The following is a 115,343-nucleotide window of genomic DNA, read 5'->3' on the forward strand; positions in this document are numbered from 1 at the left end:
TGCCGGTGAACTCGCGATAGTTGCGGTATTTCGCATCTAGCCACACCCCGGTGCCAGCCAGTTCGAAACCGCCGAACGGCCGGATCGCGCCTTCCACTTCCAGGCCGCGTGCGCGCGAATCGCCCACCGCGGTGAAATTCTGCCCATTGGCCAGAAACGCCTGGAAAGGCGAATTCTTGAAGGTGTTGTAGAACGCGGTGAGATACAGGTCGTATGCACTGGTGCCGGACTTCAAGCCCAGCTCGTATTGATCCACGTCCTGCACGCGGGTCTGGCCATCGCGCAGGTTGTCGAAACCGGGAAACTTCACTCCGGAGTTGACCCGCGCAAACAGGCTGTTGTTCTGATCGAGCGTGAAATTCAGGCCGGCCGTCCACGAGAACGCTTCATCGTCCTGATCGATGCGCCGCGTGGTTGCCAATGCCAATGAGGTGGCGTTGTCGTACAGCGTGGCTGGGTTGCCATCCAGATCCACGGTGGCGGTGTCGTGCACATCGCCGGTGACGCTCTGGCGTTCATAGCGCGCGCCCAGGTCCAGGCGCAGACGCTCGCTGAGCTCCCACTCGTCGGCAACGAAGGTGGCGATATTTTCGCCGTTGTATTTGGCGCGCAGGTTGAGGAACGCGGTGCTGGTAAACCCCTGGCGCGTGGGCTGGCGGCCGTCGTCCAATGCCACATCGATGCGGCGCGCGTTGTTTTGCGCGGTGAGCAACATGGTGTTGCCCAGGTACCAGGTGTCGGCAGAGGAATACTTGGCGTAATACGCGCCCACGGTCAGCGTGTTGCCGGCAAACAACTCGCGGCTCAGACGCAGGTCGTTGGTGAAGGAGTTCAACCGTTTGTCCACCGACCACCAACCGGCTTCGAGCACCTGCTGATTGGGGTCCACCGCGCCGCCGCCATTGGTGTAACTGGCGCTACCGCTGCTGCCGTAGCTTGCAATGAAATCGTCCAGGCGTTGCGGCGCGTCTCCGGTAAATAGCGCATAGGTCGGCGCGCTGCCGCTCATCACGTTGAAGCGGTCAGCCACGGTCCAGCCGCCGCTCTCCCAGTTCCATTCGCCGCCGACCACATCAATGTTGACGCCGCGCCCGTCGGCCAGATCGCGTCGCAGCGTCTGGCCATTGGGTCCGACCAGCAGATCCACATTGCGGAAGTCGCGGCCAAGCAGGGTGCCGGTTTGCGCATTCAAGCCGGGAAAGCTGGAAAGATCGTTGCCGTTGTTGCGCGAGAGCAGCGGAATCGCGGTATAGAACGCGTTGTTATCGTCGGTGTGGCGCGCGTAGAACGACAACTCGCCGCTGTCCCAACGCTTGCTCAAGGTGGCGCTGAACTGGCCGCCTTTGTCGGCGGAAAACTGCGGGTCGCGCACGCCGTCGGTTTCGCGGAAGAAGCCGCCCACGCTGTAGTACCAGCCATTGCCCATCGGCCCGCTGTTGAACACATCGATGCGGCGCAATGCGTTGTTGCCACCGGTCAGGCGCACGCTGCCTTCGGGTTCGTCCTGGCCTTTTTTCTGGATGAAATTGACGGTGAGGCCGGGCTGGCCGTTGGAAAAGATCGGGCTGGAACCACCGCGCAACACTTCCATGCGCTCAACCGTATCGTCGACGCGGAATAGCGTGGAATTCTCCAGGAACGACAAGGTCGGCGGTGGGAACAGCGGCGAGCCATCCAGTTGCATGGTCACGAACGGCGCATCGCCTTCCGAAGGCATACCACGCACGAAGATATTGGCACCGGTCCCGCCGCCGCTGGGCTCAGCCCACACGCCAGGCACGATCTTGAGCAGGTCGGCGGTGCTCTGTGGGACCGCTTGCTGGATCTGTTCCGGGCTGGCCGTGGTGATCGAAAAACTGGCATCGCGTTTGGCCAGTCCTTTGAAGCGCGCGGTGCCGCTGACGATGACCGCATCCAGCGTGGTGGCGTCCTGATTGCCCGCTGCAGGCGTAGCGGTCTGCGTGCGGCCATCCGGTGCCAGCAGCACCGCAGCGACGGCGAGCGAAAGGGTGTAGCGGGGTGATGAAAAACGCATGCGCAAGGCTCCTTGTCTTAAGTGCAAGAACGCTGTCGAGTCACGCAGTGGTGTGCATGCATCGCCAGTCAGTGCACGCGCGCGCCCGCGCTATCGCGTCGCTTGTGCCCCCTGTCGGCGCAGTGCTAATGAAGTTTTAACCCCAGATGCGCCACAGCCTGTTGTGCGACGCAGCAGCTGCGGTCTGCACTTGTTGTTTGACGGTACGGCTGTGTTTGCCTGTGCTGTGGCGGCGATCACATCTTGTGCGTTGGGTTGACGCGCGCAGCGACGAATACGATTACGGGCCTCAAGCAGCAGCGATGCAGCCCACGCTGCCGCGTGAGGTCTGCAACGCAAATAAAAGGCCGCCCGAAGGCGGCCTCGCTTCCAGTCGGCGGGGGGGGGGGGAGAGTCCGCTGTCAGAAGAACAAGCGCAAGCCGAACGACGCGCTGCGGCCAGGCAGCATCACGTCATCCTTGAGGAAGGAGGTGTGCACGCGTGCGTCCTGGTTGGTCAGGTTGTTGCCGTCAAGGAACACTTCCCACGCATTGCTGCCGCGATCCACGTGATACGCCAGATGCGCATCGACGAAGGTGTAGCCGTCGGTCGGGGTTTCGTTCACTGCCACCTTGTCCTGCTTCATGGTGCGTGTGGCACCGAGTGATGCGCGCCACTGCTGCGCATTCCAGCGCAGCTGCGCACCGAAACGGCCCGGCGCGATACGCGGCAGGTTGCCGCCATCGTTCAAACGTGCACGCACTGTGTCGCCGAAGACGCGCAGGTCCCACGCGCCGTTGTCGTTGTTGGCCAGATGGAAGGTGGCCTCGCCTTCGAAGCCGTGGAAGGTCGCATCGGCCTGCGTCCACTGGCGGATCGGCAGGAAGTCATTGTCTTCTTCGTTGAACCACTGGCCGCCGGTGTCGACGATGTAGATGAAGTCGTTGTAGCGGTTGTAGTACGCAGCCACCTTGGCATCCACCCAGTCGTTCTGGAAATTCAATCCCAGCTCGGCCTGATTGGCCTTCTCGGTCTTCAGATCGGCGCCGCCGACTTCGAAGGCGAGCGTGGCGATGTGCGGGCCGTTGGCGAACAGTTCTTCTTCGGCCGGCGCGCGTTCGGCGTGGTCAAGATTTGCGGTCAGACGCCATTGCTCGTTGAAGCGGAAACCACCGCTGGCCGAGACGCTGGTCGGGGTGAAATCGCGGTCCACACCGATATCGGTCTGGTACTTGACTTTGTCCACACGCGCGCCGAATTCGGCGGTGACGCGTTCCCAGTTGTTGCGTGCCACGGCGAATGCGCCGAGCGAGCGCGTATCGGTCTTGGGTACGAAGGATTCTTCGCCCACTGCCTGGAAGGTGCTGTCGCTGCCCTGCAGGCCGAATGCGGTCTGCCAGCCGCCGCCAAACCTAAACGAGGCCTCCACGCGGCCTTCGTTGGCGCGCTTGGTGAACACGGTGCCGATTTCTTCGCCTTCGAACTCGGTATGTGCGTAAGCGGTATGGCCGAAGCTGTAACGCAGCGCGCTGCCTTCGCCCCACGGATCGGTCAGCCCGCCCTTGAGGTCGTAGCGGTCCTGCTGCAGTTTTAGCGAGACGCCGCGCTCGCCGATGGACGGGTCGCCCGGCTCGCCGGGGTTGCCGTAATTGTCGCGGAAGCGCGACGCCGACAGGCCGACAAAGCCCCAGTCGCCGGACAGCGACGCACCGATCGAGCCCACCTTGGAATCGACCCAGCTGTTGAGCTGACGGCCCTGCGGCGTGTCGTAGTCGTTCTGGTTGCGATACACGCCATCGGCATGGATCGACAGCCCGCTGCCATTGCCGGCATCAACGCGGAACATGTCGGTGTTGCCGTCCTTGTCGCCGCCGTCGACGCGCACTTCGGCGCGCCCGCTGAAACCGTCCACCGGCGTTTCGGCAATGCGCCCGTCGACCACGTTGACCACGCCGCCGATCGCGCCGGAGCCGTACAGCAGCGTCGATGGGCCTTTCAGCACTTCGATCTGGTTGGCCAGGAACGGCTCAATCGCCGGGGAATGGTCCTGGCTGACGGTGGACACGTCTTGGGTAGACAGGCCGTCGCGCAACACCGCCACGCGCGGGCCGTCCAGGCCGCGGATGATCGGCCGGCCCACGCCGGGGCCGAAGTTGGAACTCTGCACGCCGGGCAGGCTGGCCACGGTTTCGCCCAGGCTCGAACTGCGCACCTCGTCCAGGCGCTCGCCGGCCAGCACTTCCACCGGGCGGCTCAACGCACCGGCCGCATCGCGCAGCGGGCTGGCGGTGACCACCACCTTGTCCAGATCCTTGATATGCCGGCCGCTGGAAGGGCTGGCAGCGTGGCGCGTGTCCGAACTGGGCGGGGTCTGTGCATCGGCAACGAGCGGAGCGTCCTCGGCCATGGCCAGGGCAGGGGTCAGCAGACTGGTCAGTGCCAGCGAGAGCGCGGAGCGGCGGAACGAGAGATCGAAACGTGCAGGCATGGTGGGCGGGACTCTGTAGTTGTTACTGTGTATCAGTGATAAGGCGCAGCTTGCCTGCTGCGCCGGCGGCGAGCCTCACCGCTGCGCGATGCAGTGGTGCGGTGCTGGAGTAGTAAGATGTTATATTATTCCACGTCGCCACGAGCACCTGCTGGACCTCATGCCCCTACCAACCCTTCGCCATCTTCTCGACCGCTTCGGCGCTACCGGGTCGCTGCTGTGCGCCGTGCACTGCGCGGTATTGCCGCTGGTGCTGGCCCTGGCGCCTTCGCTGGGCTTGTCGTTCTGGCTGGGCGATGGGGTGGAACTGACCATCGTGGTGTTCGTGACGCTGCTGGGCCTTTTCAGCCTGGTGCTCGGGTATCGCCGGCACAAAGCGCTGCACGCGCTGGCATTGCTGCTGCCTGGCCTGGCGCTGCTATGGGTGGGCCTGTTGTACGACCCGCTGCATCACTCGGTGATGCCGCATGCAGTGGTGATGACGCTGGGCGGCGCCCTGGTCGGCATCGCGCACTTGGTCAATCTGCGCCTGAATCACGGGCACGGCCATGTCCACGACGCCAGCTGCGCGCACTAGGTATCTGTAGCGAGGTGGTTGCGTCGCCGCCAGGCCGATGCGTACAGCGGAGGTCAGCGACGTCTGCCACCCGCACCGTCGGGCTGCTCTGCGGCTTCCACCCGCAGCCGATCACAGTCCACAACTGCGTGCATCGCTCTGGAGTCGATCAGCTCCGCAAGGCGGTCGGCCGCTACGCGCGCCGGGGGCCGCCGTGGTAGGCTTGTCGGCCTTGCGCGAGGGCGCCGCCGGTGAACTTCGCCAGACCCGTGCCAGCACGGGAATTTGTATTCACATTCAGGAGTCGACGAAATGGGTAAGGGTGACCGTAAGACCGCCAAGGGCAAGCGCTACAACGCCAGCTACGGCAATTCGCGTTCGCACGCGGTGAGCAAGGTTGTCGTGGGTGCAGCTGCCCCGGTTGCCAAGAAGGGCGTGGTCAAGGCCCCGGCCAAGAAGGCTGTCGCCAAAAAGACCGTCGCCAAGGCCAGCTGATCCCAGCTCGCTTCGCGACACCCAAACGCGGCGCTTGCGCCGCGTTTTTCTGTTTTGCAGACCGGTGGTTTACGCTCCCGCACGGCCCATCAATGTGCGCCCCAGGTGTGCGGGATGCCGGCGGCGATACGCGTTAGAAGCGATCGATGACGCTGATGCCGAGGTCGCGCGTAGCGTCCATGCCGATCAGCACCGCAATGGCCTCGTCCAGGCACACCCTTCTGCCGATGAGCCGTTGTGGTGCAATCTTCCCGGCCTGGATCATCGCCAACATGGCATCGTACCGCCACGCCTGCATTCCGTGGCTGCCGTAGATCTCCAGTTCGTGGCCGATCACCTGCGCCATCGGGATCCTGGGCGTGGCGTGTTCGCCCAGCATCAGCCCCACCTGGACATGACGGCCGCGCCGCCGCAGGTTGCTGATGGAGTTGAAACAGGTCGTCGGGCTGCCGAGCGCATCGATGGAAACGTGCGCGCCGCCCTTGGTGATCTCGCGAATCGCCTCCACCGTGTCGTCCGCTTTCGACGCGTTGACCGTTGCGACCGCGCCGCATTCGACGGCGAACGCCAGCTTGTCGTCGAAAATGTCCACCGCAATCACCTGCGCCCCCAGTGCCGCTGCGATCATCACTGCGGAAAGCCCGACGCCGCCGCAGCCATGGACCACGACCCATTCGCCAGGGCCGGTTCTGGCTTGATCGACCACGGCCCGAAACGAGGTGGCAAACCGGCATCCCAGGCTTGCCGCCGTCGCATCGTCGATGCTTTCCGGCAGTCTGACCAGGTTCGTCTCGGCAAAATCGATCGCGACATATTCGGCGAACGATCCCCATGCGGTGAAGCCGGGCTGGAACTGGTTCGAGCATACTTGCTGATTGCCGTCATGGCACTGCGCACAGCGCCCGCACCCGGACACGAACGGCACGGTGACCCGGGTGCCGATCGCAAAGCCCGAGATGCGTTTTCCCATGGCGACCACTTCGCCGGCGAACTCGTGTCCCGGCACGTGCGGCAATGCGATGTCCGGATCGTGCCCCATCCAGCCGTGCCAATCGCTGCGGCAGATGCCGGTGGCTGCCACTTTGATCACCACGCCGTCCTCGCTTGGGGTCGGGTCGGGGAGCTGCAGAATTTCCGGGACCTGTTCAAAACGCTCGAAGTGCATTGCACGCATACATAACCTCGGGAAGCAGCACGATGAAGAGGAGATCTGCCGCGCTGCACCGCTGGCGAGCGGTGCGGCAGCTTGTGTGCGTAGGAGCGTGGTCCTCGCCGCTGTTTCCTGACAAGGTCTGGAGCTACGACGTCGACGCGCGCTCTGCAGCGGGAGCAGCAGGCGCCGGCACGGTCAGCAACTGCTCGGCCAGGCCGCGGTAGATCGGCGTCTTGCAGACCAGCCCGGAGACTGCGCGCGCGATCAGCACGGTGGCCAGGATCGGCAGCAGCATCTGGCTGGTGTCGGTGAGTTCCAGCGAGATCACCGCCGAGGTCAGCGGCGCCTGGGTTACGCCGGTGAGATAGGCGCACATGCCCAGCAGCACGAAGGTGCGCGGGTCTACGCCGGGCATCAATACCGACAGGTTATGGCCGATGCCGGCACCTACAGCCAGCGCCGGTGAAAACAGACCGCCCGGGATGCCGGCCAGATACGAGACCAGATTGGCGATGAGTTTCATCATGCCGAACTCGTGGCCGACGACCGCATGCCCCTGCACCAGGCTGCGCGCCTGCTCGTAGCCGGTGCCGAAGGCACCTTGCCCGAACACCAGCGCAAGCCCGACCAGGGCAAGGCCGCACAACGCAGCCAGCAGCACCGGATGCCGCTGCCGCAGCGCGCCCAACCAGCGCGGTTTACCGCTGACGCTGGCCAGCACCAGCCGCGCGAACACGCCGCCGAGCAACCCTGCCACGCTGCCGCATAACGCAATCGCCAACCACGCCTGACCTAACGGCAGGGCCACCGCCACTTTGCCGAAATAGGTGTAGTTGCCCAGCAGACCCAGCGACACCACGCCACCGACGATCACGGCGGTGAGCAAGGTGCCGGAAAAGCGGTGCTCAAAGCGCCCGCTCAGTTCTTCGATCGCAAACACCACGCCGGCTAGCGGCGTATTGAATGCGGCCGCGATACCGGCGGCGCCACCGGCGAGCAGAAAGTGCGAGAGCTCGCGCGGGTCGCGAAAACCGAACCAGCGCCCGAACACATGCATCAGGCTGGCACCAACGTGCACGGTGGGCCCTTCGCGCCCCACCGATGCGCCGCCGAGCAGCGACAAGGTGGTCAGCGCGAGCTTGCCGACCGAGACGCGCAACGAAAGATTGCTGTCGCGAAACGCGGGGTCGGGATGCTCCAGCGCGGCAATCACCTGCGGGATGCCGCTGCCGCGCGTGGGCCGTAGCGCACCGGAGGTGAGCCAGGCAAGCAGGGCGAAGATGCCCGGCGTCAGCAGCAATGCCCACCAGATCGAGTGCGCGGTAATGCGCTGGAACAGGTGGAAGGCCGCGTCGCTGGCCTTGGCGAACACGATCGCCACCAGCGCTACCGCAATTGCGCCGCCCCACAGAGCAGCGCGACGACGCCAGCCTTCGCTGGATAACAGCGGCCGCAAGCGACGCGGCGGGGGATTGGAATCAGACATCGCACTATTGTCGCACTGCCTGGCGGCAACAGTGTCTGCAGCGATCCACATTCCCGTGTTGTTTCCAGCGTCGGCGCGTGCCGGCGGCAACTCGAAACAGCGTGTTTATGCGGCTATATCGACGCTGACGCGGCAATTACATGCATGCTCGTCAGCGCTGCTGAAGATGTCTGGGGTGTCTACGTGGCGCCAGCTGACGGCGGCACGCGCAAGGCCGGCAGCAAGGTCGCCGGATTGCCATCGTTGGGCGCGGCGGGGATGCCCAGCAGCCGGGTCATCAGCGCATAGACATCCACATTGTCGAACCCTGGCAGTGTCTTGCCCTGCGCCAGGTCCGGGCCTTGCGCCAGGAATACCGCGCGCATCGACGGCAACCCCGGATCGAAGCCATGCGAGCCACGCGTGTCTTCCTGCGCACGTTTGGCGAGTTTGTCGGGAAACAGCGCATCCCAGCCTTCATGCATCTGGCACACGATCGGCGGAATCCGCGGATGGCTGCCGTAATGCCAACGCGCTGGCAGTTCTGCCTTGCGCCAGCAATCGTAGCGCGTGTGTGTGCCGAGCACGCTGGCCTCGGCTGCGGCCTGCTGGCCGGGCATTGGCTGGAAACCGATCACCTGGCCGTCGGTGACGGCGGTGGCCATCCGTGGCGGTGCGATCTCTTCCACGCTGATCGCATGCCCCGGCGCAACCTCGGCCATGCCGTGATCGGAGACCACGATAATGTTGGTGCGCGCGCGGGTGCCGTCGCGCTGCATGCCATCCAGCAACTTGCCGATGGCCGCATCCACTGCGCGCGCAGCGTCGGCGTATTCGCGCGATTCAGGGCCGTGGTCGTGGCCGGCTTCGTCCACGTGTTCGAAGTACAGCGTGACCAGGCGATTGCGCTGGGCGCCGTCTGTCTTCAACCAGTTCCGCACCGCAGCCACGCGCGTGTCCAGGCTCACGCCTTCTTCGTAATGGCGCCACTGCGACGGGCGCACGCCGTTGATCGCCGCCTCGCTACCTGGCCACGACCAGGTCGCCGCATGCTGGCCGGTCTTTTCCACGCCCACCCATACCGGTTCGCCACCCCACCAGCGTGCGTCGCCCACCGCGTCGGGTTTGCTCAACCAAAAATCTCCAAGCGCCGGGTCGCGCATGCTGTTGTGCACGATGCCGTGGTGATCCGGGCGCAGGCCGGTGACCAAGGTGTAGTGATTGGGGAATGTCAGCGACGGATACGAGGGCGTCATCCAGCGCGCACGTACGCCCGCATGCGCCAGTTGCGACAGATTGGGCGTGAGGCCGCGATCGAGCATGTCGGCGCGCAGGCCGTCGATGGAGATCAGCAACAAGGTATGCGGCGCGCTGGCCGATGCGGTGTTCGCCGCCGCAGTTGGCAACTGCGTGGGCGCGCTGCGCGAGGATGGCTGGCTGCTACAGGCCGCAAGCAGGGCAAACGCCGCTGCGGCAATTCCAAAACGTCGGTCGATCATGGCGGTAGTTTACGGCGCAGTGGTGACGCCGCGAAGTCAGCCTGCGGATATAGGGGCGAACAGATCGTCGGCGCGCGCGGCGCTATGCGGCGACCAACCTTCCAGCTGCAACAACGCCTGCTTGGTCGGCAGGCCGCCGCCGAAGCCGGTCAACGCGCCATTGGCACCGATCACGCGATGGCAGGGCAGCACGATCGGCAGCGGATTGCGCCCGTTGGCCGCACCCACTGCGCGGCTCGCGGCGGGCTTGCCCACTGCCTGCGCAAGTTGCGCGTAGCTCCAGGTCTGCCCGAACGGAATCTGCGCCAGCGTGCGCCAGACCGTCAGCTGAAATGGCGTGCCTGCAGGCGCCAGCGGCAGATCGAAACTGCGTCGCCCGCCATACAGGTAATCAAGTAACTGTTCGCGTGCTTCGCGCACCAGCGGCGCATCTGGGTCGTGCAACCAGCGCGCACGGCCGATGGCGTCGTAGCGGTTCTGCGCGAACAGGATGTGGTGCACGCCGGTGTCGTCGGCGGCCACGCTGAGCGCGCCAATTGGTGAGGGAAAGGTGTCGTAGTGCAGTGTGCTCATGCGCGGGTGTCCTTACGGTCGTTGGCCAGATGCCACAGGTGCAGCACGGCGTAGGCGCGCCACGGGCGCCACGCCTGCGAGCGCGCATCAGTGGCGCGTTCGCTCAGGCGCCCGGGCGCGCCGAGCACCTGCTGCAGGATCAAATCGCCAGCCGGAAACGCATCCGGGTGCGACAACGCACGCATAGCCACGTAATGGGCGGTCCATGGACCGATCCCGGGTAGCGCGGTGAAGGCGGCAATGAAGTCGGGCAAGCGCTGCCCGGCACCGAAGTGCAGCCGGCCTTGCGCGCAAGCCGATGCCAGCGCACGTAGCGTGGCGGCGCGCGCACGCGGCAGCCCAAGCTGTTCCAGCGGCGCGTCGGCAAGCTGTTCGGGTGTGGGGAAACTACGATTCAATCCGGGCGGCATGTCGGCATGATGGCCGCCGTGACGGTCGACCAGCCGCGCCGCGAGCGTCGCTGCGCCAGCCACGCTGATCTGCTGGCCCAGCACCGCACGCACCGCCACTTCGAAGCCGTCCCAGCCACCGGGCACGCGCAGGCCGGGTCGGCGCGCGATTGCCTCGGCCAACAGCGGTTCCGGCGCGAGTGTGGCGTGCACGGCTTGCAGGTCTGCATCCAGATCGAACAGCCGGCGCACGCGCCGCACGATCTGCGGAATCTGGCGCGGGTCGGTGGCGCCGATGCGCAGCAGCAGTTCCGTGCGCTGCGCCGCCGCGCTGACTTCGATCACGCTGGCACTGCCCGGCGGGCCGATCACGCGACGGTAGCCGCTGGCATCGACCTGCTCGATCCCCGTGATCGCACGGCGCTGCAAAAACGCCAGCATCGCCGGCAGATCCAGCGGCGGGCGATAGCCCAGGCGCAGTGTCAGTTCGCCGCCCGGCACCTCGGCGCGCTGCTTGCGCAAGGCCGACGGCGGCATGCCGCAACCCTGCAGAAACGCTGCGTTAAAACGCCGCAAGCTATTGAAGCCAGCAGCGAGCGCGACTTCGGTGATCGGCAAAGCGGTTTCGGTGAGCAATTGCTTGGCCAGCAGCAAGCGATGCGTGCCGTGCACCTGGATCGGCGTGGCACCCAATTGCTGCACGAATTGCCGCTGCAGCTGGCGCGCACTCAAGCCCACCGCATCCGCCAGCGTCTGCACCGGCTGCTCCTGCAGCGCGCCGTCGGCAATCATCGCCAGCGCACGCTGCACGCTCTCTTCGCCCAGATGCTGCTGCGCCTGCGGCGACAGCTCGGGCCGGCAGCGCAGGCATGGCCGGTAGCCGGCAGCGCTGGCCGCCGCGGCAGTGGGGTAGTAACTGATATTGGCCGGCTTCGGCGGCGGCGCCGGACACACCGGGCGGCAATAGATGCCAGTGCTGCGCACGGCAGTGAAAAACAGCCCGTCGAAGCGCGCATCGCGCGCCAGGCGGGCGCGATCGCACTGGGTTCGGTCGGGCGTTGCGGTCTGCATGGCACCAGTCTATGCGCTCGCCACCGCACCGGCTGGCCGTTTTCGGACAGGGTTGCGGCGGGCCTGCGCGTTTATGGCTTGGTCAACCCATTGGCCCATTCAGCCATAGACTGCGGGTGATCTCCGTCGCGGTCAGTGCCCCACATCATGTTGAAATTGGTTTGCCTGTCACTTGCCTGTTTGCTGCTGCTGGCCGCCTGCGATCGCTCGGCGACCTCCGCCGATGCGGCAGTTGCGCAGCAGAACGGTGCAGGGCAGGCGGGCGATGGCGACCATATGGTGTCGGTGGATACGCCCGACCCGATACCGCCGCCGCGCCCGCGCGCGCATGCCGGCGAGGCGGGATGGCCGCAGGCGGAGTTGGAGTCTGGCCAGGCCTGGATCAGCTGTGCGACCGATTACAGCCGCGAAGCCGGCGACGGCACGCTGCTGCCGGCACTGGACCGGGCCAGCGTGGAAGCGGCGCTGGCGCCATGCCGCGAGACCGGGCTGGTACGGGTGCGCTACGCCGGCAAGATCAACGCCGGGTTTGCGGCGCTGGTATGGCGGCTGGCCTCGGTGGCTGAGCAGTGGAAGTTGCCGCATCGCATCCTGGATCTGGATTCCAGCGGCGGGCAGGTGGAGGCGGCGATCCGCGCCGGCGACACCATCGGCGAATCCAACTGGACCATCTGGGTGCGCGAAGGCTCGATCTGCCATAGCGCCTGTGTGTTCGTGCTGGCAGCGGGCGACAACCGGCTAGTGGCCGGCAAGGTCGGCATCCACCGCATGATGCGGATCAGCTCCAGGGCCACCTCGCGCGCCGAGCTCAATCGTGAGCTGCGCGAGGTCTACGGCAACGTCAAGGATTATCTGGAGCGCAACGGCGTGGCAGTGGCGGTGGCCGACTTGATGATGACCGTGCCCAACCGCAGCCTGCGCCTGCTCACGATGGAAGAACTGCGCGAATATGGCCTGGATGGCACCAACGCCGTGCAGGACGATCTGGAACGCATCCGCCAGATGCGCAAGTGCGGCGATGCCTTCGTGCGGCGCAAGGACGCGTTTCTGGTCGCCTTCGATCAGAAGTGCAAGGGCGAGGGTGCGGACCTGGACGCAGTCAATGCCTGTGGGTTGGCGCTGAAGCAGCGCTTCGGCTTTCCGGATGCGGCCTGCCCGGACGAAAGCCCGCTGGCCGAAACCGATGCCGCTGCCCTGCCGCCGGCCAGCCCGGCGGCCGAGACGCCGACCGGTGAGGCGGAGAACGGCAAGGTGCAGGCTGGCCAGGTGCAGAGCGGTCAAGCGCCGGCGAGCGATGCCCAGAACGTTGCCGCAGGCAGTGGTGCGCCCACTGCCGAGCCGGACGCCGCGCCAGCCCAGGATGCCGCCCAGGCCGACCCGCAGCCAGCGACCCACCCCGAAGGCTGAATGCAGTGACGGGCTTCACGCGTATCGCACTACGCGCTGCCTATCGTCGCTGCATCACAACCGAGCCGGGGGGCGTATGCGAGGCAAGACCAAGGGTGTGTTACTGGCATATCTACCGTCGGCGCTGTTGGTGCTGGTCGGCTTCGGTGTAGCCGAGCTACTGCGTCTGGCCGCTGCCGCCATGCACGAACAATGGCCGGCGACAGTGGCAAGCTGGCTGAGTCTGGTCGCGCTGATTGCCGCAATTGCGCGCGCTTTTTGGGTCAGCTGGCGTCTGTGGCGGCCGCGTGCTGTGGCGGCCATGCCACCGGCTCCGGGAGGCGAGGTCTAAGTTCAATTAGAAAGCGGCTATTGTGGTTGCCGACTGCGGAATGGCGCCGCCCGGGTTCAGTGCGTGGCACTTCCATAACTTTGTCGCATTGGGCGTCAATCCATTTGAAGCGGCTATCCACAGCGTACGGGCGACTCCAAGCAGAAAGGATAAAAGCGCCGCTGCCAGACCTGATTGCTTCTAGGGCATGAGTCTGTAGCCAGGATTCAACGCTCGCCGCTTGCGCTCTCGATAAACGCATCGTCCACCAGCTCCTCGTCACCGCTCGCCATGTTTTGCCGCCCCCGTCCTCCCGCGCTGCGCTCGGGACTTGTGTTGCGCGGGGCGCACCCTAGACTGCGCTACGCACCGCAAGGTATGCGGCGCTTCTCCTTCCACCCGATCCGTACAAGGTCTTCGTCCCATGCTTCGTTCTCGTCTGGTTATCGCGTTGGCACTGGCTCCAGCGCTGGCGTTCGCTCAACAACCGCAGGCCGCCAGTCGCGCCGCGAGCCCGGCCGCCGCACAGCCAGCACCTGCAGCGCCCGCAGGCCAGCCGGCGCTCAGCACTGCGCAGCAAGCGCAGCTGACCAAGCAGAACACCGAAATGACCCAGGCGGCCCTGCGCGTGGCGCAGATGGTGGACGGCAACCAGATCGCTTCCTTGTGGGATGGCGCGTCCAAAGTGGCCAAGACTGCCGTCAAGCGCGATGTCTTCGTCAGCCAGATCGGCACCGAACGCGCGCGGCTGGGTGCGATGGTCGGGCGCGGGCAGGGATCGGTGACACGCGTCAAGTACGGCCCCGGCGCGCAGGTGCCCGAAGGCCTCTACGTCAACGTCAGCTTCCCGACCCGCTTTGCCAAGGCACAGCAGCCGGTGCGCGAGCTGGTGTCGTTCCGTCTGGACGAAGACAAGACCTGGCGTCTGGCCGGTTACAGCCTGCGCACGGCGGTGAAGTGATGTTTCCATCGGCCGGGAGGCACGTATGCAACTGACGATCGAGCTGCAGACGCTGGGCTGGGCGATGGTGCTCGGGTTGGTGCAATTGCTGGCTGCCTCGGCCAGCATGACTGCTCAGCGCGGCACCAAGTGGAATGCCAGCGCACGCGATGGCGAGGCCAAGCCGCTCACCGGCGTGGCCGCGCGGCTGGACCGTGCGTTCCGCAACTATCTGGAAACCTTTCCGATCTTCGCCGCCGCGGTGCTGGCGGTGAGCGTGGCGGGGCGTACCAGTGCAGAAACAGCACTCGCCGTGCAGCTCTACCTATGGGCGCGTGTGGCCTATGTGCCGGTGTATGCCGCAGGGATCCCGTACCTGCGTAGCGCCATCTGGGTGGTGTCGTTCTGGAGCATCGTCAAACTGGTGCGCGCACTGCTGGGCGTTTGATGCAGCGTTGCAGGCTGGGTGAGGCGCAATCCGGCGCTTGCGCCCGCGCCAAGATTGCATCGATTGCCGCCTGCGTATCGTCGGTACGCAGGCCTTCTTCAAGAATCGGCGCCACCCACGCGCAACCGGCCTTGGTCACATCGGCACGCCAGTCGCCGGGCCAGGCTTCCAGTTCGTGCAAGGCCAGCATGGTGCAGCCGCCTCGCTCGGCATGGCCGCCCGCGGATGGATTGCTCCAGCCAGAACGGTTTCTCCGAATCGACGGCGATCGAAAAAATGTAGACGTCGTGGGTTGGATCGTCGGCCGAAGGTGCGTGGTTGCGCTGACTGATCTCCACCACCTTCATGCGTCAGGTTCGGCGTTCGGGTCCAGTGCCAGGACGCGAATTTCCACATCGTCCAACTGCACCAGCTGGCCGGGGCGGATCTTGGCGGTCTTACGCAGCTCCTGCACACCGTCGACGCTGACCGCGCCGCTGGCGACGATGGCCTTGCCCTGGCCGCCGCTGTCGGCGATGCCGGCCAGCTTGAGCAACTGGTTGAGTTCAATGTAGTCGCCGTCCAGGTCGAATTCCAGGTATTGCATGGTGTGCTCGCGTGCAGGAAGCCGGCGATTATCCGCCTACTCGCGCTGGAAACGCGCAATCTGTTCCAGCAAGGTTTCGGTACGCGCGACGCTACGGCCGGCATGTGCGGTGTCGAGGCGTTCCAGCCACGGGGGACCCCTGCGCTGCAGCCGCCGATCACCTAGCCAGGTGCCGATGCCGCCAGGCGCGCCGACCACCACGTTGCACAGCAGCCAGGCGTTCGGCAGCGACAAGCCGGTGAGAGTGCGCCACGCAGCGTCTGCCACTGCCACCCACAGCACCCAAACACTACGCCCAGTCACGGCGCCACGCGTGTGCGCCAGCGCCGCAGCTGTGCAAGCGCGCGCTGTGTCTGTAACAGTGGCCTGGCGAAATCCGGTTGCGACAACAGCCACAGTTGCCGGACCGCCGAAACTGCCAGCGCAACGCACTACAGCTGCAGCAGCACCCCGCCGACGACGGCTGTCGCCTGATCGGCAAACGGGAGCCAGCTGTGGGCGATGACGCCGGTTTAATGTGATGGCGCACAGCAGTTGCACCGATTGGCTCAGCCACAACAGGCGCAGTTGCGCACGTGCTGCGTGGCTGCGCATATCACCCAGCAGTTGGCTGGTGAGTGCGGTTTGTTGGTCCAGGCGTTGTTCCAGCGAACGCCAGGCGGCGGTGATGTCATCCAGTTCCATGGCGTGCTCCGGTTGCGGATCGGTGTGGGTCAAAGTTCGGCGCGCATGCGGGTTTTCAGGCGGCTGAGTTTCGTGGCGACATTGGTTTGGCTGATGCCGAGCACCTGGCCGATTTCGCGGTAGTTGTGTTCGTCCGGGTAGAGCAGCAACAGGGCGCGTTCCAGCGGCGGTTGTTGCGTGATGAAGGCGTACAGCGCGGCCACCCGCTGCTCGCGCACCGGGTCGTGCGCCAATGGGTCGGCGATGCGTTCGACCGCTGCGTCCAATGCGATGGGTTCGCCGGGCATGTGTCGGCGGCCGCGCAGATCGCTGATTGCAACGTTCAAGGCGATGCGGTAGATCCAGGTGGAAAACCGCCGGCTCGGGTCGTAGCTGGAAAATGCCCGCCACAGGTGCGTGGCGATTTCCTGCGCCAGCTCAGCGCGCTCGTCGCGGTCGTGGCAATAACTGGCCGCCACCTTCAGCACGATGCAGCGGTGTTGCTGCAGGAGGGTGCTGAAGCGGGCTTGCAGGTATGTGCCCAGGGACAGGGCTCCAGTCGGGCAGGTGAGCGGGTTTGCGCGCCAGGATGATTCGCGCGAACACGCAATTCCTCACAACCTGAATGGACTGTCACGAAAATTTCGACAGCAGGGGGCCTGAGAAGGCACACTATGCTGCTTTGCGCTTGCCGGCTCCGTGCGGCGCCTCCGGAGTTACCCATGACCCAAGAATCTTCCGCGCCGCTGCTGTTTGCAGACCTCGGCCTCTCAGGCGCTGTGATGAAGGCCGTTGCCAATGTTGGCTACGAGTCGCCGTCGCCGATCCAGGCTGCCACCATCCCCGCGCTGCTATCCGGCCGCGACGTGCTCGGCCAGGCCCAGACGGGCACCGGCAAGACCGCCGCGTTCGCGCTGCCGGTGCTGTCCAACGCCGATCTCAACCAGCTCAAGCCGCAGGCACTGGTGCTGGCCCCGACCCGCGAACTCGCCATCCAGGTCGCCGAGGCCTTCCAGAAATATGCCGAAGCCATTCCGGGCTTCCGCGTGTTGCCGGTCTACGGCGGCCAGCCGTATGCCCAGCAGTTGAGCGCGCTCAAGCGCGGCGTGCATGTGGTGGTGGGCACCCCCGGCCGCGTGATCGATCACCTGGACCGCGGCACGCTGGATCTGTCCCAGCTCAAGACGCTGGTGCTGGACGAAGCCGACGAAATGCTGCGCATGGGCTTCATCGACGACGTCGAAGCGGTGCTGAAGAAGTTGCCGGAGAAGCGCCAGGTGGCGTTGTTCTCGGCCACCATGCCGCCGGCGATTTGCCGTATCGCGCAGACCTATTTGAAAGATCCTGCCGAAGTCACCATTGCGGCCAAGACCACCACCTCGGCCAACATCCGCCAGCGCTACTGGTGGGTAAGCGGGCTGCACAAGCTGGATGCGCTGACCCGCATCCTCGAGGTCGAACCGTTCGACGGCATGATCATCTTCGCGCGCACCAAGGCCGGTACCGAAGAACTGGCGCAGAAGCTGCAGGCACGCGGTCTGGCTGCGGCCGCCATCAATGGCGATATGCAGCAGGCGGCACGTGAGAAGACTATTGCCCAGCTCAAGGACGGCAAGCTGGACATCCTGGTCGCCACCGACGTGGCCGCACGCGGTCTGGACGTGGAGCGCGTCAGCCATGTGCTGAACTACGACATTCCGTATGACACCGAAAGCTACGTGCACCGCATCGGCCGTACCGGCCGTGCCGGCCGCAACGGCGACGCGATCCTGTTCGTGACGCCGCGCGAAAAGGGCATGCTGCGTTCGATCGAACGCGCCACCCGCCAGCCGATCGAAGAGATGCAGCTGCCGAGCGTGGATGCGGTTAACGACACCCGCGTGGCACGCTTCATGACCCGCATCACCGAGAGCCTGGCCGGCGGCCAGATCGACATGTACCGCGATCTGCTGCAGCGCTACGAGACCGAAAACAACGTGCCGGCGATCGATATCGCCGCTGCCATGGCCAAGCTGCTGCAGGGCGACTCGCCGTTCCTGCTGACCCCGCCGGTGCGTGGTGCGCGCGAAGAGTTCGCCCCGCGCGAGCGCAACGAGCGTGCCGACCGCGGTGATCGCAATGACCGTGGCGAGCGCCCGCGGTTCGAGCCCAAGTTCGAGCGTGGCCCGCGTGCCGACGGTGAGCGCGCTGGGCGTCCGCCGCGTGGCGACGATGCCGGTGGCGAGCGTCCGCGTCGCGACCCGGTCGCCCCGCGCGGCGAGCCGGAATTCGGCATGGAGAGCTACCGCATCGAAGTGGGTCATACCCATGGCGTGAAGCCGGCCAATATCGTCGGCGCGATCGCCAACGAAGCCGGGCTGGAAAGCCGCTATATTGGCCGGATCGACATCCAGGACGATTATTCGATCCTGGATCTGCCGGCCGACATGCCGCGCGAACTGCTCACCCACCTGAAGAAAGTCTGGGTGTCCGGTCAGCAGCTCAACATGCGCAAGCTGGAAGAGGGCGAGGCGGCCGCGTCGCCGTCCAAGCCACGCTTCCCGCGTGGCGGCAAGCCTTCCGGTCGTCCGAACGGCCCGGGCCGTCCGATGGACCGCGCTGGCGCACCGCACCGCAAGGGCCCGCCGAAGCCGCGCGGCGAGTAAGCGCGGTCGGCACCGCCCGCAGGTTCACCCTGCAGGCGGTGTGGTTGCCTAGTATTGCTATGCGTAAATTCGCATAGCGAGCCGGTGAAGCGTTCCGGCGCCTCGCTGCGCCGGCGATCAGGCTGACCTAGCCAGCGTCGCTAACCCGACTTGCCTCACGCCAAGCGGGTATTGCCATACAGACTGGGCCGTTGCGGCCGTTACTATCTTCAGGCGCCCACTGGGCGCCTGAGTCGCACTGGGCGGCGAAGGACAGACGGCGATGGCGCAGGCAGTACGCGGCAAGGGCGTTGGACAGACCATGCACCTGGTGCGTGGCTGGCTGACGCTTCCTCTGGCGCTCTTGATCGGGATCGCTGTCTGTATGGCGGTGATCTCGGCGCTGGTGATTGAAATCCAATCCGGCGCCACCGCCTGGATCGTTGGCCTAAGCCATTGGTCCAATGCCCAGCAGGAATCGGTGTACTGGATGGAGCGCTACCTGGGCAGCGGCGATGCAGCCGATCTGCAGGCCGCTTGCCGCGCGCTGGAAGTGCCGCTGGGCGACCGCGCGGCGCGCGTGGCGATCGAACAGCCGGTGATCGATTGGGACGCGGTCTACGCTGGCCTGGGCGCTGGCCGAAACGCTCGTGAGGACATGCCGCAAATGGTGCGGCTGTACCGCTATGGGCACCAATTTCCCTACCTTGGCGACGCCATTGCGCTGTGGAAGCGTAGCGACGCCGGCATCCTGCAAATGAGCGGCCTGGCTGACCGTGCCGCCTCGGTGCAGGCCGCCAACCATCCCGACCCGCGCGCGCTGCAGGCACTGAGCGATGAGCTGCATCTGCTGGACGGCCGCATGCGCCGCGACGCTTCCGAATTCCTGGGCGACCTGACCCGCTGCGCGCGGCTGCTGCACGATGTCATGGTGGTCTGCAGCCTGGCCACCTTGCTGCTGGTGTTGATCACCTGCGTGCTGGCAATGCGGCGCATCCGCGATTACCTGCTCTCGCACGAGGGCCGCTTCCGCACCGCGTTTCAGCAGGCGGCACTGGGTATGGTCAAGTTCGATCTGCGCGGCAACGTGCTTGATGCGAACGCCTCGATGGCCAACGTCCTGTTCTACCGGCCGGAAGAGCTGCAGGCCTGCACCCTGGCCGAGGTGATGCACCCGGAAGACATCAAGCTGGACAGCCGCGGCATGATCGATTGGCCAAAGCTGCTGCAGTCCGGCGAGCTGCGCTTTTTGCGTGCCGACGGCGGGGTGATGTGGGGCCGCTGGAGCGCCTCGCTGGTGGAGCCAGGTCCGGAAGAGCCGACCCTGGTGCTGGCGGTGATCGAAGATGTGTCGCACGCACATGAGCTGGCCGACGAAGTGGCCTTCCATGCGCGACACGATGCGATGACCGGACTGATCAATCGGCATGAAATCGAACGCCGGCTGCTACGCCTGATCGAACTGCCGCAATCGCCGCAGATGTGCCACGCGCTGTGTTTCGTCGACCTGGATCATTTCAAGCTGGTGAACGACACCTTCGGGCATGCGGTCGGCGACAGATTCCTGTGCCACTTCGCCGATGTGATCACAATGCAATTGCGTCCCGGCGATTGGCTGGGACGTTTGGGGGGCGATGAATTCGCCATCCTGTTGGCCAATACCGATCTGGCGCAGGCGCAGATCGTGCTGGAACGCATGCACGGCACGCTCGGGCAACCGTGGAGCCATCAAGGCGGGCGACCGCTGACGCCCAGTTGCAGTTTTGGCGTGGTGGAGATTCGCCAGGGCGTCAGCGACCTCAATGCCTTGATGACTGCCGCCGATCTGGCCTGTCATGCGGCCAAGGAAGAAGGGCGCAACCGCATTCGCTGCTTCAACGAAAACGATCTGGCGCTGGCGCAGCGCCGCCACGATGGTGGCTGGATCAGTGCGGTGCAACAGGCGATCGCCGAAGAGCGTTTGCTGTTGTATGCGCAGAAAATCCAGGTGCTGAACGACCCAGGACGCCTGCAGTACGAGGTATTGGTACGCATGCGCGCCAGCGACGGGCGGGTACTGAGTCCGGGTGAATTCTTGCCGGCAGTGGAGCGTTACGGCTTGGGGCGCATGGTCGATACCTATGTGCTGGAAGCGCTGTGCGCGCAGTTGTCGGCCAACCCGATGCATGTGGCGACGCTGGATCTGTGCCACGTCAATCTGTCTGCGCAATCGATCGCGCAACCGGATTTTCTCGACTTCGTCTTTGCATTGTTCGAACGCTACCCGTCACTGGTGCCGAAGCTGTGCATGGAGATCACCGAGACCGCGGTCATCGGCGATCTGGAACACGCGCAGCGTTTCGTGCAGAGCGTGTGCGCGCGCGGCTGCCACGTGGCGCTGGACGATTTCGGCAGCGGCATGGCCTCGTTCGGCTACCTCAAGCAATTCACCGTAGACGTGTTGAAGATTGATTGCGGCTTCGTCCGCAACTATGCGCACGATGCGGTGGATCGCGCGGCGGTGCATTCGATCGCCCAGGTCGGGCTGGCGCTGGGGATTGAAGTGGTGGCCGAAGGGGTGGAATCGGAGGCCGACATCCCCGGGCTGCGCGAAGCCGGTGTGGGCCAGGTGCAGGGTTTCAGCCTGCATCGTCCGTGCCCGCTGGAAGACCTGGTGCACACGCCGCATTTGGTGGCCGTGCCTGGCTAAGGCGCCTGAGCAAATGTCTCTGCGCTGCATCAGACGCGCGCTGCGTGCACGCGTCTGGCGACCGCCTGCCCTCGATTGCTGCTCTGGGCAGCCGGTATGGCGCATTGCCCGCGCTAAATCGCCGATAATTGGCGGATGACAACTCGACTCAATAAATACATCGCCGAAACCGGCTTCTGCTCACGCCGCGAGGCCGATCGCCTGATCGGCGAACGGCGGGTGACCGTCAATGGCGTGTCCGCCGGCACCGGCGCGGTGGTGGGCGAGGAAGACACCGTGCTGGTGGATGGCCAGCCGCTGCGCGTGCGTGAGGCCAAGAAGCTCGGCGGCCGCAAGCATGTCTACATCGCGCTCAACAAGCCGGTGGGCATCACGTGCACCACCGAGAGTTCGGTCAAGGGAAATATCGTCGAATTCGTTGGCCACGAGCAGCGCATTTTCCCGATCGGCCGGCTCGACAAGGACTCCGAAGGGCTGATCCTGATGACCAGCAACGGCAACATCGTCAACGAGATCCTGCGCGCGGAAAATCGCCACCAGAAGGAATATCTGGTCGCGGTCAACAAACCGGTCACCGATGAATTCCTGCGCGGCATGGCCCGCGGCGTGCGCATCCACAACGAAACCACATTGCCGTGCCGCACCGCACGCATTGCCAAATTCGGCTTCCGCATCGTGCTGGAGCAGGGCCTGAATCGGCAGATTCGCCTGATGGCTGCCGAGTTCGGCTACCGGGTGACGCAACTGCGCCGGGTGCGCATCGACAACATCAAACTGGCTGCGCTCAAGCCGGGGCAGTGGCGCAACCTCAGCGATGCGGAATTGCGCGGGCTGCTGCCGCAACGCACCGACTGGTAAGCGCCTGTGCCGGGCCGACTGCATCGCAGTCAGGTCAGCGCAGCCGGCGTTTCGGACACGGCACATGCCCGCGCTGTAGTGCCGTGCTGCCGCACCAAACGTGCAACGCCGTGCCGGGTGCTTGCGCCCGCTGTATGGATCGCGCTTCGAAATATCCGATGCCGTCCAGGGCGGCGCTGCAGCGTAGGGTGCGCCCGATGGTGGCACTTGCCGGGCTCCGGCATACTTTCACAGATAACAGCCAGGGGGCGGCAGTGATCAAACCGGAATTGCCGAGCAACGAGGCCGAGCGGCTGGCCGCGCTGCGCCAGTACGACGTGCTGGATACGCCAGCCGAACGTGCATTCGACGACCTGACCATGATTGCCTCCACGCTGTGCGAGACGCAGATGGCGGCGGTGGTGCTGGTGGACGAAGACCGGCAGTGGTTCAAGTCTGCGCACGGTGCGCCACGCAGCGAAGCACCACGCGATATCTCGTTCTGCGCGCACGCGATCCTGCGCCCGGACGAAGTGCTGATGGTGGACGACACCTTGCTGGACCCACGCTTCCACGATAACCCGATGGTGGTCGGTAGCGGCGGGGTGCGCTTCTATGCCGGCGCGCCGCTGGTGACCAGCCAGGGCCTGGCGCTGGGCTCGCTGTGCGTGTTCGACCAGACCCCGGCGCATCTGCGCGAAGACCAGCGCGAGGCCTTGCAGGCATTGTCGCGACAGGCCTCGCAGCTGCTTGAGTTGCGGCTGGCCGGCAGGCAGTTGCGCCAGCAGTTGCACGAGCGCGAGTGGTACGAACAGCAGATGGCCGGCTACTACGCTCAGATGGATGCGTTGAACGCCGACCTGGTCGAACAGACCCGCACCGATCCGTTGACCGGCCTGCCCAACCGGCGCGCGTTCGCGGTGGCGTTGGCGGCGGCCACCGAACAGACGCGTGCGGTGGGCCAGCCGCTGTCGGTCGCGCTGCTGGACGTGGACCACTTCAAGACCGTCAACGATGTGCATGGGCACGATCAGGGCGATGCAGTGCTGCGCGAATTGTCCGCATTGTTGCGTGCGCATATGGCCGGTTCCGGCACCATCGCCCGGTATGGCGGCGAGGAATTCGTATTGCTGCTCCCCAATACGGATCTGCTGCAGGCACGCGTGCAATGCGAATACCTGCGCCAGAGCGTGGCGGCGATGACGATCGCGCTGCCGGTGACGGTGAGTATCGGTGTGGCGACCTTGTACCCGCAGGAAAGCGTGGAGGCGGTGATCAAGCGTGCCGACCAGGCCCTGTATGCGGCCAAGCGCGGTGGGCGCGATCAGGTGGTCGCACTGGAGTAGGGGCGCGTGGTTGCGCGCTCGCCGATGCAGATCGCCTGGCCAGCGCATGGGACGTCGATTGCCGTATGCCGGACGCCGCGCGATGCAGCGTGAACGCCGGCGTGCTTCAACGCGGCGGTCGCTGTGGACAAGCGCGATCTTGCAGCGCTGTGCAATCAGTCGACGATATTTTTCGCCTCGGCTGTGCCGAGCAATTCCGGGTGCGCCACCGTGCGCCGACGCTCCAGGACCGGATGCAGGAACACCGCGCCGAGAATGATCGCCACGCCGAGATAGAACTGCAGGGTCAGTTCGCGTTGTTCGCCCAGCAGCGCGATCGCCAGCACGATGGCGTACACCGGTTCGAGATTGGTCACCAATTGCACCGAATAGGCGCTCAGATGCCGCAAGGCGACCAGCGCCAGCGCAAATGGCAGCAAGGTGCAGGCCAGCGATAACGCCAGCAGCAACACGCCATCGTGCAGGCTGGGTACCACCAGCAGATCGCCATGCAACGCCGGCAGCAGCAGCGGCATCGCCGGTGCAAGCAGGGTCAGGGTCAGCGTGCCGGCGCCCAGTTCCAGCGCGGTGACGGTGAGCGGGTCGGCATGCGCCACCATGCGCTTGTTGAGCGAGCCGAATAGCCCGACGAACACCGCCGAAATCGCGCCCACCACCACGCCGGCCCGCATGCCGTCCGGCACCCCGCCGACGACCAGCGCCACGCCGGGCAACACGGCCAGCCCGAACAGCAGCTCGCGCGGACGGAACGGGCGATGCGTGACCAATGGCTCGATGACCGCCGTGAAAACCGGCGCCAGTGCGATACAGGTCGCCGCCACCGATGCATTGGCCAGCTTGATCGCGCCGTAGAAGGTGAGCCAGTGCAAGGCCACCAGCGCGCCGATGCCGCAATAGCCCAGCACCACACGCCCGGACAAGCCACGCAACCCACGCCACACGCGTGGCCACAAGGCCAGCGCCACCACCACGATCAACATGCGCCACCACACCAGCGGCAGTGCCTGCAGCGTGATCAGCTTGCCCAGGATCGCGGTGATGCCCCAAAGCAGGACGCAGAAGTGGATTTGCAGTTGCGCCTTGCGCAGGTCGGTCGTGGGCATGCGCCATTGTCGCCGAAAACTGCGTGATGTTGCGCTGCAAGGAACGCGGCGCCGGCGTGCAGCGGCGGGGTGGAGGGATGGCTGACCAGGCTGTCGCGCAGCAATCGTGCGACCCGCCAGCCATCGACCGACTTGCATCACGGCAGGATGGCCGAGGAGCGATGCACCAGCCCATTCCGCGATCGATCGTGGCACCTCAGCGCTCAGCGCTGTGCGCAAGAGACGGCCGCGTCAACCAGCGGATTGCCCTCATGCGCGGACCAAGGGCGGCTGGCAAAACAGCAAGCCGTCGTCAGATGGCTGCCGACGCCGCACGCAGAATCGAACGTACGCATGGAACCTGCCGATTCCGAAGCGGCGGCGCCCCTATCGCGGCTGCGCTGTCGTGTTGCTAGCTGCCCTGACGCGCCGACACTTCTTTCAACAACGCCATCGCCGCTGCCGGGTTGCGTTCCTTCGCCGCACTGATGAAAAACACGAAGACCTCGCGCGGCTGCCGTGCCGGCGCTGCCGAAGCGTCCACGTGCGGCAGATCGGCCGGGTCTTCGCCGCGGCGCCAGGCCTGGATGCGCTCTGCCCAACGCGCCAGTGCTGGCGCCGGATACCCTGCATGCAGGCGCGCCTGGCTGCGCATCAGACGCGCATAGACGAAATCCGTGAAGAGATCGGCGAACGAGGGGTGCTCATCCGAATCGGTGAACACCGTGGCCACGCCATGGCCGCGCACCAATGCGAGCAGCGAGGCATCCACCGCATCGTGGTCGCGGATCTCCAGCACATGGCGCAGCGCACGCGGACCTGCACGCTTGGGCAGCAACGACAAAAACGCGTCCAGATCGTCGGCCTGCAGCCGGTGCCCTTGTTCGAATTGCCACACCAGCGGCCCAAGGGTATCGCCGAGCTCGACAATGCCGCCGATGAAATCTTCCACCTGCGCCCTGGTGCCAGCCAGCTTGCGTGACTGGGTAATGCGGCGCGGCGCCTTGGCCGAGAACACGAAGCCGGGCGGCACTTCATCGCGCCACTTCGCGTAAGTGGCCGGCTTCTGCGTGCCGTAATAGGTTCCGTTGATTTCGATGGCGGTGACGTGGCGGCTTGCGTATTCCAGCTCGCGGCGCTGCACCAGGCCTTCCGGGTAGAACATGCCCGCGCGCCACGGCGCATACACCCAGCCACCAATGCCGATGTGGATACCTTCGAGGGCGGGCGGGGCGGAAGCGAACAGATCGGTCATTGCATGGAGACTCGCTGGCGAGGTCGGGCGTCATTGCGGATGCGTCGATGGGTGCAGCGCGCGCCGGCCGATCATAGCCGTGGCGCAGGTGGCGCGATGAGAAGATGGGTTGCCAATGGGCGCCGCGGAGCAGTGCAATGGTTGAGCCCGCACGACGCAACGTTGCATGGCAGGCTGGCGGTCGTGCCGAAGGTGGGTTGTGCCTGCACTGGTCTGCCGCGCTGGCGTTGCACGCTGCTGGAGATGGGCTGCGCAAGCCGCAGACGGCGTAGCTGCCGGAAACCCACGCCGGCTGCGTTGCGCGCCTCGGCGGAGACCATACGCGGCAAGCGCCGCATGGCGACTGCCTTGCAGCGACCATCACGACGCAGCGAACGCAGCGTTGTCCGCGTGCGCGCACGGTCGCTGCGCGTGCGTGCCTGCATGGCGCGTAATCGGGTGTCGGTCATCGGGTATCGGTCATCCGTCACCCATCGCCCGCGCGCGGCCACAGCCGGCTACCATGCCAGCTCTGCCGCGCGAGATCGCCCCGATGACCTGGACCACGCCTGATCTGTGTGACCGCTACCCCGACGTGACGATCGCCGAGCCGCTGTTCCGCCACTTCGGCGGGCGCACGGCATTCGCCGGGCCGATGGTCACGGTGCGCTGTTTCGAAGACAACTCGCGGGTGCGCGAGCTGGCCGCCACGCCGGGCGACGGCCGCGTGCTGGTGGTGGACGGGCAGGGCTCGCTCAAGCATGCGCTGCTGGGCGACCAGATCGCGGCCAATGCGGTGGCGAACGGCTGGGCCGGCGTGCTGATCCATGGCTGCGTGCGCGATGTCGAGATTCTTGCCACGTTGCCGCTGGGGGTGCTGGCGCTGGCGGCTTGCCCGCGCCGCACCGAGCGACGCGATCTGGGCGATGTGGATGTGCCGGTGAATTTTGCCGGCGTGCCCTTCGTTCCGGGCCACTGGCTGTACGCCGATGCCAATGGCGTGCTGGTGGCGCCGCAACCGTTGGCGCTGGATGGCGCCGGCGGATCGATCTGACCAACAACCTGAAGGTGATGCAGTGACCTTGAACCGATGGCTGAGTGGGGGCGTGCTGATGGTGGCAAGCTTGGTGACGACAACGCACGCGGCCGAACTTCCCGCCGGCATGCAGCAGTTCGATGCGCAGATGGAACGCGTGCGCAAACAGTTCGACGTGCCCGGTATTGCGGTGGCCATCGTCAAGGACGGCCAGGTGGTGCTGGAGCGCGGCTACGGCGTGCGCGAGACCGGCAAGCCTGCGCCCGTGCAGGCCGACACGTTGTTTGCGATTGCCTCCAATACCAAGGCGTTCACTGCCGCATCGCTGTCGATCCTGGCCGATGAAGGCAAGCTCTCGCTCGACGACAAGGTCATCGACCATCTGCCGTGGTTCCGCATGTCCGATCCGTATGTGAGCGGGCAAATGCGCATCCGCGATCTGCTGGCGCACCGCAGCGGCCTGAGCCTGGGTGCAGGCGATTTATTGTTCTGGCCCAGCACCAGCTACACCACCGAAGAGGTCGTGCAGCGCCTGGCCAAGGTGCCGCTGAAGGGCGGTTTTCGCGACCGCTATGCGTACGACAACATCCTGTACGCAGTCGCCCAGAAGGTGATCGAGCAGGTCTCCGGGCAGAGTTATGCGGCATTTCTGCAGCAACGTATCTTCGACCCGGTGGGCATGCGCGGCACGCGCTTCAACGCCGACCATCTGCAGCCCGGCGATCACGCGGCAGTCGGGCATGCCAAGTACGACTTCACCGAGCTGCGCACGGTGGCGCCGCTGACCTGGTCCAACAACTCCGGTGCCGGCGGCATCTATTCCAGCGTGCACGACATGGCGCTGTGGATGAACGTGCAACTGGCCGGCGGCATCCTGCCCGATGGCAAACCCCTGTTCAGCGCCAAGCGCCAGCAGGAAATGTGGTCGATGATCACCCCGATCCCGATCGGCGAGGTGCAGGTGCCCGAGCTTGCCGCGGCGCGGCCGAACTTCGCCGGCTACGGTGAGGGCTGGAGCCTGAGCGATTACCGCGGCCATCGCCTGGTCTGGCACACCGGCGGCTGGCCCGGCATGGTGTCGCGCCTGACGCTGCTGCCGGATCAGAAGCTGGGCGTGGTGGTGTTGACCAATCAGGAGGTGGGCGCTGCGTTCAACGCCGTGACCTTCCAGGTGCTGGATGCCTTCTTGCAGGTTCCGTCCACCGATTGGACCGCCGCGTACGCCAAGCTGGTGGAGAAGGCCGACAGCGAGGCGGACGCAAGTTGGAAGAAGCACCAGGACGCGCGCGCGGGGCGGTCCACGCCGTCGTTGCCGCTGCGCAGTTACGCGGCCACCTATCGCGACCCCTGGTATGGCGATGTGGTGATCGTCCAGGACGGCAAGCGGCTGCGCCTGCAGTTCGCCAGGACCGCCCAGTTGGTGGGCACGCTGGAGCATTGGCAGCACGACAGCTTCATCGTGCGCTGGGACGACCGCTCCTTGAATGCCGATGCCTTCGTCAATTTTGCGCTGACCCCGGACGGCGCGGTGCGCGAGATGCGCATGGAGCCGATTTCGCCGCTGACCGATTTCAGCTTCGATTTCCAGGACCTGGTGCTGACGCCGGTGCCGACGCAGACCGCTGCGGGCAAATGATGCAGGCACGCGCGGATGGCCTGCGCGCTGCGCCTGGCGGCCCCAAGCGCGCAGGTGGCTCAGATCGCCATCGGCCGCCGCACGCTACCGAAGTGCGGCAGGTCCGGTTACGATTTGCGCACTTTTCAGGGATGTCGCCGCACGCATGACCACTCCGCAGATGTCGGTGTATTTCTTTTTGCAGGCTGCCGCGATTTTGTTGGTGTGCCGGCTGGTCGGCATGCTGGCCAAGCGCCTCGGGCAACCGCAGGTGGTGGGCGAAATGATTGCCGGCGTGATGCTGGGGCCCTCGTTGTTCGGCTTGCTGGCGCCGGGCGCGCAGGCGGCCCTGTTCCCCAAGCAGACCATGGACGTGCTGTATGTGTTCGCGCAGTTCGGCGTGGGCCTGTACATGTTCCTGGTCGGAACCGATTTCCGCGGCGACCACTTTCGCGCGCGCTATCGCAGTGCCATGAGCGTGTCGATGGCGGGCATCGCGGTGCCGTTCCTGCTGGCATTTGCCATGTGCCCATGGTTGATCAACGTGCAGGGCCTGTTTTCGGAAAAGGCCAAGCTGGCCGAAGCGTCGCTGTTCCTGGGCGCGGCCATTGCGATCACCGCCTTCCCGATGCTGGCGCGCATCATCCACGAACGCGGTCTGACCAATAGCCCCTTGGGCACCTTGGCGCTGACCGCTGGCGCGTTCGACGATGCCGCTGCGTGGTGCATTTTGGCCGTGGTGCTGGCGAGTTTCGGCGGCAGTTGGGGCAGTGCCTACCTGGCCATCGGCGGCGGCATCGGCTATGCGGTCTTCATGATTTTCGTCGGCCGGCATCTGCTCAAGCGGCTGGCCGGTCATGTGGTGCCCGGCCGGCCGCTGAGCAACAGTGTCCTGGCGGTGGTGCTGATCCTGTTCTGCATCAGCGCCTGGGCGATGGATGCGATCGGCATCCATGCGGTGTTCGGCGGTTTCCTGCTCGGTGTCTGCCTGCCCAGGGGCGCACTGACCGAGAAGCTGCGCGAGATGATGCAGCCGTTCGTCGTGGTGTTGCTGCTGCCGATGTTCTTCACTTATTCGGGCTTGAAAACCCAGCTCAGCGTATTGCTGCAGCCGCAGATCATGCTGGCGGGCGTGGCGATCCTGGCCGCGTCGTTCATCGGCAAGGGCGTGGCCTGCTGGGCCGCGGCGCGTGCGACCGGCGAGAACAACCGCGACGCGATGGCGATCGGTTCGCTGATGAATGCACGCGGGCTGATGGAACTGATCATCATCAATATCGGCTTGCAGGCGGGTGTGATCGAACAGGGCCTGTTCTCGGTGCTGGTGCTGATGGCGATCCTGTCCACGCTGATGGCCACGCCGTTGTTCAACTGGATCATGCGCCGCCACGCCCATGTGAGCGACGCGGTGCCGAGCCTGCAGTCGCGGTGATCGGCGCGCGACTGCCCGCAGGTGCGGGCAGTGCACTGGCGGCGTGCGCGGCCGGGGGTTGCGTCAACGCCCCAGCGGCAACTGCACGCTGGCCAGCAGGCCACCGCCGGGGCGGTTGCTGACGACCAGTTGGCCATCGTGCGCCTGGCAGATGGCCGAGGCGATCGCCAGGCCCAGGCCGCTGCCGCCGGAATGCCGCGCGCGCGAGCTGTCGGCGCGCCAGAAGCGGTCCAGCAGGTGCGGCAGTTGCGCAGGCGCCACGCCGGGACCGCGGTCGCCGACGGTGAGCTGCACGCTGTTGCCGTCGCGGCGCACCTCGATTTCCAACAACTTGCCGGCTGCGGCGTAGCGCAACGCGTTATCGATCAGGATCGACAGCACCTGGCCCAGCCGGTGCCGGTCGGCATGCAGGCGCAGCGCCGGAGCCGTGGGGTAGTGGATGGTCATCTGCGCCTCGCGCAGCGCCGGGCCTGCCCACTCGATGCGCTCGGCGACGAGCTCCCGCAGCTCGACGCTTTCCGGCTCCAGCACCAGCTGGCCGGCACGCGCCAGCGACACCAGGTGCAGGTCGCCAATCAGGCGATTGATCTGCTCCAGCTGGCGATGCACCAGCCGCAGTTGCTCCGGTTCGCGCGGGAAGACGTCATCCAGCATGCCTTGCACGCGTCCCATCGCGGCATTGAGCGGGGTGCGCAGTTCATGCGCCAGCATCGCGCTGGAGTCGCGTAATTCGCGCTCGTATTGCTGCAGCCTGCCGCTCATCGTATTGAAGTCGTCGGCCAGGGCGGTGAGCTCGTCCGGCGCGCCGCGCACCACTTGCGCGCGTGCGCCGAAATCGCCATCGCTGACCCGGTGCGCGGCGAAAGCCACCTGCGAAAATTGCCGCGACAGCGGCCGCGACGCGAGCAGGCCGCAGAACAGGATGACCGGGACCGAAATGGTCATCATGGCGCCCAGCATCCACCAGTCCGGATTGGCCAGCCCGGGCAGGAAATTTTCGATGTCGTAATAGCGCTGGAACAGCTCCCACAGGCGCGCCTGGTTGGCCCGGGGCTGCTCGATCAGCTGGGAGATCTCGGCACGCGGCTCGGCCGGCACGTTGCTCAAGATCAGGCTGTAGCGCAGATTGAAATAGCACCACATGCCGAACGCGATGACCATCATGGTCACCACCGCCAGCGCGCTCATGCGCAGTCCCACCCACCACCACAGGGGCGCCTGGTTGCGCCAGGCATGAAACCGCCGCAGCACCTTCATTGAAAGCGATACCCCACTGCACGCACGGTGACCAGGACACCGGTGATGCCATGCACTTCGAGTTTGCGGCGCAGGTTGTGGATGTGCGAATCCACCACCCGTTCCAATGCATCGCTATCGGGCAGGCAGGCGTCGAGCAGTTCGCTGCGCGTAAAGGCCTTGAATGGGGTCTTGAGCAGCAGCGCGAGCAGGTTGAATTCGGTCGGCGTCAGATCCAGCGCCACGCTGTCGCCGTTTTCGTGTTGCACGCTGGCGACCACGGCGGCCGGATCCACGCTCAGCCGACCGTGCTGCAATGGCTCGCCTGGCGCGCGCACCGCCACGCTCCGGCGTAGCACCGCATGCACGCGCGCCACCACCTCCTTGGGGCTGTATGGCTTGACCACGTAATCGTCGGCGCCGTAGCGCAGGGCGCCGAGCTTTTCCGGCTCGTCGCCAATGGCGGTGACCATGATCACCGGCGTGTCGCCGGCGCGGCGGATCGTCGACAGCACCTCGATGCCGCTGAGCTTGGGCAGCATCACGTCCAGCAGCACCAGATCCGGTGCCCATTGCCGGTGGAGCTGGATGGCGCGTTCGCCATCGCCGGCCACCGCCACATCGAAGCCGTCGCGGCGTAGATAGGCCTCCAGAATGCTGGCGCTATCGCTGTCGTCTTCCACCAGCAGAACCTTTTTGCCTGTCATGGCGTGTTGCCCTGTCGTCTCGATCAAATCTGGATAATTCCCGAAAACAACCTGGACGCTGCGGGTCGAGGATGTCGGTCGAGATTGGCTCTGTGCTCCGACATCATGATTCCACAAATTATTCCGCATCGTTGGTCCTGCGTGTGCCTGGTTGCCGCCAGTGCGGTGCTGTCGGTTGGCTGCTCGCTGACGCCGGCCTACCAGCGCCCGGTGGTCAGCGTGCCGGCCACGTTCGGCAGCCCGCAGGCGGCATCGGCGCCGGCATCCGGCCAGCCCGACGCCGATGCGGCCGCCGCCGTCACTCTGAACGAGCAAGAGCGCGCGTTTCTGCAGGCCTTCGCGCCAGACCGCGACCTGCGGCCCCTGGTCGAACGTGCCTTGGCGCACAACGGCGATTTCCGCCGTGCGGCATTGCAGGTAGAACAGGCGCGTGCACAGTACGGCATTGCGCGGGCGTCGCGCCTGCCGACGCTCGCCGTCGGCGCGCAGCAGCTGCGGCAACATTTCGACAACCCGACGCTGGATGCGCGGTACCAGCAGGATCTGGTGATTGCCAATGCGGGAATCGGCAATTTCGAAGTGGACTTTTTCGGCAAGCTGCAGGCGATGTCCGAGGCCGCACGCCAGCGCTACCTGGCCAGCGCCTATGGCCGCGACGCGGCGCGTGGCGCCCTGATTGCAGAGGTGCTGCGTGCCTACACCGCCGAGCGCACCACCGCGCAGGCGCTGCAGCAGCTGCAATCGCTGGATGCCGACAGCGCTGCGCTGCTTGCCATCGCCGAGCGGCAATATCAGGTAGGGCTGATTGCGCGCGACGAGCGCGATGCGCAGCAGCGACAGGCCGACCAAGCCCATGTGGCGGCCCTGCAGGGCAACGACAATCACGCTGCGGCGCTGCGTGCGCTGCAGTTGCTGGCCGGCTACGACAGCACTCCGGTACCCGGCGACCTGCAGGGTCTGATCGCCGCTGATACGCCTGCCAGTGCGTGGCGCGCCCTGGATTCGTCGCTGTTGCTGCAACGCCCGGACATCCAGCAGGCCGAGCTGGAATTGCGCGCGGCCAATGCCGACATCGGCGCGGCGCGCGCGGCGTTTTTTCCATCCATCACCTTGAGCAGCAGCGTGGGCACGGCCAGCGACGGATTGAACGGCCTGTTTTCTGCAGGCCACGGCGTATGGAGCTTCATGCCGCAACTGAACCTGCCGTTGTTCGATGGCGGCCGCAATCGCGCCAACCTGGACCTGGCGCAAATACGCAAACGTGCCGATGTCGTCGCCTACGAGCAGGCGATCGAGTCTGCATTCCGCGAGGTCGCCAACGCGCTCGACGCGCACGCCACCTTGTCGCAGGCCGAGCCGCGCTCGCGCGAGCAGGTCGAACGCGAGCAACTGCGTCTTGCTCGAATGCATGAACGCGTGGATGCCGGTCTGGAAGACCGCAGCGCGCTGCTGGCCGAGCGGAACCGCATCGCTCAGGCCGAACTCGATTACCTGGATACCGCACGCCAACGCGTGCTGAGCCGTATTGCGCTGTTTCAAGCCTTCTATGGCGTGCGCCTGCCCACCGCTTCCTGACTTCCGACGGAGACTTTCGATGAACCTATCGTCCTTCAATCGCCTGCGTGGCCACCATGCCGTTCGCGCCAGCGTCCTTGCCTGCATGAGCGCCATTCCGTGCATTGCGCACGCACAAACCGATCTGACCGGGAGTTCGCGCCTGCTGGGAGACCGTACTGAAATCACGGCCGGCGCGGCAGCGGTTGCCACGCCGGAGTATGCCGGCGCCGAGCGCGCGCGCGTGCAATTCAACCCGGTGCTGGTGGTGCAGCGCGGCGTGCTGTTCTTCGACACCTCCCGCGGCGGCGGCCTGCAATTCCAGAGCAAGTCCGGCTTCTACATATCGCAATCGTTGTATTACGACCTGGGCCGGCTGCAAAGCGACAGCAACTGGCGGCCAGGCTCGCGCCTGCTGGCCGGCATGGGCGATGTGCCTGGCTCGGTGACCGCACGCACGCTGGTGATGCAGCAAGTGACGCCCTACATGAACGTCAATGCGGAGGCCGAATTCACGCTCAAGGATGCTGCGCGCCGCAACCGCTATCGCGCCGGGACGGAGTTCACCCTGCTGCATAGCGCCAACGACACGGTGACCCTGGACCTGGACGTGCATGGCGGCGACCGCCGCTTCAATCAGGCTTACTTCGGCGTCACCGATGCGCAAGCCGCGCGCACCCGCTTTGCCGCCTTCAATGCCGGGTCCGGTGCGTATGCCGCCGCGGTAGGTGGCAGTTGGACGCACTCGTTGGGCGACCACTGGGCCACCACGTTGGGGGTCACCGGAACGCGCTACCTGGACAACGCCGAAGACAGCCCGCTGGTGGCACGCCGCAGCGTGGTCAGCGGCAACCTCGCACTGACCTACAGCCGCTGAGCGGCATACACCGGGGGATCCAATGATGACGATGTTTTATCGCGGCCTAGTGTGCGGCACGTTGCTGCTGGGACTGGCCGCATGCAGCGGGCCGGAGGCGCCGGCCACCGAGACGCCGCGCGCGGTGAAGCTGGAGCGCTTCGGCAACGGGAGCGATAACCCACTGCAGGTGCCGGCGCTGGTGCGCCAGGAACAACGCGCCGAGCTGGGGTTCGAAGGAGCAGGCCGTCTGTCTGCGGTGCTGGTGGATGTCGGCGACCGGGTGACCCGCGGGCAACTGCTGGCACGGCTGGACGATGAGCCGCTGCGCCTGCGCGAACAGCAGGCCGATGCCAACGTGCGCGCGGCACTGGCGCAATCGGGCGAACGGCAACTGCAATTGCGCCAGCAACAGGCAATGTTCGATGACGGTGCCAGTTCCAGCGCCACCTTGACTGCCGCGCGGGTGGCGGCAGATGCGGCCGCCGCGCAGCTGCAGGTGGCCAGGGCCGACCTGGCCATGGCGCGCCGCGGCGCGCGTCTGGGCGAGCTCCGCGCACCCTTCGATGGCAGCGTGGTGGCGCGCCTGCAACAGCCGCAGGCCGATGTGGCGGCGGGGCAGGCGGTGCTGCAGGTGGAGGGGCAGGGCCATGTGCAACTGGTCGCCACGCTGCCTGCAACTGCCGGTGCCGGTCTGGTGCCGGGGCAAACCGTGCATGCCCGCGTGGTGGATGCGGGCGGCGCGCCGATCGAACTGCGTCTGCGCAGTCTTTCCAGCCGCCTGGACAATGCCACGACGGTGCAGGCGTTGCTGGAACCGCTCGCCGCCGCGCCTTCGCTGCGCAGCGGCGACAGCGTGATGCTGACGCTGCCGCCTGCTGCCGCGTCCACGCCGAGCGTGCCGTTGTCGGCGGTATTGCCCCGACTCAACCGGCAACAGGCCAGCGTGTTCGTTTACCAGCCGGCCACGCGGGCCGTGATCGAACGCGCGGTCGACCTGGGAACGATCGTCGGCGAGCGCGTCCAGATTCTGCGCGGGCTGCGGGCAGGCGAGCAGGTGGTGAGCACCGGTGTGGGCTTCTTGGTGAACGGCCAGCCGGTGACGCCACTGCAGGCGCAGACGCAGCTGAGCGGAGGTCGCACGCCATGAAGCTGACCCAGATGGCGATGCGTTCGAGCCGGCTGACCTTGTTTGCGGCAGCGATGATTCTGATCGGTGGCATCGTGGCCTTCCTTGGCTTCCCCTCGCAGGAAGAACCGTCGGTGACCGTGCGCGACACGCTGGTGTCGGTGGCCTATCCCGGCATGCCCAGCGAGCAGGTGGAAAACCTGTTGGCACGCCCCATTGAAGAGCAGCTGCGTGAGCTGGCAGGCATTAAGCGCATCGTCACTACGGTGCGCCCGGGCAGCGCGATCGTGCAGCTGACCGCCTACGACGATGTGCAGGATTTGCCGGCGCTCTGGCAGCGTGTGCGCGCCAAGGCCGCAGAGGCCGGTGCGCAATTGCCTGCCGGTACGCTTGGTCCGTTCGTCGACGACGACTTCGGGCGCGTGTCGGTGGCCTCGATTGCAGTCACCGCGCCGGGCTTTTCGATGAGCGAAATGCGCGGCCCGCTGCGGCGCATGCGCGAGCAGTTGTATGGCTTGCCCGGCGTGGAGCAGGTGAAGTTGTTCGGCCTGCAGGACGAACGCGTGTACGTGTCGTTTGATCGCGCGCGCATGCTGGCGAGCGGCCTGACCCCGTCCAGCGTGATGGCGCAATTGCGCGCGCAGAATGTGGTGGGCTCCGGTGGGCAGGTGGCGGTGTCTGGATTGGCGCTGACCGTGGCCACGTCCGGCGAAATCCGCACGCCCGAGCAGTTGCGCGGTGTTCTGCTGAGCGTGCCTGGCGCGCCTGCCGGCGGTGCTCGCGAAGTGACCCTGGGCGAGTTGGGACAGGTGCAGGTGATGCCGGCCGACCCGCCGCAAAGCGCGGCCGTTTACCAAGGCCAGCCGGCGGTGGTGGTCTCGGTGTCCATGCAGCCCGGCAGCAATATCGCCGACTTCGGCAAGGCGCTGCGCGCCAAGCTCGACGACACCGCGCGCCAACTGCCTGTCGGCTTCACTCAGCACGTGGTGAGCTTCCAGGCCGATGTGGTCGAGCGCGAGATGGGCAAGATGCATCACGTCATGGGCGAGACGATTGTCATCGTCATGGCGGTGGTGATGTTGTTCCTGGGCTGGCGCACCGGCTTGATCGTCGGCGCGATCGTACCGTTGACCATCTTCGCTTCGTTGATCGTCATGCGCGTGCTGGACGTAGAGCTGCAGACGGTTTCGATTGCCGCCATTATTCTTGCGCTGGGCTTGTTGGTGGACAACGGCATCGTGATTGCCGAAGACATCGAGCGCCGTCTGGTGGCCGGCGAGGAACGCCGCCAGGCCTGTATCGATGCGGGCCGGACGCTGGCGACACCGTTGCTGACCTCGTCGTTGGTCATCGTGCTGGCGTTCTCGCCATTCTTCTTCGGCCAGACCAGCACCAACGAATATCTGCGCTCGCTGGCCACCGTGTTGGGCGTGACGCTGCTCGGGTCGTGGGTGCTGAGCATCACGGTGACGCCGCTGCTGTGCATGTACTTCGCCAAGGTGCATGCCACCAAGGACAGCGACGCAGCGGAATCGCGGTTCTATCGCGGCTACCGGCGCGTCATCGAACGTGTGCTGCAGCACAAGGCGCTGTTCATCGGTGCCATGGCGGCGATGTTGGCGGTGGCGATCACCGTGCTGGTGTCGATTCCGTACGATTTCCTTCCCAAGTCTGATCGCCTGCAGTTCCAGATGCCGGTGACCTTGCAAGCGGGCAGCGACGCACGCGAAACCCTGCGCACGGTGAGCGACCTCAGCCGCTGGCTGGGCGACCGCCGCGCCAACCCCGAGGTGGTGGACAGCATCGGCTATGTCGCCGATGGCGGGCCGCGCATCGTGCTGGGCCTGAATCCGCCGCTGCCAGCGGCCAACCAGGCGTACTTCACGGTCAGCGTGCGGCCCGGCACCGACATCGATGCGGTGATCGCACGGGTGCGCGCGCATGTGCGCAGCCATTTCCCTTCTCTGCGCGCCGAGCCCAAACGCTTTTCATTGGGCGCGACCGAAGCCGGCATGGCGGTGTACCGCGTGGTGGGCCCGGACGAGGCCGTGTTGCGCAGTAGCGCTGCCGCCATTGCCAAGGCCTTGCGGGCAGTGCCGGGCACCGTAGATGTGCAGGACGATTGGCAAGCCCGCATTCCGCGCTATGTGGTGCAGGTCGACCAGCTCAAAGCGCGCCGCGCCGGTGTGAGCAGCGAAGACGTGGCGCAGGCATTGCAGGCGCGCTACAGCGGTGTGGACGCTACGTTGATCCGCGACGACGGCACCGATGTGCCGGTGGTCGTGCGCGGCAGCGCACAGGAGCGCGCCGGCAACGGCAATCCGGCCGATACGCTGGTGTATCCGCAGGCGGGCGGCGCGCCGGTGCCGCTAGCGGCAATCGCCACGGTGCTGCGCGACAGCGAGCCGTCGGCGATCCAGCGGCGCAACCTCAGCCGTGCCATCACGGTGACTGCGCGCAATCCGCAATTGACCGCGACCGAGATCGTCGAGCGGCTGGCGGCGCCCATCGCTGCGCTCAAGTTGCCACCAGGCTACCGCGTGGAGATTGGCGGCGAGCTGGAGGATTCAGCCGAAGCCAATCAAGCCTTGCTGCACTACATGCCGCATGCGCTGGGCGCGATCCTGTTGCTGTTCGTGTGGCAGTTCAACTCGTTCCGCAAACTGTTCATCGTGCTGTCGGCGGTGCCATTCGTGTTGATCGGCGCGGCGCTGGCGCTGGTGATCACCGGCTATCCGTTTGGCTTTATGGCCACGTTCGGCTTGCTGGCGCTGGCCGGCATCATCGTCAACAACGCGGTGTTGCTGCTGGAACGCATCGAGGCCGAACTTGCCGATGGCCTGCCATGCCGCGAGGCAGTGGTTGCTGCCGCGGTCAAACGTCTGCGTCCGATCATCATGACCAAGCTCACCTGCATCGTCGGCCTGGTACCGCTGATGCTGTTTGCCGGCCCGCTGTGGACCGGGATGGCGATCACCATGATCGGTGGGTTGGCGTTGGGCACGCTGGTGACGCTGGGCTTGATCCCGATCCTTTACGACCTGCTGTTCGGTCTGCGCATGCGGCGCGGTGCCTAAACCGCGCCTGCATTCGTCGGCCCGGCACGCCATACTTGGGGCAGACAGCAGCAAACACGACACGATGACCAAGGCAAAAAAGAAAGCCACACAGCAGCCGGTGCAGCCACCTGCACCGGTGTATCAACTGCATGTGGCAGTGACCGGCAGTGCGCCGCTGATCTGGCGGCGCCTGCTGGTGTCGGGTGCGGTGCGCCTGGCCACGCTACATCGCGTGTTGCAGCCGGTGATGGGCTGGAATGGCGCGCACCCCTACGAGTTCGACCTGGGCGGTGGGCGTTATGGCGAATCCGGGCTGGATGTGCCGAAGCGTCCACGGCTCAAACATGCCGGGCGCGTCACCCTGGAAAGCGCAGTGGGCGAACTGGAAGGTTTCGATTATTTCTACGGCGCCGGCCATGGCTGGCAGCATCGCGTGCAGGTGGAAGCACTGTTGCCGCCGGATGCCGGCCTGCGTGTGGCGCGCTGCGTGGACGGTGCCAACGCCTGCCCGCCAGAGCGCAGTGGCGACATTGACGACTATCAGACGCTGGTGCAGATCATCGCCGACCCGGACCACCCGCAGCATGTGCAGGAACTGGCGACCTTGGGCGGGCGCTTCGAACCCGCTCATTTCGATCTGGCCGAGATCAACCGCTTGCTGGCCCGCGTGCGCGAGTGAGGCGTGTGCGCCTGGCCTGGGAAGGCGCTGAACACCTTGGTTTTCGCGCGCCACTGCGGCGTTCACGCGTTGCGCTAGCTGATCAAACACCGCGTGCAGGCCAGCGCCACTGCGGCTTGACGCCCGATCGGCTAGCCTGAGGCCCCGGTTTTTCCGAAGTCTGCGCAATGTTCCGCTGGTTCGAGTCCCTGATCGATATTTTCCCGCCCATCGAGCGGGAGATGCCGCCACGCAGCGTGTGGCGCTTTTATCTGCATTATCTGCGGCCGTTGTGGCCAATTCTGTTGGCGACCTTGATCGCCGGACTGCTGCTGGCGCTGGTGGAAGTGGCGATGTTCGACTTCCTCGGCCGCATCGTCGACATGCTGTCCGACAAACCGGGGCCGGACTTCTTCCGGCTCCACGCAGGCGAACTGATCTGGATGGCGGTGATCACCCTGGTGGCGCGGCCGTTTTTTACCGGCCTGCACAATCTGCTGGTCAATCAGGCGATTGTGCCGGGTCTGAGCAACCGTTCGCGCTGGCTGATGCACAACTACGTGGTGCGCCAAAGCCTGGGCTTCTTCAACAACGATTTTGCCGGGCGCATCGCCAATCGCGTGATGCAGACCGGTACCTCGCTGCGCGAATCAGCCGTGCAGATGGTGGATGCGCTCTGGTACATCGTGGTCTACACCGGCAGCGCGTTGTGGTTGTTTGCACAGGCCGACCCCTGGCTGATGGCGCCGCTGCTGATCTGGCTGGTGGTGTACGTGGCGCTGATGGCGTTCTTCGTGCCGCGCTTGAAGGCGCGCGCATGGATTGCGTCGGATGCGCGCTCCAAGGCGACCGGTCGCATCGTCGACGGTTACACCAATATCTCCACGCTCAAGTTGTTCGCCCATGCCGGTCGCGAACAGGCCTATGTGCGCGATGCCATCGACGAGCTGGCAGTGAAGCATCGCGGGCAAACCCGGGTGACCACTGCGATGGATACCGCCATTGCGGTGGCGAACGGGTTTTTGATCGTGGGCACCTGCGCGCTGGCGCTGTGGTTGTGGAGCCGCGGGCAGATCAGTGTGGGCGCGATCACCTTGGCTACCGGCCTGGTGATCCGCATCCACAACATGTCCGGCTGGATCATGTGGACGGTGAACGGCATCTTCGAAGATATCGGCACGGTGCAGGACGGCATGCAGACCATCTCGCAACCGGTGCAGGTGCAGGACGTAGCGGATGCGGTGCCGCTGCAGGTGACCCAGGGGCAGGTGCAGTTCGAGCACATCCACTTCCATTACGGCAAGCGCGGCGGGGTGATTGCCGGGCTGGATCTGCAGGTGCGTGCCGGCGAGAAGATCGGCCTGGTCGGGCCTTCAGGTGCCGGCAAATCCACCTTGGTCAATGTGTTGCTGCGGCTGTACGACCTGGAGCAGGGGCGCATCCTGATCGATGGGCAAGACATCGCAACCGTGACGCAGGAAAGCCTGCGCGGGCAGATCGGCTTGGTCACCCAGGACACCTCGTTACTGCATCGTTCGATCCGCGACAACTTGCTCTATGGGCGGCCGCAGGCCAGCGAGGCGCAGATTCTCGATGCCGTACGCAAGGCACGCGCCGACAGTTTCATCGACACGCTGATCGATGGCGAAGGCCGCAGCGGCTTCGATGCGCATGTGGGCGAGCGCGGGGTCAAACTCTCCGGCGGTCAACGCCAGCGCATCGCGATTGCGCGGGTGCTGCTGAAAGACGCACCGATCCTGATTTTGGACGAAGCAACGTCGGCGCTGGATTCGGAAGTGGAGGCCGCCATCCAGGACAGCCTGGATGCCTTGATGGGCAACAAGACCGTGATCGCAATTGCGCACCGTCTTTCTACTATCGCGCGCATGGACCGGCTGGTGGTGATGGACGGCGGCAAGATTGTCGAGACAGGCACGCATGCGGAACTGATCGCGCACGGCGGCTTATATGCGCGGTTGTGGGCGCGGCAGACCGGTGGGTTTGTTGCGGCGGATGCGTGACGGAAAAAGCGACGCGTGAGGACACGCAATTGGCTTCGTGTGGCTTGAAAACCTGCTAACGGAACTTAGCAAGCATCCAAGCCCCTCTCCCATCGGGAGAGGGGTTGGGGTGAGGGTACGGGGCGTAGCCACTAGCCATGTGGACGGCACACATTTCTTCGTTGCTGAATCACACAACGAAGGTCAGTTTCCTCCATTAGCCATACGACGCTGCGCCCGCACCCTCATCCGCCCCACGGGCACCTTCTCCTCCATGAAGGAGACAATGTCCCGGTGAGAGAATAGAGGCACTTACTCGATCGGCTGATCCAGCATCAGCTCGCGTGCGAAGCGCACCGGCGGGGCGCCGTACGACAGCATCTTGTCGTGATAGGCCTTCAGGTTGAACGCGTCGCCGAGCTTCTCCTGTACAGCCTTGCGCGTGTCCAGATGTTCCTGCACGCCGACGAAGTAGGTCGGCAGCTGCGCGGACGAGAGCTGCGCGCGCACCCACTTGCCCGAGGCTTCGCTTTCCTGCTGGAAGGTGTCGTGGGTCATCAGGTGCATTGCTTTGTCGCGATCCCAGCCGTCCACATGCACGCCCTGGTCGAGAATGGCATTGGCAATGGTGCGCAGGTAGAACTTCAACTGCACCAGATGGAACAGCGGGTCGTTATCCAGATAGCCCTGTTCCTGCATCATGCGCTCGGTGTACACCGCCCAGCCTTCGGCGAACATGCCTGAACGTAGCACCGCGCGCAGCGTGGAGGGGAACTTGGCCGAGTGCCAGCCTTCCAGGTAATGGCCCGGCGTGCCCTCATGGATGCTGAGCAGCTGGATCATGCGGGTGTTGTATTCGCGCAGGAACGAATCCACCTGCTTGTCGTTCCAGTCGTCGGGGATCGGCGACACCGCGTAGAACGTTTTCAGATTCTTGTCGAGCGGGCCGGGCGAATCGCAATAGGCCACCGCCACGCCACGCTGAAATTCCGGCATCAGGATGATGTCCACCGGCGAATCCGGCAGCGTCATCAAATCTTTCTGATGCACGAATTCAGTCGATTGCGCCAGCGCTGCCTTGGCTGCGTCCACCACCTTGTCGCGCGCCGGCTTGTCGGCATACGCCAGTTCCAATGCCGCTTCGATCGCGGCCTGCTGCTGGTCGTCATTGGGCGATTCGGGCAACTTGGGAGCGCCCGGCTTGTCCTTCAGCACGGTGCGCGCAATGCCATACATTTCGCCGCGCACGCGCTTGAGCTCGGATTCGGCGCGTTGCTTGATGTCGGCACGCGACAGCGACGACAGCAGCGCGAATTTCAGCTTCTGGTCGTATTTTTCTGCACCGATGCGGAAGTCGCCCTTGGCGTTGGGCACCAATACCGTGTCCAGCCAGGTCTGCTGCTCAGCCACTGCCTTGCGCAGGTTGTCGATGGCCGCCTGCGCGCGCGCCGCTTCGATTGGGCCCAGCTGGCTGATATTGGGCGCGATGAAACTATCGACGATGCTCAGGATGCCCTTGTTTTGCTTGGCCACCGTTTCGGCGTGGATCTTTGGCACCCGCGCCGGGTCCAGGTTCTCGCGCGCCTGCGCAAAAATGCTCGGAATCTTTTCCATGCGCTGGGTGGCCGCAGTCAGGCGCTCGGGCATTGGCGCGAATTCGCGTGCCATCAGGCTGTACAGCGCGCTGCCGGCCAGGCCGTTGTAGATCTGGGGGTCCCAGGCCCAGCTTTGCAGCACTTCGGTATTCCAGATTTCCGATTGCAGCTGATTGCGCAAAATCGCAGCATCCACCTGGTTCTCGCGCGACAGCTTGGCCACGTCGATCGCATCCAGTGTGGCCAGCAGCTTCTTGCCCGCCTCCAGGCTGCGCTGACGGCCGCTGGCGCTCAGGTCATCGATCTGCGTATCGAAGCGGTGATCGCCGGTCTGCGTGGCGGTGACCGGCGACAGCTGCATCCAGGTGTCCAGCGCTTGTTTGGACAACGCAGTAAAGCGCGCATCCGGAGTCTGTGCTTCGGCGGCGGCAGGCGCGGTTGCATCGGCACGCGGGGATTCGGGCTGTTGCTGGCAGGCACTGAGGCCAGTGAGCAGGGCAAGGACAAGCAGGCGTTGACGCATCGTGGGTCCTGGTGGAATCAAACCACCAGCATAGGCATCTGCGCGCGTGTCTGCATCCGCCATTGGTTTAGAGCAGCCAACAAACCGATGGCGCGCACCGCCAGGCGGGCGCGGCCGGTGCGCGAAACCGGCATGTGTTGCGTCCCCCTGGTTCCTGCGAGCCGTCCACGCCCCCTACAGATGCTCACCACGTGTTGGTGAGCCCTTACCCCGCAGCCGGCCGGCAGCGCCGACCGCTCGGCGCGCAGGATAGGTGCATGTTGCGGGCGCGATCGCTCGTACACTCCGGTTCCTGCGCACTGCCTCGCCACCAGGCAACGCGCACAGGCAACATCATGCTTGCCACCCACCCGGTGGCCTAGAGCACCTAAAAAGCATTACGCAGCCGCCAGGCGGGCGCGGTCGGTGCTCGGAATCGGCATGTCGTACTCGTACACTCCGGTTCCTGCGCGCCGTCCATGCCCGCGTGACGGCTGCTCGCTACGTGTTGTTAGCCGCTTTTATTCCAAGGAGGATCACATGCACTACGCCGGTAGCTTTCATTGCGGACGCATCGCGTTCGATCTGGAGACCGAAGCACCCATCACCGAGGTCAACGACTGCAATTGTTCGCTGTGTCGCCGCCGCGGCGGTTTGCTTTGTTACGGCACGCACACGCAACTGCAGCCGCACGCCGAACCAGCAGCGGTAGGCAGCGACCGCTTCAATCAGCAGCACATCGATCACCATTACTGCCCGCAGTGCGGAACCGCGCCCTCCAGCGAAGGCATCAGCCCCAAGACCGGCGAAATGGGCGTCGCCGTCAATGTGCGTTGCCTGCCGGCTCTGGATCTTGCCGGGCTGCAGGTACATGCAGTCGATGGAGCCAGCCGATGAGTCGCGCGATGCAGCGGTATGCCGCGGTCATGCTGCTCGGATGGGCGCTGTGCGGGTGTGCGAAGCATCAAGCGGAGATGGCGGCCGACGGCGGTGCTGCTGCGCCGGCACCGCCCGCCGCGCAGGGCAATGCCTTGGCCTACGAGCACGATGTGCGCATCGAGCTGCCTGCCGATCAGATTGGCCAGCGCATCGCCGCCATACGCACTGCCTGCCAGGGCGCGCAGTTCGGCGATTGCGCCTTGCTGGCGGTAGAGCAGGAAGGCGGGCGCGACCCCAGCGGGCGCGTCAGCGTGCGCCTGGCACCGGACGGGATTGAGCCAATGGTGCAATTGGCTGGCCAACATGGCGATGTCGCCGCGCGCAGCACGCGTGCGGAAGACCTGGCACAGCAGATCGCCGACACCAGCCTGGCCCAGGCGCGGCTGCAAAAAGAACATGCGCGTCTGCTCGAATTGCAGCAACGCCTCAATCTGGCGGTGACCGATCTGCTGGCCTTGTCCAAGCGGCTGGCCGAGATTGAAGCCGAAGCCCAGCAGGCCGAACGACAGGCAGCGCAGCAACAGCGGCGTGTGCGCACGCAGTTGCTGACGCTCACTTTCCGCAGCACCGGAGGCCAACAGGGCAGGGGCGAAATTGCCGAAGCCGCCGCCGAGTTTGGGGAGGTGTTTTCCAGCAGCGTGGCGTTTGTGATCCGCGCAGTGGCAGCGCTGCTGCCGGTAGCCGTGCTCGCATTGATTGCCGGCTGGTTGCTGTTGCAGGCATGGCGTTGGCGCGCACGCCGCCGCCGGATGTCCTGAAACACTTGCAGCTGCGCGGCACTGCCGTGCAGCTGCGCAATTAGCTGATTTGTGGTTGCTTGCGGCATGCATCGTCAGTGCTTAGACGCATGCCGCCCGACTGGTTTAGCGCACGCCGAAAGCGACAACGCGCGTTAGTGCATCAAACCGGTTCCAGATGTGCCGTAACTTCGAAACCCGCGAGGTTGAGCCGGGCTCAGCCTTCGTCAACTTCATATTCCACAAATACGTCCAGCTGCAGTGCCAATTCCTGCACGGCGTCGCGCACCTTTTGCGCGGTGGCTTCGTTGCCTGCTTCCACTTCGAACTCATGGCTGCCTGGACCTTCGTCATCGGAGAGGCCGGCCGAGCTGGAATCGTCGTCGTCCAGATGCGGCATCAGATCATCCACTTCTTCCACGTGCTCGATGCCGTCGATGCTCTGCAGCAGGTTGGCAATGGCACGCGCGTCGTCGTCGGTGCCGGTGATACGCATGCGAAGGGTAGGCATGGGAGTGTCCTGGGGATTGGGGACGTCAAGCCTAGGCATCGATAAGACAAAACGAGGTGATGGTGCACGCTGCCCGCGTCACGCGAGCTGTGCCGGCCACGCCTCGCTTGTCGCCGGCGCGGAATGCAGCATGCGTCGCACTGCGACGCGTAGCATCGTCGCATGATGTAGTGATGTTGCGCATGATGGATGCATGCCATGTAGACACGACCGAACCCGTTGCGGCAGCTCACCTGCGTGGCCATGGTCAGCGCGATTTCGTGCCGACCCGGCGAAACGCCACTGACCAGCGGAAGCGCAGATGTTTGTCGTCGGCACCCAGCACGATCTGCACCTGCTGCCCGTCGGCATCGCTACGTTGTGCCAGCACCGGAAAGCGCCCGGCGAAACGTTGCGCCGCGCTAGGGTCGAGCAACGAAGACACCGAGCAACCCAACTGCGAGGTGCGTAGTCCCAATGGCTTGACCAGGGATGTATGCCGCCTCGCTCAAATGCCAAGACACCTGCGTGACTTCATTGCGCTGCCGATGCTTTGCGCGAAAGCCGACGCACCCGCGGCTCCCGCACGCCTTCGCTCGGCGGCAACGTCACCAACTCGGCCGGCAGTGCCGGCATCGGGGTGCGTTCGTCCAGTGCTTCGCGCTTGAGCCAATCGATAAATAACGCCGCCGCCGGACTGAGCGCGCGGTGGCTGGGGTGCACGATGTAGTACGCATAACGCGCCTTGAGCGTGGGTCCGGGCAGGCGCACCAGTTCGTAGCGTTGCAGGTAGGGTTGCGCGCTGTGTTTGCGCGCCGACACCGCGCCCAAGCCATATACGGCAGCGCGCGTTGCGTCGGTGCTGTCGTTGAAGGTGTGCATCGGCGGCAAGGTGGTGCCGCGCACTTGAGCGGCGCGAAACCAGTCGCGCCAGCCCTGCGGTTAGCAACGGCAATTGCGCGATCTGCGCTGGCGTGCGCAATGCGGCCACTTCCGGCAACGACGGCGAGGCGACGGGAAATAACGCGTCGTCCATCAGATGATGCGAGGTCAATCCGGGCCACGCGCCCTGGCCGTAACGGATACCCAGGTCCGGGCCGCCTTCTTCGAAACGCGAAAAGGCCGCGTCCGATTGCAGATCCATACGGATATGCGGATAGGTGCGGCAAAAGCGTGGCAGCCGCGGCAGCAGCCAGCAGCCAGCAGTACGACAGCGACCGCAACGTGGTCACGCGGAGCGGAACGGCGTCTTCGCGCGGATGCAGATTGCCGGCCACCGCAGCAATTTCGGCCAGTGCAGCGGTGGCGGCATCGGCGAGCTGACGGCCTTCGGCGGTGAGTTTGACGCCGCGCGGCAGACGCTGAAACAACGTAGCCCCCAGCAATGCTTCGAGCTTGCGCACGTGGTGGCTAACTGCGCTGGCGGTGAGGTGCAGTTCTTCGGCGGCATGCGCGAAATTCTGGTGGCGCGCAGCGGCTGCAAACACGCCCAGCGCAGGTAAGAGGGTGGGGCGCAGATTCATCGAGGCATGAGTGAGATTTGTGGCTCGCCCCGATACTACGCGCTTGTCGCCCTCGCAGTAGCAACCGATGCTGCGCCATCCCTTCACGATGATCGTGCCATGTCCCTCAGCTCGCCCGCTGTTGTGTTCTGCCGTTTCTTGATAACACAGCCCGGTGCGGGAGCTCGGCCATGAGCGCGCAATCGTCGGCGCAACCTGAGCTGGCAACACGCGAATGGCGCACGCCGCTTGAGCTTGGTTTTCTGGGCATCGTGTGGGGCTGCTCGTTCCTGTTTATGCGCGTGGCCGCGCCAAAGTTCGGCACCGTGGTGCTGGTGGAAGTTCGCCTGGCGCTGGGCGCGTTGGTGCTGCTGCCATTCCTGTGGCTGGCACGCGATCGCTTCGCGCTGCATCGCTGGCCGATGTTGGCGGCGATTGGCGTCCTCAACTCTGCGTTACCGTTCCTGCTGTTCGCCTGGGGCGCGCAACACGCACCGGCGGCAGTGGGTGCGATCTGCAATGCGATGACGGTGTTGTTCACTGCGCTGATCGCATTTCTGTTTTTTGGCGAACGTATCGGCACGCGTCGCGCGTTGGCCTTGCTGGTGGGCTTTATCGGTGTGCTGGTGCTGGCCACCGGCAAATCGGCCGGTTTGAGCGTGGGCCCGGCGGCGTTGGCCGGCGCAACTGCCACGCTGCTGTACGGCATCGGCTACAACCTGGTGAAGCGCCACATGGGCGATTTGCCACCGGCCGCATCGGCAGCATCCACACCTGGCTGCAGTGCGTTGCTGCTGGCGCCGCTGGCTTGGTGGCAGTGGCCGACCACGCCGGTGCCGGCAGTGGGGTGGGCCTGCGCCACTGCGCTGGGGGTGGTGTGCACCGGGCTGGCGTTTCTGATGTTACCGGCTGATCCAGCGCATCGGCCCGGCGCGTGCGTCCTATCTCGTGCCAGTGTTCGGTGCGCTGCTGGCGTGGTCGCTGCTGGGCGAACCGTTGACCTGGACGATGCTGGTGGCCGCGGTACTGATCCTAGGCAGCGTGGCCTTCAGCCAGCGCGCCCGCTAAGCCATGCGCGGCGCGCTTCTACCAATTCCCAATCCCCAATCCCAAGTGCCAATTCAACCAGCAGCAGCCGGCGTGCGCACGGGTAACGGCACGTTACACAGATCGATATGCCCGGCGGGGCGTTTGTAGAAATCATCCTTGCGATTACGGCGAGCTTCGGCCACATCGCGGAAGGTCTGGCTATCGGTGCGCAGCAACTGCAGTGGTGTGCGCTCGGGCGCAGGCACCTCGCTGGCCAGCCGAATCGCGCGGATCGGTGCGCGTTGCGCGGGGTCGTCGTAAAAACCCATCGGGTCGGGGCCGCGTGGCGTCACGCTGAGCAATTCCATGCCTTTGACCACGCGCCCGACCACCGTGATGTTGCGATCCAGTTGGCGCGGCGATTGCCCGGTGACCACATACAACTCGGCACCGATGCTGCTGTCTTCATCATTGTTGCGGCCGGCGCCGAGGGTGCCGTAGCAATGCGCCAACCAGGTCTTGCCGGTGGCGGGGTCGCGGCCAACCGGGAAACCGTCGACAAAGCCCACTTGCGGTGCCCAGCCGTCGCTATCGTGCAGGCGCTGGAAGTCCAGGCCCTGCGATGCGCGTTCGAATTCGGCCGGCAGATGCGTCTTGGCCGAGCCGAGCGATTTGGCTTTGGCCGGTGTCTCACCATCCGGGTCGCCGAACTGCACCACGAAATTATCCTGCGAGCGGTAGATGCTCAGCCCATCCCAGAAGCGCTCATGCGCCAGCGTGCGGATATTGCCGACGTGCTCCGGCGCAAATTGCGGTGCCAGCTCGATGATGACCCGGCCGGCATCCAGCTCCAGGTACAGCGTGCGGTCCGGGTCGAGCACGCGCCATGCACTGGCCGGTGAGCTGTCCAGAATCTGTTGCGGGCTACGGTAGGCCGCGTTGGCGGCTGCGGGTAACAGCAGAGCGAGCAGGCAGGCGGAAGCAACAGTGCGCAGGAGCATGAAGGCAGCCAGCAGGGAGGTGCCTGCGATTCTTGCCGACCACGCGCCCGGACGCAAAGTATGCGTGGCGCACAGCAATACGCCGACGGGTTGCGCCGGCGTCGTGTCCAGATGCGAAGACTTGCCGCAAGCGGGTGCTTACGGGTTGTTGCGCACGTGCGGGCTGGTGTGATGCTCGGCAACACCATGGTGGTTGCGGAACAGCGGCACCAGCTGCCACAGCGCCGAGATGCCCACTAGCGTGTAGACCACACGCGAGAGCAGCGCGTCCTGCCCGCCGAACAGCGCGGCCACCAGATCGAACTGAAACAGGCCGACCAGCCCCCAGTTCAATCCGCCGACGATAAGAAGCACCAGAGTGATGACGTTGATCGCTTTCATGAAAGCATTCCATGTGGGTGGGAACCCCCAGACTCCGCCTGCCCCAGCGAGCAGCCCGTGAGCGTTGCTCACTTGCGGTGCGCTTTGCACACATGTTGGTCACATCCGCCTGCCATGCGCGCCGTGTCGGCACGTCCAGGCAGGGGTCGCCAGCGGCGCGATTGCCGAAGGATCGATGCTTGGCAGACCGACGGCGATCCCACTTTCGACTGCGAGCCCTGGTGGAGCCCATAGTCGAACGGCCTTCGCACACAGCGGTAAAGTGCGCACCGCGCTGCGATCAACAGTCGGGCGACCCCACAATCTGGGCATCTTTCAAACAGGGCCCGCATCGGGACCACCCTGTCTGCATATCGGCAGGTGCGTGTGGCTCGCGCCTTGCTGATCAACGGGCTTCTTTCTCGGCTTGGGGGCACGTCATCCGGCATGTTGCAGGGAGGGAAGCCGTGCAACACGCCGGATGATCACCTCATACCAAGTCCTTGGCGTGTTTGCCGGCTCGGCGGGCGAACGTGTGGAATTCCATCTCCAGGTCCCTACCACTCTTGCACCGCGTTATTTCGCTGCTCGTGTGCCCCAGCTTCGCTCGGCTCGGGCTGTTCTGGACCGGGGCATGCTCCGGGTGCAACTGTGCCACTTGGGATATCGATGGCTGACGCTGTGGTGCGCTCGTCGCTTCCGCTTCGCTCGAGGACATTAGCGGTTGCAAACCGAGTGCCTGGGCGTCTTTGCCGGGTCCAGCCAGCGGCGCTCCTGGCGTCATCCCACTGCTTCGCCTGACAGGCGCGCGTCCAAGTGGACTAAGTGCCGGGTCACGTGCGGAATCAATTCTGCAGGTCGCGCAGGGTGGAGCATTGGCGAGTTCCGTTTGCCGGATCTCCGGCTCCTGAATCTTTGTGGTGTACGTCCCGGTGCTGCGGCTGGCCGGATCGAGGGATGCAGCTGGCTTCATCGGACATATCCCCTGGGGTATATACGGCAGATAGATCGACTTGCGTACCAAGGCAGTTGGCGAGCGAGGCATGAAGTTGTATCGCACATGCCGTGGAACTTCCTTCCTAGCTAAGCTGCGTTCCGAACCTGCCAATGTTGATGGGGGCAAATAGGTGAGTGCACTGCGCGAGGATTGAACCATCGGATCCGCACCTTCCTGTCTGCAGAGCAGATTTTGTATCGCCATATCCGAACGAGTGCGGTTGCGAACCTGCGCTTGGTGCGCAATCGATGCATAGGGCGTGACCGGCGTGCATCCATCTCCCGCTGTCATTAAGTACAGCGGCCTCGAACAAGGCCGATGCCAGTGTGTATCTACCGTAGCGCGGCGTGGTTTGACAACAACACTCAGATCCATGACAGATTGTGTGACCCAGCTGTGCCTAGATTGGGCGAATGCGATGCCATCGATCTCGCGACGGCTGCAGCAATGGGCTAGCGTGCTTTCGGCTGGGGAGCGCATCTGCTATCGCTGCGCCCGTCGCAACAGGCGGTCCTGTTCGGTTACTGCTGCTGCGATCGAACCTGGTGCATGAAGGCGGATCAGTGTCTTCGTGCACTGACATCGATAATCTTTCCGTGAGCTGCGGTTTCAGCGAATGCATGCATCGCCGTATCAGCTGGCTTGGCAGCGATCACCGCCGTAATCCTCAACGTGCCGGCTTGCGTTTGACGTAAAGCTGCTTGCGCACGCGCGCGACCACCTCGCCATCGCGGTTGTGCACGTCGTTTTCGAACCAGCGCAGATGTTTTTCGCCGCTTGCAGTGGCCTGGCGTAGTTGCGCCAGCACGCTGTCGTCGATGACGAAATCCGCCGTCACCGTGCCGCGGCCTGGTTTGACGAACTCGATGCTGCCGGCCTTATCCCACACGTAATAATCGCGGCCCAGGTTGTGCATGGTCAGCAGCATCCAGAACGGGTCGGTCATCGCGAACAGGCTGCCGCCGAAATGGGTGCCGACGTAGTTGCGATTCCACGGGCGCTGGCGCAGCTCCACCCGCGCAAAGCGGTAGTCTTCCGACAGCACGGTGACGTGGATGCCGGCGAACAAAAACGGCGGCCACAGATTAAGGCCCAACTTGAACAGCGATGCGCGCATATGGGCCTGTTTCCTTGGCGAGGAAGGCGCTTAGCATAACATTCGCATGCGTATGGATGGCGGTGTGTCGGCCATGTCGGCATGGTCGTGCGTCTGTTGCTGCTCACTGCGAATCGGTGCCACCGCTATCGGTCAGCCGGGTGTCGACGCCTTGTATGCCCCAAACGCAACGCGCCGGGCACAGGCCCGGCGCGGATCACGCGATGAGCAGCGCGATCGCACGACCGCCCAACCCAGCCCGATGTCAGGCATCAACCCCGGCGCTTAAAACACCAGCGCCGACATCTTGCGGCGATAGCGGCCGACCAGATCTTCATCCTCGATCACCCGGAACGCATCGATCAGGCTGCGACGCGGCAGGCTGTCGTCGAATGTGCGGTCCTGCCGCAGCATTTCCAGAAACTGCTCCAGCGCGGCTTCGTCATTACCGTCGAGCAGGTGGCGCACGCCGAGCAGATGTCGCGCGCGCAGGTCGGCACCGTCGGCATCTACGGTGGCCTGCAGCGTGCCGGTGTCCGGGGCGTCCTTGAGCACGTTGGCAAAGCTCAGCCGCGCCTTGGCGCGCACCGCGCGGTCGTCGGTGGCGAGGTTGGCGGGCAGGGCATCGATCAACTGCTCGGCTTCGGCGGTGTCGCCGGTCTTGAGCAGGGCCAGCGCCAGGTCCAGCTTGAGTTCGTCCTTGTCCGGCGCGGCAGCGATCGCCTCACGCAGCGCCGCCACTTGCGCCTGTGTGTCGAGCGGCGCCACCGGCGCTGCTTCGGCTACCTGCGGCTCGGCCGGCAGCACACCGTGCTGGGTCAGGAATTCGCGCACCTGGCCTTCCGGCATCGCGCCGGGGAAGCCATCGACGATCTCGCCGCCCTTGACCAAAAACACCGTCGGCACCGAGCGGATCTGGAACGCCGCGGCGATCTGCTGTTCCTTGTCCACGTCGACCTTGCCCAGTTCGAAGGCGCCGTTGTACTCGCCGGCCAGCTTTTCCAGGATCGGCGTCAGCGACTTGCAGGGGCCGCACCAGGTGGCCCAGAAGTCCACCAGTACCGGCGTCGTCAACGATTTCTGCAGGACCTCGGTCTCGAAGGTGTCGGTGGTGGCATCGAATACATGCGGCTTGTCGGACATGGGCTTCCAGAAGTGAGTGCGGCAACAGTGGGAGGTAATGGTGGCAAACGCGGCTGACACAAGCCTAGCCGCAATGACGCGCTTCGGCGCCCTGCGTGGTCGCCTGGAGCACGGGCGTGGCAGCGTCAGGGGTTCACGCCGCGCCCGCCCGGCACGACAATGCCGCGTTCTGACGGCGCATCGCGCCCCTGCTGGAGCAAGACAATGCCAACCACTGACAGCGCGCAGCGCTACATCGGCCTGATCGCCGCAACGGTCTTCGTGCTGGCGCTCGCCGGATTCGGCGCCACGCTGCCGGGCTATCTGCAGGCCAGCCACCCGGTAGCGCTGTTGGGTGCGCAAGGCGTGCCGCATGCGCTGGGCTTCAATCTGATTGCATTCGTGCTGGTGGGTGCGCTGGGCATGGTCACCGGGGTCAGCCTGCTGGCGCGTATGCCGGCCAAAGCCAGCTGGAGTCTGCGCGTGGGCGGACAGTTGATCGTGCTGGCCGGCCTGGCCTTTCTGGGCATGGGCATGCTGCCGCTGGACCCCACCGATCTGGATGGCCGCGCCAGCCAGGCCCATGCCACCGCCTGGTTGTTGTGGGCGGTGGCATTCGTGCCCGGCATGTTGTTGATTGCCGCCGCGCTGCTCAACGATGCCACGACCCGCACGCTGGCCTGGTTGAGCCTGGCGGCAGGGCTGCTGGTGGCGGTGTTGGCGTTCGGCCCGCCGGGCCTGCTGCGCCAGGCCATTGCCCAGCGGCTGGCGTTCCTGGCCTGGGTGGGCTGGCTGGCAGTGGCGGCCTGGGCCTGGCCGGCGAAGTCCCCGGTCTAAGGCAACGGTTTGGTGCACCTGCTGCACTGCGGTACCCTGTACCGCTTTGCACCGCCCGAGCATCTGCTCCCAATGTCCACCGTCGAACCGAACGTCTACGACCCGCAGCAGGTCGAAACCTCCGCCCAGCAGTTTTGGGATGCCACCCGCGCCTTCCAGGTCGACGAGAACTCGGATAAGCCGAAGTTCTATTGCCTGTCGATGCTGCCGTACCCGTCCGGTGCGCTGCATATGGGCCATGTGCGCAACTACACCATTTCCGATGTGGTCAGCCGCTACAAGCGCATGACCGGCCACAACGTGCTGCAGCCGATGGGCTGGGATGCGTTCGGGTTGCCGGCGGAAAACGCCGCGATCAAGAACAAGACCGCGCCGGCCAAGTGGACCTACGCCAACATCGCGCACATGCGCGCGCAGCTGAAGTCGCTGGGCTACGCCATCGATTGGTCGCGCGAGTTCGCCACCTGCACGCCGGACTATTACGTGCACGAGCAGCGCATGTTTACCCGGCTGATGCGCAAGGGCCTGGCCTATCGCCGCAATGCGGTGGTGAACTGGGACCCGATCGACCAGACCGTGCTGGCCAACGAGCAGGTCATCGACGGCCGCGGCTGGCGCTCCGGCGCGGTGGTGGAAAAACGCGAGATTCCGCAGTGGTTCCTGCGCATTACCGATTACGCGCAGGAATTGCTCGACGGCCTGGACCAGCTGGACGGCTGGCCGGACTCGGTCAAGACCATGCAGCGCAACTGGATCGGCCGCTCGGAAGGGCTGGAAATCCAATTCGACGTGCGCGACACCAACGGCGCGGCACTCGATCCGCTGCGCGTGTTCACCACCCGCCCGGACACGCTGATGGGCGTGACCTTTGTGTCGATCGCGGCCGAGCATCCGCTGGCATTGCATGCGGCCAAATCCAACCCGGAACTGGCCGCGCTGCTGGAAACGCTCAAGCACGGCGGCGTGTCCGAAGCCGAGTTGGAAACCCAGGAAAAGCGCGGCATGGCGACCGGCCTGACCGCGGTGCACCCGATCAGCGGCGAGCAGGTGCCGGTGTGGGTGGCCAACTTCGTGCTGATGGGCTACGGCACCGGCGCGGTGATGGCGGTTCCCGGCCACGACCAGCGCGATTTCGAGTTCGCCAACAAGTACGGCCTGCCGATCGTGCAGGTGGTCAAGCTGCGCGAGCCGCGTAACGAAGACGAGCAGACCTGGGACGCCACCCAGTGGCGCGACTGGTACACCGACAAGAGCCGCGAGCTGGAGCTGATCAATTCGGCCGAGTTCGATGGCCTGGATTTCGGCGGCGCCTTCGAAGCCTTGGCCGAGCGCTTCGAGCGCAAGGGCCAGGGCCAGCGCCGGGTCAATTACCGTCTGCGCGACTGGGGCGTGAGCCGCCAGCGTTACTGGGGTTGCCCGATTCCGGTGATCTATTGCGCCAAGTGCGGCGCAGTGCCGGTGCCGGAAGACCAGTTGCCGGTGGTATTGCCGGAGAACGTGGAATTCGCCGGTACCGGTTCACCGATCAAGACCGATCCGACCTGGCGCCAGACCACCTGCCCGGAGTGCGGCGGCCCGGCCGAACGCGAGACCGACACCTTCGATACCTTCATGGAATCGAGTTGGTACGTGGCGCGCTATACCAGCCCGAACGCACGCGACATGGTCGACCGCCGCGCCAATTACTGGATGCCGGCCGATTTGTACGTGGGCGGCATCGAGCATGCGATCCTGCACCTGATGTACTTCCGCTTCTATCACAAGCTCATGCGCGACGCGCGGCTGGTAGATAGCGACGAGCCGGTAACCAATCTGCTCACCCAGGGCATGGTCATCGCCGACACGTTCTATCGCGACGCGGACAATGGCGGCAAGGACTGGATCAACCCGGCCGATGTCGAAATTCAGCGCGACGAGCGTGGCCGCGTCACCGGTGCGGTGCTGATCACCGACGGCCAGCCGGTGCACATCGGCGGCACCGAGAAAATGTCCAAGTCCAAGAACAACGGCGTGGACCCGCAGTCGATGGTGGCCAAGTACGGCGCTGATACGGTGCGTCTGTTCTCGATGTTTGCCGCACCGCCGGAGCAGTCGCTGGAGTGGAACGAGGCCGGCGTCGACGGCATGGCGCGCTTCATGCGCCGGTTGTGGGTGCAAGTGCACAAGCATGTGGGCGAGGGCGCTGCCGTCGTGCTGGATGTCGCCGCACTGAGCGCCGAGCAGAAAGCCGTGCGCCGCAAGACCCACGAAACCATCGGCAAGGTCAGCGACGACTACGGCCGCCGCCACAGCTTCAACACCGCCATTGCGGCGGTGATGGAATTGTCTAATGCGCTGGCCAAGTTTGACGACGCCAGCGACCAGGGCCGTGCCGTGCGCCAGGAAGCGCTGGAAGCGATGGTGCTGCTGCTCAACCCGATCACCCCGCACGCCAGCCACGCCTTGTGGCAGATGCTCGGGCGTGGCGAGACGCTGCTGGAAAACGTGGCGTTCCCGCAGGCCGACGCCAGCGCGCTGGTGCGTGATGCACTGACGCTGGCGGTGCAGATCAACGGCAAATTGCGCGGCACGATCGACGTCGCCGCCGATGCGACCCGCGAACAGATCGAAGCACTGGCGCAGGCCGAGCCGAACGCCGCCAAGTTCCTCGACGGCCTGAGCGTGCGCAAGATCATCATCGTGCCGGGCAAGATCGTGAATATCGTTGCGGGGTAAGTGCTGCTGATGCGGCGGTTTGCCAACGCCGGTCCGGGCAGTTCGCCGGATCGGTGCGGTGCCACGGTTGTAGGGTGGCCTGCCGAGGTTCTTCGCAATTGATGGTGTGGGCGCAAGGCGAAGCATCAGGGACGTTGCTGCTGCTGTTGTTGCTTGCGACACACCGCACCCGCGGGTCGATGCGTGGTTGCGGTGCTGCGATGGTCCTGGCGATGCACTGCGCTGGCGCGCAGCAACAGATAGGGGAGGGGCTTGGTGTTTCACCGCTGCGTTACGGCACGCTGATGGGGTTTGCATGGTGGTTCCTGGCAGTTCGCTGCATCAGTGCGTGGCGACGCGTCGATGGTTTCCGCGATGGTTATCGGTACTTCTTTCCACTGGCGCGCGGCGACGCGTTTGTCATTCCTGGGGCGCCGCGGTTTACTGCGGCGCCTCTCAAGCCCCGTTCACGCGGTGTCGGGCAGGCTAGCCGCCTGTTGCCGCCGCCGGGGCGCTCATCCAGACTGTGCCCATGATTCGATTTCCTACTGCCTTCGCTGCGTCCCTCGTGCTCGTCTCGAGCCTCACCGCCTGCGGTTTCCATCTGCGTAATTCGCTGGCGTTGCCGCCCGACACACCGGCGGTGAAGGTGCAGTCGGCCGTGCAGTACAGCGAGCTGGCCAAGCTGTTGCGGCGTGGACTCAAGGCTTCCGGCGCCACGCTGGCCGATGAAGACGCCAAGACCGGCTTCGCGCAGGTGCAGGTGTTGTCCGAGCGCTGGGGCGATCTGCCGATCGCCATCGATAGCCAGGGCCGTGCCCAGGAATACAGCCTGCGCTACGCGGCCATTTTCTCCGTCACCACTGCCAATGGCTCTGTGCTGGTGCCGCAGCAGGTGATCGAGCTGTCGCGCGATTACGTGTCGCCGCCGGTGGACGCCACCGGTACCGCGACCGAGCGCGAGATTCTTGCCGACGAACTGCGCAAAGACATGTCGGCCTCGATCCTGCGTCGTATCGACAGCGTGGTGCGTGCCCGTTTGAAGCGTGGCGAAAGCCTGGAAAGCACCCCGACTGCGCCGTTGCCGCCGGCTCCGGCGCAGCCAGTACAGCCCACTACGACGCCCGAATCCAGCGTGCCGGCCTCGTTGCCGCCCGCGCCGACCTCGGGCAACTAAGCCGCGCCCGCTCACCGGTATGGAACTTCGCCCCGAGCAGTTGGCCGGCCAGTCCAATCAGCCGTTGCAGCCGGTCTATCTGATCGCCGGCCCCGAGACCTTGCGTGTGCTTGAGGCCGCCGACGCGGTGCGTGCACGCGCGCGCGCCGAAGGCATCGGTGAACGCGAAGTCTTCGATGCCGATGGCCGCGATTTCGACTGGAATCAGCTCGACGCCAGCTTCAATGCGCCCAGCCTGTTCAGTCCGCGCCGGCTGGTCGAGGTGCGCCTGCCCAGCGGCAAGCCGGGCAAGGATGGCGCCGAGGTCATCACCCGCTTCTGCGCCAACCCGCCGCCGGACGTGGTGCTGCTGATCACCGCCAATGACTGGAGCAAGGCGCACCAGGGCAAGTGGACCGAGGCCGTCGGCCGCATCGGTACGATTGCGGTGGCCTGGGCGATCAAGCCGCATGAGCTATCCGACTGGATCGAGCGTCGCCTGCGTGCGCACGGCCTGCGCGCCGATGCCGCGGCCGTGCAGCGTCTGAGCGAGCGGGTGGAAGGCAACCTGCTCGCCGCCGCGCAGGAAATCGACAAGCTCGCCCTGCTGGCCGATGGCAAGACGCTGGATCTGGAAGCGATGGAATCGCTGGTGGCTGACGCCGCGCGTTATGACGTCTTCCGGCTCGCCGAAACCACGTTTTCCGGGCAGCCGGCGGCAGTGATCCGTATGCTCGCCGGCCTGCGTGCCGAAGGCGAGGCGGTTGCCGCGCTGATGCCGATCCTGATCAAGGAATTACTGCGCACTGCCTCGCTGGCGAAGGTGCAGGCCAACGGCGGCAACCTGGCTGCCGAAATGAAGGCGCAGGGGCTGTGGGAATCGCGCCAGGCACCATTCAAGCGCGCGCTGCAACGTCACCCCGAACCGCGTCGCTGGGAACGCTTCGTCGCCGAAGCCGGGCTGGTCGATCGCATGGCCAAAGGTCGCGCCGACGGCGACGCCTGGGTGGGTCTGGAACGCCTGCTGGTGGCCGTGGCCGAAGCCCGCGCGGTGAGATTGTTGGCGTGACCGCGAGGGAGGCCGGAACTGCTGAGCAAGGCGCCGGCGCCGGAAAGCGGCAGCCTCCAACTAGCGCAACCGCACAGCAAAGCGCACAGCCGGCAGCCTCTATCAGCTCGGCTCTGAGGTCACCGGCCATCAACGCCGAGTCCGCCACCTCAGACCCGCTTCTTCCCAAATCCCAAGTCCCAAATCCCGAATCCCGATCCCACACCGATTCCCGATTCACAATTCCCAGTTCCAGGCTGCATCTCTACTACGGCGGCACCTTCGACCCGATCCACCTCGGCCATCTCGCCATCGCCTGCGCGGCGCGCGACGAACTGGGTGCACGCGTGCACTTGGTGCCGGCCGCCGACCCGCCGCATCGCCCCGCGCCCGGCGCCACTGCCGCGCAGCGCGCGCAGATGCTGGAGCTGGCGCTCACTGACCACCCAGGGCTGCAGCTGGATACCCGCGAGCTGCGCCGCGCCGCGCATGGCGATGCGCCGTCCTACACCGTGGACACCTTGCGCGAGCTGCGTGCCGAACTCGGCCCCACCGCCCCGATCGCCTGGCTGCTCGGCGCCGATGCCTTCGTCGGGCTGGACCACTGGCATGACTGGGAGGCGTTGTTCGGGCTGGCGCATTTCGTGGTGGCTGCACGCCCGGGAACCACATTGGAGCTGGCCGGCGCACCGCAGCTGGCCGCGGCGGTGCAGGGCCGCTGGGTCTGCAGTGCGGACGACCTGGCCAGCGCCCCGGCCGGCCGGCTCTATCTGCTGCATCAGCCCTTGCGCGGCGAATCGGCCAGCGCAGTGCGTTCACGTATCGCTGCTGTTGGCCAATGGCAGGCCCTGGTGCCACCGCCGGTGGCCGCAATGATTCAGCGCGAAGGCCTGTACCGCAGCGCCCGCCCGGCTAGCTGAACACGCATCCGGCGGGACCGGCCTATAATTCACATCAATTCCATCGAGTTGCCGCTTTGACCAGCCAAGCCCAAGTCATCAAGACCTCTCTCCCGAACCCGCCGCCGTCCGTGCCGGCCCTGTTGGCCACCGTGCGCGAGGCTGTCGAAGAACTGAAAGCCAAGGACGTGGTCGAGATCGATGTGCGCGGCAAGTCCAGTGTCTGCGACTACATGGTGGTTGTGTCGGGTACCTCGACCCGCCACGTCAAATCGATCGCCGATGAAGTGGTCAAGTTCGCCAAGCGTTTGGATGTGATGCCGCTGGGCGTGGAAGGCGAGCGCGAAGCCGAGTGGGTGCTGGTCGACCTGGGCGATGTGGTGGTGCATGTGATGTTGCCGCGCGTGCGCGAATTCTATGCACTGGAGCGTCTGTGGACGGTCGGCGATCAGCGCCCATCCGACGAAGACGAGTCCGACGAACTGCGCTAAGAGCGGCTAACAAAACGTAGCGAGCAGTCGTCAGGTGGGTGCGGACGACGCACAGGAACCGGAGTGTACGAGTGGTACATGCCGATTCCGAGCACCGGCCACGCCCGCCCGGCGGCTGCGCAGTAGTTTTGTTAGCTGCTTTAAATCTGCGCAGTTGCGCGGCGTGCGTGCATGACCAGCAACGGCGCCTTGGGCGCCGTTGCCGTTTGAGTCATTCACTGCGCAATCGATCGGCTTCGTGCATTCCCTAGCCCGCGGTTCGGGGCATGCCCATCACCAGCGTGCAGCGCCATGCACTTACAACGGTCCGCGCTCCCACGGCCCAGTGATCGCCAGCGTGATGCCCGGCGTCTGGATGTTGACGAACAAGGTGCGCGCCAACGGATCCCAACACGCACCGCAGAACTCGGTATTGCGGTAATCGCCTTCGGCAATCGTCTTGCCGGCGTTGGCAATCTGCTGCGAGGTCAGCTGCATATTGTTCTTGGCCAGGTAGAACGATTCGCCGTTACGGGTCAGCCCGAGCGCGCGCGCCCGGACCGTATTCGTCCGCGCTCTCGCCGCCGTCTTCGCACAACACCACGCCACCGCGCGCGCTCACCGTCACGTTGTCCGGGTCGTGCGCGGCCAGCTGATTGCCGCTGACGAACAGTGCGCTCAGGCGTTGGATAAACAGGTCCAGCACCCACACCGCGCCATGCCGTAACCGCGGCGGCCCTGCGCATCCACGCCGGTGCTGGTGTCGACGATGAACATCTTGCCGAGCTGTACCAGATGCCTTCGCTGCGGCTCATGCGCAGCGCGCCATCGGCGCAGGCCTGCGCGAACGGGCCGCTCAAGGTGTCGTTGGCGCCGATATCGGCAAAGCCTGCGGGTGCGGCGATGCTGTCCAGATCGGGCTCGGAAATATCCACCCATCCAGTTGGAATTGCTGGCCGATGCTGGCCACGGTGAGGTCGGAATTGCGGCGCCTACGCACGCGCGCGGCCTGCAAGCGGTCGCCGTTTTCCAGTGAACCATTACGGCCACGGCGGTCGTTGGGAATGAAGCGGTACAGGCCGGCCTTGTTGCGGTCGTCTTCGGTGAGATAGACGATGCCGGTGCGTGGGTCGATTGCCACCGCTTCGTGACTGAAACGGCCCAGCCCCGCCAGTGGGCGGCCGGTGGTGCGGTGGCTGTCCGGGTGCACCTCGAACACGTAACCATGTTGCGGCCGTTGCTGGAGACCGCGTTGGTCTTGATCTCTTCGCAGCTCAGCCAGGTGCCCCACGGCGTGGGGCCGCCGACGCAGTTGACCAGTGTGCCGCCGAGGCTCGGCTCCAGGCTGCCCCAGCCGCGCCGGCCATAACTCAGCGTGGTGGTGCCGCCGCCGGCCTGCTGGTGCCACTGACGATGCCGGTGTCGCATCGCCGGCGCCCGGAACGGGCTGCCCGCGCCGCGTTCGTGGTTGCGGATCAGCACATATTCCAGGCCGCGCAGCGGGTCGCCACCGGGCCGCCAGTCGGGCCGGCGCAGACCGACCACGGCCATGTCGTCATGCCGGTCGGGACAGGGCTGGCCATCGTCCATGCGGTCGCCGCTCCAGCCGAACGCGCGGTAGCTGAAACCCTGTGGCAGCTGCAACAGCGGCAGACCGGTGCTTTGGTCGGCAACCGGCGCGAGTGGGTCGTAACGGCTGGGAACAGGTGCCAACCGCGTGGAGGGCGAGGTGGCGGCCTGGGCCTGGCGCGACTGCAGTGCGCTCAAGCTGCCAAAGGTGCCCCCTGAGAACCTGGCGGCGGGCGGGATCGAAAACCGGCATCGAACGACTCCTGCGTGGCTGGGTGGTCGCGCGGTACTAATTGCCAGCTGTAACCACACCATGACACGCAGTGACACATCGCCACGGACTGCCCGGGCTGTGACGCGGATATCATGTGGCCATGAAATGCCGACTTATCGCTACCGGCGAGCGCGCACCAAGCTGGGTGGCGCAAGGGTTTGCCGAATACCAGAAGCGTCTTTCGCACTGGATGCCGCTGGAGCTGGTCGAGATCGAACCCGGTCTGCGTGGCAAGGGCCGCGACGCGCAGCGCGCGACCGACGACGAAGGACGCCGCGTGCTCGCCGCGCTGCCGAAAAATGCCTACGTCATCGCGCTGGATGTGCTAGGGCGCCCGCTCAGTTCCGAACAGCTCGCCCAGCGCATGGAACACTGGCGCGGACAGGGGCGCGATCTGGCGTTTTTGATCGGCGGGCCGGAAGGCCATTCGGCCGAGGTGCTGAAAAGCGCCAGTGAGAGCTGGTCGATCGGCCCGCTCACCCTGCCGCACATGTTGGTGCGCCTGATCGTCGCCGAGCAGCTGTATCGCGCCGCGGCGATGCTGGCCAACCATCCGTATCACCGCGCATAGCAACGCGCGCAGCTCTTGCACCTCCAGCAGCAAGCTTGGGTCATGGCGCCACACCACCAACGATGAAACCGAGCGGCTAACAACACGTCGCGAGTAGTCGCCAGGTCGGTATGGATGGCGCTGAAGCGTTGCAGTGCTCGCCTACCACATGCCGTTCCGAACGCTGGCCGCATCTGTCTGATGGCGGCGCAGTCGTCTTATCAGCTGCTCCAAGTTGCACGCGCGATGCGGAGTATGAGGAGCTTCGTAGGCGATGGACGTACCGGCTAACGATGGCGTGCGTGCATCAACAAACGCTTTGGCGATTTTGCATTTTGTTGCTAACCATAGCGCATGCGTTCGTAGCCGCATGGTTGGCAGTAGTCGCTCCTATGAGCAGAGGCGTGTCGATGCGGCGGCTGTGCTTGCAAGCCGCCGCATCACGTCTCCATCAATTCAACGAGAAACTTACCGGCACCAGGCCATAGGCCTGCACGGCCTGACCGTTCTGCATGGCCGGCTGGAAGCGCCAGCTGCGCAGCACCTGGCTACGCGCGGCCAGGTCGAGCACGCGATGACCACTGCTGGTCTGCACGCTGACTTCGGCCGGACGTCCATCAATGCCGACCAGCACACGCAGCAGCACCGTGCCTTGCTGACCTGCGCGCAGTGCGGCCGCCGGATAGCTCGGCGCTGGCGAACTCAGATACTGCAGTTGACCCACTTCGATCGGTCCGCTGGGCGCGATTGTCGTCGGGGTGCTTTCTGCGACCACGTCGGAGACCCTCGCGGGAACGGCAAACGCCGCGCTATCGACCATAGGCTCCTGCGTGATCACTGCGGTTTGCACAGGAACCGGCAGCGTCTTGGTCGGTGTATGCGTTTTCGGCTTGAACGTTACGTTGACTGGAAACACCAGCGGTGGCGGCGGCGTGGGGATGCTCGCCGGCATAAGCCAGCGCTCTTTGGGTGCGGTCTGCTGGGGAATCGCCCGGTGCGAGAGCGGAATCAGCAACAACCCGCCCGCAAGTAAGTGCAATGCCACGGCCGTGCTCATCGCCAGCACGCGCGAGGGGTCGATGCCGAAAGGACGGGAAGAAACCTGCGATTGCGTGCGAACCATCATCCACCTCCAGAACGGAACTGCGGAAAGGACCAGCGCGACCCGGACGCACATCACCATCCGGTGGCGTAGGTTTACCACAGCCGGCGCGGCTTCACAAGCGCTGCTTGGATTGCGTTGCGGCAACGGCGCCGCCAGATAGGCAGGCATCATTCAAGCGGTGCTCACGGCGCGTTGCCACGTGTGAACGCCACGGTGCAGCAGCCAATTGCAAGCATTTGCACAAACAAGACGCCCAGCCGAAGCTGGGCGTGGATTGAGAAAAAGCCCAGCCCTTCGCAGGGCTGGGAAAACAACGCTGACGGGAGAGACGTCAGTAGTCGTACGACACGGACAACATGGCGTAGCGTGGCTGGGTGAAATTGACCCCCATGCCGTAGATGTTGGACAGCTTGTAGTGGTTGTCTTCCCAGGTGGAGTTGACTTGCAAGGGCTTACGCTCGTTGAAGATATTGAAGCCCTGCAGGGTAACGGCCAGCTTGTTGCCGGCGAAGGCCGGGCGATAGGTCAGGCCCAGGTCGACGATCTTCGTCCAAGGCAAACGTCCGGCGTCGCCTGGCCGCGATGGCTGGCCGTCGCAGGTGTGATAAGACGAGCCGTACCCGACCGGGTCGCCCGCATCGGAAGACTCGTCAGTGCCGTTGATGCTGACATAACCCAGGCACGACTTCGGAGTGCCTGACAGAACACGGATATTGCCGGCGATCAGCCATTCTGGTGCCAGCTGGTAGGAGCCGTAGAGCTTGATCTGGTGGCGACGATCGTTGGCCAGGTAACCGCCGGAGTACCACATCAGCGCGGCCGCATCCCAGTCCTGGGTCTTGGACACGTCGCTCTGGCCGATGTCCGACTTCACCTGGCCCTCGGTGTTACCAAAGTTGCGCGACAGGGTGTAATCGATGCGGCCTTCCCACTTGCCGTCGAACGGATGCTGGAGGAACAGATCCAGTGCCAGATACTTGCGCTTGGCCTTCTTGTCGAAGCCCCAATCGGCCGACGACATCGAAAGCGCGGTGCGGCCGGAACCATCCAGGTTGGCCAGGCTGAAGGAGTTGGTTTCGCCCGGGTTGAAGATGACGCACCCAGGAACATCGACCGTGCTGGGGTCCACGCCAATCGCGGCCAGCTTGGTGCGCATCTTGTCCGAATCGCAGACATCGTCGATGGTGGTGCCCAGGTTGCGGTAGGTGAGCTTGGCGCCAGTGACCCAATTGCTGCCCAGCGTCTTGTCGAAGCCGACCATGAACTCATCCTGGTACATCGATTTCAGGTCGTTGGCCGCGACTGACGCGGCATCGGGTTGCTGCCCACACTCGCGATTGGAAGAGACGACATTGCCGGAGCACGAAGCGCCAGCGCTCGGATCCACCGGGATCGGCGTCAGGCCGGTCGGGTTGCCTTGGGCGTCGATACCGGTATAGGTGAAATATTCGCTCGTATACGTGGAGGGCGACGCACCACGAATGGCCACGCTATTGGGAAGCGCCAGATAATAGCGACCGACATTGCCGTAGACCTTCAACGACGAGTCACCAAACGCATCCCAGCTGATGCCGATCCGAGGCGCCCATTGGTCGCCGCTTTCCACATAGACCTTGCCAGCATCATTGAAATTGGTGAACTTGTCGTTGCGCACGCCCAGGATCAGCAACAGACGATCATTGATCTGCCACTTGTCCTCGAGAAAATAGGCTTTCTGCCTGACCGACATGCTGGTGGCTGTTTGGAAGACGCCGCGGTAGACGTAGTAGCCATCGCCGCCTGCCGGACCGACACCCAACGAGTCGGCGATAGGCACGTCGGGAGCGAGGTTGTCGTAGGTCCAGGTGTAGCCTGGTCCAGTGGTGAGTGCACCTTCGTTGTTGGCGTTGAAGTACATGTTGTCCACGCCGCTGGCCAGCGTATGACTGCCGAGCACGTACTCCAGGTCCAGGCGCAGGCCGTGGGTACGATTCTCGCCATCGCGTGCCTGGGTCGAGGTCTGGTTGTTGCGAATTTCGCTGCCACCGGTAATGGCCGGATCCTGCCGATTGGCGTTGTACAGATATGGAGCCAGACTGGGATTGTTGCGATAGTCGCTCTGCTGGCTCTTGCCATAGGTCGCGCTGAAGGTCAGTGCGTCGGTGATGTAGCTGGTGTATTTGCCGATGTAGTAACGGTCGTCGACCTTGACCGTATCGGCGAACGCACCGCTTGCGCTTTGGGTGATCACTCCTGGGTAGCTGAAATCGCTGTACGCGCCGCTTGTACGGTAGTTGTTCTTGACGCCGGTGAATTCAAGGATGTTGCGGTCGTTGATGTTCCAGTCGACCTTGGCGTAAACCTTCGGCTCGTCCACGCGATAGGTGTCTCGGCCGATAACCGAATCTTCGCGGCTTGCGGTCGATACACCTTCGGTACGCTCCTGCTCGGCGGCAACGAAAACGAACAGCCTGTCCTCAATGAGCGGTCCACCGGCATAGGCGCTAAAAACCGTATTCCAGGCCTTGTCGCCCTTGCGGCTACGGTACAGCGTGCCGGGCAAATCTGGCTTGGCATAGGAATAGTCGGAAGAGGGCAGTGGCGTGTCCGGATAGAACACATCCTTGTAGTCGCTGGACAAGCTCTTCGGCCGCCACAGCATCTGGCCGCCGAAGTGCCACTCGTTGGTGCCGCGCTTGCCGACCTGGCTGAGTACGCCGCCTGCCGAACGGCCGTACCGGGCGCTATAGCCGCCGGTATAGGTTTCCTGCTGGTCGATGGCGCCGTAGGGCAGGGTGACGCCGCCGATGTTGGTTAGCGGATTGGAGCTGAGATAGCCGTTGAGATAGTAGGCGTTCTCAGTCACGCCGGCGCCGCCGAAGGAAATGGCATTGCCGAAGTAGCCGCTGCCTTGCACCGCGCCTGGCGACAACAGCGCGATCGCTTCACCCGAGCGCGCCAGCGGCAAACGTTGCAATTGCTCGGCGGTAATGACGGTGCGTGAAGCAGTGGCGGAGACGTCCACCGGCGAGATGTTTTTGCCGGTCACCGTGATGGTGCCCAGGGTGGCAGTGTCCTCGGATGCATTGCTGCTGCCGAAGGACACATCGGTGCCGGCGCCGACGCGCAGCGCGATGTTCTTGCGGGTCTCGGCGGCCTGGCCTTCGCGTTGCAGGGTGACGGTATAGGTACCCACCGGAAGGTTGCCGATGGCGTAACGGCCGTTGGCATCGACCGTTGCAGTACGCGTAAAACCGGTGTCGCCCTGCACGGTGACCGTGGCGCCTGCGCCGGCCGGCGCGCTTCCGTAGATGCCGGCAGTGGTGCTTTGCGCGGCCGCAGTGCCGGTGGCGAGCATGCCGACGGCGCCGCTCAGGGCAAGCGCAAGCACGCTGATGCGGCCATAGCGCGCGGGCGACGTGGAGCATAACGGGCGGCGTTGCCGCGCGGCGTGACTGGTCATTTCGATCGCTCTCCAGATTGGCGCCGTCACGAAGATGACGGTGCGCTGACAATCGATGCTAGAGAGCGGTCGCGCCCGCTCAAAGAACAATTTCTTTAAATTTCATGCTTTTTTAAGCACAAACGCTAAATAACGCCTATTCAGACTGAAATACTGTGACTCTGGGCACTTGCAAGTAAGTAGGTTTTTCTTTGTGTCACTGGCGCAATGCTGTAACTGCATTTGGCCAGAAGCAGGCAAGAGTTTTGATCGACCGCGCAAACGACACTGCCCTCCGAAGAGGGCAGTAAAGAAACGACGCTTTGGATTTAGACAAGCGCTCTTAGCGCCCCAGTTCGAACGTCACATCTAGGTTGATCGACAGCGTGCTCTCGCCTGGAGCGACCGGGGTGTCCATCTCGGCCTTGGCCGAGCGCATGGAGGCGGCCATCATCATCGGGCGCACCGCACCGCCGCTGCGGCCTTCGGAGATGCTGACAATGCGGCGCACCTTCAGGCCCAGCGACTTGGCATAGGTTTCGGCCCGCGCCTGGGCTTTTTTCAGTGCGGCCACGCGCGCTTCGTCGTAGACCGGTTCGGGTTGGTCGATCGAGAAGCTGGGGCCGTTGATATTGTTGGCGCCCTGCGCGACCAGGGCGTCGAGCACCTTGCCCAGGCGGGTGATGTCGCGGACCTTGAGGTTGACCGTGTTGCTGGCCTGGTAGCCGTTGATCTTGGGCGCTTCGTTTTCTTTGTAGGTGTACTGCGGGCTCAGATTGATGCCGCTGGTTTGCACGTCCTTGTCGGCGATGCCGGCGGCCTTCACCGCGGCCATGACCTTGCTCATCTGTTCGGCGTTCTGGCGCATGGCGGCGTTGCCGTCGGCGGCCTGGGTGACCACACCGGCAGACAGCGTGGCGATGTCCGGCACACGCTTGGCTTCCGCCTCGGCCGACACGTTGAGCAGGGTGCCGTCGCTGGGAATGGTGTAGCTCGGGGCAGTCTGGGCGTGGGCGGTCATGGCGGTTCCGGCAGCGATGGACAGGGCCAGCAACAACGGCTTGAGGTAGGTACGCATGAGATCTCCTTGTCTATGTGGAGAGCGTGTTAGCACCTCGATGAATATGTTGTGAGTCGAACGCAACAACACATCGGCAACGCTGCGTACGTTCACCAGACAAGCGGGCGAGTGCGGGCAACGGGTATGCTGGACGGATGCTCTATCTCGCCTCCCGTTCGCCGCGCCGACATGAACTCCTGCAACGCCTGGATGTGCCGTTCCAGACGTTGCAACTGGATGTGCCCGAGTTGCGCGCAGCCGATGAAACGCCCGAACACTACGTGCAGCGCGTCGCGCTGGACAAGGCGCAGGCCGGTCTGGCGCTGGTACAGGGCGCCGACCCCGACGCCATCGTGCTGGGCTCGGATACCGAAGTGGTGTTGGGCGAGCGGGTGTTCGGCAAGCCGGTCGATGTAGACGATGCCATCGCAATGCTGCGCGTTTTGTCCGGGCGCACCCACCAGGTGCTCACGGCGGTGGTTCTAGTCTGCGCACAGCGCGCGCCGGCGCAGGCACTGGTGGTGTCGGAAGTCACGTTCGACACACTTGATGATGCGCAGATTGCTGCTTACGCCGCCTGTGGCGAGCCAATGGGCAAGGCCGGCGCGTATGCGATCCAGGGCCGCGCCGAACGCTTCATCCGCCATCTGTCCGGAAGCTATTCCGGCGTGATGGGATTGCCGCTTTATCACACCTCGCAGTTGCTCACAGCCTTCGGAGCGCATTGATGTCGGAAGAGATTTTGGTCAACGTCACCCCACGTGAGACCCGTGTGGCGGTGATCGAGAACGGCATGCTGCAGGAGCTGCATATCGAGCGCGGTTGGCGCCGGGGCGTGGTGGGCAATATCTACAAGGGCAAGGTGCAGCGGGTCATGCCTGGCATGCAGGCTGCCTTCGTTGAAGTAGGGCTGGAGCGTGCCGCGTTTTTGCACGCCAACGATGTGATCCGTCCGGCGCCTGCGCCGGCCAGCGTGGTCGATACCGAAGAAACCCCGATCCCGCCGCCGCCGGCTGCCTCGGTGCCGATCGTGGAACTGCTGCGCGACGGCCAGGACATCGTGGTGCAGGTGGTCAAGGACCCGATCGGCACCAAGGGTGCGCGCTTGACCACCCAGATCAGCATTCCGTCGCGCTATTTGGTGCTGCTGCCGCAGTCCAAAGTGGTCGGGGTGTCAGCACGGATCGAAGACGAGGCCGAGCGCCTGCGCTTGAAGACCATCGTCAGCGAGGTCTCGGCCCAGCATGGCGGCTTCGGCTACATCATCCGCACCAATGCCGAAGGCCAGCCGGCCGAGGCGCTGGCCGAGGACATCGCGTACCTATCGCGGGTCTGGAATGTGGTTGAGCGCCGCGGCCGTGAGGCGCCGCCGTGCAGCATCATTTATGAAGACCTGAGCCTGCCGCTGCGTGCGGTACGCGACCTGATCCGTCGTGACGTGGAGAAGGTGAAGGTTGATTCCAACGAGACCTTCGTGCAATTGGAGGCCTTCGTGGCCAAGTACATGCCGGTGCTGGCCGAGCGGCTGGAGCTGTACACCGGCGACCGGCCGATCTTCGACCTGTACGGGGTCGAGGACGAGATCGGACGGGCGTTGAATAAGCAGGTGCCGCTCAAATCCGGTGGTTATCTGGTGATCGACCAGACCGAGGCGATGACCACCATTGACGTCAACACCGGCTCGTTCGTCGGTCAGCGCAACCTCGAAGAGACCGTGTTCCGCACCAACCTGGAAGCCGCACAGGCGGTGGCGCGGCAGCTGCGGCTGCGCAATCTGGGCGGCATCATCATCATCGACTTCATCGACATGGACGACCCGGAGCATCGCCGCCAGGTGCTGCGCACGTTGGAGAAGGCACTGGCACGCGATCACGCCAAGACCACCGTGTACGAGTTCTCGCCGTTGGGCCTGGTGGAGATGACCCGCAAGCGCACCGTCGAAAGCCTGGAGCGCCAACTCTCGGAAACCTGCGGCCAATGTGGCGGGCGCGGCACCATCAAGACCGCCGAAACGGTGACCTACGAGATCTTCCGCGAGATCACCCGCGCGGTGCGCCAGTTCGATGCCGCGCGCCTGTTGGTGATCGCCTCGTCGAAAGTGGTCGCCCGCATCACCGAGGAAGAGTCCGCCGCCGTGGCCGAACTGGAAGAGTTCCTCGGCAAGAGCATCCGCTTCCAGTCCGACGACCAGTACCTGCAGGAGCAGTTCGATGTGGTGCTGCTGTGAGTCCGGGATTTGGGATCCGGGATTCGGGATTTGTAAAAGCCGGCCCCGTCATGATATGCGGCCAGCAGGAGCGTTGACGTTACCGTGCTTGGACACGCTGTAACCAATCCCGAATCCCCAATGCCCAATCCCCGCTCCTGATGCCCACCCCGCTGCGCCGCCGTCTCCGTCTGTTTCGCCGCTATGCGATCACTGCCTGCGCGCTTGCGCTGGTGGCGGTCGCGTTGTTGGTGGGCGCGGCCAGCCAGGCGCTGCCGTTGGCCGAGGAGCATCCGCAGCAGATTGCGCAGTGGCTGAGCCAGCGTGCCGGTCAGCCGATTGCGTTCGACCGGCTGCAGACCGAATGGACCCGGCGCGGTCCGCTGCTGCGGCTGGATGGGCTGCGTATCGGTCCGCACGGCGAGGTGCGCGTCGGCCAGGCCGAGGTGCTGTTGGCGATGTACGCCGGGTTGCTGCCGGGCCATTCGCTGACCGAAATACGCCTGCGCGGCCTTGCGCTGACCTTGCAGCGCAGCGACGACGGTGTGTGGTCGGTCCAGGGCATGCCCAGCGGCGGAAACTCCGATCCGTTGGATGCGCTGCGCCGGCTGGGCGAGATCCAGCTGGCCGAAGCCCGACTGCACGTGGCCGCGCCCTCGATCGGCCTGGACACCACGCTGCCGCGCATCGACCTGCGCCTGCGCGTCAGCGGCTCGACCGTGAAGGTGGGCAGCCGTAGCTGGATCGATCTCAAGCGCGCGCCGCTGACGGCGGTGCTGGAATTCGATCGCGACAGCGGCGACGGCAGCGCTTATGTGCAAGCCGATCCGGCCGACCTGTCCGCATGGGCGTCGTTGCTGCAGTTCGGCGGAATGCGCGTGGAGGGCGGTGGTGGGCGCTTGCAGGCCTGGGCGCAATTGCGCGCACGCCGGATCGCTGCAGTGAGCGTGGATGTCGACCTGCAGCAGCTCCGCCTGTCCGGGGCCGCGCTGCCGGACGAGACCGCGCGGCGCACGCTCACCTGGGAACGGCTGCAGGCGCGTGCGCGCTGGCAGACCATCGATGGCGGCTGGCGCGTGGACGCGCCGCTGCTGCGCCTGGGCCCGGCAGCGCAACTGCAGCACCTGGACGGGCTGAGCATTGCCGGCGGGCGCCGCTATGCGGTGGTGGGCAAGCATGTGGATGTCTCGGGCCTGATTGCAGCTGCCGCCTTGAGCGAGCAGTTGTCGCCCGCCTTGCGGCGTTGGCTGAGCCTGTCCAAACCGCAGCTGCGCGTGGCCGACCTGCAGGTCGCCGGCGAGCAAGGCGGCGCGATGCGCGCGCAGGGCCAGATCGAAGAGTTGGGGTTTCTGCCGGTGGGCAATGCGCCGGGCATCAGCGGCCTGCGCGGCACGATCGATGGCGATGCGCAGGGCGTGGAACTGGACCCCGCACCCGACGCCACGCTGCGCTTCGATTGGCCAACCGGCTTTGGCGTGGTGCATGAGATTCAACTGGCCGGCAAGATCGTCGGCTGGCGCGAAGGCGCTGGCTGGCAGGTCGCCACCCCGGCGCTGCGTGTGCAGGGCAAGGATTACGGCGCCAACGTGCGCGGCGGGCTGTGGTTCCAGGGCGATGGCAGCCGCCCGCGCATGCAACTGGCGGCCCAACTGGACGATGTGGCGGTGCCGGTGGCGCGCAAGTTCTGGATCCGCTCCAAGATGAGCGAGGCCGCCATCGACTGGCTCGACATGGCCGTGGCCGGCGGCACCGTCACCGGCGGCACTGGCCTGGTCAGCGGCGATCTGGACGACTGGCCGTTCGACGATAACGACGGGCGCTTCGAAGCATTCGGGCAGATTCGCGATGGCGTGATCCGCTTCCAGCCGGACTGGCCGGCGATGGAGCAGGTCCAGGCGCACCTGAGTTTTATCGGCAAGGGTTTTTCGCTGCAGGGGCAGGGCGACCTTGCGGGCACCCCGATTGCGCAGCTGGACGCGGGCATCCCCAGTTTCGCCACGTCCGAACTTTATGTCCGTGCCTCCACCCAGGCCGACGCAGCGCAGTTGCTCGGCATGCTGCGCAAGAGCCCGCTGGAGCGCCGCTATGGCGACACCTTGCGCAATCTCACCGTATCCGGCCCGGCCGCGGTGACCTTCGATCTGCTGCGTCCCCTGCGCACCCATGGCGTTGGCGGCCATCTGCAGGGCACGGTGGCATTGCAAGGTGCCAAGCTGGCCGATGCACGCTGGGATCTGGCGTTCGACCAGGTCAGCGGGCAGGCCGAGTACCGCGACACCGGTTTTGCCGCCGAGCAGTTGAGCGTGCAGCACGAGGGGCGCAGCGGCGAGTTGTCGTTGCGCGCCGGCGGGTTGGTGCAGGACCCCAAACAGGCCTTCGAAGCACGTCTTGGCGCCGCCCTGGATGCCAAGGAATTGTTCGACCGCGCACCGCAGATGGAGTGGCTGCGCCCGTACGTGCATGGCAGCGCGCCCTGGCAGGTCAGCGTGGACGTGCCGCTGCCGCCACCGGGGCAGACCACTGCCAATGCGATGCTGACGCTACGGTCTAACTTGATCGGCACCACGCTGGATCTGCCAGCGCCGCTGGACAAGGCGGCCAGCCAGCCACTGGACACCCGGGTCAAGGTGGCGCTGCCGTTGGGCGATGGCGATATCGATGTGGCCTTCGGCAAGCTGGTGGCGCTCAAGGCCAGCAGCCAAGGCGAGCAGACTGGCGTGCGTGTGGTGATGGGCACTGATACCGTCACCGAACGGCCGCCGGCCAACGGGTTGGTGGTCACGGGTCGCGCCGCTTCGCTGGATGCGATCGACTGGATCAGCCTGGCGCGCAGCACCAGCAGCGATACAGACACGCCGCCACTGCCCGGCCAGCCGGCCATTTCCAAGAAAGACGCGATGCCGTTGCAGGAGGTGGACGTGCAGGCGGACCGCTTGCTGATGATCGGCGGCGTGTTCCCGCAAACGCGCCTGCGCCTGCGCCCCACCCGCGATGCGGTAGCGGTGACGCTGGAGGGCCCCTCGCTGGCCGGCCAACTCACCGTGCCCACCGCCGATGGTGCAACCGTGCAGGGCAAGTTGAAGACCGTGCATTGGCAGCCGGTGGCGGCGCCTGCCGCGCCGGCCGCGCCAGAACCCGGCGATCCGCTGGCCGGCGCGTTGCCGGAACCTGCGCGTCGCGCCGTGGCCGAATTCGACCCGGTGTCGATCCCGCCGCTGTCACTGAATATCGACGATCTGCAGATCGGCAAAATGACCTTCGGTGCGGCCACCCTGCGTAGCAGCCGGCTCACCGATGGCATGCAGGTGGATCAGCTGCAGCTGCGCTCGGACGACCAGAACATCGGCCTCACCGGTGCCTGGCGCGGCAAGGGCGACGCAGCCACGACGCGCCTGTCGGCGCGTGTGGACAGCCGCAACCTGGGCAATCTGCTGCAGAACCTCACCCTGGGCGGCCAGCTGCGCGGCGGCGAAGGGGAGCTGGAACTCAATGCTGGCTGGGAAGGCTCGCCGACTGGCTTTGCGCTCGGCTCGCTGGACGGCAACCTCAAGGTTGAGGTGCGTAATGGCCAGTTGCTGGAAGTGGACCCGGGCGCCGGCCGCGTGCTCGGCCTGCTGAGCGTGGCGCAGCTACCGCGCCGCTTGATGTTCGACTTCCGCGATTTCTTCTCCAAGGGTCTGGCGTTCAACAAGCTGGCCGGCGAAGTGCGCTTCGGTAAAGGCTTCGCGCGCACCGATGCCATCCGCATCGAAGGCCCGGCTGCCGATATCGCCATCCGCGGGCAGACCGACTTGCGCGCGCAGACCTTCGATCAAACCGTCGACGTGAACCCCAAAGCCGGCAACCTGCTGACGGTGGTCGGCGCAGTTGCCGGCGGCCCGGTGGGTGCGGCAGTCGGCGCGGCGGCCAACGCGGTGCTCGGCAAACCGCTGGGTGCGATCGGTGCCAAGACCTATCACGTCACCGGGCCGTGGAAAGATCCGCAGGTGGACGTGGTGGAGCGCGAGGCGCGCGAGCGGGCGCCGAGCAAACCGGCCGCGCCAGCCAAGTCCGGCAAGGCAGATCCCACGCTGCGCTGACACACTTAGTCGGCGGGCGTGTCATCGCTGCCGGCACGCGTAAACATCGGCAGCCGCAGCCGCGAACGATGCCCCGGCACTGGCGGCTGCTCGGGTGCAGCCATGCCAAGAAAATAGCCGCGCTGCCATTTTTCGCGCGCTGCCGCCGATTGCGCATCGGGCAATTCATCCAGAAAGCGCGTGCGGCTGTGGGTCCAGTCGGCATGTTGCTGCGCCAGCCGCGGCGCTTCGGAAAGCGGCTTCCATTGCGGCTGCACCTGCTCGATCAACTGGCGCTGCAGCGGGAACAGATGACAGAACGGCTCGCCCGCCTCGAAGCGCACCCGCCCGGGCCGGGTGAAACGCCAGTTCATGGTGAAGGTGTGCGGGCTCCAGTCGGTTTCCACCATGCCGCTCAGCGCGCCGATGCCGTCTTTTGGCTGATTCAACGGGCCGGTGACGAACAGGTCGATGCCGGTGTCGGTGCGGAACAGGCACGGCACATGGAAGGTCAGCACGCCATAGCCGAAGTGGCTGATCGCCGGTGCATGCGTGCCTGCATCGGCGGTGATGGTGATCGCCGCCAGCGCGTCGCTGCCGTCCCAGCTGGCCTCGAAGCCGGACTGGCACAGCAGCTCCCAGCCATGCGCGTTGGCAATCGCCAGCGGCAGGCAGCGGTAGGCGTAGCGCTGGTCGGTGGCGTCCATCCACGCGCGCTCATGCGGGGCCGGGCGGATGTCCAGCGTGTGGCCGTCCAGAACGTGGGCGATGAGCTTCATGCGCGGGTGATCGGTGAAGAGCTGGCTGGCGATGATAGCTGCGCGCATGTTCAGCGGAACGACTTGTCTCCCCGGCGCGTGGGCCCCATCCTGACCACATGACCGATAACGCTCTCACTTTGGCCGAAACCCGGCTGCTGCTTCCTTCCGGCCTGGATGCCGGCCATCTCGACCGCACCTTCGGCGCCCTGCTGGGCCCGGGCATCGACTTCGGCGACCTGTATTTTCAGCATTCGCGGCGCGAGAGCTGGAGCGTGGAAGACGGCATCGTCAAGGACGGTGCGCATTCCATCGAACAAGGCGTCGGCGTGCGTGCGATCGCTGGCGAGAAAACCGGTTTTGCCTATTCCGACGACATCCATCGCGATGCGCTGCTGGAAGCGGCGCAGTCTGCGCGCGCGATCTCGCGCGAGGGCGGGGCGCAATCCACGCGCTCGCTGGTGCGTGGCAATAGCCGTGCGCTGTATCCGGCCACCGACCCGATCGACGACATGGACAGCGCCACCAAGGTGGACCTGTTGCGCCGCATCGACCAGTACGTGCGCGCTGCCGACCCGCGCGTCAAGCAGGTGATGGTGAGCCTGTCGGGCGGCGTGGATACGGTGCTGATCGCCCGCAGCGACGGCGTGCTGGCGGCCGATGTGCGCCCGCTGGTGCGCTTGAACGTGCAAGTGATTGTCGAACAGGGTGGGCGCCGCGAATCCGGTTATTCCGGCGGCGGCGGGCGTTACGGCTATGCCGAACTGTTTGCCGACGGCCGCCCGGAAGGCTTCGCCCGCGAAGCGCTGCGTCAGGCGCTGGTGAATCTGGACGCGATCCCCGCACCGGCCGGCGTGATGCCGGTGGTGCTCGGCCCAGGCTGGCCTGGCGTGCTGTTGCACGAAGCGGTGGGCCACGGTCTGGAAGGCGACTTCAATCGCAAGGGCACCAGCGTCTATGCCGGGCGCATGGGCGAGCGCGTGGCATCGCCGGGCGTGACCATCGTCGATGACGGCACCCTGGATGGCCGTCGCGGCTCGCTCAACATCGACGACGAAGGCACACCGAGTCAGTGCACCACGCTGATCGAAGACGGCGTGCTGGTGGGCTACATGCAGGACACCCACAACGCGCGCCTGATGGGCGTGGCGTCCACCGGCAACGGCCGCCGCGAATCGTTTGCGCACCTGACCATGCCGCGCATGACCAACACCTACATGCGCGCCGGCCAGCATGACCCGGAAGAGATGATCCGTTCGGTCAAGAAGGGCATCTACGCGGTGAATTTCGGCGGCGGCCAGGTCGATATCACCAGCGGCAAGTACGTGTTCTCGGCCACCGAGGCTTATCTGATCGAAGACGGCAAGGTCACCGCGCCGGTCAAGGGCGCCACCTTGATCGGCAATGGCCCAGAGACCATGCAGAAAGTGCGCATGATCGGCAACGACCTGGCCTTGGACGAAGGCGTGGGCGTGTGCGGCAAGGACGGGCAGAGCGTGCCGGTCGGCGTCGGCCAGCCCTCGCTGCTGATCGACGGCATTACGGTTGGCGGAACGCAGGCCTGAGATGCGGAGATTTGGGAATCGGGATTTGGAATTCGCAACGGCAGGAGCGCAAAGCAGTGCGTCGGGCCTTTGCCGTTTGCCGGTTCAGCAGAGGGGAATCGAGAGTCAGGATTTGGGATTGGCAACGGCTGGCACCGCCGTTGCCTCGATTGATGGATCGGGCGGATCCCTACTCGTCGTCTTCCGACGCCGATTCGCCGTCTTCCAATCCCAAATCCGCACTCTCCAATCCCTGCTCTTGCGACAGGTCGCGCAGCACCTGGAACAGTTCGCGGTAGGAGCGAGGGGGCTTGTTCTTGGCGCGTTCGTGGATCGCGTTGCGCACCAGCTGACGCAGTTGCTGGCGGTCGGCGGCCGGGTAGGCTTCCAGCAGTTCGGCCAGCGCCACGTCGCCGTCGGCGAGCAGGCGCTCGCGCCAGCGCTCGACCCGGTGAATCGCCGCCACTTCACGGCGCGCGGTCTCGCTGTTGGCATCCAGTGCATCGCGGATCGCTGCCAGGGTCTCGTCGTCCTCGCGGCGCATATGCTTGGCCAGAAACGCCAGCTGCCGCTTGTGCGCGATATGCGAGGTGATGCGCTTGCTCTCTTCGATATGCGGGATCAGCGACTCGGGCACCGGCAGCTTGGCCAATTGCGCCGGGGTCAGCGCGACCAGCTTCTCGCCCAGGTCGAAAATCTCGAGCGCTTCGCGCCGCTGCTGGCTACGGCTGGCGCCGCGAAATTCACCGGTGTCTTCATCGCGTCCGCGCATTGCCACTACATCCCGAAACCTGGTTGATAAACATCTCCGGCCTTGATCGGCCGGGCGTCGGCGGAACATTCCGCACTGAATTCAAACACTCCGGCCTCGGATGGCCGGGCTTTCGCGGACGGATCCGCGTTCCCAAGGATAAAGCATTGAACGCACTCTCCTCCGAAATCCGTGTCACCGACGACAGCCTGCAGCGCCTTGAGGCGCTCACCGACATCTCGCAGCGCCTGCTCGAGCGCGCGCGCGCCGCCGGCGCGACCCAGGCCGAAGTCAGCTGCAGCGAAGAGCGCGGCCTGGACGTCAACGTGCGGCTGGGCGACGTGGAGACGGTCGAATCCACCCGCGATCGCGGCATTGCGGTCACGGTCTACTTCGGCAAGCGCAAGGGCAGTGCCAGCACTGCGGATTTGCAGGATTCCAGCCTGGAATCCACCGTGGCGCAGGCCTGCGCGATCGCCCGTTTCACCGAAGACGACGTGGCCAGCGGCCTGGCCGACCCGGAGTTGATGGCGCGTGAGTTTCCCGAGCTGGACAGCTGGCATCCGTGGGCACTGGACGCCGATACCGCGGTGGATCTGGCGCTGGCCTGCGAAACCGCTGGCCGCGACGCTGACGCGCGCATCAGCAATTCCGATGGCGCCTCGGCCAGCACCGGGCTCAGCCTGGCGGTGTACGCCAACTCGCATGGCTTCATCGGCCGCGAGCGCGGCACCCATCATTCGATCAGCTGCGCGTTGATTGCCGGGCAGGGCGACGGTATGCAGCGCGATGGCTGGTATAGCAGTGCGCTGGCGCGCGAGGATCTGGAAGCGCCGGATGCGATCGGCCGGCATGCTGCCGAGCGCACCCTGGCGCGTTTGCAGCCGCGTTCGCTGCCCACCGGCCAGCTGCCGGTGCTGTTTGCGCCGGAAGTGGCGCGCTCGTTGGTCGGTCACTTGCTCGGTGCCGTCTCCGGCGGCGCGCTGTATCGCCGCGCCAGCTTCCTGCTCGACAGCGTTGGCACCAAGCTGTTTCCAGACTGGTTCAACATCGAAGAACTACCGCATTTGCGCCGTGGCCTGCGCTCGGCCGCGTTCGATGGCGAAGGCGTCGCGACCCGGCGCTCGGCATTGATCAACGACGGCGTGCTGCAGCGTTATGTGCTGGGCAGTTACTCCGCACGCAAGCTAGGCCTGCAGACCACTGCCAATGCTGGTGGCGTACATAACCTGCAGGTCACCGCCAACGCGGGCGATCTGGCATCGATGATTGCCGGCATGTCGCGCGGCCTACTAGTCACCGAGCTGATGGGCAACGGCGTCAACCCCGTTACCGGCGATTACTCGCGCGGCGCCGGCGGTTTCTGGATCGAGAATGGCGTGATCGCTTACCCGGTCGATGGCCTGACTATCGCGGGCAATCTGCGCGATATGTTCGCCGGCATCGAGGCGGTGGGCAGCGATGTCGATCCGCGCTCGCACGTCAAGATCGGCTCGGTGCTGATCAATCGCATGACGGTGGCTGGTGACAGCTAAACGGCATTCGTGGTGCCGAGATCGCTGGTTTTCGAGCGTTCGTTTGCTGCGCGGTGCAGGGTCACAAGCAGGCGCCGCGCGTGAGCTTGCGTGCGCGTAGCTGCAAGCGGGCGCACCACTGGTGCTTCCTGCCGCCTTTAACGAACTATGCGTAAAATGGCATGGGGCATGCGCCGGCACTCGCTACTACGCGCGCTACATACGCAATCCGGGGCGCCGGTAGATCTGGAATCCGCCTGCTGCGGGTGGACGCCAGTTCGCCGCGCTGGACGGCGCCTTCTCCGCCATTACGCTGCGCATTGCAGCTCCGGCAAGACCGCGCGCCCATGTCTTTCCGCACTGGTGGCTGGCTGAATCGTTGCTATAGTCCGCCGCACCACAACCATGCATGGGGAGACATGATGAGCGAATTCGAATCGCACGCCGTACCGCCGCCGCCGGTCGGCACCAGCAGTCCGTCGGAAGAGCGCACACTCGCGCTGGCCGCGCACCTGCTTGGCATCCTGACCTCGTTTGTCGGTGCGTTGGTGATCTGGTTGATCAGCAAGGACGCCAGCCCCTCCAAGCCGTTCGCCACCGATCAAGCCAAGGAAGCACTGAATTTCCAGATCACCGTGATCATTGCCTACGTGGCTGCAGTGATTCTGACCATCGTGTCGTTCGGCATCCTGTTCTTCGTACCGACACTGGTGTGGATCGCCAACCTGGTGCTCTGCATCCTGGCCGCGGTCAAGGCCAACAATGGCGAGCATTACCGTTATCCGTTCACGCTGCGCCTGATCAAGTAACCGGCGCGGTGCGAAACACAAAGGCCCGGCAGCAGTGCCGGGCCTTTGTCGTTTCAAACGATGACGCAATCAGTTCTGCGCCGAGGTGTTTTCGGCGAAGTACTCGTGGCTGTCGGCATTGGTGATGGCCTGCGCCGGGTTGCTGATCGCCAGACTGCGCGCGCCGGACTGGCCGTAGACGCGGTCCTACGGTGAAGTGGCTGGTTTCGTGCACCAGGGTGCCGGCCTTGGAGTCAGTGCCGGTTGTGGACGCGCTCCAAAACGCGTTGCAGACATGGATCTCGTACGGCTGGTTCGGATAGACGTAGGCATACGCATCTGCCGCATCCGCCTCGCAGCTGCAGTTGATCGTCAGCTGGCCGTTGTTCTGGTCCAGCGCATTATCGATGTTGACGAAGTTGGAGCTGACCCGGCTGTAGCGCGAGGCGTTATAGGCACCGAACCAGGTTGTGTAGCGCGCGCCTGTGCTGCCGGCATTGAGGTAGGTACGCGCGTTCTGCGAGTAGTTGCGCGCGGCAGTCACCGCACTGCCGGCCTGGCTGGTGCGGGTGGTGCTGCAGTTGAGGTAGTTGATGCCGTTGACCACAGCCGTCGGGCCGACGCTGAGCTGGCGCTGCACGCCACGGCGCGCGCCGTCCAGCCACACGGTAAGCGGGGTGCTGGTGGCCACGGCCGGCTCGCCGTTGGCGGTCTTCATCAGGCTGCCGTCGGAAAAGGAGGCGTACTGCAGCGCCGAGCGCACCTGGATGGTGTAGTTGCCGCTGGTGGACAGATCGTAGGCGCCGGCCAGATCGACCTCGCCCTTCACGCTCTGGCCCGGCTGCAGGATGGTGAAGTCGGCCGCCTTGGGCAAGCCGCGCTTGACCAGGCGCCCGGTGTAATCCACTGGCTTGCCGTCGCGGCTCACTTCCAGAATGCCGTTATCCAGCGACTTCAGCGGCAGCTGATAGGTCGGCACGCGTGCAATCTGGCTGCTGTTGTTGGTGACGGTGACGGCGATCTTGCCTTGATGGCGGCCAGCCTGGTCGGCCACCGGCGACAGTTCGATGGTCAACGGAACCGGGCCGCGCACGGACTGCGCCTGCGCCGATCCGAGTATGCCGACAACGGCCAGCGTGCCTGCTGCAAACGATGCGAAAAAAACGTTCTTCACCAGTGACTCTCCGTGTGATCGGGGGATGTCCGCGGATGCGGGCAACCCAAACCTAGGCAGGACGAGCGGGCACGACAAGTTTTTTTATTTCGTATATTTTGTTTTGAAATTTATACTGAAAGGCTCGGAAATATCGTCTATGTTGATAATTCAGCTTAAAAATGTGCAGTCCGTCATATGTTGCGGGCTGGCGCGTGTCAGTCGCTGACACAAATGCACGCAGGAAAAGTTTCGATATGTGATCAAGTTCTCTTTTTGAGAGATCACACTACAGACGTTGACCTTGCGCTGGCGCACGGAGTGCGCAAATAGTTCCTGCGAGGCTGGTTTTATGTCTCGCACGGCCGATATGTGGCCGTACAGACGACCACATGCTATGGCATCTAATCGAATGCCAAAGACCGGTTCGGGTATCTGCTACACCCGCTCATTGCAGCGTGTAACGGCGTGACAACTGCGTCTAGTGCGCGCGGTCCACCGCAAACCGGCCCAAGCTGGCCAATATTTCGCCTGGTTGCCCATAGGGCTGCAGCACGTCGTGCATGCGCGTGGCCAGTTCGGCCAGCTTCGCCTTGGCGCCTCCCATCCCGAGCAGAGCGGGGTAAGTGGATTTGGATTGCGCCGCGTCCTTACCGGCGGTCTTGCCCAACTGCGCCGAGCTCGATTCCACATCCAGGATGTCATCGCGCACCTGGAACGCCAGGCCCAGCGCGTCGGCAAATGCGCCAAGACGCTGCTGGTCGTCCGCCGCTGCGCCGCCCGTGAGCGCGCCCATACGCACCGCCGCTCGGATCAACGCGCCGGTCTTGAGCGCATGCATGCGTTGCAGGTCCTGCAACGGCTGCAGTTGCCCGGTCGCATCCATATCCAGCGCCTGGCCGCCGCACATGCCGGCCGCCCCCGCAGCCGTCGCCAGGCTCTGCATCCAGCCCACGCGCAGTTCGGCGCTGGTGGATGCTGCGGCCAGCAGTTCGAAAGCTCGTGTCTGCAAGGCGTCGCCGGCCAGAATCGCGGTGGCTTCGTCGAAGGCGATATGCACGGTGGGCTGGCCGCGCCGCAGCGCGTCGTCGTCCATCGCCGGCAAGTCGTCGTGCACCAGCGAATAGGCGTGAATCAGCTCCACCGCCACCGCGGGCGTGTCGAGCTGGTCCTCAGCAGCGCCGAACAATGCGCCGCTTGCATAAACCAGCAGCGGACGCATGCGCTTGCCACCGCCCAGCACTGCGTAGCGCATTGCTGCATGCAGGCGCTGCGGCGCATGCGTAGCGCTCGGCAAGCCGGCCTCCAGGCTGCGTTCGGTGCGGGCGATCCAGTGGTCGAACAGCGCCGAACTCATCTCAGCCGTCCAGCGACGGCGGTTCGAAGGCTTCGGCAAGCTCGGGGCGGGCAGGGTCGGTCAACAGGCGCACGCGCAGTTCGGCCTGTTCCAGCGCCTGCTGGCAGTCGCGGTACAACCCGATGCCGCGTTCGTAGGCCGTGAGCGATTGCTCCAGGCTCAGATCGCCGACCTCCAGCTTCTGCACCAGTTGCTCGAGTTCTTCCAGCGACTGTTCGAAGCGGGCAACCGGGGACGTTTCGTTCAAGGACTTCTTGGCCATCGCTAAAGTGTGCGGCGCGCGCGCAGGCGGGTCAATTCGCATCGGCAGCTGCGCGCCATTGCAGCGATGCGGCGTTGGCCTGTAACCATGCGTCCAAGTTGCCGGAAATGATGCGATCGCCGGCGGCAAATACCTGCGTGCCTTCCCACAGGATCGGCAGGCGCTCGCGTTCCCATGGCGGTAAATCCAGCGCCTGCAGCAGATGTTTGAGTTGATGCGAATGCGCGCGCCGCGGCAACACGATGCGCTCGCCGCCCTGGCGTGCGCGCGCCAGCAGCGGTTGTGCAAAACGCAGGCCGGGCGCGCCGAGCAAGCGCAACTGCGCACCATCGGGCAATTGCAGCGGCACTGCGCCATCCCACGACGCTTGCCAGTCTGACGGCCAGACCGCAGCGGGGCGATGCAGAAACAGGCACTGACGCCAACGGCGGATTTCCATTTGCTGCCACGCGAAGCATGCTTGCCGGTCTGCGGCGTAGTGGTCGATTTCCCGTTCCAGTGCGGCCACGCCTTGCGCCGGCAGTGGGGGCGCGTGAGCAGCGCTCACCCACGCGCGCAACAGCCGTGCTCTTCGTTCGATAGGTTGCGCACGCAACGCGTGCAGATCCAGCGCGCCGCTTGCGGTGCGCACGCTGGGCAACAACGCCATGTCCTGCTGCAGCAGTAATGCGCTGGCATCGGCGCTCAGTTGCGCACTGCGCGCCAGCGCACCGGCTGCTTGCGGCCAGCGTTGCTGCAGCAACGGCAACACCTGGCTGCGCAGGAAATTGCGGTCGTGGCGTGGATCGGCGTTGCTGGGATCTTCGATCCAGCGCAACCCTTGCGCGAGCGCATAGGCGAGCAGATCGGCGCGGGCATGCGCCAGCAACGGGCGCCACAGCGTGCCGTTGGCGAAGGGGCGCTGCGGGCGCATCGCCGCCAGTCCTTCCGGGCCGGAGGCGCGCAGCGCACGCAGCAGGAATGTTTCAGCCTGATCGTCGCGATGGTGCGCCAGCGCCAGCCATTCGCCAGCGGCGAGTGCGTGCGCGAATGCAGTGTGGCGCGCGTTGCGTGCTGCCGCTTCCAGACCAAGGCCGCTATCGCGCTCGACGTGCACCTGCACGATCTGCAACGGTACCTGCAGCGCATCGCAGCTGCGTTGGCAATGCGCGGCCCAGGCGTCTGCATCGGTATGCAGCCCGTGATGCACATGCAGCGCGCGCAATCCTGCTTGGCGATAGCGCGGCGTCGCCGCCAGCAAATGCAGCAGCACGTTGGAATCCATCCCGCCGCTGTAGGCCAGCAATACCGGGCCGGGCGGAGTGGTGGGCAGCAGTAGCGGGGTATCGATCACCACAGGCGCGATCCTGCGACCAAGACTGCGCGCCCAGCGAGCGGGCGTTGAACGCGTTGCGTGATTGCCGAGCGATGCCTTGATTGGCGCGTTGTCTGCAAGCGCCATATCTGTGCGCCAAAGCTACGGCCCTGGGGCGAATCTAGCGCGGCTCGGGTATCACGGTCACCGCACCAATCCCCTGCGACCAACCTGATCGCAAAGCTGGCGGTGCGGAGCTGTAGACGTTCCCAGCTGTTACCGCCCATCAACTCCATTGTCTTTTGTACGCGACAACTGCGGCGCTGGTGTACTGCTACCGCGTCTAGGGCATCGCGCTTTTTTGCGTGGCCACTGCACCGATCGCCCTCGGCTAGCCTGACCGCAGCGATGGTGCCCCTGACCTGCAGCGGTTCCAAGGCGTTGCCGCATAGCGCGCTGGCGATGCCATGCGAGCGGATTAAGTGACCACGCTGCGGACGCCTCATGCGTCGGCTCGCCTCCCGTTGCAGCAGCACCGCTTACGCATCAGCGCTTGACCGCAGCCTCGAACGTAGCCGGCTTGGGCAACTCGACCGGAACGCCGGCGGCATCGCAGGTGCCGGCCTTGCACAGGCGCTCGCGCAGGCGCGGAGTGGCCTGGACGATGACGTGGTAGATCACGTTCTCTTCCAGCGTGCCGCGGAATGCAGCGCTGCCAGGGCCGGTGGCCCAGATGCCGACGTCTTCGCCGCCGTGGCTTTCGGATTTGGTCGGCACCAGCGACTCCTGCATATAGCTGGGCGCTTCGGTGTCCACATGGGTCAGGTCCGGGCGGCCGGCAGCCGGCTCGCTGCTGCTGGGCTCATGCGGATACTTTTTTGGGCCGGCCGGCTGCGCGTTGCTGGCGCCGGTGTAGCCGGGGCCATTGGCGTAGCTGAGCGTGGTGTACGGCTGGCCAGCCAGATCGGTGGCCAGCTGGCTGCGGTCGCCTTCTTCGCCGCCGGTACCGCGCACCTTGCCCAGGATGGGATTACCGCGCACCGGGTAGCCAACGAAGTTGAGCGTGTGCGAATGGTCGGCGGTGACAATGATCAGCGTGTCCGGCGGCGCAGTCTGCACAGCAACGCGCACGGCATCGGACAGCGACACGGTTTCATCCAGCGCGCGGTAGGCGTTGCCGGCGTGGTTGGCATGATCGATACGGCCGCCTTCGACCATCAGCACGAAGCCGTTGGTATCGCGCGACAGCGACTGGATCGCGGTGCGGGTCATTTCGGTCAGGCTGGGCTCGCCCTGCGGGGTGCGGTTGCGGTCGTGATCGAACTGCATGTGGTCCGGCTCGAACAGGCCCAGCAACGCCGGTGCGCCGGCTACTGCCTTCAGTTGTTGCTCGTTCCAGACATAGGCGCCCTGCGGATGCGCCTGTTTCCACTCGGCGACCAGATCGCGGCCGTCCAGGCGCAGGCCCACCTTGTCGTCGTATTCGGGGTCGCGCTCCTGCACGGTCTGGAACTGGCTGCGTCCTCCCCCCAACACCACCTGCGGGCCACGGCCGTAGCGGGCAGTGGAGAGCAACTGCTGGGCGATGTCCTGGCAGCCGGCAGTGCGTGCCGACTCGGGAAGGTCGGTGTCGTTTTCCCAGTTGCGGTCCGGCGAATGCGCATAGGTTGCCGCCGGCGTGGCATGGGTCAGACGCGTGGTGGTGACGATGCCGGTGGCCATGCCGGCGCTGTCGGCCAGCTGCAGCCAACTCAGCAGGCCCTTATTCAAGCTGTCAGCGCAATCGCTGCGGTTGCCGCTGCTGACCCCGATAGCGCCCATATGCGACTTCACCCCGGTGGTGATCGCGGTCATCGTGCCGGCCGAATCCGGCGTCTGCGAATCGGTGTTGTAGGTCTTGCTGAAGGCGGTGGCGGGAAATTGCTCCCACGACAGCAGGTTCTCTTCGCCCGGCCCGCCCTTGCGCTGGCCGTCCAGGATGCGCGCGGCGGCGACCGTGGTCAGGCTCATGCCATCGCCCAGGAACAGGATCACGTTGCGCGCCTTGCCGGCCATGGCGCCATTGCCGGCCGCGCGTGCGGCGCCGGAGCGGTACCACCATTGCGGGGTTTCGCCGGCCGGGTGCGCGACCTGCGGCACCTCTACGCGGACCGATGCAGGTGCAGAGGCGGTGCTCCCGGTGGTGGAGGCGCAGGCGGCGACGCACAGCGTGGTCAGGGCGGCGAGGGTGGGCAGGCAATAACGCATCGGCATCGAACTCGTGGCTGAATCAATGCCCATTATGCCGCGACGGGTGGTGTCACACCGATGACACAGCGCTGTTCCAGCTGTGGTCTCGCGGGCAGCGCAGGCCTGGGCTATGGTGCATGCACTCTCCCCGGAAGATTCGACGACATGAAACTGGTTGCGGCCTGGTTGCGCATTCCGTTCTGGCAGCGCGTGGTGGCCGGCTTTGCGCTGGGTGCGATCGCCGGTGCGGCCATGGGGCCGGCCGCCGATGTGTGGTTCGGTCCACTTGGCGATCTGTACGTCACGCTGATCAAGATGATCGCGATCCCGCTGGTGTTCTTCGCGGTGATCAATGCGATCTCGTCCTTGCACGGGCAAAAATCGGTCGCCGCGCTCGGCGGGCGCACATTTTTGTGGTTCGTCATCACCGCGGCATTGGCGGTGGGCGTGGGCCTTGCGGTCGGCACGATCATGCAGCCGGGCGCTGGCCATTTCAGTTTGAGTGTGGATTCGGCCTGGAAGCCGCGCGATGTGCCCAGCCCCATCAAGGTGCTGCTGGACGTGGTGCCGTCCAACCCGTTCTACGCACTGACCGGCATCGGCACCAAGACCAATGCGGCCGGCGAAACGGTGCTGGCGGCGGGGCGTGGTTCAATCCTGCCGGTGATCTTCTTCGCCGGGTTGCTGGGGTTTGCGATGGTCAAGCTGGGTGAGCGTGTCGCCGAGGCGCGCAAGCTCACCGGGCAGATGAGCGACATCATGATCCAGGTGACGCGCTTCGTGCTGGAGATGACCCCGCTCGGGACGTTTGGCCTGATCGCCAGCCTGGTCGGCAGCTACGGTTTTGCGAAACTGCTGCCGTTCGGCAATTTTGTGCTGGCGCTGTATGTGGCCTGCGCGATCCATATTCTGGTCGTCTACAGCAGCCTGTTGCTCGCACATGGGCTTAACCCGTGGAAGTTTTTCCGCGGTGCCGCGCCCGGCATGCAGGTGGCGTTTGTCAGTTCGTCGAGCTTTGCAGCAATGCCGGTGGCGATGCGTTCGATCACGCATAACCTGGGTGTCAGCAAGGATTACGCTGCATTTGCGGTGCCGTTGGGCGCCAGCATCAAGATGGACGGCTGCGGCGCCATCTTTCCCGCGTTGTGCGCAGTGTTCATTGCGCAATACACCGGGGTGCCACTGACCGCCAATCAGTATTTCGTGGTGCTGCTTGCCTCGGTGCTCGGCAGCTTCGGCACGGCCGGCGTACCCGGTACAGCGGTGATCATGGCGACCGTGGTGCTGAGTGCAGCCAATCTGCCGCTGGAAGTGATCGGCTATCTGTATGCGATCGATCGCATCCTCGACATGATGCGCACCATGACCAACGTCACCGGGCAGATGCTGGTGCCGGTGCTGGTGGCCAAGGAGACCGGCTTGCTCGACAAGAGTATCTACGACGCGGCGTCGACCAATGTCGGGTTGGAAGATCCGCCCGCCGACAGTGCCAAGCCACTGCGCTGAGGCTGCTGCATGCGTGCCGGATTTCCCATGCTGCGCGAACGGCTGCAGCAACTGCCCGAGCTGGACAGCGTCGATGGCGTGTTCGTGCAGCGCGGGTTGGCTGACGACCCGTTCGAGCAGCAATATTTGGAGATCCGGCACAAGGAAGGGCGACTCTACACCGATGCGCAGGTGCGCAGCCTGCCGCGTCCGAGCGGAAAACTCGGGGCAACGCTGGAATGGCGCGTGCGCGCGCTGTCCAGCAGTTTGCTGATGCAGCACCTGCAGACGCGCGCCAACGAAGGCGCCATCCTTGAGCTCGGTTGCGGTAATGGCTGGCTATCGCGGTTGCTGGCGCAGTCGCTGCAACGCGACGTCTGCGGCATCGACGTCAATCGCACCGAACTTACCCAGGCCGCGCGCGTATTTGGCCACGAGGAACGCCTGAGTTTCGTTGCTGCCGATATCCAGACGGTATCGCTGCCACGCGATGTATTCGACGTCATCGTGCTGCCGGCCTGCGTGCAGTATTTCGCCGACCCTGCCGCATTGATCGTGCGCTTGCTCGCCCACCTGCGCGAGGAGGGCGAGCTGCATATTCTCGACAGCCCGCTCTACGCCACGCCGCAACGCGGCCAGGAAAGCGCCGCACGCAGCCTGCGCTATTTCACCGAGCTGGGCGTTTCAGAACTGGCTGCGCATTACCACCAACACACCTACGCTACGTTCGATCGCTTTGCTGTGCAGTGGTTGTTCGACCCGCGGCGCTTGAGCGCGCGCGCGCGCCAGGTGCTCCGATTGCCGCAGCCGCACTTCCCATGGCTGTGTCTGCGTAAGCGGGATAACGTTGGGGTGATTGGCAGTTGAGTGTGCGTGTTGACGTTGTCTGATAACGCGAAGCAGCGTGAGTCAGGCGATCTGACGATGGCGCTTCTCGGGCTCACGCGATGAATCTCAAAGCATCCAGCATCTTGGTGGATGGACAAGCGTGAGATGAGGCTTGCCGATGCCAGTAGCGCGCTCACGTCGACAGGTACGGCGATTACGTTGCAGGTACGCCGAGTCTCCACCCACATGGCACACTTTCAGCTCATCCATTGACGAGGGCGGGCGGTGATTGGCCAACAGCGTGATCTGACATTTCGTTTTCTGGCCGAGCCCAGCGACGTCAACTTCGGCGGCAAGGTGCATGGCGGCGTGGTGATGAAGTGGATCGACCAGGTCGGCTTTGCGGCGGCCAGCGGGTGGAGCGGGCATTACTGCGTCACCGTGGCGGTGGGCGGCATTCGTTTCGTGGCGCCGGTCCGCATCGGCGATCTAGTCGCGGTGTCGGCCAAGCTGGTCTACACCGGCCGCAGCAGCATGCATTTCGCCATCGATGTACGCGCGCGCAGCCCGATGGGTGGCGACTCGCGCCTGTGCACGCACTGCATCATCGTGTTTGTGGCGATGGACCCGGACGGCGTCACCCCGGTGGAAGTGCCATCCTGGCGTCCGGACACGCCGGAAGATCAGCGCCTGGCGGAATACGCGCTCAAGGTGATGGAATTGAGCAAGGGCATCGAGGACACCATGGCCTATTACAGGGCCGATACCTCGCAGTAACTGGCATCGTGAGCGCGTGTCAGGTCATCTGGCCGATGGGCCGGGTGATGCGCTGCAGGCAGTTTGTGGCCCAGCTCGTTTGGCATGCGAGCCAGCATGCGCTAGTACATGCCACGCAGCGTGCGCATTGAAGTAGCCCCCAGCCCACGCAACAAAAAGGCCGCGAGATCATCGCGGCCTTTCATAACTGAGGCGAAGCAAGCGGGGCTTTACAGCACCCGACGCGCCTGGATGAACTTCTCGCTCCAGTAGCCGCTCGCCAGCGAATCCACGCGCACGTCCTTGCCGCGGCTGGGTGCGTGCAGGAACTTGCCGTCGCCGACCACCAGGCCGACATGGTCGATACGGCCGCGCTTGCCGAAGAACACCAGGTCGCCAGCCTTCACCGCGCTTGGATCCTTGATCAATTCGGCCGATTCGTCGCGGGCGATGTCGCGCGAGACGCGCGGCAGGTCGATGCCGAGCGCGGTCTTGAACACGTAGCCGACCAGGCCGCTGCAGTCAAATCCTTCGGTGGACTCGCCGCCCCAGACATACGGGGTGCCGAGCAGTGCCATGGCGCGCTGCAGGATCACCTGCACACGGCTGTCGGCCACGGCGTTCTGGGCAGCGTTGACCGCGCTCTGCGAAACGTCGTAATTGGCAAGCAGGCGGCTGAGGTCGCCGGCAAACATTGCCGAGCGGTCCATCAGGGGAATGGCGTCGTTGGCGGCCAGGTGCGGAAGCAGGGCGGCCAGTGTTGCGGTGGCAGCGGCGTCGGCGCGGCTGCGGGTTGCGGCTTTCTCGGCGGCGACGGCGCTGTCTGGTGTGGTCGTCTGCGGAGCGGATGGTGTGGTGTTGGCGGTCTGAGCTAACGCGGGAAGTGCTGCAAGCCAGAGTGCGGTGGCGCATAGCAGGCGGAGCGGTTTGCGGGGCGGAAGCGGTGCGGCGCCAGTATTGGTCTGTTCGTCGTTCGTCACGCGGGAATCACAGGTCTGCTGTCGATGCGAGATGATGCCTTGGTGAATGAATTGTTACGTTTAAAAATAGTTAAATTTCCGTTTTATGAATTGTGATGTACGTCACTATTCAGTGCAAAACCCGCTTTGAACCTGAATAATGGTCGCGCCAGTAGGCTCCATCAAGAAAATCCAAGCGAACTGTACCGCCAGTGGTAGGCGCATGCACGAAGCGACCTTCACCGACATAAATACCGACATGGGTCACGCTGCCGCCGGAGCCGAAAAACACCAGATCGCCGGTGGCAAGCCGCTCCGGCGGGATGCGTGGGCCCTGGATCGCGGCCAGCTCGCGCGAGGTGCGTGGCAGCGCGAGTGCCAGCACGTCCTTGTACACATAAGTCACCAGCCCGCTGCAGTCGAAGCCGGTCTCGGGCGTGTTGCCGCCGAACCGGTACGGTGTGCCCACCAGCCCCAATGCGCGCATCAAGATGTTGTTGGCGGCGGCCGGGTCGGCCGGTGGCACCTGCGGCCACACGCGCGCTGCCGGCGGCGGTGCGGCTGGGCGCCGGACCGGCGCGTGCGACGAACAACCGCCCAAGAGCAGAAGACCCAGCAACAAGCTGGCCGCAACGCGCCGGGGGCGGGCGGCGAAAACTGGCGTGATATGCATGGAGCCGGGATAATGGGGGATTCGAAAGGTCGCCATGATGGCGGCGCACCCGGCGGCCGACAAGCCGTCCTCCACCGTCTGCCACCGGGCAGCCCATTCAGAGCCAGGCATGAAGATCGAAAAAGACAGCGTTGTCCGCTTCCACTACACCGTTTCCGAGATCGGCCAGGAGCCGATCGAGAGCTCCAAGGAGCGTGACCCGTTGGCGATCATGATCGGCCACGGCAACATCATCCCGGGCCTGGAAGCGGCCATGATGGACAAGGAAGCCGGCGAGAGCTTCGGCGTGGACGTCAAGGCCACCGACGCCTACGGCGAATACCGCGAAGGCCTGAGCCAGCGCGTGCCCAAGAAGCATTTCGGCGCCACCAAGCTGGTGCCCGGCACCCAGGTTGTGCTGCAGACCAACTTCGGCCCGCGCGCAGTGACGGTGCAGAAGGTCGGCATGAGCGTGGTCGATGTGGACCTCAACCACCCCATGGCCGGCAAGGATCTGCATTTTGATGTGGAAATCATCGAAGTGCGCGAAGCCACCGCCGAAGAGCGCGACCATGGCCATGTGCACGGCGATGGCGGTCATCACCACTAAGACCGAGCTGGCATGTGGTTGCGCGGTAGTCGGGGTCGACAGGGCGCGCGCGTGCAACTGTCGTATGCCGATTGGGCGCTGCGATATTGCATAAGATCTACGCAGGTCGTGCCTACGCATCGGTCTGTCGCAGCGCTTGCGTGATTGCTGTTCCTGACGGCCCGCCCCATCGGCGGGCCGTTTGCATTCTGCGGCGCGCGACGCCGCACCTGGTTGCCTGAGCCGTGATGATATCCCGCAACGTGCTGTTCCCCATTGCTGCGACCGAGCGCATCGTCGTGCTGGACGTCCTGCGCGGCTTTGCGCTGCTGGGCATCCTGCTGATGAACATGGAAGCCTTTGTCGGCCCGCTCGATCTGGCCATGACCGGCGTGGAGCCGCATTGGCACGGTGCCGACCGGGTTGCCGATGCGCTGGTCTACGTGTTCGTGCAAGGCAAGTTCTATACGCTGTTTTCGCTGTTGTTCGGGATGGGCTTTGCGGTGATGGCACAGCGGGCCACGCAGGCCGGGCGCGCGTTCTTCGGCCTGTATCTACGTCGTGCTCTCGGGCTGTTGGCAATCGGCCTTGCCCATGCCTTGCTGGTGTGGTCCGGTGATATTCTGGTGACCTACGCGCTACTGGCATTACTGCTGCTGAGCGCGCGCAATGTGCCAACAGTCACTCTGCCGTGGTTCGCTGCGTTGGTTTACCTGTGCGCACCTGGGTTGGTCCTGTTGTATAGCGTGGCCGGCGAATTGGCGCAGGCCGATCCAACTGCGTCTGTGCAGTGGAAAGCCGCCATGGCCGATGCCGCGCAGCAGGCAATGGCGAATGTGCAGGCGCAGCGCGCCGCATTTGGCAGCGGCACCTATGTGCAGGCGACTGCGCAGCGATGGCATGACTTTCAGGAGGCGATGACAGGCCTCAGCATCAACGGCCCGTCCATGTTCGGTATGTTCCTGCTCGGTATTTGGTTTGTACGCAGCGGTGCGATCGCCACGCCCGAGCGCTTCCCGCGCTTGTTTGCAACGCTGCGCTATGCCGTGTTGCCGCTTGGGCTAGGCGTGATGCTGGTAAGTTATGCATTGGAACCGTGGATCGATCCGGCGCGGCTGGACATGCGTTTGTCAGTTGCCTTTGCGCTGTCGCTGATCGCCGGGCCGTTGATGTGCCTGGGCTATGCCGCATGGGTGGTGCGCCTGGCACCACATCTGGCGTGGCTTGCGCCAGCGGGGCGGATGGCATTGAGCAACTATCTGATGCAATCGCTGGTGTGCACCGCAATCTTCTATAGCTACGGGCTGGGTTATTTCGAGCAGTTGCCGCGTGTGTGGCAATTGCCGTTCGCGCTGGCGCTGTTCGCGTTACAGGTGCTGCTGAGCCGGTGCTGGCTGTACTGGTTCCGCTTCGGGCCGATGGAATGGCTGTGGCGCAGCCTGACCTATCTGCAGGTGCCGCCGCTGTGGCGCGGCGCCAAGCGCGCCGGATAGCGCCTGCATGCGCGTCATTCGCGATGATGTGCTGGTGATTGGTGCGGGCGCGATTGGCCTGGCCACCGCGCTGGCGCTTGTTGAAGCGGGCCGGCAAGTGGGTGTGCTCGATGCCGGTGCGCCTGGTGCGGCGACTTCTTACGGCAATTGCGGCACCATCACGCCCAGCCATGCACCGCCGCTGGCGGCACCCGGCATGCTTGCGCAGGCAGTGAAATGGATGTTCACCCCGGATGCGCCGTTGTATATCCCACCACGTCTGGATCCAGGCTTGTGGCGCTGGCTGCTGCGCTTTGCACAGCGCTGCAATGCACGTGATTGGCAGTCCAGTGCACAGGCACGCGCGGCGTTGTTGCACGATGCGCGGCAGCGCTTCGACGAGTGGGTGGTGCGTTATGCGCTGGACTGCGAATTTCGTAACGACGGGTTGGATTACGTGTTCGGCGATGCGCGTCGCTTTGCGCAGTATCGGGACGAATGCGCGCTGCTTGCGCAATGGGGCATCCAGGCAGAAGTGATCGATGGTGCGGACTATGTGCGCCAGGATCCCGCATTTCGCGATGGCATTGCTGGCGCGATCCATTTCCCTGGCGATGCGCATCTGCGCCCGGAGCGTTACACCGCTGAGCTGGCGAGAGTGCTGCGCGCACGTGGCGTGGAGATCGATGCGCACTGCCGCGTGCAGGCACTCACGCCTGATGGAGCTGGAACCTGCGTGCAGACCGAGCACGGCAAGCGCTTCGCGCGCGAGGTGGTTGTCGCGACCGGGCCGTGGTCGCCGGTGCTGGCGGCGCAACTTGGCCTGCGTTTGCCGGTGCAGGCTGGCAAAGGCTATTCGATCACCTACAGCGCGCCGCCGCTGATGCCACGTCGCCCGGTGGTGCTGAAGGATCGCTGGGTGTTTGTGGTGCCGTGGCGTGACCGCCTGCGCATCGGCAGCACGATGGAATTTTCCGGGCGCGATACGCAGCTCAATGCCACACGCCTGGCAGCATTGGAACGTGCAGCGGCCGAATACCTGCATGCGCCGTGCGGTCCCGCAGTGATCGAACGCTGGTACGGATGGCGGCCGATGACCTGGGACGACGTGCCGGTGTTGGGCGCGGTGCCTGGCCATCCTCACGTCTGGCTCGCAGCCGGACATGGCATGCTCGGCATCAGCATGAGCACTGCAAGCGGACAATTGATGGCCGACCTGATCACGGGCCGCGCACCTGCGCTGGACCCGCATCCTTACCGGGCGGAGCGATTCGCATGAGTGCGCGTTACGACTACGACGTGGTGATTCTTGGCGGCGGCTCCGGCGGCCTTGCCGCGGGATTTCGCGCAGCAAAACATGGCGCGCGCGTCGCGATCATGGAGCCCAACGAATTGGGCGGCACGTGCGTCAATCTTGGCTGCGTGCCGAAAAAGGCGATGTGGCTGGCTGCCGATCTAGCGGGCAAGATCGAGCTGGCAGCTGCATTGGGATTCGATGTGCCGCGTCCGACGCTTGCTTGGCAGGAGCTGGTCACGCATCGGCAGGGGTATATCGCCAACATCCACGCCAGCTATCGACGCCGCCTCAACGAAGATGGTGTGGTGTTGATCCCGCAGCGCGGTGTGCTGCAGGACTGCCATACCATCATGGGCAGCGACGGCGTGTCAGTGACCGCCGAGCACATCGTGATCGCCACCGGTGCCCACCCGTTGCGCCCGGACGTGGAGGGCGCCGAACATGGCGAGGTCTCCGACGATTTCTTCAATCTCTGTCATGCGCCTGAGCAAGTCGCCATTATCGGCGGCGGTTATATCGCTGTGGAAATCGCCGGGTTGCTGCAAGCCTTGGGGAGTCGGGTGCATCTGTTTGTGCAAGGCGAACGCTTGCTGGAGCGCTTCGATGCGGAACTGACCTTGCAGTTGGCCGACAACCTGCGGCATCTGGGTGTGCGGCTGCATTTCGGTTTCACCACCACCGCGCTGGAGCGTGATGCGCGCGGCGCGCTGCGTGTGCATGGGCATCCTGTGCATCCGCGCGAGCAGGGCAACGATGTTTTCGACAAGGTGTTCTTTGCAGCAGGCCGCCGCGCCAATACTGCCGGGCTGGGCCTGGACACGGTGGGTGTTGCGCTCGGCGACAAGGGCGAGGTGCTGGTGGACGATGGCCAGACCACCAGCGTGCCGAATATTCACGCGATCGGTGATGTGGGCGGCAAGGTCGGGTTGACGCCAGTGGCGATCGCTGCGGGCCGCAAGTTGATGGACCGTCTGTTCGGCAATCAACCGGATGCGCGCATGGACTATGAGGGCGTGCCCAGCGTGGTGTTTTCGCACCCGCCGCTTGGCAATGTCGGGCTGACCGAAGAACAGGCACGCGCCCGTTACAACGGTGAGGTGCGCGTGTATCGCAGCAACTTCCGCCCGATGCTGCACGCGCTGGCCGATGCACCGCAGCGCAGTTTGTTCAAGCTGGTGTGCGTGGGCGAAGAAGAACGTGTGCTCGGCGTGCATCTGCTGGGCGAGAGCGCCGAAGAAATGCTGCAAGGCTTTGCGGTGGCGGTGAAGATGGTCGCGACCAAGCGCGATTTCGATGAGACCGTAGCGATTCATCCCACCTCGTCTGAAGAGATTGTGTTGATGCATTGAGGCCGGTCTAGCGGGTGTGGGAGGTCAGGGTGCTGGTGACGTCCTGACCAGCGCGCTCTCGAAGTCTGATGAAAATAGCGGCAGCAGCGGACCATGCCGCGATCTAGCATCGAGCTGTGACGCTTCTACCGGTCGTGCCCTCATCCGGCGCTGCGCCCCAGCTTCTCCCGATGGGAGGGGGGATTAGAGCCCCTCTCCCCGCGGGAAAGGGGTTGGGGTGAGGGTTCGGTACAAGCATTCGGTACAAGCGACTCACCAATCCAGCGCGATCTGGTGCTCAAGGTGGGTTTATTTTTTACCCAGGGGCGAACGACGACTCATTGCGTTGCCTCGGCGGTTTGCTTTGCAGCGCCCGTACCCTCACCCCAACCCCTCTCCCGGGGGAAGAGAGGCTGTTAGCCTCCCCTCGCGTGAAGGGGCGATGCGTACACACACACCCATCAGCTGACATGCTTGTGCGATGTCCAAATCTCGCCATCCAGCGCCGCGCCACTCTTCCAGCCCTTCTGCGCGTGCCCGCTCCAAGGGTGAGGCGCTGTCCGGCGAGCAGGCGCGGCTGCGGATTCTTGAGGTGATTCGCGCGATTCCCGTGGGCGAGGTCGCCGGTTATGGGGAAGTGGCTAAGCGCGCCGGTTTGCCGGGCCGTGCGCGGCTGGTGGCGCGCGTGCTCAGCGGCAACGATGACTCGCAGCTGCCCTGGCATCGTGTATTGCGCAGCGATGGCCGGATCGCCTTGCCCGACGGCTCGGCGGGCTATCGCGAGCAATGCCAGCGGCTGCGCGCCGAAGGCGTCCAGGTGGAACAGGGCCGTGTGCGCCGGCCCAGTGCGGCGCAGCGCTTGGATGCGGCCGTGTGGGGGCCTTCATAAGCCTGCCGTTATCATCGGCAGCATTCCGAAGGATGCCGCCATGCCTCAACTGCCACCCATTACCAAAGCATTACTGATCGCCAACATCGGCTTGTTCCTGCTGCAATGGGCGGTGGGCGACCTGAGTGCCGACGTGTTGCCATCTGACAGCGTGTTGTCGTGGCTGATGTTGTGGCCGCTGTCCAATGGTTTCGATGCGTTTTCGCCGGGCGCCAGCTTCATGCCCTGGCAGCTGCTGACCTACGCATTCCTGCATGGCGGCTTCAACCACCTGTTCTTCAACATGCTGGCACTTTTCATGTTTGGGGCGCCGTTGGAACAGACCTGGGGCCAGAAGCGCTTTCTGACCTACTACCTGGTGTGTGTAGCCGGTGCAGGCGTGTGTCAGCTGTTGATGGCCTGGTTTACGCAAAGCGTAGCGCCGGTGGTGGGCGCGTCGGGCGGTGTGTTCGGCCTGCTGTTGGCCTACGGCATGTTGTTCCCAAATCAGCGCGTGATGCTGCTGTTCCCGCCGATCCCGATGAAGGCGCGTACGTTCGTGATCGTGTTCGGCGCGATTGAACTGTTCCTCGGCGCAACCGGTTGGCAGCCGGGCGTTGCCCACTTCGCGCATCTGGGCGGCATGCTGTTCGGTTGGCTGATGATCCGCTACTGGCGTGGCCAGTCGCCATTTGGTGGCAGCGGTGGAAAGAAGGGCGGTGGCAAGGGACGCAAGCCGCCGTTGCGCGTGGTGCGTTGAGTCAGGCGAGGCTGCGTCGTTCCACGTGATCCGTAGGAGCGGCCTTGGCCGCGATGGGCATCATCCATATCGGAACAGCGCATCGCGGCCAAGGCTGCTCCTACAAGACTGGAAGACGCAGAAGCCAGCACGGATCGCAGCTGACACGCCTTCCCGCTAATGCGAGAAACAAAAAAAGAGCGCGGAATCCGCGCTCTTTTTTATCGCCTAACCTTGGCGAGGATCAGCGCCAGAGTTTGATCTGGTCGGCATCCACGCGCTGCATCGGCTGGCCGGCCTTGCAGCTGAACACTGCACCGAATTCCGGCAGGTTCGACAGCGGACCGTCGGTACGCCACTGACCTGGCGCGCGGATGTCGGCGCTTGCGCGTTGCACCGCCTCGTTGGGCGACAACTGCTGCGCCCACAGCCCGGCCCAGGCAGTGAAGAAGGCCTGCTTGTCCGCTTCGGTGGCCGCCGGCTGGGCCTTGCTGAAGGCCTGCCAGGCCAATTCGACGCCGGCCAGGTCGGCCAGGTTCTCTTCGGCGGTCTGCGCACCGTTGACCTTGGCATTGGGCACGCCCGGGTACGGGTAGGCGGAGAACTGCGTGGCGACCTTGTCGGTCAGCATCGTCCAACTCGCCTTTTCGGCCGGCGTCCACCAGTTGCGCAGTTCGCCCTTGGCATCGACCAGCGCGCCCTTGGCATCGATCGCACGGGTGATTTCGTGTGCGACCAGCGCACCATAGGCGCCGTACTGCGCGGCCTGGGTGCCGCCGGTGGTTAGCACCGGCGCCTGCAACACCGCAGCAGTGACGATCAGGCGGTTCTGCGCGATGTCGTAGGCCACCGCCGGCTGCTGCGGCAGCACGTCCCAGCGACGGTCAGCGTTGCCCTTGCCAATGCGCTTCATCTCTTCGCGATGACGCCAGGTCGAGGCGATCAGCATGTTGCCGCCGAAGCTGCCGCGGCCCATCGGCTGCACGGTGTAGTCCAGGTCGCGACGCGGCGCGCCAACTTCGATCTTCATTGCAGCCAGCTTGGCCTTGGCTTCGGCAACCACCTCGCCGTTGCTCCAGCCGGCACGCTCCAGCGCGGCCACCTGCGCGTCGCGAACCTGGTCGGCGATGGATTCGGCCTGGCGGCGGGTGTCGCTGCTCAGGTAACGCGAGACGTACTCGCGGCCAAGCATCGGGCCGGCGGCAACGTTGATCGCGTCCAGCACCTGCTGCCAACGCTGCGGCGGCAGCGCATCGCCACGCAGCAGACGGCCGCGGAACTGGTATTCGGCATCGTGGAAGCTCTTGGACAGGTACGGCGCCATGGCATCGCCCACGCGCCAGCGCAGGTAAGCCTTCCACTGTTCCGGCTTGATGCTGACGATCATGCTGTCGAGCTGCTTGAACATGGCCGGGTCGGCCATCGACACCAGATCGTCCTTGACGCCCTGCGCTTCCAGAAAGTCGCCCAGACGCAGGTTCTTGTACTGCTTAGTCAGTTCCTTGGTGGCGATCGGCACGTAATTGTTGAACGGGTTGTTGATGCCTTGCACCGACTGCGCACTGCGCGCCAGCGCGGTTTCAATCTGCAGCACGGAGGCGGCATCGGCGTCGAGCTTGTCGGCGGCGGTGCCGCTAAGCGCCAGGATTTGCTTGACGTAGGCGCGGTAGCGGCCCATCAGCGCCTGGGTGTCGGCGTCGGTGCGGGTGTAGAAGGCTGGGTCGGGCAGGCCCATCCCGCCCTGCATGAAGTAGCCGATATGGCGATCGAGTGCCTTCAGGTCTACGTCCGGGCCGAAATTGAAGCCAACCGGGATACCGACCTGATGCAACGCCGCGATGGAAGCGGGCACATCCTTGGCTTTCTTGATCGCGTCGATGCGCGAAAGCAAGGGGGCGATCGGATTGGAACCGTCCTTTTCGACCGCTGCTTCGTCCAGGCCGCTGGCCCAGAAATCGCCGAGCAGCTTCTGCACGTTGCCTTGCGGGGCGTTCATCGATGCATCAAGCAACTCGCGCTGCTGCTGCAGGGCGCGCTCGGACAACTGGCCCAGCGCGGTCACGGCGCCGGCCTGCGGCACCGGGTTGGCCTTGAGCCAGCTGGCGTTGGCGTAGTCGTAGAAACTGGTGCAGGCCGCCGAAACGGCCGGCGCCTTGGGCGCTGCCGCCTTCTTCTTGCGAGCGGCGTCGGCGTCGGGGGCGGACAGCAGCGAGATCAGGCTGAAGCCAAGAGCGAGGGCAAGCGGACGAATGGTGGGCATCGAGAAGAAGGGTGGCCAAAGTAAAGTCGGCGGAGTTTAGCAAGGCTGCGTTCCGTGCAGGCGGGCGGGCGCTGCGGTTCATGCCCGCTGCTGGCCGCGTGCATGAATGCGACAGGCCCGCGTGTGCGGGCCTGTGCCTGGTGTAATCGTGCTAAAAGCGCTTGCAGCCGCCGGCTGCGTCGGCTTACCAGATCACCACGCGGTCTTTCTCGGGCCGCACCATCGCATCGCCGGCCTTGCAGGAAAACGCGGTGGCGAATGCGGGCATGTTCGAGGGCGGGGCAATGGCGCGCAGGTTGTCTGGCGCATGTGGGTCGCTTGCCAGGTAGACCAGTTGTTGTTGTTCGCGTGTCTGCCCACGCCAACTGCGCGCGAAGTTCAGGAAAAAGCGTTGATCCGGACTGTAGCCGTCGATCGCGACTGCTCGCTCCGGATGCGCGCGCAGATCTGCTTGCAGTGCATCGTAGGCGACGTTGAGGCCGCCCAGGTCGGCGATGTTCTCGCCCAAGCTGAGCTTGCCATTGACATGCACCGTGGGGTGGCTGGGCAGCGGCGTGTAGGCATCGAACTGTTTGACCAATTGCTCGGCACGTTGCTGGAAGGCGTTGCGATCCTGCGGCGTCCACCAGTCCACGTTGTTGCCTGCGCCGTCGAACTGCCTGCCCTCATCGTCGAAGCCGTGCGTGGCTTCATGCCCGATCACCGCGCCAATGCCGCCGTAGTTCAAGGCATCGTCTGCGCTGGCGTCGAAGAACGGCGGCTGCAGAATTCCAGCCGGGAAATTGATGGAGTTGGTGCTGGAGTTGTAATACGCATTGACGGTCTGCGGCGTCATCGACCAGCGCATGCGGTCGGTGGGCTTACCAATCCGGGCGATGTCGTCGTGGTAATTGAACTTGGCTGCCGCCCGCAGGTTGCGGTAATACGCGCCGGGCACGATCTCCAGCCCCGACCAGTCGCGCCAGGTGTCTGGATAGCCGATTTTTGGCAGGAATGTTTGCCACTTGGCGATGGCCTTGGCTTTGGTTTCCGGGCTCATCCAGTCGACATTTTCGATGCGTGCCTTGAGCGCGGCACGCACGTTGTCGACCAGGTCGCTCGCACGCTGTTTGGCTTCAGGCGTGAATACCTTGGCAACGTAGAGTTGCCCCAGCCCTTCGCCCATTGCGCCGTTGACCGCGCGCAACACGCGCTTCCAGCGTGGCTGCTGTTCGGGTTGCCCTGAAAGTGTCTTGCCGTAGAAGGCGAAGTTGTTGTCGACGAAGGCCTTGCTGAGCTGTTTGGAGGCATCGTCGATGGTATGGAAGCGCAGATAGGCCTGCCATTGCGCGATCGGCGCATTTGCCAGCTGGCGATCGAATTCAGCGAAGAACCGCGGCTGCGACAGGGAAAAGCCAGTGCCGCTTTCGATGCCTTGCGCAGCGAAGAAACCGCTCCATGAAAAGTGCGGAGTGAGTTTGTCTGCCTCAGCCGTGCTGACGAAGTGATATTGATTTTTAGGGTCGCGCGCCTCGACGCGTGTGAGCGAGGCGGCAGCCAGCCGCGTTTCGAGGGCAAGCACCTCGCTGGCCTGCGCTCTGGCAGCTTCAGCGGTGCTGCCGGTGAGTTCGAAGGATTTGGCGATATAGGCCAGATACGCCTCGCGAATGGCCGCGTATTCGGGCGCGGTGTAGTACTCCTTGGTCGGCAGGCCCAGCCCATTTTCCTCCGCGGATCCGATTTGCCTGTCTGCATGTTTGAAGTCGGCACGCGCACCGAAATCGAAGACCAGCGCATCGCCTTCGGCAAAACGGCGGGTGATGTAGTCGGCGACGTCCTTGCCTGAGCTCAGCGCGGCGATTGCGTCGAGCTGTGGCCGGATCGGCTGGTCGCCGGCCGCTTCGATGGCCGCTTCATCCATGCCGGAGGCGTACAGCACGCCGACCTTGTGGGCGACAGAATTTGCTTGCTTATCCGGCTGTTTCGCTGCGTCTTCGGCAATCTGGCGTTGGGTGGTCAGGCTGTTCTCCACGAGCACATCAGACACGCCCCAGCTGGTGCGGTCGGCCGGGATGGGATTGGCTTTTTTCCAAGGGCCATTCACGAAATCGTCCAGGTTCTGGCAGGCGCCGGTGGCTGCATCCAGTTCACTGATATCGAACGCAGGTTTCGTTGCCGCTGGTGTCGCTGGAGCGGCCTGCGCGGCAGTTTTTCCCTTGGTGCTGCTTGTCTCCCCTCCGCGCTGGCAGCCCGTCAGGGCAACCATCAGGGCAAGGGCAAGCGTGGAGGTCTTGGTCGGTGACATGCGCGCCAGTCGCTGGGATGAACTTCGAGCATAAGCGGACGCGTCCACGAGGGGGCATGCGTTGAGTTTTGTTGAGGCTTGCATGCAGGTGGGATTGCAGATCGCGGCGCGTCGCAGGGGGTGTTTGCGGGTCTTGCGTGCAGCGAGCGATGACGATCATGCGTCGCGATGGTGTTGTGGATGCATGTGCGCCGCACGCGATGTCTCGGCGCGCGTCTGCCGACGAGTACGTGTAGCTATCGTCGACTAGTGGCAGGGGGCAGCCTGCATCGGCCGTTGGTGCGGACTGATGAGTGATGAATGAGACACCGCCGGAAAAACCGAGCGCCCAAAAAGATGGGCGACGATCTTTCGATCGCCGCCCTTTTTTTGCAGCGATTGCGCAGTTACCAAATCACAACCTGCTTGTCGCCCTGACGCACCATCGGGTCGCCCGCCCTGCACGAGAACGCAGCGGCGAATGCCGGCATGTTCGACGGTGCACCGATGGCGCGGAAGTTTGCCGGTGCGTGCGGGTCGGTCTTCAGGCGCACCACCAGTTCTTCCGGGGTGAAGTTACGGCGCCACACCGTGGCCCAGTTGAGGAAGAAGCGCTGGTCGCGGGTGATGCCGTCGGTCTTGGGGTCGTCCTTGCCGGCAGTGGCGGTCTTCATGGCGTCGTAGGCGGTGTTGAGGCCACCCAGGTCGGCGATGTTCTCGCCCAGCGTCAGGTCGCCCTTGACCTTGTCGCCAGCTGGCGTGCGGTAGCCGTCGAACTGCGCCACCAGCTTGCCGGTGCGTGCCTTGAACGCGTCCAGATCCTTCTGCGTCCACCAACCCGGGTCAGGGATGAAGTTGCCATCGGCACCGAAGCGGCTGCCTTGGTCGTCGTACCCGTGGGTCATTTCGTGGCCGATCACTGCACCGATGCCGCCGTAGTTCATTTCCTCCGGCGCATTCGGGTCGAAGAACGGCGGCTGCAGGATTGCAGCCGGGAACACGATCTCGTTCTGCAGCGGGTTGTAGTACGCGTTGACCGTCTGTGGGCTCATGCCCCATTCGGTCTTGTCCACCGGCTTGCCGATCTTGGACAGGTTCCACTTGTAGTTGAACTCCTGCGCGGCCATCACGTTGCCCAGGTAGCTGTCGCGGCCCGTGCTCAGGCCGTTCCACTCACGCCACTTTTCCGGGTAGCCGATCTTGGGCGTGAAGCTTTCCCACTTGGCGATGGCCTTGGTCTTGGTCTCCGGGCTCATCCAGTCCAGCTTTTCGATGCGGGCCTTCAGCGCGGTGCGCAGGTTGGTCACCAAGGTTTCCATCTTGGCCTTGGAATCGGCCGGGAAGGCGACCTTGACGTACATCTGGCCGAGCGCTTCGCCAGCCTGACCATTGATGGTGGCCAGCACGCGCTTCCAACGCGGCTTGATTTCCTTCTGGCCGCGCATGGTCTTGTTGTAGAAGGCGAAGCTCTCATCGACGAACGGCTGGCTCAGGAACGGCGAAGCACCATCGACGGTGTGGAAGCGCAGGTACGCGCGCCAGATCGCCGGGTCGGTGTCGGCGATCATCTTGCTCACTTCCTGGTGAAAAGCCGGGATCGCCAGCGAGAACATCTCTGGCGTGGCCACGCCTTGGGACTTGAAGAACTCGGTCCACGACCAGTTCGGGGTCAGCTTGTCGGCATCGGCCGGCGAGATCGGGTTATAGGCCAGCGACGCATCGCGCGACATCTGGGTGCTGGTCTTGGAGACCTTGGCCAGGCGGGTTTCGAAGTCCACGACTTGCTTGGCCTGCTTGGCGGCATCGGCCGCAGCCACGCCGGACAGTTCCAGCACCTTGGCGACGTGCGCCTGGTATGCCTCCAGCTTGGCCTTGTTGGCCGCGCTGGTGTAGTACTCCGGGTCCGGCAGGCCCAGGCCGCCCTGCATGGCATAGGCGATGTTCTGGCTGGACTTCTTGAAGTCCGCCTCGGCGCCGAAGCTGAAAAGCACGTTCTTGCCCTTGGCTGCGCTGGTGCGCAGATAGTCGACCAGCTTGGCCTGGTCGCTGATGGCGTCGATGGCGGCCAGTTCCGGCTTCAGCGGCTCGATGCCCTGCGCGTTGATCTTGGCTTCGTCCATGCCGGTCGACCACAGGTCGCCGACGATTTTCTCCACACCCGTGGCCTTGCTGTCGGCGGCGGCTTGTTCCACCAACTGCCGCTGGATCGCATTGGAGCGTTCGTCGAGCATCTCGAATGCGCCCCAGCTGGTGCGGTCGCTCGGCACCGGGTTGGCGGCCAGGAACTTGGCATTGGCGTAGGCGTTCAGATCGGTACAGGCGTTGCTGTTGGGGTCCAGGTCGGCCGCGGTGAACTGATTCACTGCCGGCAGCTTGCTCTGGTCAAGGGTCAGCGTCGTGGGGGCCGCCGGGGTGGTGGCCGCAGTGTCGCCCGCCGGGGACGCGGGTGCGGCCTCTTCGGACTTCTTGCAACCGCTCAGGGCGGTGGCCACGGCCAGGGTCAGCGTCAATAAATGAGGTGTACGAATCACAAAGGACTCCAGAAGCATCAATGGGAGGCCCCGTCACCAGGGCCGTGGCCGGCACTCTACGCCTCGCCAGCCGGATGGCATGGTGTCGAAGGTCATGGGTGCGGCGTGTGCAGGGGCGGGCGGCCGGTGTCGTTACCGCGGACGGCCAGACGATCCGCGCCCGCGCGGTCGTGGCCAACGTCAATCCGAAACTGTTGTATCAGCGCCTCATGCGGCGTGACGTGCCTGCGCAACGCGCGCGCGGATTGCGCATTACCGCTGCGATCGGGCACGTTTCGCATGAATGTCGCACTCTCGTGCCTGCCGGACTTCACCGCGTTACCCGGCAGTGGCGATCATCTGACTGCCGGCATCATCCTGGCACCGAGCCTGGACTATATGGATCGCGCCTGGCACGACGCGCGCGCGTTCGGATGGTCGCGTGCGCCGGTGGTCGAACTGCTTATTCCCAGCACTCTGGACGACACCCTTGCGCCGCCGGGTCAGCATGTCGCCAGCCTGTTCTGCCAGCACGTACCGCCGCAACTGCCCGACGGCAGGCAGTGGGATGATCACCGCGACGAGGTGGCCGATCTGATGATCGCCACCGTAGAGCGCTATGCGCCTGGGTTTGCGGCATCGGTCCTGGGCCGGCAGATTCTGAGCCCGCTCGATCTTGAACGTCTCTTCGGCTTGGTCGGCGGCGATATCTTCCACGGTGCGCTCAGCCTCAATCGACTGTTTAGCGCACGTCCGCCGCTGGGCAGGGCGCCTATCGCGGTGCAGTGCCGGGGCTGTATGCGCGGGTCGGGGACACATCCCGGCGGCGGCGTGACTGGTGCGCCTGGGCATAATGCGGCGCGGGTGATTTTCCGCGGCTGATCCGGGGCGCGACACATCCGCAAAAAAAGCCCCGGACGAGCCGGGGCTTGGAGCAATACCAATGACTGACCGGAGACGTCGTGACGTCTCCGGTTGCCTTGCCGCATCAGAAATCGTACGAGGCGGTTAGGCGTACATAGCGTGGCGTGTTGTAGTTGTAAGGCTGCAGACCTACCCGGTAGGTGTTGGAGACGTTGAAGGGAACATCGCCTTCGTAGACGCCATCGACACGATTGACCGTTCGATCGTTGAGGACGTTGAAGATCTGCACGCCAAAAGCCAGCTTGTGATCAGCGAACGACGGGCGGTATGTCAAGCCCAGATCGAGGTTCTTGATCCACGGCGTATGGCCTGCGTCGCCTGGAGACGAGGGTTGTAGGTCGCAATAGTGGTACGAAGAGCCGTAGCCGATCGGGTCGTAGTCGACCGCCGCTGCATCCGGGCCGCCGTAGAAGCCCAAGCAGCTGATCGGTGTGCCCGACATCACACGAAGGGTAGCGGAGGCCATCCATTCCGGGTTGATCTGGTAGGCACCGAACGCCTTGATCTGGTGGCGCCGATCATTAGCCAGGCTGCCGCCGGCGTAATACATCAGCTCGGCCGAATCCCAATCCTGCGTTTTGGATACGTCGGCCTGACCGAGGTCGGACTTCACCTGACCTTCGGTATTGCCGTAGCTGTGCGACCAGGTGTAATCGATGCGGCCGTACCACTTCTCATCGAACGGGTGTTCCAGGAACAGGTCAACCGACACATAGCTGCGCTTGGCCTTGTCGGTGAAGCCCCAGTCGGACTGCGACATGGATACTTGGGTATATCCGGAGCCATCCGCGTTAGCGAGATTGTAGGTGTTGGTTTTACCCGGGTTGAACATCACGCAGCCGGGGATATCTACCGTATCCGGGTTACCGCCGCTGGCTTCCAATTTGTCGGCGATACGTCCGGTGTCGCAAACATCGTCGATGGCGGCCTGCAATTTGCGGTATGTGACCTTTACGCCCGAGTTCCAGCTTTCGCCCAACGTTTTCTCGAAGCCCAAGATGAATTCATCTTGATACTGCGACTTCAAATCGGTTGGCGCAAAGGCATTCGGATCCGGGGCTTGGCCGTATTCGCCATTGCTCGATACCGGACCAGGACCGATCGGCCGCAGGCCCGTCGGTTCGCCGTTGGCATCGATGCCGGTATAGGCAAAATACTCGTCCGTGTAGGTCGAAGCAGAAGCACCGCGAATCGCGACCTGATTAGGCAGGGCGAGGTAGTAGCGTCCCAAATTGGCGAAAATCTTCAGCGAGGAGTCGCCGAACACGTCCCAGCTAGCGCCCAAACGTGGTGCCCACTGGTCGCCGCTGTCGACATAGGGCACGTGATCGCTGTTGAAGTTGGTGAACTTGTCGTTGCGGATACCCAGCGTCAGCAACCAATGGTCGTTGACCTGCCAGCGATCTTCCAGGTAATACGCCTTCTGCTCCACCGCCATGCTGGTGGTGGTAGTGAAGATACGTCGTTGAGCGTAATAGCCGTCGGTGCCCGGGCCGGTGGCGCCCACGCCGAGCGTGCCGCGAACTGGCGAAACTTCGTCACCCGCGCTGCCGTAGATCCACTGATAACCTGGGCCGGTCGTGCGCACGCCTTCGTCGTAGGCGTTGAAATACATGTTGTCCACGCCAGCGGTCAGGTCGTGGTCGCCCAGGCGGTAGTTCAATTCCAGACGCAGATTGCGCGTCTTGTTAATCGGGTCATCCGCTTTGGAACGGTTGGTCGCCTGATTGTTGGAGATCGGCGTGCCACCGGTGATGGCCGGATTTTGCAAATTCAAGCCGGCGATGAAGGGCAGCGAAGATACCAGCGGGTTGAACTGTTGGTTGTGCTGTGTGCTGCGGCCCCAGGTAGCGTTCACCGTCAGGTCGTCGGTGATGTAGCCGGTGTACTTGAAGATGTCGTAGCTGTCTTTGATCTTGTAAGTATCCGCGTAGAGGCCGGAAGGACCACCATCGGATCGTGTCTCGTAGTCATAGTTGCTGTAAGCGCCAGCACGACGATCCGTGTTCTCGATACGGGTGTATTCGAGAATGTTGTTGTCGTTAATGTTCCAGTCGATTTTCCCGTAGAACTTTGGCGAGCTGTAGTCGTAATGATTGCGGCCTTGCCTAGGGATGGTCTGATCAACGCGACCGGAAAACGAAGCAACCGCATCCGCCGCGCTGAGGGCGCTCAAATCGCCGATTTTTTGCCGGTTTCGGCACGTTTGCGGGGTGTTGCCTGGATTACAGGCACAGCTTCCCCGCAGCAGGCATTAACGCTTTGCGCGTCAGCCACAGATTCGATAGTGCAAACAGCGTCAGCACCTGTGCGGTGTTCTTCGCCAAACCGCGATAGCGCACCTTGACGTAACCAAACTGACGCTTGATCACCCGAAACGGGTGTTCCACCTTCGCACGCAGGCTGGCTTTGGTGTGCTCCCAGCGCTTGGCCAACTTCAGTTCGCGCTTATTCTTGATCTGCTTCAGCTTCGAGGGCTTCTCCGCGATCAGGTAGCGCAGCGTGCGCTTGCCCTTCATCTCATCGCGCTTGTCCAGCCCGGTGTAGCCGCTGTCGCCGCTCACAGTGTCTTCCTTGCCGTGCAGCAGCTTGTGCGCCTGCGTGATGTCCGCTGCGTTGGCCGCCGTGCATTCCACGTGGTGCACCAGGCCCGACTCATCGTCCACCCCGATGTGCGCCTTCATCCCGAAGAAGTACTGGTTGCCCTTCTTGGTCTGGTGCATGTCCGGATCGCGCTCGCCATCCTTGTTCTTGGTCGAACTTGGCGCCGCAATGATCGTGGCATCCACGATCGTCCCGCCCCGCAGACTCTGCCCTTTACGCGACAGGTGCGCGTTGACCCGGTTGAACAGCTTGCGCGCCAAATCATGCCGCTCCAGCAAATGCCGGAAGTTGAGAATCGTCGTTTCATCCGGCACCTCATCCAGCCCGCCGATCTTCGCAAAACGGCGCATCGACACCGTGTCGTACAGTGCTTCTTCCGCCGATGGATCGCTCAGTGCGTACCACTGCTGCAAAAAGTGGATGCGCAGCATCGTCTCCAGCCGATACGGCTGTCGCCCCGGCTGCCCCGACTTCGGGTAGTGCGGTTCGATCAGTGCCAGCAGATCCTTCCACGGCACGACCTGGTCCATCTCGGCCAAGAACACCTCACGCCGCGTCCGCTTGCGCTTGCCGTTGTACTCCGCATCGCCGAAGGTCAGTTGCATCGTCGTTGTCCCGTTGCGTCTGTGTGATTGTCGCAGGATCAAGGGGAGTTGTTCAGAGTTTCCCTAGTAGCGGCGGTCGCTGTGTTGGTAACCGCACCGTCGGTCTTGTCGGTTTCGCCAGCAACGAAGATAAACAGTTTGTCTTCGATCAGTGGGCCGCCAGCATAGGCGCTGTAGACCGTGCGGCTTTGCACATCGCCCTTGCCGCTGCGATAGATCGTGCCCGGCAGATCTGGATCCTCGTACTTGTAGCGCGGATTGGAGTTGAGCGTATTGCTCGGGTACCAAACATCGCCGACCGCACTCGATAGGTTCTTCGGCTCCCACACTGCCTGCACGCCGAAGTGCCACTCATTGGTGCCGCGCTTACCGACCTGGCTGATCACACCGCCCGTCGAGCGGCCGTACTTGGCACTATAACCACCGGTATAGGTTTCCTGCTGGTCGATCGCGCCATAAGGCAAGCTCACACCGCCCAGGTTGCTGAGCGGATTGCTGACGTTGAAGCCGTTAATGTAGTACGCGTTCTCGGTGACGCCGGAGCCGCCGAACGACACCACCGAGCGCGAGCCGTTATTGAATGCGCCGCTGCCAGCCACAGCACCCGGTGCAAGCAGTGCAATCGCTTCAGCACTACGGCCCAGCGGCAAGGTGGCCAACTGTTCGGAGGTGATCACCGAACGCGAGCTGGTGGAGCTGACATCGATCTTCGGTGCATTGGCGGCGGTGACAGTGATGGCACCGAGCGTGGTTGCATCGGCAGTGCTGCCCGCAGCACCTGCGCCAGCGAAGGACACTTCCGTGCCCGAGCCGACGCGCAACTGTACGTTCTTGCGGGTATCGACGACCTGGTCGCCGCGCTTCAAGGTGACGGTGTAGGCGCCCACCGGCAGCGAGCCGAGGGTGTAGCGGCCATTGGCATCGACGGTGATAGTGCGGCTGAGGCCGGTGTCGCTCTGCACGACAATCGTGCTGCCCGCTTCGGATGGGGCGCTGCCGTAGATGCTGCCGGTGGTGCTTTGCGCGTAGACCGCGCCGTTGGTTAGGCAAGCACCGAGCACGACGGCGAGGGCGGTGCGTTTGAGGACTTGGCGACGAAACTGATTGCTCATTCCTGACCTTTTCACCTGAAGTTCGGATAAGGGGCGGTCATCGGGGAGTCAGATGACCTTAACCCGAACGTAATGAATACTTGCTATTCAGTGCAAGCATTTGAAACGATTTGTTAATGGAATAACCTAAATCCGCATCGAAAGTGAGGAATCCTGCACAAAATGTCGTCGCACAACACACCTAGGGAGACGAGCTCGAGCAGTGCCGCAAGTTAACAGTTACATTTGATACATATTGCGGTGTGTCGCAAGCTAACTCGGCCGTTATTGAATTGTTTCAGGCGGCTAGCGAATCCCCAGGGTCTGCCAAACCCACAAAAAAAGCCCCGACCAGCGGGGCTTTTTTTCGATGCGCATTAAACCATCAGAATCTCACTGTGGTGCCCAGATAGAAGAACCGGCCCACGTTGTCGTACAGCGCAGATGTGAAATCCGAGCCGAAGTAGTTGCGCGGCGGGTCCTTATCGAAGGCGTTGTCGATGCCCAGATAGACGTCGATCTTCGAGCCGGGGAACTGATAGCCGAACTGGAAGTTGTGATAGACATACGAACCGTTCTTGATCGGGCTGGCCGAGCCCGGGTTGCTGTTGTAGCTCTCCGGGGTCACGCGCAGGTTGCCGTCCACGTAGTTCATGTCCCACGATGCGCGCCATTCGTTCCAGTTGTATTTGGTCTGGAACTGCGCGCGCCAGCGCGGGTCGGTCACGTAGGTCACGTACTCGTCATATTCCTGCGGGAAATCCTGGAATACCCACTCGCGCGACTGGATCAGGCGGGTGCCGACAAAGCGCAGCACTGTATTGCCTTCGCCGATCTGGAAGCGGTAGTCCATTTCCAGGTCCACGCCGACACGACGCGACCGGGCGAGGTTCTCGTTGAGCGCCTGCCAACCGGTGATGCTGTGTTCCGGATAGATGCGGCCCTGCGGGTCGGTAAAGCCGCCCAGCGGTGCGCGCTGCACAAAACCGCAAAAGTTGTTGCCGATACCACCGGGGTTATCCACGCAACGGGTGGCATTGGTTTCGGCCGTCACGGTGCCGATAGCATCGCGCAAGTCGATACGCCAATAGTCGATCGACATGCCGAACCCTTCGAAAAACTCCGGCTGCCACACCAGGCCATACGACAGGCTGCGCGCGCGCTCCGGTTTGAGATCGGGGTTGCCACCGCTCACGCCGGGGCGCGTGGCGGTGTAGGTGTCGATCCAGCCCACCGGAATGCCCAACGCACTGCAATTGGCCTGACGCAGTGCCACGTCGCCGGCAGTGCCGGGGCGGTTTGTATTGGTGGGCAGGTAATTGCAGGGGTCGTTGATGGTGGCGAAGTTTTCGCTCTGCGAGTCGTACAGCTCGCCGATACTGGGCGCACGCACCGCTTGCGCCAGGGTGCCGCGCAAACGCAGCGACGGGATGATGGTCCAGTCCAGACCAATGTTCCAGGTCTTGGTCGAGCCGATGCTGCTGTAGTCCGAATAGCGGCCCGCAACGTCCAGCGCCAAGCGATCCACGCCCGGCAGACCGGCCAGCAACGGGATGGTGCTTTCGACGAACGCTTCCCTGACGTTGTACTCGCCGCCGCTGTTCGGGATGGCGTTGAGGAAGGTCACGCCCGATGCGGCCAACGGGTCGGTGACTTCCTCGCTCTGTTCCTTGCGGTATTCCACGCCGCCAGCGATGCCGATGTCGCCGGCCGGCAACGACAGCAAATTGCTGTTGGCCACTGAGGCGCTGAACACGGTCTGCTGGATCTTGGCCTGTGAGCGCGCAGTGGTGTTGAACCACGCAGCCGCTTCCGGGGTGACCGCACCATTGCCGAACACGCTGAAAGGCACGCAGCCGTCACGTGCCAGCGCCGAATACACGCGGCCGGTGTTGGGGTTCACCGAAGTCGGATCCAGCGTGGTGCGGCAGACGATGTTGCCGCTGGCATCGCGTGCGGCGTCGATGCCGGCCTGCCAACGTTCGTTGATGCGGTTGTTGAGGTTGAGGCGGTCCACTGTGGTCTTGCCGTAATTGGCAGACACCTCGTAGGTCCAGTTGTCGGTGAAGTTGCCTTCGGCACCGAGCACGGCGCGATAGGTCTTGCGCTCGATGTTTTCGCCGCGGCGGCCGGCATCGACGTTGAAGCGGTTCATCAGAATCTGCGTTGCACCGCGCGAATCCATCAAGGCGCCGAGCTCGGGACTCACGTACGGGTTCTGGCGGCGCACGCGCAGCGAGCTGTCGAATGCGGGCTGGCCGAAGAATTCCGAATCGGTTTCGCTGTACTTGCCTTCGAAGAACAGGCGATGGTTTTCGCTGATCTCGAAGTTGATCATCGTGTTGACGCTTTTACGATCGAAGCCGGGTTGCAGATCGGCCACCGCATTGAGGTCGACGAAATCGCAATCCACGCACGAAGTGTTGCTCGCCACGGTGCCGTTGTAACGGTTGCGACGAAAGCTGCCATCGTCATTGAACAGATAGCGGTTGCCGTAGCTGGCCGGGTTACCGAAATCGAACGTGCCCAGATTGAAGGTGCCGCCGTAGGACGTCGAATGGTTGCCGCCGGGGCCGCTGAGCACATTTTGCGGGTTGCTTTCGCTCGGCGGGCGGGTGGAGTCAAACGCGGGATTGGGCACACTCACCAGATACTCGCGGCCGATGGCGCGGTTGCCGCGACCGAAGCGGTCTTGCTTGCTGTATTCGCCGGACACCGCAATGTTGCCGCGGCCGCCGGCGAAATCGGTGCCGGCAGAAAAGCTGGCGAACGAGCGGTTGTAATTGCCTTCGTCGGCCAGGCCGGTCTGCGCGCGGGTTTCGAAACCGGTGAACGATTTCTTGAGAATGAAATTGACCACGCCGGCCACGGCGTCCGCGCCGTAGACCGCAGACGCGCCGCCGGTGATGACTTCCACGCGCTCGACCCATTCCACCGGAATGGTGTTGACGTCTACCGCGGTCGAGCCCGGGCTGGAGCCCACGTGGCGACGCCCGTTGACCAGCACCAATGTGCGGTCCACGCCCATGCCGCGCAGGTCGAGCAGACCCAGGCCGGCGGTACCGATAAAGCGGGTGGAGTTGCCCAGCGTGTAGCTCGGCGCCAGCGCCGGCATACGCGCCATCAGGTCGCTGATGGTGGTCGCGCCGGTGGCACGGATTTCTTCGGCACTGATGGCGGTTACGGGCGAAGGCGCGACAAAGCCGGTACGCGCGATGCGCGAGCCGGTAACGGTGACCTTGTCCAGATCGGTCGTATCGGGTGCGACCCCGTTTTCTGACTGGGCGGCGGCGTGGCCGGCAGATACGGCCAATACGCCGAAGAGTGCGCTGCTAAGGCGGTGGCGACGGATGCGTTGCGAGGTACGGCTCGACATGATTTCGCAGATTCCTTGCTGAGATTCGATTGGCACAGCTGTGCTCGCTGAGCGCTGGCTGAACAGTATTTCGAACGTAACAATTATTTAATCTTGTGTCCATATTTGCGAAATGTGTCACGACGTGGCACACGCTAATCGCGCGGGCGTGGGCTGGAGTTGCCGAACAGACCAGCTGTTTTCGGCCGAGCCAGTACACTGCGCCCCTCTTTTGATGTCGCGCCGGGCGCTGCTTGCGTCGCGCGCGCGTTGGCACACGACAAGTCGAGTAAGCGATGAAAGCGATGGTTGAAATTGGGTACGTGACGGCAGTCGCGCTTACACGGGCGTCCCACCCATGACGGGCGAACGCAGAGTTGCCGCGCACGCGGTGCAGGGCGCATTGGCGCCGCATCCGCGCATCCGCAACGTAATTGCGGTGGGGTCGGGCAAGGGTGGCGTGGGCAAGTCCACCACTGCGGTGAATCTGGCGCTGGCGCTGCGTCAGCTGGGGGCGCGCGTCGGCGTGCTGGATGCCGATATCTATGGCCCCAGCGTGCCGGCGATGCTCGGCCTGAGCGGGCGGCCGGACAGCCCGGACAACAAGTCGATCGAACCGCTGCGTGCGTTCGGGATCGAGGCGATGTCGATCGGCCTGTTGGTCGATCAAGACACCCCGATGATCTGGCGCGGGCCGATGGCGACGTCCGCGCTGACTCAGCTGTTCAATGACACGCTGTGGGATGACTTGGATTATTTACTGATCGACCTGCCGCCGGGCACCGGCGACATCCAGCTGACCTTGTCGCAGAAGATCCCGGTGGCCGGTGCGGTGATCGTCACCACGCCGCAGGACATCGCCACGCTGGATGCACGCAAGGCATTGAAAATGTTCGAAAAGGTCGAGGTCCCGGTGCTCGGTATCGTCGAAAACATGGCGGTGCATACCTGCAGCAACTGCGGCCACCGCGAGCATCTGTTCGGCGAAGGCGGCGGCGAGCGCATGGCTGTGCAGTACGGCGTGCCGTTGCTGGGGTCGTTGCCGTTGGAAATCGCGATCCGCGAGCAGGGTGATGCGGGTCAGCCGATTGTGGTAGCCGCGCCAGCGTCGGCCGCAGCCCAGGCCTACCTGGCGGCGGCCACGCGGCTTGCCGAGGAGCTGGGCAAGCGCCCGCGCGCCAGCATCCCGATTTCGGCGTCGCTGCTTTAGAGCAGCTAAGCAAGCGGCTGCGCTCACCGCCAGGGGCGCGCGCGGCCGGTGCTCGGAATCCGCATTTGCCACTCGTAGACTGCGGTTCCTCCACGCCGTCCTCACCCGCCTGGCGATTGCTCGCTACGTTCTGTTAGCCGCTCTTGGCACACCGGCCGGCCGTCGATGCCGGTCGCTTGCTAGAATTCGCCGTCTTCGCGCGGGCCGCTCGGCCCGCCGCCTTCTGTCTTCAAGGAACACCGCATGAGCATCAAGAGCGACCGCTGGATCAAGCGCATGGCCGAACAGCACGCGATGATCGAGCCGTTCGAACCCGGCCAGATCAAGCACGACGCTGCCGGGCAGCGCATTGTCAGTTTCGGCACGTCCAGCTACGGGTACGACGTGCGTTGCTCGCGCGAGTTCAAGATCTTCACCAACATCAACTCGACGATTGTCGATCCGAAGCACTTCGACCCGGGCAGCTTTGTCGATATCGAATCGGATGTCTGCATCATTCCGCCGAACAGCTTTGCACTGGCGCGCACGGTGGAATATTTCCGCATCCCGCGCGATACGCTGGTGGTGTGCCTGGGCAAGAGCACCTACGCGCGCTGCGGCATCATCGTCAATGTGACCCCGCTGGAACCGGAGTGGGAAGGTCACGTGACGCTGGAATTCAGCAACACCACGCCGCTGCCGGCCCGCATCTACGCCAACGAAGGCGTGGCGCAGATGCTGTTCTTCCAGTCCGACGAAGTATGCGAGACCTCGTACAAGGACCGTGGCGGCAAGTACCAGGGCCAGACCGGCGTGACTTTGCCGCGCACGTAAAGCAGCTACCAAAACTACTGCTCAGTGGCCATGTGGGTGCGGCCGGTGCCCGGTGCGGCATGTACCACTCGTACGCTGCGGTTTCTCCGCGCCGTCCGCGCCCACCTGACGACTGCTCGCTACGTTTGTTCGCCGCCCTTGAAGAAGGATCCGCAGTGCCTTCAGCAGGTCGCGGCAACCTTCTCGCGGTAGCGCAGCAATTGACGCACGCCCGCGGCAATGAGGAACACCGGCCACCAGGTGGCGATCAGATTGCCCACATCCATATGGGCCAGGCCCAGATTGTCCAGCAGGAACAGCGCGCCCAGGACGATCAGGAACAGGGAGGGGATCAGACGGTAGTTCATGGCGATGTCCTCGTTGGGTGTGAGGCCATGCTGCGCCGGATGCGCCCGCCGATCAGGTGCCGGAAGTCAACAATCGCAGATGACAAACGTCATGTTAATAGTGGCACGCGGCGCGACGAGCGTTTGCGGAGGTGTGGGCGCTGCCGCGTGTGATTGACCGTTACCAACGCGATAGCCGACGCAGCCTGGTCGCAGACCCAAGGTTTTGAAGCGCAATCGACAGCGCACCAGGCTTCGCCCGGACCCTCATCCGCCCCTTCGGGACACCTTCTCCCCATCAAGGCAACCGAGGCCCGATGGGAGGAGGGAACTGCGGTGAGCAACAGACTGCCGGCTCTATTCAGGACAGAGCTTAAGAGCAGCTAACAAAACGTAGCGAGCAGTCGTCAGGTGGGTGCGGACGGCGCACAGGAACCGGAGTGTACGAGTGGTACATGAGGATTCCGAGCACCGGCCGCGCCCGCCTGGCGGCTGCGCAGTAGTTTTGTTAGCCGCTCTAAATCCGTCCATATCTGCAGCAACGGATGCGTACGTGCATCGCTGAAGCACTAGAGCATCTGCCCGACGGGAAGCATGGATACGAGATCGGCCATTGAGTGAAATGCCACGAATGCAATAGCAACAGCGCGATCAAGCGCAGCGCCTCCCCTCAACGCGCAAGCGCCACTCCCGCCCAGCCGCTGGAATATCGGCAGTGCCAGCAGCCCGCCCTAACCAATCCCCTATCCCAACTCCCCAATCCCAGTCCCACCTACTTGCCGCGCCCAAACAGCATGCCGATCCCGCAAGCGACCAGCGCGGCGGGCCACCAGGTAGCGATCAAGCGACCAATACTCAGATTGGTCCAGCCCAGGTTGTTTGCCAGGAAC

84 protein-coding genes, 5 other RNA genes and 11 pseudogenes (2 of these 100 cut by a window edge) are annotated in these 115,343 nt (G+C 64.5%); 50 read left to right on the forward strand and 50 right to left on the reverse strand.

Annotated elements, in window-relative coordinates; all coding sequences use genetic code 11:
- A protein-coding gene (locus KWO_RS07865) for a TonB-dependent receptor (protein ID WP_010377433.1) crosses the window boundary here: on the reverse strand, positions 1 to 2,035 show its 5' portion. Its footprint begins 347 nt before the window's first position; only the first 2,035 of its 2,382 coding nucleotides appear in the window; its start codon is at positions 2,033 to 2,035; the stop codon falls past the left edge of the window.
- Between the two features lie 401 nt (positions 2,036 to 2,436).
- On the reverse strand, positions 2,437 to 4,503 hold the full coding sequence (locus KWO_RS07870) for a TonB-dependent receptor (RefSeq protein WP_017113084.1): 2,067 nt from the start codon (positions 4,501 to 4,503) through the stop codon (positions 2,437 to 2,439).
- Between the two features lie 160 nt (positions 4,504 to 4,663).
- Between KWO_RS07870 and KWO_RS07875 the strand changes: the two genes are divergently transcribed.
- Together KWO_RS07875 and KWO_RS07880 are read left to right on the forward strand one after the other, a co-directional pair.
- Positions 4,664 to 5,080 (forward strand): MerC domain-containing protein, encoded by a 417-nt coding sequence (locus tag KWO_RS07875; RefSeq protein ID WP_010377436.1) that lies wholly within the window; start codon positions 4,664 to 4,666, stop codon positions 5,078 to 5,080.
- 291 nt (positions 5,081 to 5,371) lie between these two features.
- Positions 5,372 to 5,554: a 30S ribosomal protein THX gene (locus KWO_RS07880; protein ID WP_003487537.1), complete on the forward strand. Its 183-nt coding sequence runs from the start codon at positions 5,372 to 5,374 to the stop codon at positions 5,552 to 5,554.
- Positions 5,555 to 5,687: 133 nt separating this feature from the next.
- Here the strand turns inward: KWO_RS07880 and KWO_RS07885 are convergent, their stop codons facing one another.
- The 5 genes from KWO_RS07885 to KWO_RS07905 form a co-directional block, all read right to left on the reverse strand.
- Positions 5,688 to 6,728 (reverse strand): zinc-dependent alcohol dehydrogenase family protein, encoded by a 1,041-nt coding sequence (locus KWO_RS07885; protein ID WP_010377437.1) that lies wholly within the window; start codon positions 6,726 to 6,728, stop codon positions 5,688 to 5,690.
- A gap of 124 nt (positions 6,729 to 6,852) precedes the next feature.
- Positions 6,853 to 8,244 carry a chloride channel protein gene (locus tag KWO_RS07890; RefSeq protein ID WP_017113085.1) on the reverse strand — a complete coding sequence of 464 codons (1,392 nt, stop codon included), beginning with the start codon at positions 8,242 to 8,244 and terminating at the stop codon, positions 6,853 to 6,855.
- A gap of 128 nt (positions 8,245 to 8,372) precedes the next feature.
- On the reverse strand, positions 8,373 to 9,671 hold the full coding sequence (locus KWO_RS07895; protein WP_017113086.1) for an alkaline phosphatase family protein: 1,299 nt from the start codon (positions 9,669 to 9,671) through the stop codon (positions 8,373 to 8,375).
- Between the two features lie 36 nt (positions 9,672 to 9,707).
- Positions 9,708 to 10,244, reverse strand: coding sequence for a methylated-DNA--[protein]-cysteine S-methyltransferase (locus tag KWO_RS07900; RefSeq protein WP_010377444.1), 537 nt, complete (start codon positions 10,242 to 10,244; stop codon positions 9,708 to 9,710).
- Positions 10,241 to 11,704, reverse strand: coding sequence for an AlkA N-terminal domain-containing protein (locus tag KWO_RS07905; protein WP_010377447.1), 1,464 nt, complete (start codon positions 11,702 to 11,704; stop codon positions 10,241 to 10,243). Before KWO_RS07905 ends, KWO_RS07900 begins: the two co-directional genes overlap by 4 nt.
- A gap of 147 nt (positions 11,705 to 11,851) precedes the next feature.
- On the opposite strand from KWO_RS07905, the gene KWO_RS07910 reads away from it, so the two are divergent.
- The 4 genes from KWO_RS07910 to KWO_RS07925 all read left to right on the forward strand — a co-directional run bounded on the left by KWO_RS07910 (position 11,852) and on the right by KWO_RS07925 (position 14,809).
- Complete coding sequence (locus KWO_RS07910) at positions 11,852 to 13,111, forward strand: COG3904 family protein (protein ID WP_010366917.1); 1,260 nt, start codon at positions 11,852 to 11,854, stop codon at positions 13,109 to 13,111.
- Between the two features lie 76 nt (positions 13,112 to 13,187).
- Positions 13,188 to 13,442, forward strand: coding sequence for a hypothetical protein (locus tag KWO_RS07915; RefSeq protein WP_010377450.1), 255 nt, complete (start codon positions 13,188 to 13,190; stop codon positions 13,440 to 13,442).
- Between the two features lie 403 nt (positions 13,443 to 13,845).
- Complete coding sequence (locus tag KWO_RS07920; RefSeq protein ID WP_010377452.1) at positions 13,846 to 14,382, forward strand: DUF4019 domain-containing protein; 537 nt, start codon at positions 13,846 to 13,848, stop codon at positions 14,380 to 14,382.
- Between the two features lie 25 nt (positions 14,383 to 14,407).
- Positions 14,408 to 14,809 (forward strand): MAPEG family protein, encoded by a 402-nt coding sequence (locus KWO_RS07925; protein ID WP_010377454.1) that lies wholly within the window; start codon positions 14,408 to 14,410, stop codon positions 14,807 to 14,809.
- Here KWO_RS07925 and KWO_RS22930 read toward each other — a convergent pair.
- The 4 genes and pseudogenes from KWO_RS22930 to KWO_RS07945 all read right to left on the reverse strand — a co-directional run bounded on the left by KWO_RS22930 (position 14,778) and on the right by KWO_RS07945 (position 16,609).
- Positions 14,778 to 15,156, reverse strand: a pseudogene (locus KWO_RS22930) (hypothetical protein). The gene KWO_RS07925 and the pseudogene KWO_RS22930 overlap by 32 nt on opposite strands.
- On the reverse strand, positions 15,153 to 15,395 hold the full coding sequence (locus KWO_RS07935) for an RNA-binding S4 domain-containing protein (RefSeq protein ID WP_010377456.1): 243 nt from the start codon (positions 15,393 to 15,395) through the stop codon (positions 15,153 to 15,155). The pseudogene KWO_RS22930 and the gene KWO_RS07935 overlap by 4 nt, the downstream one beginning before the upstream one ends.
- 36 nt (positions 15,396 to 15,431) lie before the next feature.
- Positions 15,432 to 16,079, reverse strand: a pseudogene (locus KWO_RS07940) (hypothetical protein).
- A 29-nt stretch (positions 16,080 to 16,108) separates the two neighbouring features.
- On the reverse strand, positions 16,109 to 16,609 hold the full coding sequence (locus tag KWO_RS07945; RefSeq protein WP_026113269.1) for a sigma-70 family RNA polymerase sigma factor: 501 nt from the start codon (positions 16,607 to 16,609) through the stop codon (positions 16,109 to 16,111).
- A gap of 171 nt (positions 16,610 to 16,780) precedes the next feature.
- On the opposite strand from KWO_RS07945, the gene KWO_RS07950 reads away from it, so the two are divergent.
- The 4 genes from KWO_RS07950 (at position 16,781) to KWO_RS07965 (ending at position 23,554) form a co-directional block, all read left to right on the forward strand.
- Positions 16,781 to 18,703, forward strand: a complete 1,923-nt coding sequence (locus KWO_RS07950) for a DEAD/DEAH box helicase (protein WP_010377462.1) — start codon at positions 16,781 to 16,783, stop codon at positions 18,701 to 18,703.
- A gap of 262 nt (positions 18,704 to 18,965) precedes the next feature.
- Positions 18,966 to 21,371: a putative bifunctional diguanylate cyclase/phosphodiesterase gene (locus tag KWO_RS07955; RefSeq protein ID WP_010377464.1), complete on the forward strand. Its 2,406-nt coding sequence runs from the start codon at positions 18,966 to 18,968 to the stop codon at positions 21,369 to 21,371.
- A gap of 135 nt (positions 21,372 to 21,506) precedes the next feature.
- Positions 21,507 to 22,229: a pseudouridine synthase gene (locus KWO_RS07960; RefSeq protein WP_010377466.1), complete on the forward strand. Its 723-nt coding sequence runs from the start codon at positions 21,507 to 21,509 to the stop codon at positions 22,227 to 22,229.
- A gap of 197 nt (positions 22,230 to 22,426) precedes the next feature.
- Positions 22,427 to 23,554: a GGDEF domain-containing protein gene (locus tag KWO_RS07965; RefSeq protein WP_017113090.1), complete on the forward strand. Its 1,128-nt coding sequence runs from the start codon at positions 22,427 to 22,429 to the stop codon at positions 23,552 to 23,554.
- Positions 23,555 to 23,709: 155 nt separating this feature from the next.
- Here the strand turns inward: KWO_RS07965 and KWO_RS07970 are convergent, their stop codons facing one another.
- Positions 23,710 to 24,657: a DMT family transporter gene (locus KWO_RS07970; protein ID WP_003487571.1), complete on the reverse strand. Its 948-nt coding sequence runs from the start codon at positions 24,655 to 24,657 to the stop codon at positions 23,710 to 23,712.
- A 391-nt stretch (positions 24,658 to 25,048) separates the two neighbouring features.
- Complete coding sequence (locus tag KWO_RS07975) at positions 25,049 to 25,891, reverse strand: DUF72 domain-containing protein (RefSeq protein WP_017113091.1); 843 nt, start codon at positions 25,889 to 25,891, stop codon at positions 25,049 to 25,051.
- Positions 25,892 to 26,423: 532 nt separating this feature from the next.
- Between KWO_RS07975 and rraA the strand changes: the two genes are divergently transcribed.
- The 3 genes from rraA to KWO_RS07995 all read left to right on the forward strand — a co-directional run bounded on the left by rraA (position 26,424) and on the right by KWO_RS07995 (position 29,953).
- A complete protein-coding gene (gene rraA, locus KWO_RS07985; RefSeq protein ID WP_017113654.1) occupies positions 26,424 to 26,924 on the forward strand; it encodes a ribonuclease E activity regulator RraA in 501 nt (166 codons plus the stop codon).
- Between the two features lie 22 nt (positions 26,925 to 26,946).
- Complete coding sequence (locus tag KWO_RS07990) at positions 26,947 to 28,542, forward strand: serine hydrolase (protein ID WP_486684810.1); 1,596 nt, start codon at positions 26,947 to 26,949, stop codon at positions 28,540 to 28,542.
- A 145-nt stretch (positions 28,543 to 28,687) separates the two neighbouring features.
- On the forward strand, positions 28,688 to 29,953 hold the full coding sequence (locus tag KWO_RS07995; RefSeq protein ID WP_010377481.1) for a cation:proton antiporter: 1,266 nt from the start codon (positions 28,688 to 28,690) through the stop codon (positions 29,951 to 29,953).
- Between the two features lie 63 nt (positions 29,954 to 30,016).
- Here the strand turns inward: KWO_RS07995 and KWO_RS08000 are convergent, their stop codons facing one another.
- Together KWO_RS08000 and KWO_RS08005 are read right to left on the reverse strand one after the other, a co-directional pair.
- Entirely contained in the window at positions 30,017 to 31,210 is a 1,194-nt protein-coding gene (locus tag KWO_RS08000; protein ID WP_008573491.1) for a sensor histidine kinase, read from the reverse strand.
- Complete coding sequence (locus KWO_RS08005) at positions 31,207 to 31,896, reverse strand: response regulator (protein WP_005912893.1); 690 nt, start codon at positions 31,894 to 31,896, stop codon at positions 31,207 to 31,209. The genes KWO_RS08000 and KWO_RS08005 overlap by 4 nt, the downstream gene beginning before the upstream one ends.
- Positions 31,897 to 32,001: 105 nt before the next feature.
- On the opposite strand from KWO_RS08005, the gene KWO_RS08010 reads away from it, so the two are divergent.
- The 6 genes from KWO_RS08010 (at position 32,002) to KWO_RS08035 (ending at position 41,173) form a co-directional block, all read left to right on the forward strand.
- A complete protein-coding gene (locus KWO_RS08010; protein WP_033006756.1) occupies positions 32,002 to 33,471 on the forward strand; it encodes an efflux transporter outer membrane subunit in 1,470 nt (489 codons plus the stop codon).
- 19 nt (positions 33,472 to 33,490) lie between these two features.
- Positions 33,491 to 34,327 (forward strand): MipA/OmpV family protein, encoded by an 837-nt coding sequence (locus KWO_RS08015; RefSeq protein ID WP_010377491.1) that lies wholly within the window; start codon positions 33,491 to 33,493, stop codon positions 34,325 to 34,327.
- A gap of 22 nt (positions 34,328 to 34,349) precedes the next feature.
- On the forward strand, positions 34,350 to 35,456 hold the full coding sequence (locus KWO_RS08020; RefSeq protein ID WP_017113887.1) for an efflux RND transporter periplasmic adaptor subunit: 1,107 nt from the start codon (positions 34,350 to 34,352) through the stop codon (positions 35,454 to 35,456).
- Positions 35,453 to 38,512, forward strand: coding sequence for an efflux RND transporter permease subunit (locus tag KWO_RS08025; RefSeq protein ID WP_017112336.1), 3,060 nt, complete (start codon positions 35,453 to 35,455; stop codon positions 38,510 to 38,512). The genes KWO_RS08020 and KWO_RS08025 overlap by 4 nt, the downstream gene beginning before the upstream one ends.
- 64 nt (positions 38,513 to 38,576) lie before the next feature.
- Positions 38,577 to 39,173, forward strand: coding sequence for a plasmid pRiA4b ORF-3 family protein (locus KWO_RS08030; RefSeq protein ID WP_010377501.1), 597 nt, complete (start codon positions 38,577 to 38,579; stop codon positions 39,171 to 39,173).
- Between the two features lie 167 nt (positions 39,174 to 39,340).
- A complete protein-coding gene (locus KWO_RS08035; protein WP_010377503.1) occupies positions 39,341 to 41,173 on the forward strand; it encodes an ABC transporter ATP-binding protein in 1,833 nt (610 codons plus the stop codon).
- Between the two features lie 291 nt (positions 41,174 to 41,464).
- Here the strand turns inward: KWO_RS08035 and KWO_RS08040 are convergent, their stop codons facing one another.
- Positions 41,465 to 43,270: a DUF885 domain-containing protein gene (locus KWO_RS08040; RefSeq protein ID WP_017112335.1), complete on the reverse strand. Its 1,806-nt coding sequence runs from the start codon at positions 43,268 to 43,270 to the stop codon at positions 41,465 to 41,467.
- Between the two features lie 420 nt (positions 43,271 to 43,690).
- On the opposite strand from KWO_RS08040, the gene KWO_RS08045 reads away from it, so the two are divergent.
- The 3 genes from KWO_RS08045 to KWO_RS08055 all read left to right on the forward strand — a co-directional run bounded on the left by KWO_RS08045 (position 43,691) and on the right by KWO_RS08055 (position 44,946).
- Positions 43,691 to 43,766, forward strand: a non-coding RNA gene (locus tag KWO_RS08045) — sX9 sRNA.
- 23 nt (positions 43,767 to 43,789) lie between these two features.
- The gene (locus KWO_RS08050; protein ID WP_010377506.1) at positions 43,790 to 44,146 is read left to right on the forward strand and encodes a GFA family protein; all 357 of its coding nucleotides are present in this window, start codon (positions 43,790 to 43,792) and stop codon (positions 44,144 to 44,146) included.
- Entirely contained in the window at positions 44,143 to 44,946 is an 804-nt protein-coding gene (locus KWO_RS08055; RefSeq protein WP_010377508.1) for a DUF4349 domain-containing protein, read from the forward strand. The genes KWO_RS08050 and KWO_RS08055 overlap by 4 nt, the downstream gene beginning before the upstream one ends.
- A gap of 196 nt (positions 44,947 to 45,142) precedes the next feature.
- On the opposite strand, the gene KWO_RS08060 is transcribed toward KWO_RS08055, so the two are convergent.
- The 4 genes and pseudogenes from KWO_RS08060 to KWO_RS23450 form a co-directional block, all read right to left on the reverse strand.
- Positions 45,143 to 45,436 (reverse strand): hypothetical protein, encoded by a 294-nt coding sequence (locus KWO_RS08060; protein WP_017112333.1) that lies wholly within the window; start codon positions 45,434 to 45,436, stop codon positions 45,143 to 45,145.
- 78 nt (positions 45,437 to 45,514) lie between these two features.
- A pseudogene (locus tag KWO_RS22500) lies at positions 45,515 to 45,770 on the reverse strand (DUF2867 domain-containing protein).
- Positions 45,771 to 45,776: 6 nt separating this feature from the next.
- Positions 45,777 to 45,905, reverse strand: a pseudogene (locus KWO_RS22505) (DUF2867 domain-containing protein); the annotation flags it as partial.
- Positions 45,906 to 45,949: 44 nt separating this feature from the next.
- Positions 45,950 to 46,938, reverse strand: a pseudogene (locus KWO_RS23450) (LysR substrate-binding domain-containing protein).
- A gap of 170 nt (positions 46,939 to 47,108) precedes the next feature.
- On the opposite strand from KWO_RS23450, the pseudogene KWO_RS08075 reads away from it, so the two are divergent.
- Positions 47,109 to 47,985: pseudogene (locus KWO_RS08075) on the forward strand (DMT family transporter).
- Positions 47,986 to 48,038: 53 nt separating this feature from the next.
- Here KWO_RS08075 and KWO_RS08080 read toward each other — a convergent pair.
- The 4 genes from KWO_RS08080 to trxA all read right to left on the reverse strand — a co-directional run bounded on the left by KWO_RS08080 (position 48,039) and on the right by trxA (position 52,543).
- Entirely contained in the window at positions 48,039 to 48,947 is a 909-nt protein-coding gene (locus KWO_RS08080) for a peptidylprolyl isomerase (protein WP_010377519.1), read from the reverse strand.
- A gap of 138 nt (positions 48,948 to 49,085) precedes the next feature.
- Entirely contained in the window at positions 49,086 to 49,328 is a 243-nt protein-coding gene (locus tag KWO_RS08085; protein WP_010377521.1) for a DUF378 domain-containing protein, read from the reverse strand.
- Between the two features lie 1,643 nt (positions 49,329 to 50,971).
- Positions 50,972 to 51,421, reverse strand: coding sequence for a DUF4442 domain-containing protein (locus KWO_RS08095; protein ID WP_010366834.1), 450 nt, complete (start codon positions 51,419 to 51,421; stop codon positions 50,972 to 50,974).
- A 264-nt stretch (positions 51,422 to 51,685) separates the two neighbouring features.
- Positions 51,686 to 52,543, reverse strand: a complete 858-nt coding sequence (gene trxA / locus KWO_RS08100; RefSeq protein ID WP_010377526.1) for a thioredoxin — start codon at positions 52,541 to 52,543, stop codon at positions 51,686 to 51,688.
- Between the two features lie 204 nt (positions 52,544 to 52,747).
- On the opposite strand from trxA, the gene KWO_RS08105 reads away from it, so the two are divergent.
- From KWO_RS08105 to rsfS, 6 genes are all read left to right on the forward strand, one after another.
- Positions 52,748 to 53,359: a DUF998 domain-containing protein gene (locus KWO_RS08105; RefSeq protein WP_017112332.1), complete on the forward strand. Its 612-nt coding sequence runs from the start codon at positions 52,748 to 52,750 to the stop codon at positions 53,357 to 53,359.
- Between the two features lie 72 nt (positions 53,360 to 53,431).
- Positions 53,432 to 56,074, forward strand: coding sequence for a leucine--tRNA ligase (gene leuS, locus KWO_RS08110; RefSeq protein WP_010377530.1), 2,643 nt, complete (start codon positions 53,432 to 53,434; stop codon positions 56,072 to 56,074).
- A 511-nt stretch (positions 56,075 to 56,585) separates the two neighbouring features.
- Positions 56,586 to 57,230 carry an LPS-assembly lipoprotein LptE gene (locus KWO_RS08115; protein WP_010366825.1) on the forward strand — a complete coding sequence of 215 codons (645 nt, stop codon included), beginning with the start codon at positions 56,586 to 56,588 and terminating at the stop codon, positions 57,228 to 57,230.
- 19 nt (positions 57,231 to 57,249) lie between these two features.
- Positions 57,250 to 58,278, forward strand: a complete 1,029-nt coding sequence (gene holA, locus KWO_RS08120; RefSeq protein ID WP_010377535.1) for a DNA polymerase III subunit delta — start codon at positions 57,250 to 57,252, stop codon at positions 58,276 to 58,278.
- Positions 58,275 to 59,177, forward strand: a complete 903-nt coding sequence (nadD, locus tag KWO_RS08125) for a nicotinate-nucleotide adenylyltransferase (protein ID WP_017113885.1) — start codon at positions 58,275 to 58,277, stop codon at positions 59,175 to 59,177. Before holA ends, nadD begins: the two co-directional genes overlap by 4 nt.
- Before the next feature lie 56 nt (positions 59,178 to 59,233).
- Positions 59,234 to 59,647 carry a ribosome silencing factor gene (gene rsfS / locus KWO_RS08130; protein WP_005912943.1) on the forward strand — a complete coding sequence of 138 codons (414 nt, stop codon included), beginning with the start codon at positions 59,234 to 59,236 and terminating at the stop codon, positions 59,645 to 59,647.
- A gap of 4 nt (positions 59,648 to 59,651) precedes the next feature.
- On the opposite strand, the gene KWO_RS08135 is transcribed toward rsfS, so the two are convergent.
- From KWO_RS08135 to KWO_RS23555, 4 genes and pseudogenes are all read right to left on the reverse strand, one after another.
- Positions 59,652 to 59,727, reverse strand: a non-coding RNA gene (locus KWO_RS08135) — sX9 sRNA.
- 217 nt (positions 59,728 to 59,944) lie between these two features.
- A complete protein-coding gene (locus tag KWO_RS23545) occupies positions 59,945 to 60,124 on the reverse strand; it encodes an alkaline phosphatase PhoX (protein WP_019768200.1) in 180 nt (59 codons plus the stop codon).
- A 31-nt stretch (positions 60,125 to 60,155) separates the two neighbouring features.
- The gene (locus KWO_RS23550; RefSeq protein ID WP_407830163.1) at positions 60,156 to 60,332 is read right to left on the reverse strand and encodes a hypothetical protein; all 177 of its coding nucleotides are present in this window, start codon (positions 60,330 to 60,332) and stop codon (positions 60,156 to 60,158) included.
- A 150-nt stretch (positions 60,333 to 60,482) separates the two neighbouring features.
- Positions 60,483 to 61,510 (reverse strand): annotated as a pseudogene (locus KWO_RS23555) (alkaline phosphatase PhoX).
- A gap of 59 nt (positions 61,511 to 61,569) precedes the next feature.
- On the opposite strand from KWO_RS23555, the gene rlmH reads away from it, so the two are divergent.
- On the forward strand, positions 61,570 to 62,040 hold the full coding sequence (gene rlmH, locus KWO_RS08145; RefSeq protein ID WP_010377541.1) for a 23S rRNA (pseudouridine(1915)-N(3))-methyltransferase RlmH: 471 nt from the start codon (positions 61,570 to 61,572) through the stop codon (positions 62,038 to 62,040).
- Between the two features lie 430 nt (positions 62,041 to 62,470).
- On the opposite strand, the gene KWO_RS08150 is transcribed toward rlmH, so the two are convergent.
- The 3 genes from KWO_RS08150 to KWO_RS08160 all read right to left on the reverse strand — a co-directional run bounded on the left by KWO_RS08150 (position 62,471) and on the right by KWO_RS08160 (position 67,623).
- Positions 62,471 to 63,145, reverse strand: coding sequence for an energy transducer TonB (locus KWO_RS08150; RefSeq protein WP_010377543.1), 675 nt, complete (start codon positions 63,143 to 63,145; stop codon positions 62,471 to 62,473).
- Positions 63,146 to 63,455: 310 nt separating this feature from the next.
- Positions 63,456 to 66,566, reverse strand: coding sequence for a TonB-dependent receptor (locus KWO_RS08155; protein ID WP_010377546.1), 3,111 nt, complete (start codon positions 66,564 to 66,566; stop codon positions 63,456 to 63,458).
- Between the two features lie 322 nt (positions 66,567 to 66,888).
- Entirely contained in the window at positions 66,889 to 67,623 is a 735-nt protein-coding gene (locus KWO_RS08160; RefSeq protein WP_010377548.1) for an SIMPL domain-containing protein, read from the reverse strand.
- Positions 67,624 to 67,760: 137 nt separating this feature from the next.
- Between KWO_RS08160 and KWO_RS08165 the strand changes: the two genes are divergently transcribed.
- The 3 genes from KWO_RS08165 (at position 67,761) to KWO_RS08175 (ending at position 73,890) form a co-directional block, all read left to right on the forward strand.
- Complete coding sequence (locus tag KWO_RS08165; RefSeq protein WP_010377550.1) at positions 67,761 to 68,333, forward strand: Maf-like protein; 573 nt, start codon at positions 67,761 to 67,763, stop codon at positions 68,331 to 68,333.
- A complete protein-coding gene (rng, locus tag KWO_RS08170) occupies positions 68,333 to 69,832 on the forward strand; it encodes a ribonuclease G (RefSeq protein WP_017112469.1) in 1,500 nt (499 codons plus the stop codon). Before KWO_RS08165 ends, rng begins: the two co-directional genes overlap by 1 nt.
- A gap of 140 nt (positions 69,833 to 69,972) precedes the next feature.
- Positions 69,973 to 73,890, forward strand: coding sequence for a YhdP family protein (locus KWO_RS08175; RefSeq protein WP_017112468.1), 3,918 nt, complete (start codon positions 69,973 to 69,975; stop codon positions 73,888 to 73,890).
- A 5-nt stretch (positions 73,891 to 73,895) separates the two neighbouring features.
- Here the strand turns inward: KWO_RS08175 and KWO_RS08180 are convergent, their stop codons facing one another.
- Positions 73,896 to 74,648: a DUF6065 family protein gene (locus tag KWO_RS08180; protein ID WP_026113394.1), complete on the reverse strand. Its 753-nt coding sequence runs from the start codon at positions 74,646 to 74,648 to the stop codon at positions 73,896 to 73,898.
- Positions 74,649 to 74,746: 98 nt separating this feature from the next.
- On the opposite strand from KWO_RS08180, the gene tldD reads away from it, so the two are divergent.
- On the forward strand, positions 74,747 to 76,192 hold the full coding sequence (gene tldD, locus KWO_RS08185; protein WP_010377564.1) for a metalloprotease TldD: 1,446 nt from the start codon (positions 74,747 to 74,749) through the stop codon (positions 76,190 to 76,192).
- Positions 76,193 to 76,361: 169 nt separating this feature from the next.
- Here the strand turns inward: tldD and yjgA are convergent, their stop codons facing one another.
- Entirely contained in the window at positions 76,362 to 76,943 is a 582-nt protein-coding gene (gene yjgA / locus KWO_RS08190) for a ribosome biogenesis factor YjgA (RefSeq protein WP_010377567.1), read from the reverse strand.
- A 146-nt stretch (positions 76,944 to 77,089) separates the two neighbouring features.
- On the opposite strand from yjgA, the gene pmbA reads away from it, so the two are divergent.
- Together pmbA and KWO_RS08200 are read left to right on the forward strand one after the other, a co-directional pair.
- Positions 77,090 to 78,457 carry a metalloprotease PmbA gene (pmbA, locus tag KWO_RS08195; protein ID WP_010366774.1) on the forward strand — a complete coding sequence of 456 codons (1,368 nt, stop codon included), beginning with the start codon at positions 77,090 to 77,092 and terminating at the stop codon, positions 78,455 to 78,457.
- Between the two features lie 326 nt (positions 78,458 to 78,783).
- On the forward strand, positions 78,784 to 79,245 hold the full coding sequence (locus tag KWO_RS08200) for a DUF4870 domain-containing protein (protein WP_017112466.1): 462 nt from the start codon (positions 78,784 to 78,786) through the stop codon (positions 79,243 to 79,245).
- Between the two features lie 69 nt (positions 79,246 to 79,314).
- Here KWO_RS08200 and KWO_RS08205 read toward each other — a convergent pair.
- The 5 genes and pseudogenes from KWO_RS08205 to KWO_RS08225 form a co-directional block, all read right to left on the reverse strand.
- Positions 79,315 to 80,398 (reverse strand): annotated as a pseudogene (locus tag KWO_RS08205) (M35 family metalloendopeptidase).
- A gap of 460 nt (positions 80,399 to 80,858) precedes the next feature.
- The gene (locus KWO_RS08210; RefSeq protein ID WP_010366766.1) at positions 80,859 to 81,734 is read right to left on the reverse strand and encodes a polyprenyl synthetase family protein; all 876 of its coding nucleotides are present in this window, start codon (positions 81,732 to 81,734) and stop codon (positions 80,859 to 80,861) included.
- Between the two features lies 1 nt (position 81,735).
- Positions 81,736 to 81,996, reverse strand: coding sequence for an exodeoxyribonuclease VII small subunit (locus KWO_RS08215; RefSeq protein WP_010366764.1), 261 nt, complete (start codon positions 81,994 to 81,996; stop codon positions 81,736 to 81,738).
- A gap of 31 nt (positions 81,997 to 82,027) precedes the next feature.
- Positions 82,028 to 83,332 carry a tRNA lysidine(34) synthetase TilS gene (gene tilS, locus KWO_RS08220; protein WP_026112322.1) on the reverse strand — a complete coding sequence of 435 codons (1,305 nt, stop codon included), beginning with the start codon at positions 83,330 to 83,332 and terminating at the stop codon, positions 82,028 to 82,030.
- 504 nt (positions 83,333 to 83,836) lie between these two features.
- On the reverse strand, positions 83,837 to 85,543 hold the full coding sequence (locus KWO_RS08225) for an alkaline phosphatase family protein (RefSeq protein WP_017112464.1): 1,707 nt from the start codon (positions 85,541 to 85,543) through the stop codon (positions 83,837 to 83,839).
- A gap of 141 nt (positions 85,544 to 85,684) precedes the next feature.
- On the opposite strand from KWO_RS08225, the gene KWO_RS08230 reads away from it, so the two are divergent.
- The 3 genes from KWO_RS08230 (at position 85,685) to KWO_RS08240 (ending at position 88,609) form a co-directional block, all read left to right on the forward strand.
- Positions 85,685 to 87,025 carry a dicarboxylate/amino acid:cation symporter gene (locus KWO_RS08230; protein ID WP_010377580.1) on the forward strand — a complete coding sequence of 447 codons (1,341 nt, stop codon included), beginning with the start codon at positions 85,685 to 85,687 and terminating at the stop codon, positions 87,023 to 87,025.
- A 9-nt stretch (positions 87,026 to 87,034) separates the two neighbouring features.
- Complete coding sequence (locus KWO_RS08235) at positions 87,035 to 87,871, forward strand: class I SAM-dependent methyltransferase (protein ID WP_017112463.1); 837 nt, start codon at positions 87,035 to 87,037, stop codon at positions 87,869 to 87,871.
- A 246-nt stretch (positions 87,872 to 88,117) separates the two neighbouring features.
- A complete protein-coding gene (locus tag KWO_RS08240) occupies positions 88,118 to 88,609 on the forward strand; it encodes an acyl-CoA thioesterase (RefSeq protein WP_010366754.1) in 492 nt (163 codons plus the stop codon).
- Between the two features lie 209 nt (positions 88,610 to 88,818).
- On the opposite strand, the gene KWO_RS08245 is transcribed toward KWO_RS08240, so the two are convergent.
- Positions 88,819 to 89,568 carry a C40 family peptidase gene (locus tag KWO_RS08245; RefSeq protein ID WP_010377585.1) on the reverse strand — a complete coding sequence of 250 codons (750 nt, stop codon included), beginning with the start codon at positions 89,566 to 89,568 and terminating at the stop codon, positions 88,819 to 88,821.
- A 109-nt stretch (positions 89,569 to 89,677) separates the two neighbouring features.
- The gene (locus KWO_RS08250) at positions 89,678 to 90,220 is read right to left on the reverse strand and encodes a C40 family peptidase (protein WP_010377588.1); all 543 of its coding nucleotides are present in this window, start codon (positions 90,218 to 90,220) and stop codon (positions 89,678 to 89,680) included.
- A 109-nt stretch (positions 90,221 to 90,329) separates the two neighbouring features.
- Here KWO_RS08250 and KWO_RS08255 point away from each other — a divergent pair, with 109 nt between their 5' ends.
- The 6 genes from KWO_RS08255 (at position 90,330) to KWO_RS08280 (ending at position 96,513) form a co-directional block, all read left to right on the forward strand.
- Positions 90,330 to 90,809 carry an FKBP-type peptidyl-prolyl cis-trans isomerase gene (locus KWO_RS08255; protein ID WP_010377590.1) on the forward strand — a complete coding sequence of 160 codons (480 nt, stop codon included), beginning with the start codon at positions 90,330 to 90,332 and terminating at the stop codon, positions 90,807 to 90,809.
- A gap of 227 nt (positions 90,810 to 91,036) precedes the next feature.
- Entirely contained in the window at positions 91,037 to 92,281 is a 1,245-nt protein-coding gene (locus tag KWO_RS08260; protein ID WP_010366747.1) for a DUF418 domain-containing protein, read from the forward strand.
- Positions 92,282 to 92,288: 7 nt separating this feature from the next.
- Positions 92,289 to 93,539, forward strand: coding sequence for an NAD(P)/FAD-dependent oxidoreductase (locus KWO_RS08265; RefSeq protein WP_010377592.1), 1,251 nt, complete (start codon positions 92,289 to 92,291; stop codon positions 93,537 to 93,539).
- A complete protein-coding gene (gene gorA / locus KWO_RS08270) occupies positions 93,536 to 94,906 on the forward strand; it encodes a glutathione-disulfide reductase (RefSeq protein ID WP_010377594.1) in 1,371 nt (456 codons plus the stop codon). The genes KWO_RS08265 and gorA overlap by 4 nt, the downstream gene beginning before the upstream one ends.
- A 460-nt stretch (positions 94,907 to 95,366) precedes the next feature.
- On the forward strand, positions 95,367 to 95,774 hold the full coding sequence (locus KWO_RS08275) for an MGMT family protein (RefSeq protein ID WP_010366740.1): 408 nt from the start codon (positions 95,367 to 95,369) through the stop codon (positions 95,772 to 95,774).
- A 40-nt stretch (positions 95,775 to 95,814) separates the two neighbouring features.
- Positions 95,815 to 96,513: a rhomboid family intramembrane serine protease gene (locus tag KWO_RS08280; protein WP_010377597.1), complete on the forward strand. Its 699-nt coding sequence runs from the start codon at positions 95,815 to 95,817 to the stop codon at positions 96,511 to 96,513.
- A gap of 223 nt (positions 96,514 to 96,736) precedes the next feature.
- Here KWO_RS08280 and KWO_RS08285 read toward each other — a convergent pair whose 3' ends face one another.
- From KWO_RS08285 to KWO_RS08295, 3 genes are all read right to left on the reverse strand, one after another.
- Positions 96,737 to 98,752 carry a M13 family metallopeptidase gene (locus KWO_RS08285; protein ID WP_010377600.1) on the reverse strand — a complete coding sequence of 672 codons (2,016 nt, stop codon included), beginning with the start codon at positions 98,750 to 98,752 and terminating at the stop codon, positions 96,737 to 96,739.
- A 184-nt stretch (positions 98,753 to 98,936) separates the two neighbouring features.
- Positions 98,937 to 101,036, reverse strand: a complete 2,100-nt coding sequence (locus KWO_RS08290; protein WP_010377602.1) for a M13 family metallopeptidase — start codon at positions 101,034 to 101,036, stop codon at positions 98,937 to 98,939.
- Positions 101,037 to 101,422: 386 nt separating this feature from the next.
- Positions 101,423 to 103,564 carry a M13 family metallopeptidase gene (locus KWO_RS08295; protein ID WP_017112460.1) on the reverse strand — a complete coding sequence of 714 codons (2,142 nt, stop codon included), beginning with the start codon at positions 103,562 to 103,564 and terminating at the stop codon, positions 101,423 to 101,425.
- Between the two features lie 8 nt (positions 103,565 to 103,572).
- Here KWO_RS08295 and KWO_RS08300 point away from each other — a divergent pair.
- A pseudogene (locus tag KWO_RS08300) lies at positions 103,573 to 104,407 on the forward strand (phytoene desaturase family protein); the annotation flags it as partial.
- A 106-nt stretch (positions 104,408 to 104,513) separates the two neighbouring features.
- Here the strand turns inward: KWO_RS08300 and KWO_RS08305 are convergent.
- From KWO_RS08305 to KWO_RS08320, 4 genes and pseudogenes are all read right to left on the reverse strand, one after another.
- Positions 104,514 to 106,556: pseudogene (locus KWO_RS08305) on the reverse strand (TonB-dependent receptor domain-containing protein); the annotation flags it as partial.
- 118 nt (positions 106,557 to 106,674) lie between these two features.
- A complete protein-coding gene (locus KWO_RS08310; protein WP_017113471.1) occupies positions 106,675 to 107,658 on the reverse strand; it encodes an IS5 family transposase in 984 nt (327 codons plus the stop codon).
- Positions 107,659 to 107,705: 47 nt separating this feature from the next.
- Positions 107,706 to 108,770: pseudogene (locus KWO_RS08315) on the reverse strand (carboxypeptidase-like regulatory domain-containing protein); the annotation flags it as partial.
- Positions 108,771 to 109,134: 364 nt separating this feature from the next.
- On the reverse strand, positions 109,135 to 112,125 hold the full coding sequence (locus tag KWO_RS08320; protein WP_010366729.1) for a TonB-dependent receptor plug domain-containing protein: 2,991 nt from the start codon (positions 112,123 to 112,125) through the stop codon (positions 109,135 to 109,137).
- A 337-nt stretch (positions 112,126 to 112,462) separates the two neighbouring features.
- Here KWO_RS08320 and apbC point away from each other — a divergent pair, with 337 nt between their 5' ends.
- From apbC to KWO_RS08340, 4 genes are all read left to right on the forward strand, one after another.
- Positions 112,463 to 113,314 carry an iron-sulfur cluster carrier protein ApbC gene (gene apbC / locus KWO_RS08325; RefSeq protein ID WP_010366728.1) on the forward strand — a complete coding sequence of 284 codons (852 nt, stop codon included), beginning with the start codon at positions 112,463 to 112,465 and terminating at the stop codon, positions 113,312 to 113,314.
- A 63-nt stretch (positions 113,315 to 113,377) separates the two neighbouring features.
- A non-coding RNA gene (locus KWO_RS08330) (sX9 sRNA) lies at positions 113,378 to 113,453 on the forward strand.
- 104 nt (positions 113,454 to 113,557) lie between these two features.
- The gene (gene dcd, locus KWO_RS08335; protein ID WP_010366727.1) at positions 113,558 to 114,127 is read left to right on the forward strand and encodes a dCTP deaminase; all 570 of its coding nucleotides are present in this window, start codon (positions 113,558 to 113,560) and stop codon (positions 114,125 to 114,127) included.
- A 59-nt stretch (positions 114,128 to 114,186) separates the two neighbouring features.
- Positions 114,187 to 114,261, forward strand: a non-coding RNA gene (locus KWO_RS08340) — sX9 sRNA.
- Between the two features lie 27 nt (positions 114,262 to 114,288).
- On the opposite strand, the gene KWO_RS08345 is transcribed toward KWO_RS08340, so the two are convergent.
- The 3 genes from KWO_RS08345 to KWO_RS08355 all read right to left on the reverse strand — a co-directional run.
- Positions 114,289 to 114,474, reverse strand: coding sequence for a LiaI-LiaF-like domain-containing protein (locus KWO_RS08345; protein WP_010366726.1), 186 nt, complete (start codon positions 114,472 to 114,474; stop codon positions 114,289 to 114,291).
- 360 nt (positions 114,475 to 114,834) lie between these two features.
- Positions 114,835 to 114,910, reverse strand: a non-coding RNA gene (locus KWO_RS08350) — sX9 sRNA.
- 315 nt (positions 114,911 to 115,225) lie between these two features.
- Positions 115,226 to 115,343, reverse strand: the 3' portion of a protein-coding gene (locus KWO_RS08355) for a LiaI-LiaF-like domain-containing protein (protein WP_008577498.1). Its footprint extends 50 nt past the window's final position; 118 of the gene's 168 nt are visible here — the last part of the coding sequence; its start codon lies beyond the right edge, outside the window; it ends in the stop codon at positions 115,226 to 115,228.

The sequence above is a fragment of the Xanthomonas vasicola pv. musacearum NCPPB 4379 genome (assembly GCF_000277895.2).
Taxonomy (GTDB): Bacteria; Pseudomonadota; Gammaproteobacteria; order Xanthomonadales; family Xanthomonadaceae; genus Xanthomonas; species Xanthomonas vasicola.

Bases quoted from the DNA above. Each gene is read 5' to 3' on its own strand.
- KWO_RS08040 (WP_017112335.1), bottom strand. From the start codon at position 43,270: ATGCGTCAACGCCTGCTTGTCCTTGCCCTGCTCACTGGCCTCAGTGCC.
- KWO_RS08165 (WP_010377550.1), top strand. From the start codon at position 67,761: ATGCTCTATCTCGCCTCCCGTTCGCCGCGCCGACATGAACTCCTGCAA.
- gorA (WP_010377594.1), top strand. From the start codon at position 93,536: ATGAGTGCGCGTTACGACTACGACGTGGTGATTCTTGGCGGCGGCTCC.
- KWO_RS08180 (WP_026113394.1), bottom strand. From the start codon at position 74,648: ATGAAGCTCATCGCCCACGTTCTGGACGGCCACACGCTGGACATCCGC.
- KWO_RS07955 (WP_010377464.1), top strand. From the start codon at position 18,966: ATGGCGCAGGCAGTACGCGGCAAGGGCGTTGGACAGACCATGCACCTG.
- KWO_RS08060 (WP_017112333.1), bottom strand. From the start codon at position 45,436: ATGCCTACCCTTCGCATGCGTATCACCGGCACCGACGACGACGCGCGT.
- KWO_RS08320 (WP_010366729.1), bottom strand. From the start codon at position 112,125: ATGTCGAGCCGTACCTCGCAACGCATCCGTCGCCACCGCCTTAGCAGC.
- KWO_RS07960 (WP_010377466.1), top strand. From the start codon at position 21,507: ATGACAACTCGACTCAATAAATACATCGCCGAAACCGGCTTCTGCTCA.
- dcd (WP_010366727.1), top strand. From the start codon at position 113,558: ATGAGCATCAAGAGCGACCGCTGGATCAAGCGCATGGCCGAACAGCAC.
- rraA (WP_017113654.1), top strand. From the start codon at position 26,424: ATGACCTGGACCACGCCTGATCTGTGTGACCGCTACCCCGACGTGACG.
- KWO_RS07920 (WP_010377452.1), top strand. From the start codon at position 13,846: ATGCTTCGTTCTCGTCTGGTTATCGCGTTGGCACTGGCTCCAGCGCTG.
- KWO_RS08345 (WP_010366726.1), bottom strand. From the start codon at position 114,474: ATGAACTACCGTCTGATCCCCTCCCTGTTCCTGATCGTCCTGGGCGCG.
- KWO_RS08230 (WP_010377580.1), top strand. From the start codon at position 85,685: ATGAAACTGGTTGCGGCCTGGTTGCGCATTCCGTTCTGGCAGCGCGTG.
- leuS (WP_010377530.1), top strand. From the start codon at position 53,432: ATGTCCACCGTCGAACCGAACGTCTACGACCCGCAGCAGGTCGAAACC.
- KWO_RS08160 (WP_010377548.1), bottom strand. From the start codon at position 67,623: ATGCGTACCTACCTCAAGCCGTTGTTGCTGGCCCTGTCCATCGCTGCC.
- KWO_RS07965 (WP_017113090.1), top strand. From the start codon at position 22,427: ATGGTGGCACTTGCCGGGCTCCGGCATACTTTCACAGATAACAGCCAG.
- KWO_RS08225 (WP_017112464.1), bottom strand. From the start codon at position 85,543: ATGCCGATGCGTTATTGCCTGCCCACCCTCGCCGCCCTGACCACGCTG.
- yjgA (WP_010377567.1), bottom strand. From the start codon at position 76,943: ATGCGCGGACGCGATGAAGACACCGGTGAATTTCGCGGCGCCAGCCGT.
- rng (WP_017112469.1), top strand. From the start codon at position 68,333: ATGTCGGAAGAGATTTTGGTCAACGTCACCCCACGTGAGACCCGTGTG.
- trxA (WP_010377526.1), bottom strand. From the start codon at position 52,543: ATGTCCGACAAGCCGCATGTATTCGATGCCACCACCGACACCTTCGAG.
- KWO_RS07910 (WP_010366917.1), top strand. From the start codon at position 11,852: ATGTTGAAATTGGTTTGCCTGTCACTTGCCTGTTTGCTGCTGCTGGCC.
- KWO_RS23545 (WP_019768200.1), bottom strand. From the start codon at position 60,124: ATGCAGCTGACCTCGCAGCAGATTGCCAACGCCGGCAAGACGATTGCC.
- KWO_RS07900 (WP_010377444.1), bottom strand. From the start codon at position 10,244: ATGAGCACACTGCACTACGACACCTTTCCCTCACCAATTGGCGCGCTC.
- KWO_RS08035 (WP_010377503.1), top strand. From the start codon at position 39,341: ATGTTCCGCTGGTTCGAGTCCCTGATCGATATTTTCCCGCCCATCGAG.
- KWO_RS08235 (WP_017112463.1), top strand. From the start codon at position 87,035: ATGCGTGCCGGATTTCCCATGCTGCGCGAACGGCTGCAGCAACTGCCC.
- KWO_RS08115 (WP_010366825.1), top strand. From the start codon at position 56,586: ATGATTCGATTTCCTACTGCCTTCGCTGCGTCCCTCGTGCTCGTCTCG.
- KWO_RS07950 (WP_010377462.1), top strand. From the start codon at position 16,781: ATGACCCAAGAATCTTCCGCGCCGCTGCTGTTTGCAGACCTCGGCCTC.
- KWO_RS07970 (WP_003487571.1), bottom strand. From the start codon at position 24,657: ATGCCCACGACCGACCTGCGCAAGGCGCAACTGCAAATCCACTTCTGC.
- KWO_RS08210 (WP_010366766.1), bottom strand. From the start codon at position 81,734: ATGAGTTCGGCGCTGTTCGACCACTGGATCGCCCGCACCGAACGCAGC.
- KWO_RS07880 (WP_003487537.1), top strand. From the start codon at position 5,372: ATGGGTAAGGGTGACCGTAAGACCGCCAAGGGCAAGCGCTACAACGCC.
- KWO_RS07905 (WP_010377447.1), bottom strand. From the start codon at position 11,704: ATGCAGACCGCAACGCCCGACCGAACCCAGTGCGATCGCGCCCGCCTG.
- KWO_RS08015 (WP_010377491.1), top strand. From the start codon at position 33,491: ATGAACCTATCGTCCTTCAATCGCCTGCGTGGCCACCATGCCGTTCGC.
- KWO_RS07935 (WP_010377456.1), bottom strand. From the start codon at position 15,395: ATGCAATACCTGGAATTCGACCTGGACGGCGACTACATTGAACTCAAC.
- KWO_RS08155 (WP_010377546.1), bottom strand. From the start codon at position 66,566: ATGACCAGTCACGCCGCGCGGCAACGCCGCCCGTTATGCTCCACGTCG.
- KWO_RS08295 (WP_017112460.1), bottom strand. From the start codon at position 103,564: ATGCTTCTGGAGTCCTTTGTGATTCGTACACCTCATTTATTGACGCTG.
- KWO_RS08085 (WP_010377521.1), bottom strand. From the start codon at position 49,328: ATGAAAGCGATCAACGTCATCACTCTGGTGCTTCTTATCGTCGGCGGA.
- tldD (WP_010377564.1), top strand. From the start codon at position 74,747: ATGACCGATAACGCTCTCACTTTGGCCGAAACCCGGCTGCTGCTTCCT.
- KWO_RS08000 (WP_008573491.1), bottom strand. From the start codon at position 31,210: ATGAAGGTGCTGCGGCGGTTTCATGCCTGGCGCAACCAGGCGCCCCTG.
- KWO_RS08260 (WP_010366747.1), top strand. From the start codon at position 91,037: ATGATATCCCGCAACGTGCTGTTCCCCATTGCTGCGACCGAGCGCATC.
- KWO_RS08265 (WP_010377592.1), top strand. From the start codon at position 92,289: ATGCGCGTCATTCGCGATGATGTGCTGGTGATTGGTGCGGGCGCGATT.
- holA (WP_010377535.1), top strand. From the start codon at position 57,250: ATGGAACTTCGCCCCGAGCAGTTGGCCGGCCAGTCCAATCAGCCGTTG.
- KWO_RS07995 (WP_010377481.1), top strand. From the start codon at position 28,688: ATGACCACTCCGCAGATGTCGGTGTATTTCTTTTTGCAGGCTGCCGCG.
- KWO_RS07895 (WP_017113086.1), bottom strand. From the start codon at position 9,671: ATGATCGACCGACGTTTTGGAATTGCCGCAGCGGCGTTTGCCCTGCTT.
- KWO_RS08285 (WP_010377600.1), bottom strand. From the start codon at position 98,752: ATGCCCACCATTCGTCCGCTTGCCCTCGCTCTTGGCTTCAGCCTGATC.
- KWO_RS08275 (WP_010366740.1), top strand. From the start codon at position 95,367: ATGTCCAAATCTCGCCATCCAGCGCCGCGCCACTCTTCCAGCCCTTCT.
- KWO_RS08010 (WP_033006756.1), top strand. From the start codon at position 32,002: ATGATTCCACAAATTATTCCGCATCGTTGGTCCTGCGTGTGCCTGGTT.
- KWO_RS08310 (WP_017113471.1), bottom strand. From the start codon at position 107,658: ATGCAACTGACCTTCGGCGATGCGGAGTACAACGGCAAGCGCAAGCGG.
- KWO_RS07925 (WP_010377454.1), top strand. From the start codon at position 14,408: ATGCAACTGACGATCGAGCTGCAGACGCTGGGCTGGGCGATGGTGCTC.
- KWO_RS08050 (WP_010377506.1), top strand. From the start codon at position 43,790: ATGCACTACGCCGGTAGCTTTCATTGCGGACGCATCGCGTTCGATCTG.
- KWO_RS07915 (WP_010377450.1), top strand. From the start codon at position 13,188: ATGCGAGGCAAGACCAAGGGTGTGTTACTGGCATATCTACCGTCGGCG.
- KWO_RS08175 (WP_017112468.1), top strand. From the start codon at position 69,973: ATGCCCACCCCGCTGCGCCGCCGTCTCCGTCTGTTTCGCCGCTATGCG.
- KWO_RS08025 (WP_017112336.1), top strand. From the start codon at position 35,453: ATGAAGCTGACCCAGATGGCGATGCGTTCGAGCCGGCTGACCTTGTTT.
- rlmH (WP_010377541.1), top strand. From the start codon at position 61,570: ATGAAATGCCGACTTATCGCTACCGGCGAGCGCGCACCAAGCTGGGTG.
- KWO_RS08105 (WP_017112332.1), top strand. From the start codon at position 52,748: ATGCCAACCACTGACAGCGCGCAGCGCTACATCGGCCTGATCGCCGCA.
- KWO_RS07875 (WP_010377436.1), top strand. From the start codon at position 4,664: ATGCCCCTACCAACCCTTCGCCATCTTCTCGACCGCTTCGGCGCTACC.
- KWO_RS08290 (WP_010377602.1), bottom strand. From the start codon at position 101,036: ATGTCACCGACCAAGACCTCCACGCTTGCCCTTGCCCTGATGGTTGCC.
- apbC (WP_010366728.1), top strand. From the start codon at position 112,463: ATGACGGGCGAACGCAGAGTTGCCGCGCACGCGGTGCAGGGCGCATTG.
- KWO_RS08150 (WP_010377543.1), bottom strand. From the start codon at position 63,145: ATGATGGTTCGCACGCAATCGCAGGTTTCTTCCCGTCCTTTCGGCATC.
- KWO_RS08030 (WP_010377501.1), top strand. From the start codon at position 38,577: ATGACCAAGGCAAAAAAGAAAGCCACACAGCAGCCGGTGCAGCCACCT.
- KWO_RS07890 (WP_017113085.1), bottom strand. From the start codon at position 8,244: ATGTGGATCGCTGCAGACACTGTTGCCGCCAGGCAGTGCGACAATAGT.
- KWO_RS08250 (WP_010377588.1), bottom strand. From the start codon at position 90,220: ATGCATATCACGCCAGTTTTCGCCGCCCGCCCCCGGCGCGTTGCGGCC.
- KWO_RS08280 (WP_010377597.1), top strand. From the start codon at position 95,815: ATGCCTCAACTGCCACCCATTACCAAAGCATTACTGATCGCCAACATC.
- KWO_RS08020 (WP_017113887.1), top strand. From the start codon at position 34,350: ATGATGACGATGTTTTATCGCGGCCTAGTGTGCGGCACGTTGCTGCTG.
- KWO_RS07885 (WP_010377437.1), bottom strand. From the start codon at position 6,728: ATGCGTGCAATGCACTTCGAGCGTTTTGAACAGGTCCCGGAAATTCTG.
- KWO_RS07870 (WP_017113084.1), bottom strand. From the start codon at position 4,503: ATGCCTGCACGTTTCGATCTCTCGTTCCGCCGCTCCGCGCTCTCGCTG.
- KWO_RS08005 (WP_005912893.1), bottom strand. From the start codon at position 31,896: ATGACAGGCAAAAAGGTTCTGCTGGTGGAAGACGACAGCGATAGCGCC.
- KWO_RS07975 (WP_017113091.1), bottom strand. From the start codon at position 25,891: ATGACCGATCTGTTCGCTTCCGCCCCGCCCGCCCTCGAAGGTATCCAC.
- KWO_RS08255 (WP_010377590.1), top strand. From the start codon at position 90,330: ATGAAGATCGAAAAAGACAGCGTTGTCCGCTTCCACTACACCGTTTCC.
- KWO_RS08200 (WP_017112466.1), top strand. From the start codon at position 78,784: ATGTCTTTCCGCACTGGTGGCTGGCTGAATCGTTGCTATAGTCCGCCG.
- KWO_RS08215 (WP_010366764.1), bottom strand. From the start codon at position 81,996: ATGGCCAAGAAGTCCTTGAACGAAACGTCCCCGGTTGCCCGCTTCGAA.
- KWO_RS08095 (WP_010366834.1), bottom strand. From the start codon at position 51,421: ATGCGCGCATCGCTGTTCAAGTTGGGCCTTAATCTGTGGCCGCCGTTT.
- KWO_RS08080 (WP_010377519.1), bottom strand. From the start codon at position 48,947: ATGCTCCTGCGCACTGTTGCTTCCGCCTGCCTGCTCGCTCTGCTGTTA.
- KWO_RS08055 (WP_010377508.1), top strand. From the start codon at position 44,143: ATGAGTCGCGCGATGCAGCGGTATGCCGCGGTCATGCTGCTCGGATGG.